Here is a 109,231-nt window from a genome sequence, read left to right on the forward strand (position 1 = left end):
GGACCCTGTGGGAGAGTAGGACGCCGCCGAACAATCATTGTGGGAAAGCCCCGCACCAGCCCGTTCAGGGTCCGGTGCGGGGCTTTTCTGCGTTCCGGACACCTGTGTGGGTTCCTGTAGGGTCAGGGGGCATCGAACGACCATTTCTACCGTCACAGTGGAGGCCCCGGGTGGAGGTCCAGGAGACTCGGGTTCAGACTGACCGAATTTTCACCATTCCCAACATCCTGAGCATGGCCCGCCTCGCCGGCGTGCCCCTGTTCCTGTGGCTGATCCTCGCGGAGTACGACGGGTGGGCGCTGGCCGTCCTCATGCTCAGCGGGATCAGCGACTACCTCGACGGGAAGCTCGCCCGGCGCTGGAATCAGATCAGCAAGCTGGGCCGGCTGCTGGATCCCGCCGCGGACCGCCTCTACATCCTGTCGACGCTGTTCGGTCTGACCTATCGCGAGATCCTGCCGCTGTGGCTCACCGGGGCGCTCCTCGCGCGCGAGCTGATGTTGCTGGTCATGGTGTGGATCCTGCGCCGCCACGGATATCCGCCGCCTCAGGTCAACTTCCTCGGCAAGGCCGCGACCTTCAACCTGATGTACGCCTTCCCGTTGCTCCTGCTCAGTGACGGAAGCGGCTGGTTGGCCTGGTTGGCGTCAGTTTTCGGATGGGCGTTCGCTGGATGGGGTACAACCCTCTATTGGTGGGCAGGAATCCTTTACGTGGTTCAAGTCCGCCGACTGGTGAAGGCTGACGCCACGGCCGATTGAGCCCGCCCTACGCCGGATGACGCGGAGGAGTCGCGAAGTCGCCGAACGAGGCGGGTGAGAGTCGGCACGACTGTCATCTCTCAAGGAGGACTCTTCCGACATGAAGGCCGTCGTGATGGCCGGTGGCGAGGGCACACGCCTTCGTCCCATGACCTCGAGCATGCCCAAGCCGCTCCTGCCGGTGGCGAACCGCCCGATCATGGAGCACGTACTCAGGTTGCTCAAGCGGCACGGGCTCAACGAGACCGTGGTCACCGTGCAGTTCCTGGCGTCGCTCGTCAAGAACTACTTCGGTGACGGTGAAGAGCTCGGTATGGAGCTCACCTATGCCAATGAGGAAAAGCCACTCGGGACCGCCGGCAGCGTGAAGAATGCCGAGGAGGCCTTGAAGGATGACGCCTTCGTCGTCATTTCGGGCGATGCGCTGACCGACTTCGACCTCACCGACCTGATCCGCTTCCACAAGGAGAAGGGCGCACTCGTCACGGTGTGCCTGACCCGGGTCCCGAACCCGCTGGAATTCGGCATCACCATCGTCGACGAGGAAGGCAAGGTCGAGCGCTTCCTGGAGAAGCCGACCTGGGGCCAGGTGTTCTCGGACACCGTCAACACCGGCATCTACGTCATGGAGCCCGAGGTCTTCGACTACGTCGACGCGGACGTCTCGGTCGACTGGTCCAGCGACGTCTTCCCCCAGCTGATGAAGGAAGGCCAGCCGATCTACGGCTACGTGGCCGAGGGCTACTGGGAGGACGTGGGCACGCACGAGAGCTACGTCAAGGCGCAGGCCGACGTGCTCGAAGGCAAGGTCGAGGTCGAGATGGACGGCTTCGAGATCTCGCCGGGCGTGTGGGTCGCCGAAGGAGCCGAGGTCAGCCCGGACGCCGTGCTGCGCGGACCCCTCTACATCGGGGACTACGCCAAGATCGAGGCCGGTGTGGAGATCCGCGAGCACACCGTCATCGGGTCGAACGTCGTCGTCAAGAGCGGAGCCTTCCTCCACCGGGCCGTCATCCACGACAACGTCTACATCGGCCCCCACAGCAACCTCCGTGGCTGCGTCATCGGCAAGAACACCGACATCATGCGCGCGGCACGCATCGAGGACGGCGCCGTCATCGGCGACGAGTGCCTCGTCGGTGAGGAATCGATCGTCCAGGGGAACGTGCGCGTCTACCCCTTCAAGACGATCGAGGCCGGCGCCTTCGTCAACACCTCCGTCATCTGGGAGTCCCGCGGACAGGCCCACCTCTTCGGCGCGCGCGGAGTCTCCGGGATCCTGAACGTCGAGATCACCCCCGAACTCGTCGTCCGGCTGGCCGGCGCCTACGCCACCACCTTGAAGAAGGGCGCGATCGTCACCACGGCCCGCGACCACTCCCGCGGCGCCCGAGCGCTCAAGCGGGCCGTGATCTCGGCACTCCAGGCCAGCGCGATCAACGTACGGGACCTGGAGAACGTACCGCTGCCCGTGGCGCGGCAGCAGACCGCGAGAGGCAGCGCCGGCGGGATCGTCCTGCGGACCTCGCCCGGAGTGCCCGACTCCGTCGACATCATGTTCCTCGACGAGCGCGGAGCGGATCTCTCGCTCCAGCAGCAGCGCAAGCTGGACCGCGTGTACGCACGCCAGGAGTACCGGCGGGCGTTCCCCGGCGAGATCGGCGACCTGCAGTTCCCGGGCAGCGTCTTCGACGCCTACACCGGCTCGCTGCTGCGGCGGGTGGACACCACGGGGATCGCAGACGCCGGGCTCAAGGTCGTCGTCGACGCCACCAACGGCAGCGCCGGGCTCGTCATGCCGAGCCTCCTGGGACGGCTCGGGGTGGACGCCCTGACGATCAACCCGGGACTCGACGAGTCCAGGCCGACGGAGACCGCCGAGTCCCGGCGGGCCGGCCTGGTGCGGCTGGGCGAGATCGTGGCCTCGGCGCGGGCGGCCTTCGGCGTGCGGTTCGACCCGGTGGGCGAGCGCATCTCCCTCGTCGACGAACGCGGGCGGATCATCGAGGACGACCGGGCGCTGCTCGTCATGCTCGACCTGGTGGCCGCGGAGAAGCGCAGCGGCAAGGTCGCGCTCCCGGTGACCACGACCCGCGTCGCCGAGCAGGTGGCGGCCTACCACGGCACGCAGGTGGAATGGACGACGACCTCGCCCGACGACCTGACCCGGGTCGGGCGGGCCGAGAGCACCATCTTCGGCGGAGACGGCCGGGGCGGCTTCATCGTTCCGGAGTTCAGCAGCGTCTTCGACGGCTCGGCGGCGTTCGTGCAGCTGCTCGGCCTGGTGGCGCGCACCCAGCTCACCCTGAGCCAGATCGACGCCCGGATTCCGCGGGCGCACGTGCTCAAGCGGGATGTGCCGACGCCGTGGGCGGTGAAGGGGCTCGTCATGAGGCGGGTCGTGGAAGCGGCCGGAGACCGGCAGGTGGACACCACCGACGGGGTGCGGGTGGTCGAGGCCGACGGACGGTGGGCGCTGGTCCTGCCGGACCCGGCGGAGGCCGTGACGCACCTGTGGGCAGAGGGCCCCGACGACGCCTCCGCGCAGGCACTGCTCGACGAGTGGGCGGCCGTGGTGGACGGCGCCGGGCACTGAGTGCCCGGCGGGCGCTGACGTAGGGCGAAGGTCCGGTGGGCCGGGACGGGGGAGTAGCCCGGCCCACCGAATGGACGCATTGGGTGTGTGCGGCGCCGACATGCGACGATGTGCGGCATGTCGCAGCCGCCCCACAACCGGACTCCGGCGTCTTCCGTGCCAGCGCGCCCGGACGCCTCCATGTCGCTGCTGACGCACGTGATGGACCACAGCCTCGACGAGGGCTACGCGGAGGCGACGGCCCGGCGCGAGGCGGACGGCACGGCCGGTCTGCTCCGTACCCTCAAGGCCAAACTGGGTCTCGCCGCCGGGCTCGTGATCGCCGCGATGGTCGTCACGCTCGGCGCCGCCGAGGCGCGCGTGGACGCGCCGGTGCTCGCGAAGGAGCGCCAGGAACTGATCGACCGGGTGCACCGCGCCGACGAGCGCGCGGACGCCCTGGAGCAGGACATCGACCGGCTGCGGACCGATGTCGCCTCACGTCAGCGCGCGGCCCTCAAGCAACCTGGCGGGAGCCAGGGCGAGCTGGTCGCGTTGCTCTCCGGTGCCACCGAGGTCCGTGGGCCAGGGGTCAGGCTGGTCGTGGACGACGCGAAGGGCTCCTCCACGGGTGACGGCGGCAAACCGCGCGAGAGCAGCGGCTTCTCGGACACCGGCCGACTCCGCGACCGTGACATGCAGAAGATCGTCAACGGGCTGTGGCAGTCGGGCGCCGAGGCGATCTCGATCAACGGGCAGCGGCTGACCGAGCTGTCGGCGATCAGGGCCGCGGGCGACGCGATACTGGTCGACAACCGGCCGCTCGTGCCGCCGTACGAGGTGCTGGCGGTGGGGGACAAGAAACGGCTCGGCCCGGCCTTCCAGGATTCGGCGGACGGCCAGTACCTGCACGTGCTGCAGGAGAGCTACGGGATCCGCGCCACCCTGTCCGCGGCCGACGAGCTCCGGCTGCCGCCCGCATCGAGCCTGATCGTACGTACAGCCACAGCAGCAGAGCAGCAGAAGGGTGCATCGTGATCGCGGTCCTGGGCCTCTTGGCCGGAGTGGTGGTCGGACTTCTGGTCCGGCCCGAGGTACCGGCCGTGGTGGAGCCTTATCTGCCCATCGCCGTGGTGGCGGCGCTGGACGCGGTGTTCGGCGGTCTGCGCGCCATGCTGGACGGCATCTTCGTGGACAAGGTCTTCGTCGTGTCGTTCCTGTCGAACGTCGTCGTGGCCGCGCTGATCGTCTTCCTCGGCGACAAGCTGGGCGTCGGCTCGCAGCTGTCCACCGGAGTGGTCGTCGTCTTCGGCATCCGCATCTTCTCCAACGCCGCGGCCATCCGCCGGCACGTGTTCCGGGCGTGATGGGGATGCGTGCGAACGACACCCCGGCCGAGGAACCGAATGTCCCGGAACAGCCTCTTGAAGAGGGAAAGGCACAGGCCGAGCCGGTTGCCGAGGAGACGGGCCGGCAGCGGCTCGCCGCGGGGCTGTGGCCGCCGCGGGTGAGCAGGGCCCAACTGATCGTCGCGCTGCTGCTGTTCGTCCTGGGGCTGGGGCTGGCCATCCAGGTCCGCTCGAACAGCGACTCCAGCGCGCTGCGCGGGGCCCGGCAGGAGGACCTCGTACGGATCCTCGACGAGCTCGACGGCCGGACCAAGCGGCTGGAGGACGAGAAGCAGCGGTTGGAGGATCAGCGGCGGGAGCTGGAGAGCAGCTCCAACCAGGCGGAGGAGGCCCGGAGGCAGACCGTGGAGAAGGAACGTCAACTCGGCATCCTGGCCGGTACCGTGGCCGCACAGGGACCGGGCATCACGCTCAAGATCACTGATCCCACCGGGCAGGTGCAGTCCGACCAGCTGCTGGACACGCTCCAGGAGCTGCGGGCCGCCGGGGCCGAGGCGATCCAGATCAACGGGGTGCGCATCGTGGCAGGCTCGTACTTCTCGGACGAGAACGGCGGGGTCGGGATCGACGGCAAGAAGATCACACAACCCTACGAGTTCCGGGTGATCGGCAAGCCGCAGGATCTGGAGCCGGCGCTCAACATCCCCGGCGGTGTCGTCCAGACGTTGGAGAAGGAGCAGGCCACGGTCGCCGTCACACGGTCGGCGAAGATCGTTGTGGATGCCTTGCGGGCTGCGAAGCAGCCTGACTACGCTCGGTCGTCATCGGGATGAAGCGGAGTGGAGGGTGGAGCGGCGCACGCGGGCCGATGCCTGCGGGGGGTCGCCGCACCGAAGTTGCGGTGCGTGGTGGAAACTGTCTGGTGGTTACGGACGTTGTGAGAATGTCCGGGTCGGCAGGTGTCTGCATTCGGAGTTCGTCCTGCCCCACGGGCGGGTCTGTTTCAGTCAAGGGGAATCGCCCGTGAAGTTGTTTGAGAAGTTGTTCGGCAAGAAGAACCGCGAGGAGAGCGGCGCGGCGAGGCACCGCGCCGGCGGCGCGGAAGGGCAGGGTGACCGCCCGCTGTTCCGCGACGAGGTCGCCGGTGAGGGCGAGGTTCCGGGTGCCCCCGGCGCGTCGTCTGTTGACCCTGCCGGTACCGGCCGCATAGGTTTCGGTGAACCATCAACCTCAAGTGCGGGTGGAGGGTTTACCTCCGACCCGTATGCCACCAATGCCTCCGCGGGGCAGCCGCGGCGCGAGGAGCCGTCCATGTCGGCCGAGCAGGTTTGCAGCAGGTGCGGACACCGTAGCGATGCGGCCAGCCGGTTCTGCTCCAACTGCGGAGCGCCGCTGCGGGCGGGCCTGACGCCGGAGCGTGCCTCGGAGACCACGTCCACCATCTCGATCTCGGGCCTGGAGGCCTACGAGGCCGAGGTGTCGGGCCAGACGCACGTGTCGTCCTCACTGTCCCCCGAGGCCCAGGCCGCGGTGGAGGCGCTCCCGCCCGGTTCCGCCCTGCTCATCGTGCGGCGCGGTCCCAACTCCGGAAGCCGCTTCCTGCTGGACGGCGAGCTGACCACGGCCGGCCGGCACCCGCAGAGCGACATCTTCCTGGACGACGTCACCGTCTCCCGGCGCCATGTCGAATTCCGCAGGAGCCAGGACGGGGGCTTCACCGTGGCCGATGTCGGCAGCCTCAACGGCACGTACGTCAACCGTGAGCCGATCGACTCCGCCGCCCTGCACAACGGCGACGAGGTGCAGATCGGCAAGTACCGGCTGGTCTTCTACGCGAGCCTGCGGGGCGTCTGACCCTCCCCCGGACCCGGTCCGGGGGCACCCGAGGGAAGGTCCCATGCTGCGCAATCCGACAGGCGGCGCCGGCAACGGCTCCGCCGGCTCGGCCGGGCGGCTGGTGAGCATCGGCACGGTGCTCACCACGCTGCGTGACGAGTTCCCCGAAGTCACGATCTCGAAGATCCGTTTTCTGGAGGCGGAGGGGCTGGTCGAGCCCCGGCGCACACCTTCCGGATACCGCAAGTTCAGCACGGAGGACGTGGAGCGCCTCGCCCGCATCCTGCGCCTGCAGCGCGACCACTACCTGCCGCTGAAGGTCATCCGCGAGCAGCTCGACGCGCTCGCCCGCGGTGAGCGGATCCGCATCCCCGCGCCCACGGCGCAGGGCGACGCCGCCGACCCGTCCGATCCTGCGGGCCCCGCCGCCGTCTACGGCGAGGTGGGGCAGGAGCGGCCTCCCGCGGCCCGTGTGGGGCGGGCGGAGCTGCTCGCGGCCGTCGGCGTGGACGAGGGCCAGCTGGCCGAGTGGGAGTCGTACGGGCTGCTCGCCGAGACGCCGGGCGGCGGGTTCGACGCCGACGCGGTCACAGTCGCCCGGCTCGTGGCCGACCTGGGGCGTTTCGGACTGGAGCCGCGGCACCTGCGCGCGATGAAGGCGGCGGCCGACCGCGAGGCGGGGCTGGTGGAGCAGGTCGTCGCACCACTGCGCAAGCACCGCAACCCGCAGACCAGGGCCCATGCCGAGGCCACGATGAAGGAGCTCGCGGGGCTCTCCGTACGACTGCACGAGGCCCTGGTGCAGACCGCTCTCGGCGTCCGGTTGCGCTGAGCGCGCCGGTGGAGGTGGAGCCCCGACTACCCAAACCTGCCGAGCAGGTCCTAGGGTTGCTGTGTGAACGAGCTCGACGTTGTGGGTGTCCGGGTGGAAATGCCCTCCAACCAACCGATCGTGCTCCTGCGTGAAGTGGGAGGCGACCGGTACCTCCCCATCTGGATCGGTCCGGGGGAGGCTACGGCCATTGCCTTCGCCCAGCAGGGGATGGCGCCTGCCCGGCCGCTGACGCACGACCTCTTCAAGGACGTGCTGGAGGCGGTCGGTGAGGAGCTCACCGAGGTCCGGATCACGGATCTGCGGGAGGGCGTCTTCTACGCGGAGCTCGTCTTCGCCAGCGGGGTCGAGGTGAGCGCGCGGCCGTCGGACGCCATAGCGCTCGCCCTGCGGACGGGTACGCCGATCTACGGCAGTGACGGCGTCCTGGACGACGCCGGAATCGCCATCCCGGACGAGCAGGAGGACGAGGTGGAGAAGTTCCGCGAGTTCCTCGACCAGATCTCACCGGAGGACTTCGGCACCGGCCCGCAGTGAGATTCCGGCCACGTCGTCCGCGGCGGGTTCGAGCCCATTCGGTTAGGCCTTCCCCGCGGACGGACACGGGAAACCACTCTCAGGGTGATTATCACTCGGCGTGCCGAGTGTGGCGATCGTTGACGCACCCCTGGTGACTGCCTACCTTCGAGGTGGGCAGGTCAAGGACGGAGGGTCGGCGTGAGGATCACGGGCGACGGTACGACCGGGGGCACCCCCGTACGGAGTGGCACCGGGCCGTACCCGCTGCACGGTGGTGCGGTTGGATCCGCGCGGCGTCAGCCGGAGTCGACGCCGGTCCAGCCGGTGGGCGGGGACCCGGCGCCCGAGCAGATCGGCTACCGCGGTCCGACGGCGTGCGCCGCGGCCGGCATCACCTACCGGCAGCTCGACTACTGGGCGCGCACCGGGCTGGTGGAGCCCAGCGTGCGGGCCGCGTACGGCTCGGGGACGCAGCGCCTCTACAGCTTCCGCGACGTCGTGGTCCTCAAGATCGTCAAGCGCTTCCTTGACACCGGTGTGGCGCTGCAGAACATCCGCACGGCGGTGCGGCACCTGCACGACCGCGACCTCGCGGACCTTGAGCGGATGACGCTGATGAGCGACGGCGCCACGGTGTACGAGTGCACCTCGCCGGACCAGGTCGTGAGCCTCCTCCAGGGCGGGCAGGGCGTTTTCGGCATCGCCGTGGGCGTGGTGTGGCGAGATGTGGAGAGCGCGCTGTCGCAGCTGCACGGGGAGCGGGTGGACACCGGCGAGACCCTGGTCGGGCAGAACCCGAGGGACGAGCTGGCGGCCCGCCGCAACCGCGCGGTCTGAGCGGGCGGACCCGGGGCGTGCCCACGGCGATGTCAGTGGTGTAGGGCAGCATCGGTGCTGTGAGAGCCGCTCCGACCATCCTGCATCTGGACATGGACGCCTTCTACGCCTCTGTCGAGCAGGCGTCGAAGCCGAGCCTGCGCGGCAAGGCCGTCATCGTCGGCGGACTCGGGCCGCGCGGGGTCGTCGCCACCGCCTCGTACGAGGCCAGGCGGTTCGGGGTGCACTCGGCCATGCCGATGGGCCAGGCACGCAGGCTCTGCCCGAACGGCGCCTACCTGATCCCGCGCTTCACGCTCTACCGGCAGGTCAGCGACATCGTGATGGCCATGCTGCGGGAACTGTCCCCGCTGGTGGAGCCGCTCAGCCTGGACGAGGCCTTCGTGGACCTGGAGGCGGGCGGCGTCGCCTTCGACTCGGACTCCGCGCGGGCCACGGGCGAGAGGCTGCGGGCCGGTATCAGGGCCGCCACGGGGCTCAGCGGGTCCGTGGGGCTGGCCGGGTCGAAGATGCTGGCCAAGGTGGCCTCCGAGGAGGCCAAGCCGGCCGGGCTGCTGCTCATCGAGCCCGGGACCGAGCGGGAGCTGCTCGCGCCGATGTCCGTACGGACCCTGCCCGGGGTGGGGCCGGCCACGGGGGAACACCTGCGCCGCGCCGGGATCACCACCGTGGGGGAGCTGGCGGAGGCCGGGGAGGACGAGCTGGTCCGGATGGTCGGTCGCGCGCACGGCGCGGGGCTGTACCGGATGGCGCTGGGGCTGGACGACCGGCCGGTGGTCGCGGAGCGGGACGCGAAGTCGGTGTCGGTCGAGGACACCTTCGACGTGGACCTCCACGACCGGGTGCGGATCCGCGGCGAGGTGCAGCGGCTCGCCGACCGGTGCGTGCAGAGGCTGAGGGGCTCCGGGCACTCGGGCCGCACGATCGTGCTCAAGGTGCGGCGCTACGACTTCTCCACGCTGACGCGGTCCGAGACGCTGCGCGGGCCCACGGACGATCCGGCGGTGGTGCGGGAGGCCGCCGCACGGCTGCTGGAGGCCGTGGACACCACGGGCGGGGTGCGACTGCTGGGGGTGGGGGTGACGGGGCTCGCGGACTACACGCAGGAGGACCTCTTCGCGCAGTCGTCCGCAACGCAGGCGCCGGACGAGGACCGCGGCGCGGGTGGTACACCCGGGGCAGGCGGTACGGATGGCGCGGGCGGTACGGGCGGTACGGGCGGTACGGGCGGTGGGGCCGGGGCAGCGGAGCCGGAGGCCGCCGGCGGGGGCACGGGGCCTCTGGAGGGGCCGGAGCAGCCCGGTGAGCCGCGGGAGGCTCCGGAGCGCCGCTGGACGGCCGGGAGCGACGTACAGCACGTCCTGTACGGGCCGGGGTGGGTGCAGGGCAGCGGGGTCGGGCGGGTCACCGTGCGGTTCGAGCAGCCCGGCTCGGAGCCCGGCCGGGTGCGGACCTTCCGGGTGGACGACCCCGACCTGGCGCCGTCCGACCCGCTGCCGCTGGTGGGGGACCCGTCGTAGGAGGGGAGGGCGCGGCTGGACCGGGGCTCAGCCCTCGTCGCCCGCCAGGCGGCCGAAGTCGCGGTGGAAGTCGGACGGAAGGGTCGTGTCCAGGCCGTAGTGGTGGTAGAGCTGGAGTTCCTGCTCGGGAGAGAGGTGGCGGCCGACGCCGAAATCCGGTGCGTCCTTGATGAGGGAGCGTTCGAAGGGCACCCGCAGGGTCTCGCCGACCATCTCGCTCGGCTCCAGCGGGACGAAGGCGTCCCGGCCGAACAGGCCGGTGCGCACGGCCGCCCATTCCGGGACACCCGTGGCATCGTCGAGGTAGACCTCGTCGATGGTGCCGATCTTGGCACCGTTGCGGTCGAACGCCTTGCGGCCGATCAGGCTGCGCGGATCGATGTCGGTCTGCACGGTCCCTCCAAATGGTCGCAACTGCTCCGTAATGACTACAGAAGTGCATTTCCCCACAAGAGGCCACTCGGGGAGTCCCTTGAACCCCGCTGGTAGTCTGGATGACGGCTGTCGACCCTGTGCGGGAGAGTCCTCCGAAATGAGCAAGACGGAGGCGCCGAAGGAGCAAATCCTCCCCGGAATCTCTCAGGCATACGTACCGCACGGACGAGGCCACTCTGGAAAGCAGGGGCGGTACCGGGCGCGCAGTGCCGGTCCTTCCCCTCACCGACGGTGAAAGCCGGATGCCCGCGGGAGACCCCCGTCACGTCCGGTGAAACTCTCAGGTTGAGATGACAGAGGGGGAGGCCGTCCGGGTGCCCGCGCCGTGGTGCCCCTCGCAGGTCATATGACCAGGAGGCCTCCGTACATGACCGCCAACCGCATTCCGCTCTCCCAGCTGGAGCGAGGCATCCCCTTCGAACAGCGCCACATCGGCCCGGATGCCGAGGCGCAGGCGAAGATGCTCGCCCACGTGGGCTACGGCTCCCTGGACGAACTGACCGCTGCCGCGGTCCCGGATGTGATCAAGACCGCCGACGCGCTCGACCTGCCCGAGGCGCGGACCGAGGCCGAGGTGCTCGCCGAGCTGCGCTCGCTCGCCGACCGCAACCAGGTCCTCACCTCCATGATCGGTCTCGGCTACTACGGGACCTTCACCCCGCCGGTGATCCTCCGCAACGTCATGGAGAACCCGGCCTGGTACACGGCGTACACGCCCTACCAGCCGGAGATCTCGCAGGGCCGCCTCGAAGCCCTCCTGAACTTCCAGACGGTCGTCGCCGACCTCACCGGCCTGCCGACCTCGGGCGCCTCGCTGCTCGACGAGGGCACCGCGGCCGCCGAGGCCATGACCCTGGCCCGCCGTGTGGGCAAGGTCAAGGGCAACGTCTTCCTCGTCGACGCCGACGCCCTGCCGCAGACCGTGGCCGTCATCGAGACCCGCGCCGAGCCGATCGGCATCGAGGTCGTCGTCGCGGACCTCTCCGACGGCATCCCCGCCGAGATCGCCGAGCGCGGCGTCTACGGCGTCCTGATCCAGTACCCGGGCGCCTCCGGCGCCGTCCGGGACATCAAGCCGGTCATCGACCAGGCCCACGAGCTCGGTGCCATCGCCACCGTCTCCGCCGACCTGCTCGCCCTGACCCTGCTGAAGTCCCCGGGCGCCCTCGGCGCGGACATCGCGGTGGGCACCACCCAGCGCTTCGGCGTCCCGATGGGCTTCGGCGGCCCGCACGCCGGCTACATGGCCGTCCAGGACAAGCACGCCCGCTCGCTGCCCGGCCGCCTCGTCGGCGTCTCGGTGGACGCGGACGGCAACAAGGCCTACCGCCTGGCGCTGCAGACCCGCGAGCAGCACATCCGCCGCGAGAAGGCCACCAGCAACATCTGCACCGCCCAGGTCCTGCTCGCCGTCATGGCCGGCATGTACGCCGTCTACCACGGCCCGGACGGCCTGCGCACGATCGCGGGCCGCACCCACCGCTACGCGACGCTGCTCGCGGCCGGTCTGCGGGCCGGCGGGGTGGAGACCGTGCACGGCTCCTACTTCGACACCATCACGGTCCGCGTCCCGGGCCGTGCCGCCGAGGTCGTCGCCGCCGCCCGCGAGGGCGGGGTCAACCTCCACCAGGTCGACGCCGACCTCGTCTCCATCAGCTGCGACGAGACCACGCTGCGCGCCGACATCGAGGCCGTCTGGGCCGCCTTCGGTGTCACCGCGGACATCGAGGAGCTCGACGGGACCGCGGCGGACACCCTCCCCGAGGGCCTGCTGCGCTCGGACGCGTACCTGACGCACCCGGTCTTCCACCAGCACCGCTCCGAGACCGCGATGCTGCGCTACCTGCGCAAGCTCTCGGACAAGGACTACGCGCTGGACCGCGGCATGATCCCGCTGGGCTCCTGCACCATGAAGCTCAACGCGACCACCGAGATGGAGCCGGTGACCTGGCCCGAGTTCGGCCAGCTGCACCCCTTCGCCCCGGTGGAGCAGGCCGAGGGCTACCTCACGCTCATCAACGAGCTGGAGGAACGACTCTGCGAGGTCACCGGCTACGACAAGGTCTCCATCCAGCCGAACGCCGGCTCGCAGGGTGAACTCGCCGGCCTGCTGGCCGTGCGCGCCTACCACCGTGCGAACGGCGACGAGCAGCGCACCATCTGCCTCATCCCGTCCTCCGCGCACGGCACCAACGCCGCCAGCGCCGTCATGGCCGGCATGAAGGTCGTCGTCGTCAAGACGGCCGACGACGGCGAGGTGGACGCGGACGACCTGCGCGCCAAGATCGAGCAGTACCGCGACGAGCTCGCCGTGCTGATGATCACCTACCCGTCCACGCACGGTGTGTTCGAGGAGCACGTCGCCGACATCTGCGCCCAGGTCCACGAGGCCGGCGGCCAGGTCTACGTCGACGGCGCCAACCTGAACGCCCTGGTGGGCCTCGCCAAGCCGGGCCACTTCGGCGGCGACGTCTCGCACCTGAACCTGCACAAGACCTTCTGCATCCCGCACGGCGGCGGCGGTCCGGGCGTCGGCCCGGTCGGTGTCCGGGCCCACCTGGCCCCGTACCTGCCGAACCACCCGCTGCAGCCGACCGCCGGCCCGGAGACGGGCGTCGGTCCGATCTCGGCCGCGCCGTGGGGCTCCGCCGGCATCCTGCCGATCTCCTGGTCGTACGTGCGCCTCATGGGCGGTGAGGGCCTCAAGCGCGCCACCCAGGTGGCGGTGCTCGGCGCCAACTACATCGCCAAGCGCCTGGAGCCGCACTACCCGGTGCTCTACACCGGCCCGGGCAACCTGGTCGCGCACGAGTGCATCATCGACCTGCGCCCCCTGTCGAAGGCCACGGGCGTCAGCGTGGACGACATCGCCAAGCGCCTGATCGACTACGGCTTCCACGCGCCGACGATGTCCTTCCCGGTCGCCGGAACGCTCATGATCGAGCCGACGGAGTCGGAGGACCTCGCGGAGATCGACCGCTTCTGTGACGCGATGATCGCCATCCGCGCCGAGATCGAGCGGGTCGCGGGCGGCGAGTGGCCGGCCGACGACAACCCGCTCGCCAACGCCCCGCACACCGCGGCGGCGCTGGGCGGCGAGTGGAACCACCCCTACACCCGCGACGAGGCCGTCTTCCCGGGCGGGGTCACGGCCGCCGAGAAGTACTGGCCGCCGGTGCGCCGCATCGACGGCGCGTTCGGCGACCGCAACCTGGTGTGCTCCTGCCCGCCGCTGGACGAGTACGACGGCTGAGACTGAGGCGCCCCGCCGCTGAGGTCGGTCGTATGACATGACGAAAGGGGCCGGTCCGGGAGACTCTCCCGGACCGGCCCCTTTCGTCGTCGGGCCTCGCCGCCTACGCAGCCGCGAGCGGGCGGTGCGGGGCGATGATCTGCCCGTCCGGCAGCAGCTCACCGGTGTCCTCGAAGAGCAGGACGCCGTTGCACAGCAGGCTCCAGCCCTGTTCCGGGTGGTTGGCCACGGGGCGCGCGGCCTCCCGGTCGGCGGATTCGGCGGACGGGCAGGCTGGCTGGTGCTGGCACATGGATGCGTTCTTTCGCTGCGGTGTGGTCTGCGTGCTACGGCTCGATACCTGGTTCATGGCCGTCCCCCTGGGTCATCCCCGCAGCAGCGGGGCGCTTGCCATCAGTGTTCCCCCACGACAGCCGCTTCGCAGGGATTTCCCCGCAGCTGTCCTCATGGATTGATGACGCATCACTCGTGCGGGCGGTTCAGGCCAACTCCCCTGTCATTTCGGATGGTTCGCAGGTGACCCGGGCGGGCTAGGCCGAATGGGTCAATCGGGTCAGGCGGCGGGCGCGGCCAGCGACGGCGGGACCGGCGCCGTCGCGGGGGTGAGCCGATGGGTCAGCACGGGCAGGAGTTCGGAGACCGGATGCGGCCGGTAGGCGGCGATGCCGGGCGGCGCCGGGGCCAGCGGCACCAGCAGGTCCTCGCCGGCGGGCAGCCCGGCGGCTGCGTCCGCGCCCACCGCCCCGTGCAGCCACAGCGTCAGCATGTAGAGCTCCGGTACGGAGAGCAGCCGGGGCTGGTAGCTGGTGGCCAGCAGTTCGGCCTGGCGCAGCGCCCGCTCGGTGGCGGCGACGTAGGGGCCCTCGAAGAAATGGGAGAAGGCCCAGCCGTCGGGCGTCAGCCGGGTGTCCGCCGCCGCGACGTGGCGGTCCCCGCTGCGGATCAGGAACCGCCATCCGACGAGCCGGGTACGGGGCGGCCGGCCGGCGGACGCCAGGTCCGAGAGGTTCAGCCGGTCCAGGACATGGACGGGGAGGGGGAGTTCGGCGGTCAACTGCCCTTGGATCGTGCGCAGGGACGGGGTGTGCGCCTCATGGACGGCGGTGGGAGAACCGAGTGCCGCGAGGACGCTGCGCAGGGCGGGTGCGGGAGCCGGGGGGACATGCAGCGGCATGGTGGGTCGCCTCTCACTTGGGAGACCTGGGATCGGGGGCAGGTGCGGGACGGCGCTGTCGCATTCTGGGGCCAGAGGGGGGCCGAGGGGCAATGGCCGCGCGCCAACTCTCTGCCTCGTTTGCGGAGTTTATACGACATGTGTTCACGCAGTGTTTCGGCTAGCTGTCCCGCCTATTGCCGACAAGGCGCTTACCGGTCCCGCTGACATGGCATTCATGCCGGATGCGCGCGAAGGCGCCGCGCTGACCTCGGAGGTTACCGGAAGGGGGCTCGGCTGGAAAGCACCTGTTTTCACGGGCGGGCAAATGCCAGGCGGAATTTGCGCGAAGCGACTTGCCGGGTGAATGTGCCGAAGCACCCTTCGGCCAACCCGGCGCGCGCCCTCGCCACGCACGCCCCCGCCGCGTTATGGATCACGCTGCCGGGGCATCATCGACCGTAACGCGCGCCTGGGTGCTCTGGGCCAGGCCCACTCGAGGAGGGACGCTTCGATGGGGGAGAAGGTCGTGGCGGGCGGATTCGACCTGTCCGATCGGCAGCGGTATCGAAGGAAACTCCACGAGTGTCTGGAGGGACTGGAGCGACTTCTGGCGGAGAAGAGGTTCGATCGCCCGAAGAACATGATGGGGCTGGAGATCGAGTTGAATCTCGCGGGAACCGACGGGATGCCGCGCATGGTGAATGCCCAGGTGCTGGAGCGGATTGCCAGCCCCGATTTCCAGACCGAGCTGGGAATGTTCAATCTGGAGGTGAACGTTCTGCCGCACCGGCTCGGCGGCCGGGTATTCGACCAGCTCGCCGAAGAACTCGGCGCGGGCCTCGGCTACGCCCACCGGCAGGCCGCCGGGATCGACGCCGGAGTGGTGATGATCGGGATCCTGCCGACGCTCTCCCGCGCGGACCTGGTCCCCGGCAACCTCTCGGCGGTGGACCGCTACTCCCTGCTGAACGAACAGATCCTGATGATGCGCGGGGAGGACTTCACGCTCGACATCGACGGCGTCGAGCGGCTGATCTGGACCTCCGGGTCGATCGTGCCCGAGGCCGCCTGCACCTCCGTACAGCTGCACCTCCAGGTGACGCCCGCCCGGTTCGCGGCCGTGTGGAACGCGGCGCAGGCCGTGACCGCGGCGCAGATAGCCGTCGGCGCCAACTCGCCCTTCCTGTTCGGGCGCGAGCTGTGGCGGGAGTCGCGGCCGCCGCTGTTCACGCAGGCCACCGACACCCGGCCGCCGGAGCTGCAGGCTCAGGGGGTGCGGCCGCGCACCTGGTTCGGGGAGCGGTGGGTGGACTCGGCGTACGAGCTCTTCGCCGAGAACGTCCGCTACTTCCCCTCCCTGCTGCCGATATGCGACGAGGAGGAGCCCCTGCGGGTGCTGGCCGGCGGCGGAGTGCCGAGCCTCCAGGAGCTGGTCCTGCACAACGGCACCGTCTACCGCTGGAACCGCCCCGTGTACGGGGTGGCGGACGGGGTGCCGCACCTGCGCGTGGAGAACCGGGTGCTGCCGGCCGGGCCGACGGTCACCGACGTCGTCGCGAACGCCGCCTTCTACTACGGACTCGTACGCACCCTCGCGGACGAGCCGCGCCCGGTGTGGACCCGGCTGCCCTTCGCCGAGGCGGAGGCCAACTTCGACGCGGCCTGCCGGTACGGGATCGACGCGCGGTTGCGGTGGCCGCGCCGAGGCCGGGCCGGCGGCCTGGTCAGCGTGCCGGCGGTACGGCTGGTCCTGGACGAGCTGCTTCCGATGGCGGCGGCGGGTCTGGACGCCTGGGGCATCGAGCCCGCCGACCGTGACCACTACCTCGGCATCATCGAGGAGCGCTGTCGGCGGCGCGTGAACGGCGCGACGTGGCAGGTGGACACCTACCACCGGGCGCTGGGGGCGGGGCTGGAGCGGGACGAAGCCCTGGCCGCGACCACCCGGCGCTACAGCGAGCTCATGCACAAGGGCGACCCGGTGCACACCTGGCCCGTGGGGCTGACGGAGGAGGTGAGTGCGGCGGTGCCCGTCGTGCGCTGAGGCGCCGCGCCCCGCGCCCGCCTGTGACCCCGTGCCCCGCGCCCCCCCCGCCTGCCTACCCCGTGCCCCGCGACCCCCCTTCGGTGAACCACCCGCCCGGCCGAGGAGGCAGTATGGGGTGGTCGCAACGGGATGGCAGGACGGGAGTCGGGCGTGCGGGCTGAGCCGGAGCCGGTGTTCGTGGAGCTGGGCGAGGGCGGGCGGCGGGACCTCCTGCGCACCGAGACCCTGCTCGTCCTGGCCCTGTCGCTGGGCGCGAGCGGGGTCTCGGCCCTGATCAGCTTCATCGGTTCGCTGACCAAGCCCGGCGGTCTGAAGGACCAGGCCGCCACCCTCAACGGCTCCTACGCCCCCGGCCGGCCCTGGCTGGACCTGGCCTGGCAGCTGTTCGGCATCGCGAGCGCGCTGGTCCCCGTACTGCTGGTGGCGCACCTGCTGACACGCGAGGGTGCCCCCGGGCTGCGGGTGCTGGGCTTCGACCGGACCCGGCCGCTGTGGGACCTGGGCCGCGGCGCCCTCGTCGCGGCGGGCATCGGGAGCGCGGGCCTGGCCTTCTACCTGGGGGCCCGAGCCGCCGGCTTCAACCTCACGGTGGTGCCGGAGGCCCTGCCCGACGTGTGGTGGAAGTTCCCCGTGCTGATTCTCTCCGCGATCCAGAACGCGGTCGTGGAAGAGGTCATCGTGCTGGCCTACCTGCTGCGCCGGCTCGGCCAGCTGGGCTGGTCGCCGATGGCGGCGCTGGCCGCCAGCTCGTTGCTGCGCGGCTCCTACCACCTCTACCAGGGCGTCGGCGGCTTCATCGGCAACGTGGTGATGGGCGTCGTCTTCGTGCTGGCCTACCGCCGTTGGGGACGGGTCGGGCCCCTCGTCGCCGCGCACGCGCTGCTCGACATCGTGGCCTTCGGCGGGTACGCCCTCCTCGCGGGCAAGGTGGGCTGGCTGCCCACGCCGTGACGCGGCGGCGCACCCGATCGGCCCCGCAGGACGGGGCCGACCGCCGTGACGGTGCGACGCTGGGCGGGTGAGGAGGCACGCGCTGTGGCCGTCATGGACTCCCTGGTGCAGTTCGCCCCGTTCTTCGTGCCCGTGGTCAGCGGCCTGGTGGGCGGGGCCAGCCTCCTCATCCGGGACCACCGCGAGGCGCGCAGCGCCGACCACCACTACCGCAGGCGACTGGAGAAGGCCCAGCTGGAGATCCAGTTCATCACCGGCTGGATCCAGGCCAAGGAGCTGGCCCCGACCGACGGCCCGGCCCCCGACCCGGACCCGGGACGCTGGCTGGACGACCTCTACGCGTCGGTGCGCCGTGCCCGGGCGGACACGGGCGGCCGGCACCGGACGGGGCCCGTCTCGTTGCGGCGTCTGCTGCTGCTCGGCGAGCTGACCGGCCCGGCGAGGAGCATGCGGGTCGCGTACTGGATCGCCCTGGTCCTGTTCAACGGGGCGCTCGCGTGGTCGGTGAACGCCCTCGTCTCCGGGGTACCGGGCTTCATGCACGACGAGGGCGTCTCGGAGTCCGAGGAGATCGGCTCCTACCTGGGGCTGGCGGTCACCTTCTTCGTGATCTCGGCCGTCCTGTGGCTGTGGACGGTCCACCTGGGCGCGGCCGAGCCGGAGCAGATCTACCACAAGCGCATCGACTCGGACGCCTGGAGGGAGAACGAGCGGAAGCGACGCGGCGCGGCGGAGGCGAGAGCGGCCGCCAGGGCGCGGTCGAAGAAGGCCCGCCGGGGGCAGGGCGGCCGCAGGGGCTGACCCGCGCCCGCCCCTGCCCCGCGTCCGGCGCCCGCGCCCCGGGTCGTAGGGCTCGCATCCGTTCCGTCGCGCCGCTTCAGGGCGCGGTGAGGAGCTCCCCGTCGACGACGGTGACGGCGTGACCGGTCAGCAGGGTGCGGTCGCCGGCCAGGGTCACCCGTACCAGCCCCTGCCGGGCGCCGCCCTGGAGGCCGGTCAGTTCGGTGCGGCCCAGGCGCTGCGCCCAGAACGGGGCGAGCGCGGTGTGGGCGCTGCCGGTGACCGGGTCCTCGTCGATCCCGAAGGCGGGGAAGAAGCCCCGGGAGACGAAGTCGTACCCGCGGGAGGGGTCCTCGGCCGCGGCCGTGACGATCACTCCGCGCCTGGCGAAGGCACGCAGGGCGCCGTGGTCGGGCTCCAGCTCGCGGACGGTCTTCTCGTCGGCGAGTTCGACGACGAGGTCGCCGATGTGCGCGGCGGTGTCGTGGACGGAGAGGATCGGCGCTCCGCCGAGCGCGTGGCCCACGGCGGGCGGCGCCGCGACCGGGGTCAGCGAGGACGTCGGGAAGTCCATCGTGATCGTGCCGTCCGCGGTGGTCTCGGCCGTGAGGACGCCGCAGCGTGCGGAGAAGCGGATCAATCCCTCGGCGAGGCCGGCGGCGGCCAGCACGTGTGCCGTCGCGAGCGTGGCGTGGCCGCACATGTCGACCTCGGCGGCCGGGGTGAACCAGCGCAGCGCCCAGTCGGCGTCCCCGCCGGGCGGCAGGGGGTGGGCGAAGGCGGTCTCGGAGAGGTTCACCTCGGACGCCACCTGCTGGAGCCAGGCGTCCGGGGGGAATCCGCCCTCCAAGAGCAGGACTCCGGCGGGGTTGCCGTGGAAGGGGCGGTCGGTGAAGGCGTCGACGATTCGGATGCGCATGGACCGACGGTAGGACCGTTCCTTGATCATCGACAAAGGCCAATCCGGGGTGACTGGCCTTGTTCGAGGCGGAGGCCGGACCGGACGCCCCCTGGGCCGACGCCGGGCGGGGCTTCGACCTTGAGGCGATGCACGAGGTGCGGCAGGCCCCCGGGCGGCGTCAGGCGACCAGGCCGGCGAGCTTGCGCAGCGACTCGTTCAGCGCGGCGGTGGCCGAGTCCTTCAGCTTGCCCGCCATCAGGGAGACGGCCGCCCCGGTGAACTCGCCGTCGATGCGGACGGTGGTGGCCCCGCCGTCCGGCGTCAGCGTGTAGCGGGTCAGGACGGCGACGCCCATCGGCCCCTTGCCGGTGATGGCGAAGAGGCGTTCGTCCTCCAGCTCGGAGACGGTCCAGACGACCTCGGCCGGGAAGCCCATCATCTTCATGTTCTCGGCGAAGGTCGATCCGACGGCCAGGGTCTGGGGGCCGCCCTGCGGGAAGTTCGTGTGGGTCATGCTCCACTGCCCGTACGCGTCCCAGTCCGTCAGCTGGGACCAGAGCTTCGCGGCGGGCGCCTCGATGCGTGATTCCGCGGTGACTTCAGCCATGCGACCACCCCTTCTCGTCGGATCCGTGCGCGGAAGGTAGCCCCGGCGACCGAAACACTCAATACTGACGACCTGTCAGATCCGGCGGTTCGGGACCTGGTCTGCGGGACGTGATCTCAGGTGTGTCTCAACAGGTGTCACCGCAGTGACGCTCCTGACCCGCCCTGTCATGATGTCCGGATGCAAGCGTCAGGGAAAAACGCCGGACTGGGCCTCGCCCTCGTCTCGGCGTTCGCGTTCGGTGGTTCCGGAGTGGCTGCGAAGCCGCTGATCGAGGCGGGTCTGGACCCCCTCCACATGGTCTGGCTCAGGGTGGCCGGCGCGGCGCTCGTGCTGTCCCCGCTGGCCTGGCGCCACCGTGGCCTCCTCCTGCGCAGGCCCGCGCTGCTCGCCGGCTTCGGCCTGGTCGCCGTCGCCGGCGTGCAGGCCTTCTACTTCGCCTCCCTGTCCCGGATCCCGGTCGGAGTGGCCCTGCTGCTGGAGTACCTGGGCCCGGCGCTGCTGCTCGGATACATCCGCTTCGTGCAGCGCAAGCCCGTGACGCGGGGGGCCGCCGCGGGCGCGGCCGTGGCCGTCGTCGGACTGGCCTGCGTGGTCGAGATCTGGGCCGGGCTGAGCCTGGACCTGCTCGGTGTGCTCTTCGGCCTCGCCGCGGCCTGCTGCCAGGCCTTCTACTTCGTCTTCGCCGACCAGGGCGCCGACGGCGAGGACGCCCCCGACCCGCTCGGGGTGATCGCCTACGGGATGCTCATCGGCGCCCTGGTGATGACGGTGATCGCCCGGCCGTGGGAGATCGACTGGCAGGTGCTGGCCGGAGAGGCCTCCGTGGGCGGCACCATGGTGGCCGCGCCGGTGCTGCTCGGCTGGGTCGTGCTCGTCGCGACCGTCTTCGCGTACGTGACGGGCGTGGTCTCGGTGCGCAGGCTCTCGCCCCAGGTCGCGGGCGTGGTGGCCTTCCTGGAGGCCGTCGTGGCCACCGTGCTGGCCTGGATCCTGCTCGGCGAGCACCTCTCGACCTGGCAGATCGCCGGCGGTGCCCTGGTCCTGGGCGGTGCGTTCATCGCGCAGTCCTCCCGGCCGGCCCCGCGGCCCGCGGCAGAACCGGTCCCGGTGGACCGCGAACCCACGAGGGCCTAGGGTGACCGGCATGCATTCGACCGTGCTTCCGCCTCCCGCGTCCTAGCGGGCGGCGCCCCCACGATGACGGCCAGGCCCGGGGAGTCCCCGGGCGGGTCGGTGCTGCCCGCGAAGCGATGACCGGATCCACTCATCCTTCACGCACGCACGGAGAACACACGTGTCGAACCATTCGCCCGCCGCAGGGCGCAGTCTGCTGTACCTCGTCATCGCCGGAGCCGCCTGGGGCACCGCCGGGGCGGCCGCTTCCCTTCTCTTCCTGGCCAGTGACCTCGGCCCGCTCGCCCTGTCGTTCTGGCGGTGCGCGGGCGGGCTCGTGGTGCTGCTCGGTGTGCTCGCCCTACGGCGCAGCCGTCCCGGGCGGGGGAGGGGGCGGGCTTTTGCGGTCTCGCCGTCCGCGGGCTCCCTCATCGTGACCGGGCTGCTCTTCACCGTCTTCCAGGCCGCCTACTTCGCCGCCGTGCGCGAGACCGGGCTGGCCGTGGGCACCGTGGTCACCCTCGGCGCCGGGCCCGTGCTCATCGCGCTCGGAGCGCGCTCCTGGATGGGCGAACGCCTCGGCCGCGGCGGTGCGGTCGCCGTCGCGGGTGCGCTCGCGGGCCTCGCCGTCCTGGTCCTGGGCAGCGGCGGCGCCGAGGTGCGCCCGCGCGGCGTCGGCTGGGCGCTGCTGTCGGCGGTCGGGTACGCGGCGATGACCCTGCGCGCCCGCCGGCTCGGGCGGCTCGGCGCGGGCGGGGACCCGCTGGTGACCACCGCCTGGTCGGTCGCGGTGGGCGCGGTGTGCCTGCTGCCGCTCGCCGCCGCGGAGGGGCTGCTGGCGCACACCGCCGAACCGGGGCGGGTGCTCTGGCTGCTGCTGTACGTCGCCACCGTGCCGACGGCGCTGGCGTACGCGCTCTACTTCACCGGCGCCGCGGCGGTGCGTGCCGCGACCGTGTCGGTGATCATGCTGATCGAGCCGGTGAGCGCGGCGGCGATCGCCGTCCTCGTGCTCGGGGAGCGGCTGACCGGCGCCGTGGTGCTGGGCACCGTACTGCTGCTGGCGTCGGTCGGTGCGCTGATCGTGGCGGAGTCCCGCCGACCGGCGGGCCGGGCCGCAGGGCCGGACGAGCCCGCCGGAGCCGCCGCCGGGCGGTCGGCTCCTCAGAGCGCGGTGAGGTAGTCCGGGACGGCGATGCCGGGGTCCAGGTCCGCGGCCGGCACGGGGGTCCCGTACACCCTGCTGACCGGGACCACGCCCGCCCAGTACGGCAGGCCCAGGTCCTCGGCGTCGTCGTTCGACGGTCCCGTACGGAGCTTCGCGGACACCTCGTCCAGGTCCACCCGGATCACCGCGGTGGCGGCGAGCTCCTTGGCGCTGGCCGGCCGTACGTCGCCGGAGCGGCCCGGGGCGACGGCTTCGATCATGGCGTCCAGCGCCGTCCGGCACTCGTCCTCGTCGGTCACCTGGCGGGCGGTGCCGTGCACGACCACCGAGCGGTAGTTGAGCGAGTGATGGAAGGCCGAGCGGGCCAGCACCAGGCCGTCGACGTGGGTGACAGTGACGCAGACGGGCAGGCCCGGGTCGGTGCGGCCGGCCGCGAGCAGCGGACGGGATCCGGTGGAACCGTGCATGTAGAGCGATTCCCCGACCCGGGCGAACAGCGTCGGCAGGACCACCGGCGCGCCGTCGCGGACGAAGCCGAGATGGCAGATGTAGGCCTCGTCGAGTATCGAGTGCACCGTGTCGCGGTCGTAGCGCGCCCGGTCGCGGGAGCGGGAGGGCACCGTGCGGTCGGTGGGCTCGTACGCACCGGTCGTCCCGGTGCTCTCCGTGGTCTCCGTGGCAGGCGTGGCGGTCATAGTGCGGACTCCATTGCACTAGTGCATAATGTTGTTTGTGCTAGGAGAGTATCGGATCACAGGGCGCCGCACATCCGAAATCGCGGCCAGCATCGAATCGGGCGTGGCATCGGGGGCGCTGCCCCCCGGATCGCTGCTGCCGCCGATGCGGGAGCTGGCCGGTGTGCTGGGCGTCAACCCCAACACCGTGGCGGCCGCCTACAGGACACTGCGGGAGCGCGGTGTCATCGCAACGGACGGGCGGCGCGGGAGCCGGGTGCGCTCCCGCCCGTCGAGCACCCCGCGGGAGGCGCTGCGGACGGCGGTGCCGGCGGGCGTACGGGACATCGCGCAGGGCAATCCGGACGTGTCGCTGCTCCCCTCGCTCGACGGGGCGCTGGCGGCCGCCGCCCGCCGCTACGGGCAGGCGCCCACCCTCTACGGGGCGGACCCGGTCGCGCCCGACCTGGCGCGGATCGCCCGCGCCGGCTTCGACGCCGACGGCGTGCCGCCCGGTCCGGTCGCGGTGACATCGGGTGCGCTGGACGCGATCGAACGGGTTCTGGTCGCCCACCTGAGGCCCGGGGACGCGGTGGCGGTCGAGGACCCGGGCTGGGGCGGCGCACTCGACCTGGTCCCCGCCCTCGGGCTGCGGATGGTGCCGGTGGCGGTGGACGACGACGGGCCCCGGCCCGACGCGGTGGCCCGGGCCCTTACGGCAGGGGCGCGGGCGCTGATGGTCACCTCCCGGGCGCAGAACCCGACCGGCGCCGCGGTGGGCGCCGAGCGGGCGGGCGAGCTGCGCGAACTGCTCGCGCTGCACCCCGGCGTGCTGCTGATCGAGGACGACCACGGGAACGGGATCGTCGACCTGCCGCTGCACCCGCTGGGCGGGGTGAGCCGGCACTGGGTCCTGATCCGGTCCACGGCCAAGGCCTACGGGCCCGACCTGCGGCTCGCCGTGCTGACGGGCGACGAGGTGACCCTGGACCGGGTGCGGGGACGCCAGCGGCTGGGCCCGGGGTGGGTGAGCCGGCTGCTCCAGCACACGGTGGCGGAGCTGTGGACCTCGCACGCCGTGGACCGGGTCGCGGTCGCCCGGGCCTACGCACAGCGGCGTGACGCGCTGGTGGAGGCCCTGCGGGAGCGGGGGGTGCGGGCGCACGGGCGGAGCGGGCTGAACGTGTGGGTGCCGGTGGCCGACGAGACGGTGGTGGTCACGAGGCTGCTCGCCGCGGGGTGGGGGGTGGCCGCCGGGGCCGTTTTCCGGGTCGAGACGGGGCCGGGGGTGCGGCTGACGGTGTCCCAGCTGGACGTCGCGGACGTGCCGGTGCTGGCCGACGCCGTGGCCGCGGCGGTCCGGCCGGGCGTGGCCGGCGGACGCGGCGACTGACCGCGGGGCCGTTCATCGGCGCTCCTCAGGGCGCGCCCTGAGGAGCCGGGTGCGCCCGGCCCCCCCGGGGCGCCGTCAGGCCGGCTTGCGGGCGGCGGGTCGGGTCTGGGTGAGCGCGGCGCCCACGAGGACGATCGCGGCGCCGACCGGGGTGTTCCAGTGCAGCTGCTCGCCGAGGACGAGCACGCCCGCCGTGGTGGCGATGACGGGGATGAAGTAGGTGACCATCTGGGCCGTGGTCGGGCCGACCTCCGTCACCAGGCCGTACTGCATCTGCAGGGCCATGCCGGTGCCGAGGGCGCCCAGCGCGACCACCGACAGGGTCGGCCAGAGCGGGAACGAGGCCGGTGTCGAGGTGAACACGGCGCTGACCAGCGCGAGCTGGAGGGTGGAGACCATGAGCTGGCCGCCGGTCAGGGCCACCGGGGAGCCGGGGGTGCCGGCCAGCGTACGGCGGACGTAGATCCAGCCGACGGGGTAGCAGAGCGAGGCCAGCAGGGCGAAGGCGGTGCCCTTGGCGTCGACGCCGGAGAAGCCGTTCCAGGCGCCGAGCACGGTCAGCACGCCGAGGAAGCCGAGTCCCAGGCCGGCGAAGCGGCGGCGCGTCGGCCGGTCCTCGGAGAGGGCCACCAGCGACAGCGCCATGCCCCACAGGGGGGACGTGGCGTTGCAGATGCCGGCCAGGCTGGACGGAATGCTCAGCTCCGCGTACGCGAAGAGGGAGAACGGCGCGGTGTTGAGCAGGAGCGCGGCCACGGTGAGGTGGCCCCAGGTGCGCAGGCCCCGGGGGAGCGGCTCACGGCGGAGCAGGAGTACGGCGAGGAGCGCGAGGGCGCCGAACAGGACCCGGCCCAGGGCCACCTGGAAGGGCGCGAACGCCTCGGTGCCCACCTTGATCAGCAGAAAGCTGAAGCCCCAGATCACCGAGAGGATCGCGAACCGCACGCGCCAGTCGAGGAGGCCGCTCCGACGGGTGGCCGTGGTCGGCGCCGTCGCGGTCGCGGTGGCGGTGGCGGTGGCGGGCGCCGTGGAGGGGGTCGGGAGGGTCGGCCGAGGGGCTGCGGGTGCGCTCATGCCCCTTACTGTGCTCGTATCAACTTCGTAGGACAAGCGAGAGTTTCTCGGGATGACGGCGTAGCATTGCTTACATGTTGAACCTGGAGCGCCTGCGCACCCTCGACGCCCTCGCCCGCCACGGCTCGGTCAGTGGTGCGGCCGACGGACTCCACGTCACCACCTCCGCCGTGTCGCAGCAGATGGCCAAGCTGGAGCGCGAGGTCGGCCAGCCGCTGCTGGCCAGGAACGGCCGCGGGGTCCGCCTCACCGACGCCGGACGGCTGCTCGCCGACCACGCGGCCCGGATCATCTCCCAGGTGGAGCAGGCCCAGGCCGATGTCGAGGCGCAGCGCGGGTGCGCCGTCGGCGAGCTGCGCATCGGCGCCTTCCCGACCGCCATGCGCGGGCTGCTGCCCCGGGCCCTGTCCGCGCTGCGCACCGGCCACCCGGAACTGCGGGTCCGGGTGCGCGAGCAGGAACCCGAGGAGAGCATGGCGGCCGTCGTGCGCGGCGACCTCGACATGGCACTCGCGATCGACTGGCACAACAAGCGGATGCCGGTGCCCGCGGAGCTCACCCGCACGCACCTGCTGGACGACTCGGTCGACATCGCGGTCCCGGCCGGGCACCGGCTGGCGGACCGCGCCACGATCTCCCTCGCCGAGTTCGCGGACGACGAGTGGATCTCCTGGAACGAGGGCCAGTTCTGTTACGAGTGGCTGGTCTTCACGCTGCGCGGCACGGGCATCGAGCCGCGTATCGCGCACATCGCCGAGGAGCACCACACCCAGCTCGCCTTCGTGGAGGCCGGCCTCGGGGTGTGCGTCGCGCCGAAACTGGGGCGCGGGCCGGTGCCGCCGGGAGTGCGGCTGCTGCCCGTCTGCGACGCCGTACGCCGCCACGTGTACGCCGTATGGCGGGCGGACGCCGACCGCCGGCCCTCCATCCGGGCCGCGGCCGACGCCCTCCGGGCGACGGCCGCCGAGCTCCAGCACGCGTAGGGGGTCTCCGGCGGATCGTGGCAGGGTCCGGGTCGCCCGACCCTGATCCGCCGGACACCCCCTACGCCGTCAGATCTTGCGGAAGTCCCAGGAGACGACCGTGTCCGGGGTGAGGCGGATCCAGGCGTGCCGTCCGTCGTGCGGCATCTCCTCGATCCCGAAGTTCTTGACCGGGAAGATCCGTTCGGGCTCCGCCAGTTCGGGGCACGGTTCGCCCGTACGCGGGGCCTCTCCCACGAACACCGCGCTGCCGGACAGTTCCACGCCGCGTAGTTCGTCGTACGACTCGCCCGCGTCCACGACGACCGAGATCCGCGGGTCCTTGCGCAGGTCCGCCCAGCGGCGGCTGCGGGTGATCGAGTACAGCCACAGCGAGGTGCCGTCCCACGCGAACCACAGGGCGCCCACGTGCGGGCGCCCGTCCGGCGAGACCGTCGCCACGCGGCAGGTCCGCTGCTCCCGCAGGAACGCATCCACTTCCGCCCCGCTCATCATGATGCGGCGCCCCCGCCGCTGAGTCCCGTCCATCGGCCCCGCACCCCTTCACATCTGACTGTGTGTCAGGAAGCATGAGGGCTCTTCCGACGCCACGCCAGGGGGAGTCATGCCGGATCTCGATCCCGCCACCACCGCGCTGCTCACCGTCGAGTGCCAGAACGGCGTCGTGGGCGAGGAGTCCGCGCTGCCCGAACTCGCCAAGGAGGCACGGGACTCCGGGATGCTGGGGCGGGTGGCCGCGCTGGTCGGGGCCGCGCGCGGGGCGGGCGTCCAGGTGCTGCACGCGGTCGCCGAGCGGCGGCCGGACGGGCTCGGGGCCAACAGCAACGCGCGGCTCTTCCGGGCCGCCGGGAAACTGCCTGTGCGGCAGCTGACCGGGAGTCGCGCGGTGGAGGTGGCCGCGCCCATCACCGTGGCCGACCGGGACCTCGTCGTGCGCCGGCTGCACGGGCTCTCGCCCATGGCCGGCACCGGCCTCGACGCCCTCCTGCGCAACCTCGGGATCCGGACCCTCGTCGTCACCGGGGTCTCCTCCAACATCGCGATCCCGAACACCGTCTTCGACGCCGTCAACCTCGGCTACCAGGTCGTGGTCCCCGCCGACGCCATCGCCGGAGTACCCGCCTCCTGCACCGCCGAGGTGATCCGCAACTCGCTCGCGCTCGTGGCGGCCGTCACCACGACCGAGGCGCTGCTCGAAGCGTGGACCCCCGGGAGCTGACCGGAGCGCACACATCCGGACAAGCTGGGTAGCCGCCCGATGAACCCGGGGCGCCCGGGAACGGTGCGGTGCCCGCAACGTCGCAGGTCACCGTCGGGACCGTGCGGTGATCGCACAGGGTGACGGAATGGTCGCACCCTGTCTGACCTGCTCGAACGACCATTCGTCTACCGATATCCGAACGGCGTGTCCGTAAATCGGTCGCCGATGTGCAATGCACCTTGGGCTCAGTCAAGATTCGAGGCAACGGCACGCGATTTCGAAAGTGAATATCGCGTTCAACCAATGAATCGAAAGTGAGTCTTCCCGTGCGTCACCGTCGCTCAGTCGCTGTCTCCGCCGCCGCGCTCCTCTGTCTGGCCGGTGCGACCGGCATCGCGCAGGCTCAGCCCGACAGCCTCTACGCCCCCTCGGCCATGGTCTTCAGCGTCGCCCAGGGGGACGACGCTGACGCGGCCACCGTCGTCCGCGCCACCACGCTCAGCTGCGCGCCCGGCGCCCAGGGGACGCACCCCGACCCCGAGGCCGCGTGCGCGGCCCTGAAGTCCACCGGCGGCTCGTTCGACCGACTGCTGTCCGCGCCGAACCCGGACCGGGCGTGCCCGATGCACTACGCCCCCGTCACCGTGTCCGCGGTCGGCGTGTGGGAGGGCCGCCGGGTCGCCTGGGACCACACGTTCTCCAACTCCTGCACCATGGCGGCGACCCTGAACGGCAACGCGGTCTTCGCGTTCTGACCGGGCGCCTCACCGGACGGCGCCACGGGAGGGGGCGCCGTCCGGATCGCGCTCAGGCCGTCGGGAGTTCCCGTGCCGGCAGGCGGCCCGCCCGCACCGCGTCGACGAGAGCCTGGTGATCGCGTTCGTTCTGGTCGGCGTACGCCTCGGCGAACTCCGCGAGCGCCCGGTCGAAGACGTCACCCCGGCCGAGGTAAGAGGCGATCGCCACCCGGTCTCCGGACCGCGCGTGCGCGCGGGCCAGGGTCATGCCGCAGGCGTTGCCGAAGGTCTCCAGCTGTGCGGGCGACATCGTCTCCGGCATCGCGATGCCCTTCCAGTCGCGCAGTTGGCGGATGTAGAAGTCCCGCTTCCTGCCGTCGATGCCGTCCACCCTCTCCCAGCCGAGGAAGATGTCGCTCGCCGCCTGCATCAACCGCTGCCCCGACACCACGCGCTCGCCCTGGTTCGCGTACAGGCTGGCGCCGACGTGGTCGGCGAGCACGGAGGTGTCGGCCTCCTTGGCCTGGAGGAAGAGCGGGTCGCGGTCGTCCCTGCCGAGCAGCAGCAGGATCCAGCAGCGGGTGCCGACGCTGCCGACGCCGACCACCTTGCGGGCGACGTCCACCAGGCGGTAGTCCTCCAGCAGCGCCCGCCGGTTGCTCTCCAGCGTGTGCCCGTAGTGGCCGACCAGTGCGCTCAGCCGGCCCACGAGCTCGTCGCGCTCGTCCTCCGGCAGCAGGCCGCCGAGCGGCACCAGCAGCGGGGGGTCCGCCGCGATCCGCGGGGTGCCGTCGACCACCTCGGTGAGCTTGTCGAAGACCTGCAGGGTGTCGCGCGACCGGGCCTTCGCCATCGCCGTGGCCAGCTTCCGGCGGGCGGGTTTGTCGAGCTGTTCGGTGACGAGGGCCTCCAGGCCCTCCGCGTCGATCTTGGCGTACCAGACGTCGAGATTGCCCATCCCGGCGAAGCGGGTCATCGCCTCGCGGTACGAGCGCACCACGGAGTTCACGATGCGGGCGCGCTCGGCTTCGTCGAAGCCGTTCGCCCGGGCGGCGATGACCAGACTCGCGGACAGCCGTTTGACGTCCCACTCCCAGGGGCCGGGCAGCGTCTCGTCGAAGTCGGCGATGTCGAACATGAGCCGCCGCTCGGGCGAGGCCAGCATGCGGAAGTTCAGCAGGTGGGCGTCACCGCAGAGCTGGACCGCGATCCCCGAGTCCGGGGTGCCGGCCAGATCGGACGCCATGATCGCGGCGGCTCCCCGGTAGAAGCGGAACGGGGACTCCGTCATCCGCGCGTAGCGGATCGGGACCAGCTCGGGCACGCGTGTCGCGGACTGCGCCTCCAGGATCGCCAAGGGATCCGGCCGGCCGGGAGAGGGCTGGTACACGCCGTGCCCCGACCGGGGGCAACGGCTCCGGGCCTCCCTGCCGATGGCCGCGCGCTCCTCGGGCGTGGCCTTGGGCACCGCGCGCATCGCGGTGATCGCACTCCGGGACATCGAGGCCCTCCTGACCGACTGCCTCACCGACCGCCTGGCCTGACGGATCTGCCTGCGCGTTGGCCGGGTCCCGGGGTGCCGGTGGACGGCCGTTTCCGCGTCAGCCCATGGCGTCCATCTCGGCCTGGGCCTCGGCCTCGGCGACGGCGATGGCCACGCCGAGCGCCTTGGTGATGTTGCCCGCGGCCGTCATGACGCGAGCCGTGCCGACGATCGGGGCGATGGCCACCAGCACGTCCTGCAACTGCTCCGCCGTCAGCCCGGCCTTGAGGGCGGGGTCGATGTGCGCGACGTAGGAGATCGGGGGAGCGTCCGAGGCGGCGAGGGCCGCGATCCGGATCAGGAGCAGCATGTTCGCGTCCATCCCGCAGCGTTCGAGCGAATCGCCCGTCATGGCGGCGAGGGTGTCCAGAACCGGGGTTTCAGATGCAGTGGACATGTCGCATGTCCTCCTGGGGTGTTGTCGCGCCCTGGCGCGGGGAATGGGACCGAGGGAACGGCCGCCCCGAGTCCCGGCACGCCCTCGTCCTCAACTCTAGGTCTGCCGAGCGCCGGGCGCGCGAGGGCGCGCAGCGGTCACCGTACGAGACGGGCGCGCTGCGCAGGGGAACCGGCCGAAGGGCTTCGCCACGGGGCTCCGGCCCTGCCCGGATGGTCTGCGCCCTCGTCCACGACGACCCGGTGGCCGGCTGTCCGACCGGCTGACTTCCGGGCGGGTCGTCCGGCCCGTCAGGTCGGCGGCTGGAAGCATGCACGCATGGCTTCCAGGGCAGGCACGGCGACCGGGACCCCGTCGAAGGCACGACTCGTCCTGCTGACACTCGCGGCGGGCCAGTTCCTGATGGCGCTCGACAGCTCCGTCATGAACGTCTCCATCGCGACGGTCGCCGACGACATCGGCACGACCGTCACCGGGATCCAGGGCGCCATCACGGCCTACACCCTCGTGATGGCCATGCTCATGATCCCCGGCGGCAAGGTCGGGGTGCTGATCGGCCGCAAACGCGCCTTCCTCATCGGCTGCGTCATCTACGGCTGCGGCTCCCTCGTCACCTCGCTCGCCCCCAACCTCACCGTGCTGCTGATCGGCTGGTCGTTCCTGGAAGGCGTCGGGGCGGCGCTCATCCTGCCTGCCATCGTCGCGCTCGTCGCCGGCAACTTCCCCGTGGAGCGCCGCCCAGCCGCCTACGGTCTCGTCGCGGCGGCCGGCGCGATCGCCATCGCGCTCGGCCCCCTCATCGGCGGAATCGCCACGACCTACTTCTCCTGGCGGTGGGTCTTCGCCGGCGAGGTGCTGATGGTGGCCGGCATCCTCCTGCTCGCCCGCCCCATCGCGGACGCCGTGAGCGAGGAACGCCCCCGCATCGACCTCGTCGGCGCCGTCCTGTCGGCGCTCGGGCTCGGGGTCTTCGTGTATGGCGTGCTCCGCTCCGACGAGTGGGGCTGGTTCAAGCCGAAGGCGGGCGGGCCCGCCTGGTTGGGGGTCTCCCTGACCGTCTGGCTGATGCTGCTCGGGATCTTCCTGATCTGGCTCTTCCTCCGCTGGGAGCACCGTCTGGTGCGGCGGCGCCGGGAGCCCCTGGTCGACCCGGCCATGCTGCAGAACAGGCAGCTCGCCGGCGGGCTGACCATGTTCTTCTTCCAGTACCTCGTGATGATGGGCGTCTTCTTCGTCGTCCCGCTCTACCTGTCGGTGGCCCTCGGACTGTCGGCACTGGCCACCGGCGCCTGGCTGCTGCCGCTGTCGGTGACGCTGCTGGCCGCCGCTGTCCTGATCCCGCGGCTCCTCCCGGACGTGTCGCCGCGCCGTGTGGTCCGGCTCGGGACCCTGGCCCTGCTCGTGGGAGCGGTGGTCCTGATGGCGGCGCTCGACGCGGACGCCGGGGCGGAGGTGGTCACCGTGCCCCTGCTGCTGATCGGGTTCGGGATGGGCGCGCTGGCGTCCCAGCTCGGTTCGGTCACGGTGTCGGCGGTGCCGCAGTCGCAGTCCGCTGAGGTCGGCGGCGTCCAGAACGCCGTCACCAACCTCGGCTCCTCCATCGGCACGGCACTCGCCGGATCGATCATGATCGCGTCGCTCACGTCCTCCTTCCTGGCCAGCGTCCAGGCCAACCCGGCCGTCCCGAGCAGTGTCAAGAGCCAGACGACCGTACAGCTCGAAAGCGGCGCACCCTTCCTGTCGGACGCCCAGCTGGAGAGCGCCCTCGCCGCAGCCGGCGTCAGCCCGGAGGCGGCCGAGGCCGCGCTGGAGGCGAACAAGGAGGCGAGGCTGGACGGGCTGCGGGCTGCCCTTTCCATCCTGGCCTTCGCGGCGCTCATCGCACTGTTCTTCACCCAGCGCATCCCGACGGTCCAGCCCGCGGCGGCGGAGCCCGGCGCGCCCCCCGCGTGAGTGCCGCACGGAACGGACCCGCCGGATCCTCCCGGAGCGGAAAATCCTTTGATCGTGCAAAGGAGTGATCGCGACCCGCCATGTCACGCCCTTGCGTGAGGGCGGCTCGCTCCCGGGGACCGTCGAGGCCGACGACGGCCGCGGTTTCCCGGGGCCGGGACTCAAGGCCGCCGTCGGCTGCGGTGTCCTGCCGGATCGGTCACTGTCCGGCCGCCCGCTACCGGTCCGTCAAGGCGGCCGGACAGTCCCATTGGCGTGCCCGGCACCGTGGACGATGTGCTCGTCCTCAGGGCCCGGTGGTCCCGCCCTGATGGGGCCGAGTGGCCCCTGCCGTAGGGCTGTAAGCCCCACCTGTCCATCGCACAGGCGAAGTTAGCCTCGCCTTACCAGATGTTCCTCCTGCGGGGCGGTACCGCCGCGGGGCGCGATGTGATGGAGACGCAGATGATTGGCTCTGGTGGGGTGCACGAGGAAGCGAGCGCACGCGGGACCGTCGTCACGGAAGCCGCGCCGCGCTCATTGGCGGACCTCGTCCCCGGTGCTCGTGCCACGGTGGCGCTCGTCGTCGCCGACGGGGCGCCCGCCATGGTCCGTCGGTTGCACGACCTCGGGTTCACGCCCGGCGCGGTGGTGGAGGCCGTACGCAGGGCACCGCTGCGCGACCCGATCCTCTACCGGGTCAAGGACTACGAGGTGTGTCTTCGACGGGCCCAGGCGGCATGCGTGCACATCGTCGAGGTGAAGCGGTGAGCACCGGCTGCCACGACGCCGCAGGCGCCGACGCCCCCCTGACCGCAGCGCCGCGGATCGCCCTGGTCGGCGCCCCCAACTCGGGTAAGACCAGCGTCTTCAACGGCCTCACGGGCCTGCGCGCCAAGACCGGCAACTACCCCGGGGTGACCGTGTCGCGCTACACCGGGACCGCCCGGACGGGCCACCACCTGCACACGATCGAGGATCTGCCCGGCACCTACGGCCTGGAGCCGATCAGCCCCGACGAGCGGATCACCGTCGACGTGCTCGACGGCCGGCTGGAGGGTGCGGACCGGCCGGACGCGCTGCTGGTCGTGGTGGATGCCACCACGCTGCGGCGCTCCCTGGGGTTCCTTGCCCAGGTCCTGGCCCGCGGGCTGCCGAGCTGCGTGGTGGTGACGTTCACCGACGAACTGGCACGCCGCCAGGGACGTTTGGACGTCGACGCGTTCGCGCAGGCGCTCGGTGTGCCGGTGCTGCCCGTGGTCGGCCACCGCGGGCTGGGCATCGCGCAGCTACGCGAGCGGCTCACCACGTGGCGCACCTGGCAGACACCGGCCGTTGCGCCGCCCGCCGACCCGGGCGAGCAGGACGCCTGGGCGGAATCGGTCCTCGCCTTCGCCGGCTACCGGCCGCCCGAGCGCCACCGGGTCACCCGGCGGGTGGACGCGGTGCTGCTGCACCCGGTGTGGGGGACGGCGGTGTTCTTCGCGGTCATGGCGCTGTTCTTCCAGACCGTCTTCACAGTCGCCGCGCCGATGCAGGACTGGGTGGAGACGCTGTTCGCATGGCTGTCGGACAAGGTGCACACCCAAGTCGGCAACCCGTGGCTGTCCGGGCTGCTGGGGGACGCCCTGATCGGCGGTGTCGGGGGCGTGCTGGTGTTCGTTCCGCAGATCGTGCTGCTGTTCCTGCTCCTGGCCCTGCTGGAGGGGGTGGGCTATCTGCCGCGGGCGGCATTCCTGATGGACCGGGTGATGGCGCGTTTCGGTCTGGAGGGCCGGGCGTTCGTGGCGCTGCTGTCGTCGTTCGCGTGCGCCATACCGGGCATCATGGCTACGCGTACGCTGCCCTCGGCCAGGGACCGCCTGGCCACGATGATGGCCGCGCCCCTGATGACCTGCTCGGCGCGGCTGCCGGTCTACGTGCTGCTCATCGGACTGCTGGTCGACCCGACCGTGACAGTCGGCCCGTTCGGTGCGCAGGGGCTGGTCATGTTCGGCCTGTACTTGCTGGGTGCAGTCTCCGCGATGCTGGCCGCCTGGGCGTTCAAGAGACTCGGCGACCGGCACGGTCAACCTGTGCCCTTCTTCATGGAGCTGCCGCCCTACCGGCTGCCCGCCCCGCGCGCGGTGCTGGCGGCGATGTGGTCCTCCGCGTACGCATTCCTGCGCAAGTGCTCGACCGTCATCGTGGCCACCAGCGTCGTTCTGTGGCTGCTGTTGAACCTGCCCCTGCACACGGACGCGCAGCTGCGCGCAGCCGGCGTCGACACCACCGACTCCGTTGCCGTGTCCGCCTACACCGTCGACCACAGCCATGCCGCCGACCTGGGCCGCCTGGTCGCGCCGGTCTTCGACCCGCTGGGCTTCGACTGGCGCATCAACGTCGGTGTGCTGTCGGCCCAGGGCGCCCGGGAGACCTTCGTCGCCACCCTCGGGCAAGTCGCCGCCGCCGAAGACCCCGAACGCCCCGACCAGGCACTGCAGGCCATGACCTACCCCGATGGACCACGTGCGGGAGAGCCGGTGTTCACCGCGCCCACCCTTGCCGCGCTGTTGGTGTACTTCGTGTACGCGCTGCAGTGCATGGCCACTGTGGCCGTCCTGCGCCGGGAGACCGGCACCTGGCGATGGCCGCTGACGGCCTTCACCTATCTGACCGTCCTGGCCTGGCTGATGGCCTACGTGGCCCGGACCGTCACCGTTGTGCTGGGCGGGTGAGCCGCGGCGATGATTCCCGTACACCCCCAGCCGGTGCCCGGTCGGTCCGACCGGCTTCGGTGGATCATTCCCGCAGGAGTCCTCGCCGGCACCGGCCCGCTCGCCGAGGTCCCCGCACCGCTGGCCGCCCTGCTGAGCGACGGTACGCTGGCGCGGATCGCCCTGGAAGGCGAAGCCGTCGTCACCCGTCTCGGTGCCGGCCGCACATGGCACGAAGAGGGCGCCAGGGTCCGCACCGCACTACATGCCGCCCTGGACGAACCCGCGGGATGGATCGCGGTCACCGGGACCGCCCCCGGCGACGACGACGCGCGGCTGTACGGCGCGGCGCAAGAGGTCCTGGCCGGGGAGGTGGGTGACTTCGCACGGTCCCACGGCGGCGGCATAGACCTCGTCGAGGTCCGCGACGGAGTCGTCACCGTCCGCCTCGGCGGTGCCTGTCACGGCTGCCCAGCCTCCTGGTTCACGCTGCACCAGCGCCTGGAATGTCAGCTGCGGCTGCGTCATCCCGGGGTGCGGGAGGTGCGTAACGCCGCCTCACCGGTGAGCCCGTTCGGCCGGCCGTACGACTCCCGTGGGGCGTCCGCCTGACGGTGTCGGCGTCGCCGCGCACCCTTGCGCCCTGACTTCGCCGACGATGCACGAGGTCAGGGCGCAAGGGTGCGCGGGACGTGCCCGGCGGCTACGCGGCCCCGGGAGCGTGGTCGGTCTCACCGGCCCACCGGGCGGCGCGTTCTGCGGCATGCCGGGCCGCGGCGGTCACGGCGTTCGGTCCTCCTCCCGCCTGCCCCGCCGCATACCCGACGAGGAAGGTCGTCAGCGGGGCGGCGGGCCGGGCGACTCCGTGAGCGGCGTCGCCCGCGAGTGCGAGAAACAGGGCCCGGTCGACTTCGAGGCCGATCCCAGGATCGGCCTGTACGGCAGCCGTCCATTCCTTCAGGACGTCGTCCATGGTGATCTTTCCCGGGCCGGGAGGAGGCGGTGTGGAGCGCTGCCGTCGGTCAAAGGAGGCTGCTCCAGTACGGCCAGAAGCGGGTGAGCACAAGCAGGATGATCACCCCGTACCAGGCGGCGAGGAGCATCCAGTGCGTGTCGCGGACGATGTCCAGTACACCCCGGGGCGCGGGGAGGATGCCCCCTTCCAGGCAGTGCAGTGTCAGGTACCAGAACAGGGCGATGGTGACGGCCCAGACGACGGCGCAGTAGGGGCAGAGCTTGTTGAGCTCGTACAGCGACTGCACGATCAGCCAGTGCGCGAACACCACTCCCACCAGCGCCCCGGCGTCAAGGGCCAGCCACAGTCGGCGGTGCAGGCGTGCCCCGGCCAGCACTGCGACGCCCAGGGCGGTCACGGCGGCGAAGGCACCGAGTCCGAGCAGCATGTTGGGGAAGCCGAAGAGGTTGCCCTGCGGGCTGGACATGACGCTGCCGCAGCTCACGACGGGGCTGATGTTGCACGGCGGCTGGTACGCCGGATCCTTGAGGAGCCGCCAGTCGTCCACGGCGAGCTGGAAGGAGGCGAGCCAGCCGACGATCCCGGCGAGGACCATCACCCGTCCCGTGCGGCGGCGCGTGCCCATCGCCGGCCGGCGCCGGACGGTCGTCGCGTCCGGCGCCGACGTGGTCCCGTGGCTCATGCGGCTCGCCGTGAGCCGGAAGTGGGCCGGGTCCGGCCCGCGCTCGTCGGCGCCGCGGTGGCCAGTGTGGCCCGACGCCGGTAGACGAGGTACGGGCGGGCCAGATATCCGATGGGGGCGCTCCACACGTGGACCAGCCGGGTGAAGGGCCAGGCCGCGAAGAGCAGGAAGGCGCTCAGGGCGTGCAGCTGGAACAGCAGCGGTGCGCCGGCGATGGCCTCGGGTTGCGGCTGGAGGAAGAACAGGCCGCGGAACCAGACGGAAACCGTGGAGCGGTAGTCATAGCCGGTGCCGAAGACGTTGTGGGCGAAGGTGGCGGTGATCCCCAGCAGGACGGTGGCGGACAGCAGGGGGAAGAGCAGTTTGTCGCTGCGGTCGGTGCCGAGCCGGATCGATCGTGTCAGCAGTCGGCGGGCGCACAGCATCCCCAGTCCGGCGACCATCGCGACGCCCGCCACCGAGCCGGCCCAGACGGCCGTGGTGTGGTACGCGTGCTCGGTGACGCCGAGGGCCTCGGTCCAGGAGTCGGGAACGGCGAGTCCCACGACATGCCCGGCGATCACCATGAAGGCGCCGAGGTGGAACAGCGGGCTGCCGAAGCGCAGCCAGCGGTGTTCGAGGAGCTGGGTGGTGCGGGAGGTCCAGCCGAACTGGTCCTGGCGGTAGCGCCAGACGTGCCCGACAGCGAACACCGCGAGACAGATGTAGGGGACGGCGACCCACAACAGGAGATCTGCGCCGCTCGTGGACGGGGCGGCCTGGGGGGTCGGTACGGCGTTCATCGAGGGCCTTCCATACGGCTGGTCGGAGCGGGCGGCACACAGGTCGGCGGGGCGGCCGTCGGCGGCGCGAACGTGCCCGGCGGTGCGAACTCGCCGTCCCCGTAGGTCCCGTAGGGGTCGAGGCCGACTTCCTCGTTCGGCGGGCCCTCGGCGACGAGCCGGGCCACCGCCGCGCGGTCGGCCTCGGTGGGCGGCGGAAGCAGGGTGAGCAGGGCGGCCAGCACGTGCCGGTACGGGGAGTCGGCGTCGGTCAGCGCCTGGTGGATCAGCTCAAGCCCGCGCCGGTGCTGGCGCAGCGGTGCCTCGCCCCCACCCGGTCCCACGAGGGCGGCGAACTCCAGTACGACCGGCAAGTGGTCGGGCAGTTCTCCCCGGTCGGTGTTCCAGCCCCCGGCCTTGTAACGCTGGTTCAGGGTGAGCAGGGCCATGCCGCGGCGGCGGGTGTCGCCGTGAAGGTAGTACGTGACGTAGAGGCTGCTCTTGCGGCGCAGGTCGAACATCTCGACGTAGTGACGCTCCAGCGCCTCGGGATCCTGTGCGGCGAACCAGTCGGTGAACCGGGCGAGGTGTTCCGCCGCAGGCGTGGCCGGGAGGGCCTGAACCACGGTGGTCAGCTCCGACCGGCCTTCGGTCAGCTCGGCGTCGGGATACTGCAGGAGCAGCGACACGAGCCGCAGGATCAAGGAGCGGCCCGCCGTCTCCTCAGGTGTGAGCTGGGACGGCCGACGTACGGCCGCGCGGACGCGGGTGCGGACGAGGGCGGGAAGCGTTGAGGGCAGCGGGCTCACGGACGTCCTCCGGCAGGGGCTTCGGGTGTGCGGCGACGCAGGGTGGGGATGCCGAGCATCACGCGGCGGCCGTCGGTGGGCTGTGGGTCGCCGGAGGACTCGACCGGGCATCGGTTCTCCATCGCGGTCAGCGCGGCGGCGTCCTCCTTGTGCGCGGCGGGGACGACGTACCGGTCGGCGTACTTGGCGACCGCGAGTAGCCGGTGCAGGTCCTCCGCCTCGCGCGCGGTCAGGCCGACGGCCTTGAGTACGGCCTCGTCGCCGGACTCGCCGAGGGTGCGTTCGCGCATGTACGAGCGCAGCGCGGTGAGCTTCATCAGCACACCTGCGACGACGTCCGTGTCCCCGGCGGTGAACAGTTCCGCCAGGTACTCCAGCGGGATGCGCAGCCGGGTGACGGCGGCGAAGACGTGGTCGGGGTCGTCCTGGTTTCCGCCCGCCGTGTCGACGGCGTCCAGGACCGGGGAGAGCGGCGGCACGTACCAGACCATCGGCATCGTGCGGTACTCCGGGTGCAGCGGGAGAGCCACCTTGTACCGCATGACCAGGTCGTACACGGGGGAGCGGCGGGCCGCGTCCAGCCAGTCCTCCGGTATACCGGACTCCCGCGCCGCCGCGATCACTTCGGGGTCGTGCGGGTCGAGGAAGACACCGCGCTGGGCGTCCAGCAGGTCCTTCTCGTCCGGGGTGGCCGCGGCCTCGCCGACCCGGTCGGCGTCGTACAGCAGCAACCCCAAGTAGCGCAGGCGTCCCACGCAGGTCTCGGAGCAGACGGTGGGCTGGCCGGCCTCGATGCGCGGGAAGCAGAAGGTGCACTTCTCGGCCTTGCCGGTGGCGTGGTTGACGTAGACCTTCTTGTACGGGCACGCCGTCACGCACATCCGCCAGCCCCGGCAGCGGTCCTGGTCGACCAGCACGATGCCGTCCTCGACCCGCTTGTACATCGCGCCCGACGGGCAGGCGGACACGCAGGCGGGGTTGAGGCAGTGCTCGCACAGCCGGGGCAGGTGGAAGAGGAAGGTCTGCTCGAACTCGAACTTCACCTTCTCCGCCCAGTCCCCGGACAGGTTGGGGTCGCCGCCCGCGTGCTCGGGCGCGCCGCCCAGGCCGTCCTCCCAGTTCGCGCCCCAGGTGATCGCGGTGGGCTTGCCGGTGAGGACGGAGCGGGGACGGGCGACGGGGATGTCCTTCTGGGCCGGGGCGCTGACGAGATTGTCGTAGTCGTAGGTGACCGGCTCGTAGTAGTCCTCGATGGACGGCAGGTCCGGGTTGGAGAAAAGGGACAGGAGACGCTTGATCCGCCCGCCGGAGCGCAGGACGAGACGCCCACGCTTGTCGAGCATCCAGCCGCCCTTCCACTGCTCCTGGTCCTCGTAGCGGCGCGGGTAGCCGACACCGGGCTTGGTCTCGACGTTGTTGAACCAGGCGTACTCGACACCGGTGCGGTTGGTCCACGTCTGCTTGCAGGTCACCGAGCAGGTGTGGCAGCCGATGCACTTGTCGAGGTTCATCACCATCGCGATCTGTGCCATCACGCGCATGTCAGTACTCCACATCCTGCGAGCGACGGCGGATGACCGTGACCTCGTCGCGCTGGTTGCCGGTCGGTCCGTAGTAGTTGAAGGCGTAGGTGAACTGCGCGTAGCCGCCCGCGAGGTGGGTGGGCTTGAGCAGCAGCCTCGTGAGTGAGTTGTGGATGCCGCCCCGCTTGCCGCTGACCTCGGTCTTCGGCACGTTCACGTTGCGGTCCTGTGCGTGGTACATGTACACCGTGCCCTCGGGCATGCGGTGGGTGACCACAGCCCGGGCGGCGACAACGCCGTTGCGGTTGTACGCCTCGATCCACTCGTTGTCCTTGACGCCGATCTTCTCGGCGTCGGCGGTGGACATCCAGATCGTGGGCCCACCCCGGGAGAGGTCGAGCATGTACTTGTTGTCCTGGTAGTTCGAGTGGATGGACCACTTCGAGTGCGGGGTCAGATAGCGGACGGTGACCTCCGCGCGGCCGTCCTCGCCCAGACGCTCGTCGCCGTAGTGGCGCGGCGTGTTGAGCGGGGGCCGGTAGACGGGGAGTTGTTCGCCCAGTTCGGCCATCCAGTCGTGCTGGACGAAGAAGTGCTGGCGTCCGGTGAGGGTGTGCCAGGGCTTTCTGTGCTCGGTGTTGATGACGAAGGGCGAATACCGGCGGCCACCTGTCTCCGAGCCCGACCACTCGTAGGAGGTGATCACCGAGCGTGGCTGGGTCCGGGTGTCGGCGAAGGTGATCCGCTCCGCCTCGCGTTCCGCGGCGAGCTCGACCAGCCCCTCGCTGCCGGTCTGCCGCTCTAGCTCACGGAAGCCCTCGGTAGCCAGCCGACCATTGGTGGTGCCCGACAGGGCGAGGATCGCTTCGCACATGTGGGACGCGGTGGCGAGCGAAGGCCGCCCGGCGGCGACTCCGTCCCTGACGGTGCCGTTGCGGTGCCGCAGGTCGTCGATCTCCCGGTCCGGGTGGACCGTGACGCCCTTGGTGGTGGTGCCCAGGGTGTCCAGCAGCGGGCCCACGGCGCGCATCTTCTGCGCCACCGCCGCGTAGTCCCGTTCGATGACGACGAGCTTCGGCATGGTCCGCCCGGGGACGGGTTCGCACTCACCGGCCTTCCAGTCCCGTACGACCCCGCCGGGCTGGGCGAGTTCGTCCGGGGTGTCGTGCAGCAGCGGCACCGCGAGGACGTCGGTGCGGGTGCCGAGGTGTTCGGCGGCCAGCTCGCTGAACTTGTCGGCGATGGTCAGGAAGGTGTCGTAGTCGGTGCGGGCCTGCCACGGCGGGGCGATGGCCGGGGTGAAGGCGTGCACGAAGGGGTGCATGTCGGTCGACGACAGGTCGTCCTTCTCGTACCAGGTCGCCGCCGGCAGCACGACATCGGCGAGCAGGCCGGTCGACGTCATCCGGAAGTCCATGCAGACCATCAGGTCGAGCTTGCCCTCGGGAGTCTCCTCCCGCCACACCACATCCTTCGGGCGGTACTCGGGCGGTGTCTCCTCGGAACGGACCGCCGCGTCCGTGCCCAGCAGATGGCGCAGGAAGTACTCGTTGCCCTTGCCGGACGAGCCCAGCAGGTTCGCCCGCCACACCGTCAGCACCCGCGGGAAATTCGCCGGGTCATCCGGGTCCTCGACCGCGAACCGCAGCCGCCCCGACTTCAGCTCGTCGACGACGTGCTCGGCGACGGGACGGCCCGCGGCTGCGGCCTCGTCCGTCAGGTCGAGCGGGTTGCGGTTGAAGCCGGGGTGGCCGGGCGTCCAGCCCAGCCGCACGGCCTGCGCCAGACAGTCGGCGAACCCCTTGCCCTGGAACCGGCCCTCCCCGAGGGGAGAGGCCAGCTCCTCCGGCCCGAACGCCTCGTATCGCCACTGGTCGGAGTTCAGGTACCAGTACGAGGTGCCGGCCATGTGCCGGGTGGGCCGCTGCCAGTCGAACGCGAACGACAGGTGCTGCTGCCCGGTGACCGGGCGGACCTTCTCCTGGCCGACGTAGTGCGCCCATCCGCCGCCGTTGACGCCCTGGCAGCCGGTCATCGTCGTCAGCGCCAGGAAGGCCCGGTAGATGGTGTCGGAGTGGAACCAGTGATTGGTGCCGGCGCCCAGCGCGATCATGGAGCGGCCGTTCGTGCGTTCGGCGTTGCGAGCGAACTCCCGGGCGATCCGGGCCGCCTGCTCGGCCGGCACGGAGGTGATCGTCTCCTGCCAGGCCGGGGTATAGGGCTCCGACGCGTCCTCGTAAGAGGACGGCCAGCTGCCCGGCAGACCCGGCCGCTCCACCCCGTACTGGGCGAGCATCAGGTCGAAGACGGTGGTGACCAGACGCCCGCCGATCCGCCGCACGGGGACCCCGCGCACCATGACCGAACCACCCTCCGTGTCACCCTCGTCGAAGCGGGGCAGCGCGACCTCGGCCGACTCCTCGGCGCTCTCAAGCAGGCTCAGCTCGGGAACGGTGTCGCCGAGGTGGAGGTTCCAGCGGCCCTGTTCCTCCTTCGCCCAGCGAAAGCCGAGCGAGCCGTTGGGCACGGTGGGGCGGCCGGTGACGCGATCGAGGACGACCGTCTTGGACCCGGCGTGCTCCTCATCGTGGCCAAGGTCGGCGGCCGTGAGGAACCCGTCCGGGACAAGACCGCGATCGTGCTCGCGCAGGGTCACCAGGAACGGCGCGTCGGTGAACGAGCGCAGGTAGTCCTGGAAGTACGGGACCTCACGGTCGACGAGGAACTCGCGCAGGATCACGTGCCCCATGGCCATCGCCAGCGCCCCGTCCGTCCCGGGGTGCGGGGCCACCCACTCGTCGGCGTGCTTGACGTTGTCGGCGTAGTCCGGGCTGACCGCGACGACCTTGGTGCCGTTGTAGCGGGTCTCGGTCAGGAAGTGGGCGTCCGGCGTGCGGGTGACCGGGATGTTGGAGCCCCACATGATCAGGTAGCCGGCGTTCCACCAGTCGGCCGCCTCGGGGACGTCCGTCTGGTCGCCGAAGACCTGCGGGGAGGCGATGGGCAGGTCCGCGTACCAGTCGTAGAACGACAGCAGGGTGCCGCCGATCAGTGAGTGGTACCGCGCACCGGCCGCGAAGGATGCCATCGACATCGCCGGGATGGGTGAGAAGCCCGCGACCCGGTCGGGGCCATACGTCTTGACGGTGTGCACCTGGGCGGCGGCGATCAGCTCGCTGACCTCGTGCCACTCGGCGCGCACCAGACCGCCCTTGCCCCGGGCCTTCTTGTACGCCCGTGCCTTCGCCGGGTCGCTCGTGATCTCGGCCCAGGCCGCCACCGGATCGCCGAGCCGCTTGCGGGCCTCGCGCCACAGCTTCAGCAGCGCACCGCGCACGTACGGGTAGCGCACCCGGCTGGGGGAGTAGGTGTACCAGGAGAACGACGCTCCGCGAGGGCAGCCGCGCGGCTCGTACTCGGGGCAGTCGGCGCCGATCGAGGGGTAGTCGGTGGCCTGGTGCTCCCAGGTGATGATGCCGTCCTTGACGTACACCATCCACGAACACGAACCCGTGCAGTTCACCCCGTGCGTCGAGCGCACGACCTTGTCGTGCGCCCACCGGTCTCGGTAGAAGCCCTCCCACTTGCCGTCGACGGCGCCGAACACGGCGCGCCCGTCGGCCGACACCTCGCTGCGCGTGAGCAGCCGGCGGGCCGCCAGCGGCCAGCTCTCACCAGCAGCCGGCGCCTGACGCCTTGCGTTCTGATCGTTCTCCATGACTGGGAACGCTAGGTGTTGCCTGCATGGTGCACCCAGGGCTGGCGGTCCCTGCCGCACGGCCGTCCGGCCCCGTCCGGGCCGGGCACAGCAGGGACCAATGGCCCCGGTGCCGGGTCCGGTCGGCAGGGGAGTGCCTCAGACCGGTCATGCATGCTGGGCACTGATCGAACCGTAGTTGCCCATCTGTCGGTTACGACGCATCCTGCGCCTGGTCCGGTGGCCAGGCACCGTCCTTGGCTGCCGCAGGCGCAGCGCGTACGGCGCGGGTCGCCCGGTTCGGTCGTGCGTCCGGCCGTCCGCGCGGCTGGACGCGGCATCCGTTGGAGCGCCTGCATTCGGATGCCATTGCCCACCGCATGGGCCAGCTGAAGCCGGCCCGACCTGCTGGAGACCGACATGAGCGAGCTGACCCTTGCCTCGAACCCCGAGGACGCCACGGCCCTGCAAACAGCTGAGGCACACCACGCCCGACTGGCCGGCGAGCTGGCCGGACGGGTGAAGATGCTGCTCACCGCCGTGGACCGCGACCCGAGCGCCGCCGAGAAGATCCACACCGGTCTGATGGCCTTCTGCGACCGCTCGCTCCTGCCCCACGTCGCGGCCGAGGAAGCAGCGCTCTACCCCGCCGCCCGCCGCATACCCGAGGCCCGCCTGCTCGTCGAGGGCCTGATCGGCGAACACCGCTGCCTCACCACGCTCGTAGGCGCCCTGCGCGCCGCACCCGGCCCGGCGGATGCCGCAGCCGACGCCCGCGCTCTGCAGGTGCTCTTCGAGGAGCACCTGGCCAAGGAGAACGGTCTCGTGCTGCCGCTGCTCGCCATGACGCCCGACGTCCCTCTGGCGGAGCTGCTCGCCACCATGCACCACCAGCTCGCGAATGAGTCCACCACGGGCGAACCCCGAGACCGGCGCCGCGAGGAAGGCCACGACATGAACGAACAGCAGACCGAGGAGAGCGGCGGCTGCGGCGGAGTGTGCGGCTGCGGCGGCGGCCAGGAGGACGACGAACCCCAGCTGGACGTCAGGGACGTGCCGCACGCCATACGCCACGCCACGGTCTTCGGCGCCCTCGACGCCGTCCCTTCCGGCACCGCGATGGTGTTGGTCGCGCCCCACGACCCGCTGCCGCTGCTCGCGCAGATCGAGCAGCGCAGCCCGGGGCTGTTCTCGGTGGAATACCTCGAACGCGGCCCCGAAGCCTGGCGGCTGCGGCTCAGCCACCGCTGACCCGCCGCACCGCCATGCGAGGGCGCGCCGATCTCGCCCCCGCCCTGCACGTCCGTAAGCACGCGAGACACGAAGGGAGACACGTCATGGACGGATCGCACCGTCGGGCCGGCACCCTGCTCGGGACGGTCGGCGTAGCTCTGCTGGTCGCCGGCCCCGTCATGCTGTGGCGCGGCCGCAGCGGCAGGAAGGAGATCCGTACCGAGCTGGCCGCCCAGAAGATCACCTTCCCCGACCACGGGCTGCCCGCCGATCTCACTCCCTATACCGGCCACCAGGTGGAAACCGGCCCCGAGGCGCACGCCTACGCGGAATTCATCAAGGGCAACATCGCCCATGCCACCGGCGGCCGCACCTATGCCGAAATCAGCGCGGAACTGCACGCCGCCGGAGGCGACGACGACAAGCTCTCCCAGCTGCGCCAGACCGCGTTCATGGGCCAGTCCCTGCGCGCCTCGCTGATGTCCGCCTACCAGGCATGGCACCTCACGACCCTGGTCACGGGCATGGGAGCCGCCCTCACCGGCCTGGGAGCTGCGCTCGTGGTCACCGCGGACGCCCTGACACCCCGCTCCTCCAACCCCACCTGACCCTGCCGGGGCCGATCCCTCTCCCACCGGCGATGCGGCGCCTTGGACGGCCCTGGCGCACCTCGTGGGAAGAGGGGACGATCGGCCCCCGACGTGAAGACCATCGGCCGCCGCGGCGACCACCGCCGCCGGCGGATGCCGGCGGCGACCGATCCGGAGGTATCCCGTGCACGACCCCGCCAACCGCACCCCAGGCCGGTTCCACCGCTGCCGCTCACGGCGGGTGCCGCGCCCGGTCCGGCCCGGCCATCGTCCAGCGGGCCGCCAGCTCTGCCCTGACTCCAGGGCGGCCGGACACAGTGCGAGGGCGCTGGGAAGGGCCGCACGGTGAGCGCCACCGCCCACGCCGTCCGCCGCCAGCGGCACGACGCGGGCGAGCGCCCGTTCATCGTCATCTGGGAGTCCACCCGGGCCTGCCCACTGGCCTGCCTGCACTGCCGGGCCGAGGCCGTGCCCGACCGGGACCCGCGGGAGCTGGACACCGCCGCCGCCAAGGACCTGCTGGATCAGGTGGCCGCCTTCGGGCAGCCCGCCCCGCTGTTCGTGATCACCGGCGGCGACCCGTTCCAGCGCCCCGACCTGACCGAGCTCATCGCCTACGGCCACCGGGTCGGGGTCCGCGTCGCCGTCTCGCCCTCCGGCACGCCGACGCTCACCGAGCAACGCCTGCGGGAGCTGCACGCGGCGGGCGCCGTCGGCCTCTCGCTGAGCCTGGACGGCTCCACCGCCGACCTGCACGATGACTTCCGCGGGGTGCCCGGCGTGTTCCGCTGGACCCTGGACGCCTGGGACGCCGCCCGCGCCCTCGGCATGAAGGTGCAGATCAACACCACCGTCGCCCGGCACAACCTGCACGACCTGCCCGACATCGTCCGCCTGGTCGCCGAGCACGGGGCGATGCTGTGGAGCGCCTTCTTCCTGGTGCCCACCGGCCGCGGCCGGAGCCTCGGCGCACTGACCGCCGGTGAGGTGGAGGACGTCCTCAACTTCGTCTACGACGTCGGCTTGAGCGTGCCCGCGAAGACCACCGAAGCCCACCACTTCCGCCGCGTCGCCCTGCAGCGCCAGGTCCTCGCCGACAGCGGCGAGGACCACGTGGCCGTGCTCGGACTCGGACCGCTGTACCAGGAGCTGACCGACCGGGCCGCCGGCCTGGGCCTGGCCCGCGCGCGCCGGGTCCGGCGCCCACCGCTGGACGTCAACGCCGGCCGCGGATTCGTGTTCGTCTCGCACACCGGCACCGTCCACCCCAGCGGCTTCCTGCCCCTGGGTGCCGGAAACGTACGCCAGAGCCCTTTGACCGCGATCTATCGCACCTCTGAGCTGTTCACCCGGCTGCGGGACGCCGACCGGTTGGGCGGCCGGTGCGGGGCGTGCGAGTTCCGCCGGGTCTGCGGCGGCTCGCGGTCCCGTGCCTACGGCGTCACCGGCGACCCGTATGCCGAGGAGCCGTGGTGTGGCTACCTGCCCGGATCCTTCCCGTACCAGCGGGAACTGGCCACGCTGCTGTCCAACGCCGGCGACTCGCAAGCGCCTGTTCGTCCCCGTCCGACCACCGCAAATGGCGCCGAGGAGCCCCGTGTACAGCAAGAACGATGAACCGGCCACGGGCGGTGGCCGCCCGCCCAGCAGGTTCAAGGCATCCGCCCTGCGCAGCCGGCACCTGGCCGCCCACATCCTGGTGGCGGCCTGGGTGGTGCTCGCGCTGCTGGCGGCGAGCGCTCCGCAGACGCTGCCGGCAGCACGCTGGCTGGCCATCCACCTGTTCCTGCTCGGCGCCGCGACCACAGCCATCATGGTGTGGAGCGAGCACTTCGCCGTCGCCATGCTCCACGCCAAGCTCCCCGACCGGCGCTGGAGCAACACCCGGCTGGCCGGCGCCAACGCCGGCGCCGTGGGCGTCCTCACCGGCATGTGGATCGACCGGCCTGTCCTGACCGGCGTCGGCTGCGCCCTGCTGATCACCGCGGCCGGTGCCCACATGGTCGTCCTCGTCCGCATGGGCCGGGGCGCGCTGGGCGGACGGCTCGCCCCGATCGCCGACTACTACCGGGCCGCCACGGCAGCACTGATCATCGGCGCGGTCCTGGGCTGGCTGCTGGCCACCGGCAAGGCCGGCCCGCAGCACTACACCGGCATCAAGCTCGCCCACGTGCACGCCACAATCCTCGGCTGGATCGGACTGCCCGTACTGGGCACGCTCTTCATGCTCTGGCCCACTGTCCTGGGCGTACGCATGGCCGAGCACACCACCCGGCTGGCACGCCGGGTGCTGGTGCTGACCGGGGGCGGCCTGCTCACCGCCGTCGCCGGACTGTCCGCAGGCTGGCGCCTGGGCGCCGCGCTGGGCGTCGCGCTCTATGCGGCCGGTGTCGCCGCCGCGGCGCACCTGTTCATCCGGACGGTGCACCGACGGCCCGCGATCTCGACGGCCGCCGCATGGATGCTGGCCGCGGCCATGGGGTGGCTGCTGGTCGGGGTGGTCGTGGACCTGATCTTGCTGGCCGCGCGGCCACTCACCGACGTACGGGACGACTTCGCGTCGGTGGTCCCTGTGCTGCTCGTCGGGCTCGTCGCGCAGGTCCTCATCGGGGCGCTGACCTATCTGCTCCCCATCGTGCTGGCCAGCGGCCCAAAGGAACGGGCCTCGCTGCGAGCCGTGCTGGAGTGGGGCTGGGCGCCGCGGCTGGTGGCGCTCAACCTGGGTGTGGCCCTGCTGGCGCTGCCACTTCCCGACCCGGGCGGCTCGGCGGGCATGCTGCTGGTCGGCGTGTCGGGGCTCGCGTTCCTCGCGCTGGTGGTGCGTGTGCTGGTGCGCAGCGGGCGGGCACGGTTCACGGACGAGGGCAGGGCCGGCGCCCTGCGGCGCCCCGCCCTGTGGGGAACCGCCGCGGGGGCCGTGCTGACGGTGCTGGCCGTGCTCGTGGCCAACAGCGGCGGGGACACCAGCAGCCGGGCGAGCGGTGCCGGGACGGCGGCCGCGGGCGCCGGGCCCACCCGCACGGTCGCCGTCACCCTGGCTGACATGCGCATCCGCCCGGCCCGGATCGAGGTCGCCGCGGGCACCACGCTGCGGCTGGAGGTCACCAACACCGACGCCCAGCGCCACGACCTCAAGGTAGAGGACGGTCCCGCCACCCCGATGCTCGCCAAGGGCCAGACCCGCGTACTCGACGTCGGACAAGTCACCAAGAGCCGCGAGGCGTGGTGCACCCTGCCGGGCCACAAGGCGGCCGGCATGACCATGGACATCGTCGTCACCGGCGACGCCGGCACTTCCGGCGAAACCAGTCACGCGAGCGGGCACGACGGCCACTCCTCCACGACGACCACCACAGGCGGCCTCGACCTCTCCGCCGACTTCTCCCCGGGCTGGCAGCCGCGCGATGCCGACCTGGGTCCCGCGCCCGGCGGGACGGTGCACAAGGTCGAACTGCACGCCGCGCACACCACGGTGGAAGTGGCCCCAGGAGTGAAGCAGCAGATGTGGACCTTCGGAGGCACCGCACCCGGCCCCACCCTCCACGGCAAGGTCGGCGACGTCTTCGAGGTCACCCTCGCCAACGACGACGAAGGCATGGGCCACGGCATCGACTTCCACGCGGGATCCCTCGCCCCCGACAAGCCCATGCGCACCATCCAGCCCGGCGAGCGCCTCGTCTACCGATTCCGCGCCGAAAAGGCAGGAGCGTGGCTGTACCACTGCAGCACCGCACCCATGCTCCAGCACATCGGCAACGGCATGTACGGCGCCGTGATCATCGACCCACCCGGCCTGCCCAAGGTCGACCACGAATACGCGCTGGTCGCCTCCGAGCTCTACCTCGGCACGCCCGGCAGCACCGCCCAGGTGGCAAAGATGCGCAACGGAACCCCGGACGCCTGGGCGTTCAACGGCGTCGCCGACCAGTACGCCGAACAGCCCCTGAAGGTGAAGGCCGGCGAGCGGGCCCGCTTCTGGGTCATCGCCGCCGGACCGTCCGACGGAATCGCCTTCCACATCGTCGGCACGGTCTTCGACACCGTGTACAAGGAGGGCGCCCACCTCCTCAAGCCGGACCAGCCCGGCGGCTCCCAGGTACTGGACCTGGCCACGGCGCAGGGCGGCTTCGTGGAAACCACGTTCCCCGAAGCCGGCCACTACGCCTTCGTCGACCACGACATGCGCCACGCCGATGCCGGTGCCCACGGCATGGTGGAGGTGAGCGGCTGATGGACACCGTCGGCTGGTGGTCCCTGGTGCGATTCGCGCACGTGGCCGGCGCCGCCCTGTGGGTCGGCGGCCAACTGGCCTTGTCCCTGGTGATCCTGCCGCTGGCCCGCCACCTGCTCGCGCCGGAGGCGAAGGACACCTTCACCGCGGCAGCCGGCCGCCGGTTCGGAATGCTCACCGGAGCGGTGTTCCTGCCCGTGCAGCTGGCCACCGGCTGGGCCATGGCCTGGCACAGGGGAGTCACCTGGGCATCCCTCGCCGAACCGGGCTACGGCCGTACCCTGGCGACCAAACTCGCCCTCTTCGTGGTGGTGATGCTCGCCGCGGCAGGACACGGAATCGCCCACTCCAAGGGCCGCACCGACCTGGCACGGGCCCTGGCGGTCGTCTCCCTCGTCGGCTCACTCGGAGTCGTCCTGCTCGCCACAGCCCTGCCCGCCACCTGACCCGCGGCACGACAAAGGCAAGCGGAGGCATCAGGCGTACCCGAGCCCGCGGTGAGTAACCTCACCGGCGCACCGCTTGGCCTCCGCATGTCCGTTCCGTGGTTCGAACTCCACGTTCAGCCGACTCTGCTGTCGTGACCGGTGCCGGGCCCTCGCGGAGATTAGGAGTGGCCTTCCGGGCCGGCCTCGCGCCCGCAACCCGGCAGTCAGGCTCCTCGATCGCGAAACCGAGGACGCCATGGCGCTCTTGACTAAGAGGTCGTTTTCACCTGGTCTGCCCGCGTATTCAGCGATTTTCGGGCCGCCGGGTTGTGGGGCTCGTGCTGTTGGAGATACCGGTTGATTCTTGCTGGTCAGGTGGGGTGGCAGGTGGGACGGGAAGTGGCTTGTGCCTGTCTCATCCCAGGACGTCCGGCCTTCGCGGCCGCGTGCTTCCGTTGTCGTCGCTGTGCGCCTGGGCGCACTCGGTCCGCGGCGGTACGCCTGAAGCATGCCGACGCGACGCCCGTATCCGAGTGATCTGTCCGATGCCCGCTGGGAGTTGATCGAGCCGGTGCTGGCGGCCTGGCGCTTCGAGCGCCGCGGCAGGGCCCTCGACTTCGGCCGGCCGCCGGAACATGACCTGCGCGACATCATGGACGCGATCTTGTACGTGGACCGCACCGGGGTGCAGTGGCGCTACCTCCCGCACGACTTTCCGCACTGGAACACGGTCTACGGCTACTTCGCCAAGTGGGCGGACGAGGGCGTGTTCGCTCAGCTCAACGGCCTTCTCCGGCAGCTTCTACGGGAGAAGGAAGGACGGGACGCCGAGCCGTCGGCCTGTGTAATCGACGCGCAGAGTGTCAAGACCTCCACCAGCGTCCCCGCCGCCGGCCAGGGCATCGACGCAGGGAAGAAGATCGTGGGCAGGAAGCGGAACGTCGTCACCGACACGCTCGGACTCTTGCTTGCCGTGCTGGTCACTGCGGCAAGTGTGCAGGACTCCGCCCGGCGCCCAGCTCCTGGACCAGGTCGCCGCTGACCATCCTGGAATCCGCAAGGTGTGGGTCGACGGCGGCTACCGCCAGCACCTCGTCGAGCATGCCGCCGTTCTCGGCATCGACATGGAGATCACCGCCCGCAAGCCCGGGGCCAGAGGTTTCACCCCGATACCGAAGCGGTGGGCGGTCGAACGGACCTACGGCTGGCTCATGCTGCACCGCCGACTGGCCCGCGATTACGAAACCCTGCCCACTCGCTCCGAAGCCGTGATCCACATTGCCATGACAGATCTCATGGCCCGCCGCCTCACCGGCGAGAACACCATCTCCTGGCGCGACCCGACACCGCAGACCAACACCTGATTCCGGGATGAAACAACGGGATAAAACGACCTCTCAAAGGCACCAAGCACCTCGACGGGGAGCGCACCGGATGAAGCCCGTGACGAGCTCCGGCCCACCCGATCTGCGTCGCCACCGGGGGGCAGTGGCAGATGAGGGGGAGCAGGCCGGTGCCGACTCAGATGCTGTGAACGCGGGCTGGGAGCGACGCCGTGATCGCCGCGGCCGCGCGTTGCGCGCCCTCGACGCAGGCGGTGATGCCGACGCCGTCGTAGGCGGCACCGCACACGGCCAGCGTTCCCAGCTTCCGCACCTGCTCGTGGACGTGCTCCATGCGAGTGACATGGCCGACCGCGTACTGCGGCAGTCCCGTCCTCCAACGCGTCACGGCAGTGTCGCACGGCGCGGCAAACAGGCCGGTGGCCTGGGCGAGTTCAGTACGTGAACGGGCCACCAGCTCCTGATCGTCGAGGACCACGGCGGTGTCCTCGCCGTGACGGCCGACCGAGACGCGCACGACGAACTTGTCAGGCGCATACCGGCCGGGCCAGCTCCACTTGTTGCTGGAGAAAGTGACGGCTTTGACAAGGCGGCCGTCCACCGGCGGTACCAGAAGGCCGCTGCCGTGCGGCAGCGCCGCAAGGTCCGACCGTTCGAAGACGAGGGTGATCAGCGCCGTGTCCGCGTACTCCACTGCCCGAAGGACCGCCGCCGCAGAGGGTGCCTGCCTGGCGAGCAGCCTGGCGGCAGCCGGGGCCGGCACGGCGAGCACCACGGCATCGGCGTCCATTCGCTGCGCTCGCCCGGCGTGGTGGACAGTCAGTGCCCATCCGTGAGTGACACGCTCCAGGTCACGCACTTCAACGCCGGTTCGGATGTCGACACCCGCGGACCGGCACGCTCGCGCCAGGGCGAGCGGCAGCCGGCCCATGCCGCCCCGGACCGTACGAAATGGCGGGGGCGCGCCGTGCCCGGGTGGCTTGGGCGCCAACAGATCCGCCTTGCCGGGATCGGGTCGCCGCATCCGGTGGATGCTCTCGACCAGGGAGCGCTCGTCGCGCGCGGCAGCCAGCAGCCCGGGCAGAGTGGCACGCATCGAGATGTGGTCGGCGTGACCCGCGTAGATACCACCGAGAAGAGGCTCGACCATCCGGTCGACCACCTCACGCCCCATCCGGGCGGCGACGTACCTGCCGATGGCGATGTCGTCCCCGACCTGCGTACGAGGCAGCTGCAGGTCCCAGCAGGCCCGGATGAGCCCGTCACGGGAGAGGATCCCACAGGCGGCAAGGGCTCGAAGATCTCCCGGTATGCCCAACAAGTGGCCCATGGGCAGGGGCCGGGACTTGCCGCGAGTGAGGATCGCCGCCTCCATCGTGGAGGGCGGTTCCAGCTCGTGCCCGAGGCCGACCTGCCGGGCAAGTTCGAGGGCGGCGGGTCGGCGTACGAACACGGCCTCGGCGCCGAGGTCCACGGCAAGGCCGCCCACCTCCGCGCGAAGGAGTTTGCCGCCCAGCCGGCCAGCGGACTCCAGTACGGTCACCAGCGCCCCGGATGCGGTGCCATCGGCCACACCGCTGAGATGGGCGGCAGCGCTCAGCCCGGCTATACCGCCGCCCACCACCACGACGTGAGGTCTCCGGTCCTCCGGTCGCGGGCCGGACGGGTAGAGGGACCGGTTCTGGATCGCGGGCGTGTTCATCGGGTGTCGCTGCCTTTCTCAAGAGATCCCTCGCCCGGTGAACGGACCGGAAGCGGAGGGCATCCGGTCGTGGCGCGTCCGTCGAGCAGGGGGTCGTGCTGTGCTCCCGGGGGTCTTGGCGGAGCTCACGCCACCGCTGCCTCGTCGCGCCCGGCCTGCGGCGCCGTCGCCGCCGGGCGGCGTGCCGGGACGTCAACGGCCGCTCGCTTGCAGCCGAGGCGTGGTGGGGAGCTGCCACGCAGGGTGTCCGGCAGTGCTCCCAGAGGGTCAGCGTGGCCGCGCAGGCCGCCAGCGCACAACCTGGTCTATCAGCCGCCAGGGCTCGGTCCCCGCCTTCCAGCCGGCTTCGAGGACGATGGTCCCCGTGATCGGGACGTCCGGCCCTGAGGGCATCGAGCGAGTAGGGGACCAGCGGCCCGTGGCCGAGTGGCAGATGCTCTCACCCGGGACACTTGGCGGCAGGCACCCTTTTGACCGTCACCTTCCACGTGGTGTGGGGACTCCGGTCGGCATTCGTGCGACCGTGCCTGCGCCGATCGCGGCGGAGACGGCGGCCGCTCGCACTCCTGCACGTGCCGGCACCGCCAACATCTCGGGTGCTGCTGTCTCCGGCCTCCGCAGTGGTGGTGCCCTTCCCCGTCGGACCCCTCCCAATGAGGCCAGACGTCCCGCCATATGGGGCCGGTCAACCCTCCTTTCGAGCAGGACATCGGCACAGGCTCGACACAAGCGAAGCCGAGCGTGCCGAAAGGATCCGCGATGCAGACTCGGGAAGTGGACGCCGCAGCCGTCCAGGCCCTGCTGGCCGCGGCGGTAGCGGCCCCGTCGATCCACAACACGCAGCCCTGGCGGTTCGGCCTGGACCCGGACAGCAGGTCGATCCAGGTCCGTCTCGACCGAGGGCGACAGCTACCGATGGCCGATCCCCAACGGCGCGCCCAGCACCTGTCGGTGGGCGCGGCGGTCTTCAACATCCGGGTGGCCGCGGAGCACCTGGGCTGGGAGCCTGTCGTCCGGCTGTGTCCCGGCGTCGACGACGCGGATCTGTTGGCCACGGTGCAGCTGACCGAGCCCGTCACGCAAGGACAGCCATCGTTGCGGGATCTGTACGAGGCAGTCGAACGGCGCCACACGAGCCGGATGCCCTTCACGGGACGCACTGTGCCAGACCCCATTGTGAGCGAGATGATCACTTCGGCCCGAGCCGAGGGGGCGTACCTGGATGTTCCCGACATCGTGGCGAGCCGACCACTGCTGCGTCTGACAGCGGCGGCCGAGGCACGCAATGCCGTCCACGCGGCCCGCGTGGCCGAGACACGCACCTGGATCACCGCCCCGGGAGCGGACGCCGTCTACGGCATACCCGTCACGGCCCTGGGTCCGCGGGATGAGTCCAGGCGGATACCGGTGCGGGACTTCATCGGTGCGCTGCCCGCGCCGCAGCTACCCGCCCTGCGCTTCGAACGTCATGCCCAGGTGGCCATGCTGTGGACGTCCCACGACCGGGCGGAGGACTGGTTGCGCGCGGGACAGGCTCTGGAACGCGCGCTGCTCACAGCGACGGTGCACGGGGTGCGGACCTCGATGCTGCACCAGGCCATGGAGTGGCCGGACCTGCGGGAGGCGATGGCCGGGTCGAGGCGGCGTTGCCGCCCCCAGGTGCTGATCCGCTTCGGGTACGGTCCGGACGGCGGTCGTACGCCCCGCGCAGCGGCGCACTGCGTACGCGGCTCCCTCCCGGGGCTGGAGCCGGGGATTCACCACAGGGGTATCGGGTCGGGGGGGGGGGGCCGCGGCGGGGGCCCCGCCCCCCCCCCCGCCCCCCCCGCCCCCCCCCCCCCCCGGGGGGCGGGGGGGGGGCGGGGGCCGGCGGGGGGGGGGCGGGGGGGGGCCGCCCGGGGGGGGGGGGGGGGGGGGGGGCCGCGGCGGCCCCCCCCCCCCGCGACCCTCCTGCGCCCCCGCGCCACCACCCCCTGCGGTCGCTGCGGGCCGCACGTCATGGGGTGGCGCGCGATCCCATGAGCTCGCGACCGGTGATCATCTCGCACTCGATCCGCACGAACACCCTGTCCCGTGAGGGCATCCAGGAGTGGGGGCTGTACCGCGCCAGCCGCTCGCGCTCGGCCGGATCGGTCACCACGCTGGCGCGTCCGGTGACGACCACGCTCCAGCCGGACCGCGTTGCCGCATCGAATCCGTCCGCCTCGAAGGCGACCACGGCGCCGTCGATGGCGTCGACGAGATCCGAGGTCGGCGAGGTGCACAGCAGGACGGCGGCATCCGCGTCCAGGGAAAAGTTGATGGGCAGGACCGCGGGCAGTGCCTGTCGGGTGTACACGACACGGCCGACCGGCACCTTGGTCATCAGAAGCAGACATTCCTGCCGGTCGAGTGCGCGAAAGCCGTCGTTCTGCAACATCACTCCATCGTCCCCGGGGCCGGTCGGCCCCAACCTTGCGTCATTGGTGCCATGAGCGCCGACCGCGGCCGTTGTCTCGCATGGCCACGCGGTCACGGGGACAAGCGGAGGGACGGACGGGCCCGCAGGTGGGGGCCTTTCCGGCCTCTGACAGGGACTGATGGCCCATGCCGCCGACGACTCCGGCGGCGAACAGTGGTCACCGGACGCCGTCGGACAGGCAAGGGGCCTGCCGCGCCCATGCGATTCCGGTGGCGCCGTACCACCGTGCTGAGGAAAGGGACGGACAACATGGTCCAGCCGTTGCAGTCGAAGGGCGACAGCTCACCGTCAGGTGCTCCGGTATCCGGCCGGGCGTGGCTCATGCTGGCCCTGGCCACGGTCGGGTTCGCCGTGAACTTCTGGGCGTGGGCCTTGCTGAGCCCTCTGGGCCCGCGCTTCAAGGACAGCCTCGACCTGTCGTCGTTCGAGCAGTCGCTTCTGGTGGCCGTACCCGTCGTGGTCGGCTCCCTGGGCCGCATACCGGTGGGCGCGCTGACCGACCGGTTCGGCGGACGGGTGATGTTCCCGATCGTGTCGGCGGCGACCATCGTGCCGGTCCTCTACCTCGGCCTGGCAGGGCACTCGTCCCTCGCGGCGCTGTTGATCGGCGGGTTCTTCCTCGGGATCGGCGGGACCGCGTTCGCGGTAGGGGTGCCTCTGGTCAGCGCGTGGTTCCCGCCCGAGCGGCGCGGCCTTGCCATCGGCGTCTTCGGCGCCGGCATGGGCGGCACCGCGATCAGCGCCTTGACCACGGTGAAGCTGGTCGACGCGAGCAGTATGGCGACCCCCTTCCTGATCACCGCGGGGATGCTCGCCGTGTACGCGGTGACCGCCGCGCTGCTGCTGCGCGACGCGCCCGGACGTACCGTGCCCACCGAGCCGCTGGCCCGCCGTCTGGCTGCCACCGCCCGCCTCGGCATCACCTGGCAGGCGTCCGCGCTGTACGCGGTCACCTTCGGCGGATACGTCGCGTTCTCGGTCTACCTCCCCACCTACCTCAAGACCGGGTATGGCCTCACCCAGGCCGACGCCGCCAACCGCATGGCCGGCTTCGTACTGCTCGCGGTGGCGATGCGCCCGGTCGGCGGCTGGCTGTCCGACCGGCTGGGACCGGTCCGGGTGCTGGCAGCTTCGCTGGCCGTGGTCGTCGCCGGAGCGGTCGTGCAGTCGTTCACCCCGCCCCTGGCCCCACTGGGCACGATCGCCTTCCTGTCGATGGCGGCCGCGCTCGGTGCGGGCAGCGGGGCGACCTTCGCTCTGGTGGCCCTGCTGACTCCCGCGAACAAGGTCGGCTCCGTCACCGGCGTGGTCGGCGCCGCGGGCGGCCTCGGTGGCTTCCTCCCGCCACTGGTGATGGGCTCGCTGTACGGGGAGTACGGAACGTACGCGGCGGGTCTCGCACTGCTCGCCATCGTGGCCGCGGCGGCGCTGGTCTACACCCTCACCGGTATCCGCACCGCCGTCCAGGGCGGCGACCGGGCTCCGCGGACCGGCCGTGGGCGCCGCCACCGCACCGCGCACACCACCGTGTGAGAAACACGCAGCTGAGAACGACGGACCGAGCGATCAAGGAGCAGCACCGGTGTGCGAGTACTGCGGCTGCCAGGCACTGGCGACCATCGACGAACTGACCCGGGAACACGAGGAGGTCGTCGCACTCATCAGCCAGGTGCGTGATGCCCGGCGGGACGGCGCCGTCACCCGGATGGCCGAGCTGGCGCGCGAGATCGCCTCCGTGCTGGGGCCGCACACCCAGGTGGAGGAACGCGGCTTGTTCCCCCTGATGGCCGCGGAGTTTCCCGAGCAGATCGCCGCTCTGGAGGCCGAGCACCGCCGCATCGAGTCGGTCATGGCCGGGGCGGACGGACCCTTCCTGACCGACCCGGGCTGGCCGGACCGGCTGATCGACGCTCTCGACCTGTTGCGCCAGCACATCCTCAAGGAGCAGGACGGCGTCTTCCCAGCCGCACTAGCGAACCTGAGCACTGAGGAGTGGGAAGCGGTCGAGGCGGTGCGCACGGAAGCGGGCGGCGCCCTGTCCCGGCCGTCAGCCTGACCCGGGCCGCGCTCCTCCGGCCTGGGAGGCGCCTGAACCACACCCGCGCCCCCGCTTCCGAGCGGGGGCGCGGGAGCAGTTGTTGGCATGGCCTCGTAAAGCCTGGGTAACAGCCCCTACGCGCAGACGGTCTCTGCCAAGCCGCACGGCCCGCCGTGTGGCTGTCGTCCTTCGGGTGGTCGGCGGTCGTAGAGTCGTGCGTGGCCGGAACCGATCACGATTCGAACGGGCATGCGATGCCCGGGGCGGAGTGGCACGGTGACCACGGAGACCAGCCCTGCACGGGCAGGCATGGACGGCGATCTGGCGGAGGCCCTGGTGCGCTCCCGCCGGTTCTTCACCCGGGCGGAGGTCTCCGAAGACCTGCGCACCCTGCACAAGAAGGGCGGTCGGCAGGCGGACGAGTTCTACCGGGACCGCTGGTCGCACGACAAGGTGGTGCGCTCCACCCACGGCGTGAACTGCACCGGCTCGTGCTCGTGGAAGGTGTACGTCAAGGACGGCATCATCACCTGGGAGGCCCAGCAGACGGACTACCCGTCGGTCGGCCCGGACCGGCCGGAATACGAGCCGCGCGGCTGCCCGCGCGGCGCGGCGTTCTCCTGGTACACGTACTCGCCGACCCGGGTGCGCTACCCGTACGTGCGCGGCGTGCTGCTGCAGATGTACCGGGAGGCGAAGGCCCGCCTCGGTGACCCGGTGGCGGCCTGGGCGGACATCGTCTCCGATCCGGAACGCTCCCGCCGCTACAAGCGGGCGCGCGGTAAGGGCGGCCTGGTGCGGGCGACCTGGGAAGAGGCGACCGAGATCGCCGCCGCAGCCCACGTGCACACCATCAAGGCGTACGGGCCCGACCGGCTGGCCGGGTTCTCGCCGATCCCGGCGATGTCGATGGTCTCGCACGCCGCCGGTGCCCGGTTCTACTCGCTCCTCGGCGGGGTGATGCTCTCCTTCTACGACTGGTACGCCGACCTGCCGGTGGCCTCCCCGCAGGTGTTCGGCGACCAGACCGACGTACCGGAGTCGGGGGACTGGTGGGACGCCGGCTATCTGATCATGTGGGGCTCGAACCTGCCGGTGACCCGTACGCCGGACGCGCACTGGATGGCCGAGGCCCGCTACCGCGGCCAGAAGGTCGTCGCGGTGGCTCCGGACTACGCGGACAACGTCAAGTTCGCCGACGAGTGGCTGCCCGCCCAGCCGGGCACCGACGGCGCCCTGGCGATGGCCATGGGGCATGTCATCCTCAAGGAGTTCTTCGTCGACCGGTCCACCCCCCACTTCACGGGCTACGTCAAGCAGTACACCGATCTGCCGTTCCTGGTCACCCTCGACGAAGCCCAGGGCGAGCCGGGCACCTACGTGCCGGGGAAGTTCCTGACCGCTGCCGATCTCGGCGGCGAGGCCGCTGCGGCCGAGCACGCGGAATTCCGTACCGTGCTGCTGGACGCGGCCACCGGAGGCCCGGTGGTGCCGAACGGCACGCTGGGGGACCGCTACGGGGATGCGGGGGCCGGGAAATGGAACCTCGACCTCGGCGACACCGACCCGCTGCTGTCCGCCGAGGGCGGCGGCGAGACTCCGGTCGCCGTCGACCTGCCCCGCTTCGACGCCCCCGACGGCAGCGCGGGCCGGCTGCGGCGAGGGGTGCCGGTGCGGCGGGTGGCCGGGCGTCTGGTGACCACGGTGTACGACCTGCTGCTGGCCCAGTACGGGGTGGGCCGCGAGGGTCTGCCCGGCCGGTGGCCGTCTTCCTACGAGGACGCGGAGGAGCCCTACACCCCCGCCTGGCAGGCCGCCATCACCGGGGTGGACGCGGGGAAGGCGGCACGGATCGCCCGGGAGTTCGCCGCCAACGCCGAGGAGTCCGGCGGCCGCTCGATGATCATCATGGGGGCGGGCACCAATCACTGGTTCCACTCCGACACCATCTACCGGGCGTTCTTGACCCTGACCACGCTGACCGGCTGCCAGGGTGTCAACGGCGGCGGCTGGGCCCACTACGTCGGACAGGAGAAGGTCCGCCCGATCACCGGATACTCGGCGATCGCGACCGCCGCCGACTGGAACCGCCCGGCCCGGCAGATGATCCAGACCGCGTACTGGTACCTGCACGGCGACCAGTTCCGCTACGACCCGTTCTCCGCCGAGACCCTCGCCGCGGCCGGCGCCGGCGGCCCGTTCGCCGGGAAGAGCACGGCCGACGTGATCGCGCAGTCGGCGCGCATGGGCTGGATGCCGTCGTATCCGACCTTCGACCGCAACCCGCTGGACCTCGCCGACGAGGCAGCAGCCACGGGCCGTCCGCTCGCCGAACACATCGTCGACGAGCTGAAGGCCGGGCGGCTCCGGTTCGCGGGCGAGGACCCGGACGCGCCTGAGAACTTCCCCCGTGTGCTGACCGTGTGGCGGGCCAACCTGCTGGGCTCCTCGGCCAAGGGCAACGAGTACTTCCTCAAGCACCTGCTCGGCACCGACGCGTCCGTCCGCGCCGCCGAAGCCCCGCCGGAGGCCCGGCCTCGGGATGTGGTGTGGCGGGAGGAGGCACCCGAGGGCAAGCTCGACCTGCTGCTGACCCTGGACTTCCGCATGACCAGCACCACGGTCTTCTCCGACGTGGTCCTGCCGGCGGCCACCTGGTACGAGAAGCACGACCTGTCATCCACGGACATGCACCCGTTCGTGCACGCCTTCAACCCGGCGATCGCCCCGCCGTGGCAGACCCGCACCGACTTCGACGCCTTCCACACCCTGGCCAAGGAGTTCAGCCGCCAGGCCGCCGGACATCTCGGCGTACGCAAGGACGTGGTCGCCGCCCCCCTGCTGCACGACACCCCGGACGAACTGGCCAACCCGCGCGGCATCGTGCGCGACTGGAAGGCCGGGGAGTGCGAGCCCGTGCCCGGCCGCACCATGCCCAAGCTGATCACGGTGGAGCGTGACTACGGCGCGGTGGCCGAGAAGATGGGAGCCCTCGGTCCGCTGCTCGACACGCTCGGCGCCACCACCAAGGGCGTCACCTTCAGGCTTGAGCGCGAGCTGGAGTACCTGCGGCACAAGAACGGAACCGTACGCGGCGGAGCGGCCGACGGACGGCCCTCCATCGCCCGCGACGTACACGCCTGCGAGGCGATCCTGGCCCTGTCCGGCACCACCAACGGCCACCTGGCCACGCAGGGCTTCCATGCCGTGGAGGCGCGCACCGGAACCCGGCTGGCCGATCTGGCCGCCGAGCACGAGGGCAAGCAGATCACCTTCGCCGATACCCAGGCAGCCCCGGTCCCGGTCATCACCTCACCGGAGTGGTCCGGATCGGAGACCGGCGGGCGCCGCTACTCCCCGTTCACCGTCAACGTCGAGCGTCTCAAACCGTGGCACACCCTCACCGGCCGGCAGCACTTCTACCTCGACCACGACTGGATGACCGCACTGGGTGAACACCTACCCGTCTACCGGCCCCCGCTGAACATGAACGCCCTGTTCGGCGAGCCCCGCATCGGCGACACCGGCGAACTCGGCGTCACCGTGCGCTACCTCACCCCGCACAACAAGTGGTCCATCCACTCCGAGTACCAGGACAACCTGTTCATGCTCTCCCTCTCCCGGGGCGGCCCCACGATCTGGATGAGCACCGAGGACGCGGCCAAGATCGGCGTGCACGACAACGACTGGATCGAGGCGGTCAACCGCAACGGCGTGGTCGCCGCCCGCGCGGTCGTCTCGCACCGCATGCCGGAAGGCACCGTCTACATGCACCACGCCCAGGACCGGCTCATCGACGTGCCCCGCACCGAGACAACCGGCCGGCGCGGCGGCATCCACAACTCCCTGACCCGACTGCTGATCAAGCCGAGCCATCTCATCGGCGGCTACGCCCAGCTCTCCTACGCCTTCAACTACCTCGGCCCGACCGGCAACCAGCGCGACGAGGTCACCGTCATCCGCCGCCGCAGCAACCAGGAGGTGACCTACTGATGCGCGTGATGGCCCAGATGGCGATGGTGATGAACCTCGACAAGTGCATCGGCTGCCACACCTGCTCGGTCACCTGCAAACAGGCGTGGACCAACCGCACCGGCGTCGAGTACGTGTGGTTCAACAACGTCGAAACCCGCCCCGGCCAGGGCTATCCGCGCCGCTACGAGGACCAGGAGACCTGGCAGGGCGGCTGGGAGCTGAACAAGCGGGGCAACCTCACGCTGAAAGCCGGCGGCCGGTTCAAGAAGCTGATCCAGATCTTCTCCAACCCCAAACTCCCGGCCCTCGACGACTACTACGAACCCTGGACCTACGACTACGAGACCCTGACCAACGCCCCGCAGCAGGAGCACACCCCGGTCGCCCGCCCCAAGTCCCTGATCACCGGCAAGGACATGAAGATCGCCTGGTCGGCGAACTGGGACGACGACCTCGGCGGATCGGCCGATCACGGCGACAAGGACGTGTTGCTGAACCAGGTCTCCGAGAAGATCAAGTTCGAGTTCGAGCAGACCTTCATGTTCTACCTGCCGCGGATCTGCGAGCACTGTCTCAACCCGTCGTGCGCGGCCTCCTGCCCGTCCGGGGCGATCTACAAGCGGGAGGAGGACGGCATCGTCCTGGTCGATCAGGACCGCTGCCGCGGCTGGCGCATGTGCGTGACCGGATGCCCGTACAAGAAGGTGTACTTCAACCACCGCACCGGCAAGGCAGAGAAATGCACCTTCTGCTTCCCTCGCATCGAGGTCGGCCTGCCCACCGTCTGCTCCGAGACATGTGTGGGCCGACTGCGCTACATCGGCCTCGTCCTCTACGACGCCGACCGCGTCCTGGAAGCGGCCTCCACCCCCGACGACACCGCTCTGTACGACGCCCAGCGTCAGGTCTTCCTCGACCCGAACGATCCGCAGGTGGTCGCCGAGGCGGAGAAGGCGGGCATTCCCCGCGACTGGGTCGAGGCCGCCCAGCGGTCCCCGATCCACGCCCTGATCAACACCTTCAAGGTGGCCCTGCCCCTGCACCCGGAGTACCGCACCCTCCCCATGGTCTGGTACATCCCCCCTTTGTCCCCCGTGGTCGATGCAGTACGCGACACCGGCCACGACGCCGAGGACCACTCCCACCTGTTCGCCGCCGTCGACGCCCTGCGCATCCCAGTCGACTACCTCGCCCAGCTGTTCACCGCGGGTGACCCGGCCCCGGTGGACGCGGTCCTGCGCCGCCTGGCGGCCATGCGCTCCTACATGCGCGACATCAACCTCGGCCGCGAACCGGACGCCTCCATCCCCGAGGCCGTCGGGATGGGCGAAGAGCAGATGTACGACATGTACCGGCTGCTCGCGCTGGCCAAGTACGACGAGCGGTACGTCATCCCTCCGGCCCACGCCGAGCAGGCCCACAAGCTGGAGGAGCTGGCCACCGAGTGCAGCCTGGACTACGAGGGCGGCCCTGGCATGGGTGGCTCCGGACCCTTCGGCGAGGCCTCTGGAGGCGCCGCCCCGATCGCCGTGGAGACCTACCGGGCCCTGCGCGACCGGCAGACCTCCGACACCCCGGCCACCCCCACCGACAAGGCCACCCGCGTCAACCTCCTCAACTGGGACGGCAAGGGCTCCCCGCCCGGCCTGTTCCCCGACCAACCCTCCGGCGGCAACGATGCCGACGGGTACAGCGGCGGGGAGTTCGAGCCGAAGCCATGAAAGCCCCGAAGAGGAAGAAGCCGCGCACCGCCGGCGCGCAGCCGTGGCACCCCGCCGCCTGGCAGGCCCAGTCCCTGCTGCTCTCCTACCCCGACGAACAGTTCGACCAGCGCCTGGCCCTGGCCGGCCGGGTCGCCGCCACCCTGCCCGAACCGGTCGCCCGCCCCCTGCTCCGCTTCACCGCACACGCCGAGCAGACCACCCCCGCCGACCTGGCCACCGCCTACGTCGCCACCTTCGACCACCGCAAACGCTGCTGCCTCTACCTGACCTACTACGCGCACGGCGACACCAGGAAACGCGGCGTCGCCCTGCTGCGGCTGAAACAGACCTACGCCGGCGCAGGCTGGCGCCTGGGTGACGACGAACTGCCCGACCACCTCGCCGTCGTACTGGAGTTCGCCGCCACCGACCCGGCCACCGGCCACGGCCTGCTCACCGAACACCGCGCCGGCCTGGAGCTGCTGCGCCTGGCCCTGAACGACGACGGCTCGCCCTGGGCGCACGTCCTGGACTCCGTATCCGCTACGCTGCCCGCCCTCGCCGGCGACGCCCGCGAAGCCGTCCTGCGCCTGGCCGCCCAGGGCCCGCCCGAGGAACAGGTCGGTCTCGACCCGTACGCATCCCCTGTGTTCCTGCCGGATCCCGTCGTAGGAGGACCGCGATGACCACGCCCGCGCAGCCCCTGACCCTGGCGGCCCAGGCAGGCACCGGCGGCATCCTGCTGTGGATCGTCCTGCCCTACCTCTCGCTCGCCGTGTTCGTCCTCGGCCACATCTGGCGCTACCGCTACGACAAGTTCGGCTGGACCACCCGCTCCTCCCAGCTGTACGAAAGCCGGCTGCTGCGCATCGGCAGCCCCCTGTTCCACTTCGGCATCCTCGTCGTCCTCATCGGACACATCGGGGGTCTGGTCATCCCCAAGAGCTGGACCGAAGCGGCGAGGATCAGCGAGCACACGTACCACATCAGCGCTGTCGTCCTCGGCACGATCGCGGGCGTCGCCACGCTCGGCGGGCTGGCCATCCTGATCTACCGGCGCCGCACCGTGGGCCCGGTCTTCTCCGCCACCACCCGCAACGACAAGGCCATGTACCTCTCCCTGACGGTGACCATCGTGCTCGGCCTGGCCGCCACGGTCGCGGCGAACGTCGTCGGCGGGGGATACGACTACCGCGAGACCATCTCCCCGTGGTTCCGTTCCGTCTTCTACTTCCAACCCGATCCGGCCCTGATGACCGGAGCACCGCTGCTGTTCCGACTGCACGCGATCAGTGCCCTGCTGCTGTTCGCCGCCTGGCCGTTCACGCGACTGGTGCACATGCTGACCGCACCGGTGGGCTACCTGACCCGCCCCTACATCGTCTACCGCAGCCGTGACGTCCGCCTCGGCGCCCGCGCCCCGCGGCGAGGCTGGGAGCGCACCGGGTCATAGACGGCCCGCCGTTACGGGAACCCTGCTGTGCCCGGTGCGGTCAGCCACTGGTGGAAGGCAGGGGCACGGTCCAGGTGAGAACGGTGCCGGCAGGCCGTCGCGCAGACAGGTCGAGGGTGCCCCCGAGGCCCTCGGCGCGCTGGCGCAGGTTGGCCAGGCCGCTGCGACGGGTCACGGCGGGGTCGATGCCGCGGCCGTTGTCCGCCACGCGAAGCCGCAGGGTCTCCCGGGTGGCCTCCACGGTGACGTCGACCGTCGTGGCATCGGCGTGCCGGGCCGCGTTGGACAGGGCCTCGCCGAGCACGGCGAGCAGGTGCGCGGCGTACTCGGCGGGCACGTCGGTGTCGAGCAGGCCGGTCATGCGCAGTGCGGGTGCGAACCCGAGCGCTTCGGCGGCCCGGTCGGTGGCCGCCACCAGCTGGGTACGCAGGCCGCCACCGCGGCCGCGATCGCTCTCTCGCAGGCCGTAGATGGTGGAACGGATGACCTTGATCGTGTCGTCGAGGTCGTCCACGACCCGCTGGACCCGCTCCTTCGCGCGGTCGGGAATGTGACCGAGGGTGGACTGCAAGGTCAGGGCACCGGCGAAGAGCCGTTGGATGACCAGGTCGTGCAGGTCGCGGGCGATGCGGTCACGGTCGCCGAGGACCAGCATCTGCTCTGCGTCCCGGCGGTGCTCGGCGACCTCCAGGGTCAGGGCCGCCTGGTTTCCGAATGCGGTGACCATCTCGATGACCGTGTCCGGGAACGCCTGACCGCCGGGCAGGCTGGCCACCAGCAGCACCCCGCGCATGTGGTCCGGGCGGCCGAGCGGTACGTAGAACGCCGGGCCGAGCCCGACGACCCAGGGGTTGCCGCCGTCGGCGCGTGGGCCGGCGCTGACCGTGTCGCTGTTGACCGTCTCGCCGGTGGCGAACACCTTCGCCGCCATCGCCGTGGCCGGCAGCACCAGGCCGCGGACCTTGTCCGCGGCGGTGCCGGAGGCGGCCTCGACGACCAGTTCCCCGCTCTCGCCGACAGGGACGGCCAGGGCGACCAGGTCAGCGCCGGAGATGTCCCGCACGGTGGCGGTCACCGTCTCCAGGACCTCGGCCGGGTCCTGGCCCGAGAGCAGGCTTCGGGTCAGTTCGTCGCTCGCCGCCAGCCACCGCTGCTTGCGGCGGGCGTCGTCATACAGCCGGGCGTTGTCGATCGCCACGCCGGCCGCGGCGGCCAGGGTCCGCAGCACCGCCTCGTCGTCACCGTCGAATTCGGCGCCGCCCTCCTTGTCCGTGAGGTACAGGTTGCCGAACACCTCGTCGCGGACCCGGACCGGGGCGCCGAGGAAGCTGGTCATCGGAGGGTGCCCGGGCGGGAAGCCCACCGACGCCGGATGGTCGGCCAGGTTCGCCAGGCGCAGCGGCTCCGGGTTGCGGATGAGCTGGCCCAGGATGCCCTCGCCCCGGGGATAGTGCCCGATGCGGGCCACGGTCTCCTCGTCGATGCCGACGGTGAGGAACTGCTTGATCGTGCCCTCTTCCCCCAGCACACCGAGCGCCCCATAACGGGCGTCGACCAGGGCGACCGCGGACTCCACGATGCGCCGCAGCACCACCTCCAGGTCCAGGTCGGAGCCGACGGCCAGCACCGCATCCAGCAGCGTGCTCGTCCTGTCCCGGACAGCCCGCACCTGCTGGACCTGCTCGTGGAGACCCTCCAACAACTCGTCCAGCCGCAGCTGGGGAGAGGGGCCCGGTGCCCCGGTGTCGACTTCGTTCACCACGGTTCCCCTCATCCTCGACCATCGGACCACTGTTCAGCATGCCCGATGAACGGGCAGGGCTCGCCGCCGCCCCTGGCCAGCGGCCGAAGACGAGCGAAACCGGCCCCGGCGGCGACGAACCGCCGCACGCGTGGCCCGATCGCGCGTAGGCCGCGTGGACGACGTGATCGCCAGGTGGGCGCAGCAACGTCGGCTCCGGCATGTCCGGATGACGATCCCCCGTGATGGGCCGGGTGCGGCGGCGCATCGCCCCCGCCCACTGCGAAGAGACCGTGGCACGTCTCACACCGTCTGCACGGCGCGGTCGCGCACCGCCTCTCAGCGGGGCCCCTGGTCAGCGGACGAGAGGCACGGCCATGGCGACGCATGGGCGACGCGTGGGCCGCTGGTCCCGTCTCTCGGGCCCGGCCCGAGGCCGGGCGGCCCCGATCACCAGGGCCCTTGGTCCCCGTTCCTGCCCGGGACCGGGGTGGGGTGGTCTTGAGCTGCTAGACCTGGCGGTGGCTGCTGTTGCAGGGCCTGCTCTTTCGTCTTCCTCTCCTCAGGAGTGTCATGCTGTCTGCCGAGTCGGCCGCGCTGATCCGGGCCACCCTGCCTGCCGTCGGCGGGGCACTGGATGAGATCACCACCCGCTTCTACGCCACGATGTTCGCCGAGCACCCCGAGCTGCTGGACGGCATGTTCAACCGCGGCAACCAGGCCAGCGGCGTACAGCGCCGGGCCCTTGCCGGCTCGATCGCCGCCTTCGCCGGCGCGCTGCTCGCCGATCCGGGCACCCGCCCGGACACCCTGCTCGCCCGCATCGCCCACAAGCACGTGGCCGTCGGGGTCACCGAAGACCAGTACACGATCGTGCACAAGTACCTGTTCGCCGCCATCGCCGAGGTGCTGGGCGAAGCGGTCACTCCGGATGTCGCGGCTGCCTGGGACGAGGTGTACTGGCTGATGGCCGGAGCCCTCATCGCCCAGGAAGCGCGCCTCTACCTCGAAGCCCAGGTGCGGCCCGGACACCCGTGGCGGCAGTGGACCGTCGTCGAACGCCGCCAGGAGACCGCCGACACCGTCTCGTTCCTGCTGCGGCCCTCCGACGGTGCGCCCGCGCCGCGCGCCCGGGCCGGGCAGTACGTCAGCGTGCGCGTGAAGATGCCCGACGGGGTGCACCAGTTGCGCCAGTACAGCCTCTCCTCGGCCCCCGGTGACCAGGTGCGCCGGATCACCGTCAAGCGGGTGACCGGCCAGGGCGCCCCCGACGGCGAAGTGTCCAGCCTGTTGCACCGCACTGTCGAGGCCGGCGACGAACTCGCGCTTTCCGCTCCCTTCGGCGATGTCGTGCTGGACGGTACGGACGCTCCGCTGGTGCTGGTCTCCGCCGGCATCGGCTGCACCCCGATGGTCGCCATGCTCGAGCACCTCGCGGGCACCGCCTCCACCCGCCCTGTCACGGTCCTGCACGCCGACCGCTCACCCGCCGACCACGCACTGCGCGCCGACACGGACCGGCTGGTCGGCACGCTGCCCGATGCGCGCGCCACGTTCTGGTACGAGCGGGACCCGGCGACAGCGCCCGGCTCGCGGACGGGGCTGATGAACCTCGACGCGCTGGAACTGCCCGTCGACGCAAGCGTCTACCTGTGCGGCCCACTTCCCTTCATGCGAGAGCTCAGGTCGCAGCTGCTGCGTGGCGGGATCCCCGCCCGCAACATCCGCTACGAGGTCTTCGGCCCTGACCTGTGGCTCGCCGACGCCACCGCCTGAGCGGCGCCGGCCCCCTGCTCGCGCCACCGTGCCGTCACCCCCCTTCCGTGAGGATCACTCCCATGGCCGCCACCAGCCCCACAGCCGCCGTCACGCCGCTGGCCCATCCTCAATGGCCGTCCGCCCGCCGCGCCGCGCACAACGCGGCGACGCCGCTGCCGGCCGTGCAGATGCCGCTGTCCAGGGCGGCCGACTGCGTCCTGGCCGAGGATGTGGCCGCTCAGTCCGCGATGCCCACGGCCGACTGCTCGGCGATGGACGGCTGGGCCGTACGGGGCGACCCTCCCTGGCGCGTCGTCGGGTCCGTCCTGGCAGGTCAACCCATCGGTCCGCCCCTCGCCCCGGGTACGGCGGTGGCCATCGCCACCGGAGCCGCGCTCCCAGCCGGGTGTGAGTCGGTACTGCGCAGCGAGCGCGGAGCGCTGGACGCTGCGGGGCTCCTGCGCACTCTGCCCGGGACACCGCCCCCGCGGGCGCGTGCGGACGTGCGCCGCCGGGGCGAGGAGGCCCACCAAGGTGACACCCTGCTGGCCGCGGGGCTCTTGCTCACCCCGCCCGCCCTCGGCCTGGCCGCAGCCGCAGGCAACGACACGGTCCGGGTCCACCGTCCTGCGGCGGTCAGTTGTCTCGTCCTCGGCGATGAGCTGGTCACACGCGGCGTTCCCGGGCCGGGGAGGGTGCGGGATGCCCTCGGGCCGCAACTGCCGTTGTGGCTGGCAGCGCTGCACACCGGCCCGGTCCGTCTGCGGTACGTCCCCGACACCTTCGACGGCGTCCTCGATCGGGTCACTGCGGAGTCGCGCACCGCCGACGTGCTCGTCACCACCGGAGGCAGTGCCCGAGGCCCCGTCGATCACGTGCGTGCCTGCATGGAGCAGGTCGGCGGGCGGATTCTGGTCGACGGGGTCGCCGTACGGCCCGGACATCCGATGATGCTGGCGCAGCTGCCCGATCATCGCTGGTGGGTGGCACTGCCCGGCAACCCCCTGGCGGCCTGCGTAGCCATGCTCACACTGCTTGAGCCGCTGGTCGCCGCCCTGCGCGGCCAGCCGCTTCCCCGCCTTCGGCAGGTGCCCTTGGCGATCGATGTCTTCTCTCCCTCGGACGATCACCGTCTGCTGCCCTACCGGCTCAACGCCGACGGATCCGCCTCTCCCCGGCAACACAGCGGATCGGCCATGCTGAGGGGCCTGGCCACCTCGCCAGGACTGTTGGTGATCCCGCCCGACGGCGCGTGCGCCGGCCAGACCGTGGACGTCCTGCCCATGCCGTGGTAGCCACGTCCGATTTCCTGCCGCTCCCGAAGCTCCGGGTGGTACCTCACCGCCACCAGCCTGCCTCACCGGACCGGCCTTCCGCCGACACTGCCACCTTGGCCCGGTGGCCCGGGCGCTCCTCGCCGGCGATCACCCTCGGTTACTATGCTCACTTCATGCCGGAGGCCGGCAGCAAGGGGCGCGGCGTCATCGACGGCCCGCTGGCGGAGCGGGGAGGCCGGCCCGCCGGCCGAAACTCCCCATTCTCCCCAGCGTCGTTGACCGGTGATTCCTGCCGCTAAGCCCCCGAGAAATCGTCCATGGACTGCAAGGCTGAAGAGATGGGTGGCCTGGGAAAGTGTTGGAAGAGGTCGTAGCGACCCGCTATGTCACGCCCCTGCGTGAGGGCGGTTCGCTCCCGGGGATCGTCGAGGCCGACGACCTCGGTACGTACGTCATGAAGTTCACCGGAGCCGGCCAGGGCCGCAAGACCCTGGTCGCCGAGGTCATCTGCGGCCGCCTCGCCCAGCGGCTGGGGCTCAGGGTCCCCACGCTGGTGCAGATGCAGCTCGACCCCGTGATCGGGCTCGCCGAGCCCGACCAGGAGGTCCAGGAGCTGCTCAAGGCCAGCGGCGGCCTCAACCTGGGCATGGACTACCTGCCGGGCTCCATCGGCTTCGACCCGCTCGCGTACCGGGTGGACCCGGCCGAGGCGGGGCGCGTGATCTGGTTCGACGCCCTGGTCAACAACGTCGACCGGTCGTGGCGCAACCCGAACATGCTGGTCTGGCACGGGGACCTCTGGCTCATCGACCACGGCGCCACCATGATCTGGCACCACAACTGGCCCACGGCGCAGGCCGCCGCCGCCAAGCCGTACAACGCCTCCGACCACGTACTGGCCCCCGTGGGCCCGGACGTCGAGGGCGCGGCCGCCGCACTCGCGCCCCTGGTCACCGAGGAACTGCTCACCGAGGTCACCGCCGAGGTGCCGGACGAGTGGCTGGTCGACGAGCCGGGTTTCGCCTCCGCCGACGCGCTGCGCCGGGCCTACGTGGAGGCGCTGCTGCCGCGCGCGGCCACGATCCACGAGAGGATCTCGCTGGAGGCCGAGGTGAGGGCACCGGCCGGGCCTCCCGGCTGGCTCACCGACCACCTGCCGGAATGGCCCCACAAGACCCACAAGAAGAAGAGCGGCGACGAGTGAGCAAGCGGGACGTGTTCGAGTACGCGCTGGTGCGCGTGGTGCCCCGGATGGAACGCGGCGAGTGTTTCAACGCCGGCGTGATCGTCTACTGCCGGGCGCATTCCTACGTCGCCGCGCGCACCCACCTCGACGAGGTGAAGCTCCTCGCACTGGACCCGGCGGCCGACGTGGCCGGCGTACGGGCCGCGCTGCGCGGGGTCGAGGGCGTGTGCGGCGGCGGGGAAGCGGCGGGGCAGGCCGCGGGTGACGACGCGGGGCGGCGGTTCCGCTGGCTGATCGCCCCGCGCAGCACGGTGGTGCAGCCGGGGCCGGTGCACACCGGCCTGACGGCCGACCCCGCGGCGGAGGTGGAGCGGCTGCTGGACCTGCTGGTGCGCTGACCGTCGGCCGCCGGGCCGGGCCGGTCGCCGTTGACACGGGGTGTCAGGGCTCCTAGCGTCTCCTCAGCTGAAGCTACTAAGCGGTTGCTCACCTCTGGGCGACCGCCTCTCTAGGGCGAGGAGAACCAGCATGTCCACCACCGAGCAGCGCGTCGCGATCGTGACCGGGGCGGCCCGGGGCATCGGCGCGGCCACCGCCGTACGCCTGGCCGCCGAGGGTCGCGCCGTCGCCGTACTCGACCTCGACGAGGCGGCCTGCAAGGACACCGTGGAGGCCGTCACGGCGGCCGGCGGCCGGGCCCTGGCGGTCGGCTGCGACGTCTCGGACGGCGCCCGGGTGGAGGCGGCCGTCGAGCGCGTCGCCGCCGAACTCGGCGCCCCCACCATCCTGGTCAACAACGCCGGTGTGCTGCGCGACAATCTGCTCTTCAAGATGAGCGAGACCGACTGGGACACGGTGATGAACGTGCACCTGCGCGGCGCCTTCCTGATGTCGAAGGCGTGTCAGAAGTACATGGTGGAGGCCAAGTTCGGCCGCATCGTGAACCTCTCCAGCAGCTCGGCGCTCGGCAACCGCGGCCAGGCCAACTACTCTGCGGCCAAGGCCGGTCTGCAGGGCTTCACCAAGACCCTGGCCATCGAGCTCGGCAAGTTCGGCGTCACCGCCAACGCCGTCGCCCCCGGCTTCATCGTCACCGAGATGACCGCCCAGACGGCCGCCCGCGTCGGCATGGGCTTCGAGGACTTCCAGGCCGCGGCCGCCACCCAGATCCCCGTCCAGCGCGTCGGCCGTCCGGACGACATCGCCAACGCCATCGCGTTCTTCACCGGCGAGGCCGCCGGCTTCGTCTCCGGCCAGGTCATGTACGTGGCCGGCGGCCCCCTCAACTGACTCGACCACGAGAGGCAGGGCGTACGTCATGACGTACAGCGGTACCGACAGCGGCAAGGTCGCGCTGATCACCGGAGCGAGCCGGGGCATCGGCTACGGCATCGCCGAGGCGCTGGTCGCGCGCGGCGACCGGCTCTGCATCACCGGGCGCAACGAGGAGGCCCTCAAGGAGGCCGTGGAGCGCCTCGGCGCGGACCGGGTGATCGGGGTGGCCGGGAAGGCGCACGACGAGGCCCACCAGGCCCTCGCCGTCGAGCGCACGATGGAGGCGTTCGGCCGGGTCGACTTCCTGGTGAACAACGCCGGCACCAATCCGGTCTTCGGGCCGATCGCGGACCTGGACCTCGGGGTCGCGCGGAAGGTCTTCGAGACCAACGTGATCTCGGCGCTCGGCTTCGCCCAGCGGACCTGGCACGCCTGGCAGAAGGAGAACGGCGGCGCGATCGTGAACATCGCCTCGATCGCCGGCGTCTCCGCCTCGCCCTTCATCGGCGCGTACGGGATGAGCAAGGCCGCCATGGTCAACCTCACCCTCCAGCTCGCGCACGAGATGGCGCCCGGGGTCCGCGTGAACGCCATCGCCCCGGCGGTGGTCAAGACGAAGTTCGCCCAGGCGCTCTACGAGGGCCGGGAGCAGGAGGCCGCGGCGGCCTACCCGCTCGGCCGGCTCGGGCTCCCGGAGGACATCGGAGGGGCCGCGGCGTTTCTTACATCTGCACAAGCGGAATGGATCACTGGGCAAACTCTGGTCGTCGACGGTGGGATGTTCCTCAATGCCGGGGTGCACTGACCGATAATCGGACGTATTTGCCTCCGAAAGGGAGGTAAATGTGTATCGAATGCGCACGGAACCGGTCAAGTGCCTCACGAAACCAACCCATTGGATTCGTGGGGCACTGCGGTAGGGTCTGCCGCACCCCTGGCTGATCGAGGAGCGTGCACGTGTTCAACCGGACCAGATGCCTGCAGATCCCTGCGGCCCTTGCGTCCATATCCCTGCTCGCCGGTTGCGGCCTGCTGTCGGATGACGACGGCGACGAAGCGAAGCGGATCGTCGTCGGGACCACGAGCGCGCCGAGCACCCTCGACCCCGCCGCGGCGTGGGACGGCTCCTGGGAGCTGTACCGGAACGTCTACCAGACCCTTCTGGCCTTCCCCACGGGCTCCACCAAGCCCCAGCCGGACGCCGCCCAGAACTGCGAGTTCACGGACGGCGCGAGCCAGGCCTACCGGTGCACCCTGCGCAAGGGCCTGAAGTTCTCCAACGGCGAGCCCCTCGACGCCAAGGCCGTCAAGCACTCGCTCGACCGGATCAGGACGATCGGCTCCAAGGTCGGCCCGAAGGACCTCTTCGGCAGCCTCGACAAGATCGAGACCCCGGACGCGCTGACGGTCGTCTTCCACCTGAAGACCTCGGACGCCACCTTCCCGTACGTCCTCGGCTCGCCGGCCGCCTCGCTGGTCGCGCCCAAGGACTACCCGGCCGACAGGGTGCGCGAGGACGGCAAGATCACCGGCTCGGGCCCCTACGTGCTGGAGTCGTACAAGGAGGGCGGCGAGGCCGTCCTCACCGAGAACAAGAGCTACGCCGGCTTCGCGAAGCGCCAGAACAAGGCCGTGACCATCCGCTACTTCGCGGACTCCGAGAAGATGGTCGCCGCCCTGAAGGCCAAGGATCTGGACGCCACCTACCGAGGCCTGTCGGCCCCGCAGATCACCGACCTGCAGAGCCCCGCCGCGCACCAGCTGGGCGTCCAGGTCGTCGAGAACGTCGGCGCCGAGATCCGCTACCTGGTCTTCAACCCGAAGGACCCGGCGGTCAACAAGCTCGCGGTCCGCCAGGCCATCGCCCAGATCATCGACCGCGGCACCCTCGTCTCCAAGGTCTACCAGGGCACCGCCGAGCCGCTGTACTCGATGGTTCCCAAGGGCGTCGTCGGCCACAAGACGCCGTTCTACGACAAGTACGGCGCCGCGGATGTCGGCAAGGCCAAGAAGATCCTCAAGGAGGCCGGCATCAACCAGCAGGTCGACCTGACCTTCTGGTACACCACCGACCGGTACGGCTCCTCCACCGCCGAGGAGTTCACCGAGATCAAGCGCCAGCTGGACGAGAGCGGCCTGTTCAACATCACCCTGCGCAGCCAGCCCTGGAAGGCCTTCCAGGAGGGCTACAAGAGCCAGGAGTACCCGGTCTTCGGCCGAGGCTGGTTCCCCGACTTCCCGGACCCCGACAACTTCATCGCGCCGTTCGTCGGCAAGGAGAACGCGGTCGGCACCCCGTACGAGCAGAACGAGATCCTGACCGAGCTGCTCCCCAAGTCCCGCCGCGACGGCGACCGATCCAGCGGGGTCCAGCAGTTCGAGAAGGCCCAGCAGATCTTCGCCGAGGACGTCCGGCTGCTGCCCCTGTGGCAGGGCAAGCTGTACGTCGCCGCACGCGAGGACATCGCGGGCGCCGAGCGGGCACTCGACCCGCAGACCGCCATGCAGATGTGGGAGCTGTACCGCAAGACCAGCTGGTAGCCGCGGCCCCCGCCCGGGCGGTCGTCCCGGGCGGCCGACGCGTTGTCAGTGGCCCCCGGTAGGTTCTGAGCAGTCGCACGAACTTGTACCGGAGGTTGTCACCGTGACCCAGATGCTGCCCGAGTCCTGGCTCCCCGTCCTCGGCGGGGAGCTGGACCAGCCCTACTTCAAGGAACTCACCGAGTTCGTCGAGAAGGAGCGGGCCAACGGGCCGGTCTACCCGCCCCGGGAGCAGGTCTTCGCCGCGCTGGACGCCACGCCCTTCGACCAGGTGAAGGTCCTCGTCCTCGGGCAGGACCCCTACCACGGCGCCGGCCAGGGCCACGGCCTGTGCTTCTCCGTGCAGCCCGGGGTCAAGACCCCGCCCTCGCTGCGCAACATCTACAAGGAGATGAAGGAGGAGCTCGGCCTGGAGGTCCCGGACAACGGGTACCTGATGCCGTGGGCCCGGCAGGGCGTCCTGCTGCTCAACGCGGTGCTCACCGTCCGCGAGGCCGAGCCGAACTCGCACAAGGGCAAGGGCTGGGAGAAGTTCACCGACGCCGTGATCCGCGCGGTGTCCGACCGTCCCGACCCGGCCGTGTTCGTCCTGTGGGGCGCCTACGCCCAGAAGAAGATCCCGCTCATCGACGAAGAGCGGCACGTGATCGTCAAGGGAGCCCACCCCTCGCCGCTGTCGGCCAAGAAGTTCTTCGGCTCCCGGCCCTTCACGCAGATCAACGAGGCCATCGCCGCCCAGGGGCATGAGCCGATCGACTGGCGGATCCCGGACCTCGGCTGACGTCCCCCCGCGCCTCGGCGCCTTCACCGGAACCTCCGGCTAGCGTCGTGACGACCGGACCGGACAAGGTCCGGCAGAGCAAGCCGGAGGCGCCGTGACCGAGCAGCAGGAGGCGTCGGAGGACGCCCTCATGACGAGGATCGGCCAGGCGGTCATCCTGCTGCACGCCGGTGACCGCGAGGAGGCCCGCAACCGGCTCGGCGCGATCTGGCAGGAGATCGGCGAGCAGGGGGACCGCCTGCACCGGTGCACCCTCGCCCACTACATGGCCGACGCCCAGGACGACCCCGCCGACGAGCTGGCCTGGGACCTGCGGGCCCTGACCGCCGCCGACGCCCTGACCGCCGCCGACGCCCTGACCGCCGCCGACGCCCTGGGCGACGGCTCCGGAAGCGGGGACGACGGGAGCGGGTTCGGGCGGCCTGCGCTGCGCGAGCCGCATCCCGCGATGCGCGTGTTCTACCCCTCCCTGCACCTCAGCCTGGCCGCCGACTACCTGAAGCTCCAGCGGCCGGAGGCCGCCCGGGTCCACCTGGCGCGGGCCCGCGCGGCCGCCGGAGCACTGGCCGACGACGGCTACGGCAACGGCGTACGGGCCGCCATCGCACGGCTGGAGCGGCGCCTCGCCGCGGAACCGGGCCCCCGGCCGCGGCCCTTTCCCGAACAGTCGTAGCAGGACCTGCCCCGGACGTCTCAGCCGCCGTGGACCCCCGCGCAGATCCGGGCTTCGGGGCTGTCGGGGTCCCAGCGGCCGTGGCGCCGGCCCAGCGCGCAGACGTCGGCCGGGTGCACCGGCAGCTTCCGCATCAGCTCACGCTTCGCCTCGGCATCGGGCCGGGCGTGCCGCCGCGGGCCGTCAGGACGCCCCGGTGCGGGCTCGGCGGCCCGCCGGGGCTCCGGGATGTCGGGGACCGGTGGAGCGTCCGCCACGGGCCCGCCCGGGGCGCTCCTGGCGGGGCTGTCGGCGTCCCGCCCGGCGGGGGCCGCTGCCGCCGGCCGCGCGGCCTGCTCCGGGGCCGCCTCGACCGCCTCCAGTGCCTCCAGGGCAGGTGCCCGGACGGCCACGGGGGCGGTCCCGGGCCCGCCGCGCGGCTCGTGCCGGGGCGGGACCCCGGCGGCGGGGACCGCCGCGGGCTGCACGGGTCCGGGGCTCACATTGACACAGCCGGAGACCGCCGAAACGGCACAGGCGACTCCGAGCAGCAGCTTTGTCGTGGTTCGCGTTGGATGCACCCGCGCAACTCTGCTGTGTGAGGACCCCGTTGCGGAAACCGGGAGCCCATATTCACCCCGCACGGGTGACGGGCGGCGGGGTGACCGGCGGATCGCGGGCCACCCCCAGCCAGGGCACCCCGGCCCCACGGAACGGCTCAGTCGCCGGTGGCGCCGTCTATCCGCTCGCGCAGCAGGTCCGCGTGACCGTTGTGGCGCGCGTACTCCTCGATCATGTGGGTGTAGACCCAGCGCAGGCTGAAGACCTCGCCGCGGTGGTGGCTCGCGGCCTCCGAGCGCAGGTCGAGCGAGCGGCCCGCGGCCGCCCGGCGGGCGAGTTCCACCTCCGCCCGCCACACCTGCTCGGTCTCGGCCCAGGTGGCCGCCTCGGTGAAGTGGAAGTCGCCGTCCCGGTCCTCGTCCGTGACGTACAGCTCGGGCAGGTCCTCGCCCAGCATGATCTCCCGGAACCAGTACCGCTCCACCTCCGCCATGTGCCGCACGAGGCCCAGGAGGCTCAACTCGGAAGGCGCGAGCGGGGTCCTGCGCAACTCCTCGTCCTGCAGCCCCTCGCACTTCCACAGGAGGGTGGCACGGTGGTAGTCGAGCCAGCCGTCCAGCATCTCCCGCTCGTCGGCGGTGGTGGAGGGCTCGTCGCGGTGTGATCCTGAACTGGTGGTCATGACGATCATCCTGGGCGAAGCGAACCCCCGGCCACCAGCGATTAAGCTGCCAAGATCCCACAAGGACCGAACTTGGAGGCCCCGGTGAAGGTCGGCTGCATCGGACTCGGCGACATCGCGCAGAAAGCGTACCTGCCCGTCCTCACCGCCCGCGCGGACGTCGAACTGCACCTGCAGACGCGCACCCCCGCCACCCTGCAGCGGATCGGCGACACCCACCACGTCCCGGCCGCGCGGCGGCACACCGAACTCGACGCCCTGCTCGCCCAGGACCTGGACGCGGCCTTCGTGCACGCCCCGACCGGAGCCCACCCCGAGATCCTCACGCACCTGCTGGAAGCCGGCGTACCCACCTACGTGGACAAGCCGCTCGCCTACGAGTTCGCCGCGTCACGGCGGCTGGTGGAACTGGCCGAGAAGCGCGATGTCTCCCTCGCCGTCGGCTTCAACCGCCGCTACGCGCCCGGGTACGCGCAGTGCGCCGACCACCCGCGTGACCTGATCGTCATGCAGAAGAACCGGGTCGGCCTGCCCGAGGACCCGCGCACGCTGGTGCTCGACGACTTCATCCACGTCGTCGACACCCTGCGCTTCCTGCTGCCCCGCGAGGCCGACCGTACGGACGTCCGCGCCGTGGTGCGCGACGGGCTGATGCACCAGGTCGTGCTGCACCTCTCCGGCCCCGGATTCAGCGCGCTCGGCATCATGAACCGCCTCTCCGGCTCCAACGAGGAGGTCCTGGAGGTGTCCGGCACGGACACCAAGCGGCAGGTCGTCAACCTCGCCGAGGTCATCGACCACAAGGGCCAGCCCACCGTGCGCCGCCGCGGGGACTGGGTGTCCGTCGCCCGCCAGCGCGGCGTCGAACAGGTCGTGGACCACTTCCTGGAAGCGGTCGCGGCGGGCCGGACCCTCAGCGCGCGCGACGCGCTGCTCACCCACGAGCTGTGCGAGACGGTGGTGAACTCGGCTCTGGAGCAGGCCTTCTGAGCGACCGGGCCCCCACCACCGCGCAGTAGGCGGCCAGTACGGCGAGGGCCGCGGCCACCGGCCAGGCACCGAAGCGCACGAAGAGGGTCGAGCCGCGCGCGAGCGGTACCTCGTACACCTGCGCGGTCCGCGCCGGCGTGGGCAGGGCGGGGCCGATCCGCTCGCCCGACGGGCCGTGCACCACGCTGACCCCGGTGAGGGTGGCGTGCACCATCGGGCGGCCGTTCTCGGCGGCCCGCAGGGCCGCCAGGGACGCGTGCTGGGCCGGGGCCCAGCTGCCTTGGAAGGTGGAGGTCGCCGACTGGGCGACGAGCAGGGAGGCCCCGTCGAGGGTGAGGCGCCTGCTCATGTCGGGGAAGGCCGACTCGAAGCAGACCAGCGGCCCCACCCGGACACCGGCGGGCCCGTCGGGCCGCCCGGACAGGTCCATGACCACGGGCGTGTTCCCGCGCATACGGTCCTCGCCGGCCGCCCGCCCGACCGAGGTGGCCCATCCGAGCAGCGTCCGGGCCGGTACGTACTCGCCGAACGGCACCAGCCGCATCTTGTCGTACCGGTCACCCGTGGGGCCGGCGGGACCGACCAGGACGGCGCTCTTGTAGATGCCCGGCCGGTCCGCGCGCCGCGCGTCCACGTTCACCAGCAGCGGCGCCCCGACCTCCGCCGACATCGAGGCCAGCCGCCGGGCCAGGTCCGGACGGGCCGACAGGTCCTCGCCGACACTGCTCTCGCCCCACACCACGAGGTCCACGTCCTGCCCGGCCAGCGGCCGCGTGAGTCGCTCCCCGGCCGCGAACCGCCGCTCCACGCTGTCCGGGCCGTCCGGCACCTGCCCCGGCTGTACGACGGCCACGCGCAGCCCGCCCGACTCCGCGGGCCGGGCCGCCCACGCCCACACCGCGCCCGTCAACAGCGCACAGCCCGTGAGCCCGGCCACCGCCGGGACCCGCGCCCCCGGCACCGCGAGCAGCAGCACCAGGGCGCAGTTGACCGCCACCAGCAGCAGACTGACCAGCCACACCCCGCCCACCGAAGCCAGCCGCAGCGCCGTCGGCACCTGCCACTGGCTGGCGCCCAGCAGCCCCCACGGCCCGCCCAGCCCCTGCCAGGACCGGACCACCTCCGACAGCAGCCACCCCGCCGGTACGACGACCAGCGCGCAGGCGGCCCGGCCCGCCGAGGGGCGCCCTCCGAGCAGCCGGCGCACCAGCAGCGCCCAGGGGATCCACAGCAGGCCCACCAGCGCGGCCACGGGGAGCAGGAAGACGTGCAGGCTCGGCAGCAGCCAGTGGTGCACGGCCAGGATGTAGCCGGCGCCGCCGAGCCAGCCCTCCAGGGCCGCCCGCCGGCCGGTCGGAGCCGACCTCAGCAGCAGCATCCAGGGCACCAGGGCGACGTAGGCGAACCACCACAGGGCCGGGGCGGGGAAGGCGAGCGCGGGCAGAGCGCCGGCCGCGAGCGCCGCGGGCGCCCGCCACCGGCGCGACCACCCGCTGTGCATCGGGACCATGGCGCCTCCGCTTCCAGTGTGGGCAGTGCCGGGCGGACCTGCCCCTCCGGCGGGGCGGAGCGGGTTCAGACGGCCGTGTGCCGCCACTTCTCGTGCACGGTCACCCGGGTGAGCCGCCAGCCGTCCCGGGTGCGGGCCAGAGCGAAGGTGTAGCGCCCGGCGGTGACGAAGTCGGGGGAGGTGGCCGTGCCGTCGGCCTCCGGCCCCTCCAGCCGCATCGGATTGAGGAAGTCGGCTCGGACCTCGGCGCTGTCGCCGGGCGAGCCGGCGACGTCCTCCAGCCGGATCAGCCGGTTGACGATCAGGTGCTGCCGCACGGGGAAGAGCTTCATGGTCTCCGCGAGCCAGTCCGCCACCCGCCCCACCGGACCCTCGATCCCGCCCGCCGAGCTGTAGTCGGCCCGCCCGCCGGCGGCGAACAGGGCGCGGTAGGCGGCCCAGTCGCCGTCGTCCACGGCCACCGCGTAGCCGGTGACCACGTCGTCGATCGCCAGCCGGTCCATCACCGTCGCGAGATCCACACGCTGAGTCATCGGGTCAGTGTGGGGCTGCGCGGGCGCGAGGCCAAGGGGCGTGCGGCGACCGGATCTCCGCGCGGCCCGTCAGTGACCGGAACGCGCCTCCCGCTGCCGCACCACGACGAGGAACGCGTCGCTCGCCAGATCCATGACCACCTCGGCCGGCACGCCCTCGCGCATCCGCTGCGCCGCGTACTCCTCGGCGGGCCAGCTCCCCCGCGGACTTCCGGCCGGAAAACGCTCCAGCACCACTCGACCCATGGGACACCCCCTGCTTCTTGCCTTTCAGTCTCTTCGTGAACAACGACGCGGAGGCCGCCCGGGAACGTTCCCGGGCGGCCTCCGATTCACGCGAAGTGGTGGCGCGGGGCCCCCTACGAGCCGGACTCACCGGCGTGCGGGCTCAGCACGTCCGTGCCGATCAGCACGAACAGCACGATGCCCAGCACGATGCGGTAGATCACGAAGGGCATGAAGCTCTTGGTGGTGATGAACTTCATGAACCACGCGATCACGGCGTAGCCGACGAAGAAGGCGATGAGCGTCGCGAAGACCGTCGGACCCCAGGAGATGTGGCCCGGTTCCTCGATCACGTCCTTGATCTCGAAGGCACCCGAGGCCAGCACGGCCGGGATGGCGAGGAGGAAGGAGTACCGGGCGGCCGCCTCGCGGGTGAAGCCCAGCAGCAGACCGCCGGAGATCGTCGCGCCGGAGCGCGAGACACCCGGGATCAGGGCCATCGCCTGGCAGAAGCCGAAGATCAGACCGTCCTTGACTCCCAGCTGCTGGAGCGTCTTGCGCTCACGGATCGCCCGGTGCCGGCCGCCCTCCTCGTCGCGGGCGGCCAGCCGGTCGGCGACGCCCAGCACGATGCCCATCACGATGAGGGTGGTGGCCGTCAGCCGCAGGTCGCGGGCCGGGCCGACGATCGCGTCCTTGAACACGAGGCCGAGGATGCCGATCGGCAGTGAGCCGACGATCACCAGCCAGCCCATCTTGGCGTCCTGTTCGGAACGCAGGGCCTTCGTGTACAGGGAACGGAACCAGGTGGAGACGATCCGCGCGATGTCCTTGCGGAAGTAGATCAGAACGGCGGCCTCGGTGCCGATCTGGGTGATGGCCGTGAAGGCCGCTCCTGGGTCGTGCCAGCCGGCGAATGCCGCGGTCAGCCGCAGGTGGGCGCTGGAGGAGATCGGGAGGAACTCCGTAAGCCCCTGGACGAGACCGAGGATTAGGGATTCGAACCAGCTCATGTCGGGGTGCGCTCGTCCTTGTGATCGTCGGGCAGTTCGCCCCCGATGCTAGGGCCCGTGTGAAGCGCCGCTGACCACAGGGGGGTGCTGGGACGTCAGTTCATACACCGGATCGCCGGTTCGAAGGGGTGCCAGGCGGTGCCTTTTGCGCCAGCCGACGACTCCGGCGGCCACCACGGAGACCACGATGAAGCCCAACGAGACGAGGAAGGCGGGGGACCCGGGGGAGGAGGCGCTGGCCCCCGCGATCACGTACGCCATGGTGTTCGGGACCACGCCGAGCGCCGTCGCCACCAGGAAGGGCGCCCAGCCGCAGCGGGACACCGCCGCGCAGTAGTTGGCCACCACGAAGGGCACCCCGGGGAAGAGCCGTACCGCGATCATCGAGCGGAATCCGTGCCGGCTGAGCTGGCCGTCGGCGGCTTCCAGCAGCCGCCCGCGCAGAAACGGACGCAAAGCCTCTTGCCCCATGACCCGGCCGAGCCCGAAGGCGATGCCGGCGCCCAGCACGGTGCCCCCGACCGCCGCGACGAGGCCGAACTGCGTACCGAAGACCGCTCCCGCGGCCAGGTTCAGCAGGGGACGCGGCACGAACGCCGCCGAGCACACGCCGTACACGGCTGCGAACGCCAGGACGGCCGCGCCCACCGGGAGGCCGGGGGGCCAGCCCTCCGAGAGGATCCGCTGGGGTTCGTAGACCAGCACGCACACGCCGGCCGCGGCGAGCAGCACGACGAGGAGCGCCAGCCGGGTCCACGGCGCGAGGAGGAGGGACATCCCGGGAGACTAGCCGAGGTATGCGGCATCGCGCCGTAATCTGGGCCTCATGCTGTCGAACGGCGGGGGGCCTCCCAGGGTTCCCCGCAGCGCCCTCGCGGACACCCTGCTGGAGCGGCTGACCGGGACGTACGCGGCCGCGGCCGACCCCGTGCGGGCCGAGGCCATGGCCGCGTACATGAAGCACGTCGCCCCCTTCCTCGGCATCCCCGCACCGCTGCGCCGGGAACTGTCCCGGACAGTGACCAAGAACACTCCGCGGCCGTCGGAAGCGGACTGCGCTGCCCTCGCCCTGCGCTGCTGGCGGCTTCCCGAGCGGGAGTACCACTACTTCGCGGTGGACTACCTGCGCCGCCACGCCGACCGCTGCACCTGCGCACTCCTGCCGGTCGTCCGGCACCTGATCACCACCGTCCCCTGGTGGGACACCGTCGACCTGCTCGCCGCGCACACCGTCGGCCCGCTGGTGGCCGCGGACCCCGACCTCGCCCCCGTGATGGACGAGTGGATCGGCAGCGAGGACCTGTGGCTCGCCCGCACCGCCCTCCTGCACCAACTCCGCTACAAGGACGCCACCGACACCGGCAGGCTCTTCGCCTACTGCCGCCGCCAGGCCGGCCACCCGGACTTCTTCCTCCGCAAGGCCATCGGCTGGGCCCTGCGCGAGTACGCCAAGACCGACCCCGACGCGGTGCGCGCCTTCGTCGACGCCGAACGCGCCGTGCTGTCCCGGCTGTCCGTGCGCGAAGCGCTCAAGAACCTCTGAGCGAGCCCCGGTTCACGCGGTAATTCATTCGACGCCACGCGGGACGGTCCGGCAGCATCAGGGACATGTCCCGGTACGCCTTCCCCGCAGCGCCGTCCGCAGTCGCGGACGCGCCGAAGGCTGCCGAATCCGCGGACGCGCCCGCCTTCGCCGCATTCGACGGCGCACGAAGCTGACCCTTCCCGGATCGTCCGGCGGACCCCGCAGGGGGAGGGTCGGCTCGGTTCAGGGGTCCCGTCCACGCTTCGAGCAACGGGAAGAGATCATGGCCAAGACGGCCTTCGTGCGGACCAAGCCGCACCTCAACATCGGCACCATGGGTCACGTCGACCACGGCAAGACCACCCTCACCGCCGCCATCACCAAGGTCCTCGCCGAGCGCGGCGGCGCCTCCTTCGTGCCCTTCGACCGCATCGACCGGGCCCCCGAGGAGGCCCGCCGGGGCATCACCATCAACCTCACGCACGTCGAGTACGAGACCGACACCCGCCACTACGCCCACGTCGACATGCCCGGTCACGCCGACTACATCAAGAACATGGTCACGGGGGCCGCGCAGCTCGACGGCGCGATCCTCGTCGTCTCCGCCCTCGACGGGGTCATGCCACAGACCGCCGAGCACGTGCTCCTCGCCCGGCAGGTCGGCGTCGACCACATCGTCGTCGCGCTCAACAAGGCCGACGCCGGGGACCCCGAGCTGACCGACCTGGTCGAGCTGGAGGTCCGCGAACTGCTCACCGCGCACGGCTACGGCGGCGACGGCGCGCCCGTCGTACGGGTCTCCGGGCTCGGGGCGCTGGAGGGCGACCCCAGGTGGACCGGGGCCATCGAGGCCCTGCTGGACGCGGTGGACACGTACGTGCCGACGCCGGTGCGGTACACCGGGGCGCCGTTCCTGCTGCCCGTGGAGAACGTGCTCACCATCACCGGGCGCGGGACGGTCGTGACCGGCGCCGTCGAGCGCGGCAGCGTACGCCTCGGCGACCGCGTCGCCGTCCTGGGCGGCGACGGCGAGCCGGTCGAGACGGTCGTCACCGGCCTGGAGACCTTCGGCAAGCCGATGGAGTCCGCCGAGGCCGGCGACAACGTCGCGCTGCTGCTGCGCGGTGTGCCGCGCGACGGCGTGCGCCGCGGGCACGTGGTGGCCGCCCCCGGCAGCGTGGAGCCCAAGCGCCGCTTCAGCGCGCAGGTGTACGTGCTCTCCGGGCGCGAGGGCGGCCGTACGACACCGGTCGCCAGCGGCTACCGGCCGCAGTTCTACATCCGCACCGCCGACGTGGTGGGGGACGTGGACCTGGGGCTCGCGGGCGTCGCCCGGCCCGGCGAGACGGTCACGATGACCGTCGAGCTCGGACGGGACGTGCCGCTGGAGGCGGGTCTCGGCTTCGCGATCCGCGAGGGCGGACGGACCGTGGGCGCCGGGACGGTGACGGCCGTCCTGGGCTGACCCGCCGGGTCGGGACCGCCCCCCTGTGGTGGCGGCAGGACGGCTGCGCCAGACTGCCGTCACCACAGGCATGAGCAGAGGGCGGGCGGAGATGGGCGGCGACACGGCACTGGTGCTCGGCGGCGGCGGACTGACCGGCGTCGGCTGGGAGTGCGGGATCATCCACGGGCTCGCCCGCGCGGGCGTGGACCTCACCACCGCGGACCTGGTCGTCGGCACCTCGGCCGGATCGGTGGTCGGCGCCCAGCTGACCTCGGGACGGTTCAGCGCGCAGGAGCTGTACGAGCGCCAGTTGGGCGACGCCGCCGGGGAGAGCGCCGCGAAGCTGGGCGCGGGCGTCATCGCCCGGTACGCGCTGGCGATGGCGCGCTCGCGCCGCGACGCGGCCGCCTACCGCCGGCGGGTGGGAGCCATGGCGCTGGCCGCGGACACCGGCCCCGAGGCGGAACGCCGCAAGGTGCTGGCGGCCCGGCTGGCCTCCCACGAGTGGCCCGAGCGGCGGCTCGTGGTCACCGCGGTCGACGCGCGCAGCGGTGAGCTGCAGGCCTTCGACCGGGAGAGCGGCAGCGGGCTGGTCGACGCGGTCGCGGCGAGCTGCGCGGTGCCCGGCGTGTGGCCCCCGGTGACGGTCGGCGAGCGCCGTTTCATCGACGGGGGTATCCGCTCCGCCACCAACGCCGACCTCGCCGCCGGCTACGCGCGCGTGGTGATCATCGCCCCGATCGCGCTCGGCTCCGGGCTCGTCCCCGCACCGGCCGCGCAGGCGGCCCGGCTGCGCGAGGCGGGGGCGCGGGTGCTGCTCATCACCCCGTCGGCCACGGCGCGCAAGGCCTTCGGGCGCAACGTCCTGGACCCGGCCCGGCGCGACCCGGCCGCCCGCGCCGGCCTGGCGCAGGCCCCGGAGCACGCCGCCGAGGCCGAGGCCGTCTGGTCGGACGGGGCGACCTGAGGGTCCGGGTCCCGGCGTGGTGTCGGACAATGGGGCGGTGAGCGACGAACGGATCCCGGTGACGCGGGACGTGGGCCAGGGCACCGCCAAGCTGATGCCGGACATCGACGGGGAACGGGCCTGGCTGCTGACCGTCGACGGCGCCCCGCAGTCCTACGTGGACCTGGACGATCCGCAGCACCTGGAGTTCGAGTACGTACGCCGCCTCGCGCACGTCCTGGACTGCGCGGCGGACCCGGGGCTCCCACTGGACCTCGTGCACCTGGGCGGCGGCGCGCTCACCCTGCCCCGCTACGCCGCGGCCACCCGGCCCGGATCCCGGCAGGCGGTGGTCGAGTTCGACGCCGGCCTGGTGGAGCTGGTCACCGAGCACTTGCCGCTGCCGGAGGGGTCCGGGATCACCCTGCACACCGCCGATGCCCGGGCCTGGCTGGAGGCCGCGCACGCGGGGAGCGCGGACGTCGTGGTGGCCGACGTGTTCGGCGGCTCCCGGGTGCCGGCGCAGCTGACCTCGCTGGAGTACGCGCGGGAGGCCGCACGGGTGCTGCGGCCCGGCGGGCTGTACGCGGTGAACCTGGCGGACGGGGCGCCCTTCGACTTCCTGCGGAGCCAACTGGCCAACTTCGCCGCAGTCTTCGCGGAGCTCGCGCTCGTCGCCGAGCCGTCGGTGCTCAGGGGGCGGCGGTTCGGGAACGCCGTACTGCTGGCCTCTGACACCCCGCTGGACGTGGGGGCGCTGGCCCGGCGGTGCGCGTCCGACGCCTTTCCCGCCCGGGTCGAGTACGGCGACGGCCTGGCCCGCTTCGTCAGGGGCGCGGCCCCCGTCTCCGACGCGGACGCCGCTCCCTCGCCGGCTCCGCCGGAGGGCGCGTTCAGCCTGGGGTGAGGCTGGACGAGGAGGGCGGCGAAGGCGAGGAGGCAGCGGCGTCGGCGGCCACGGGACCGCCGCCCTTGTGGACGGACGGCTTGCGCGTCATACGGCGCACGTCCGGGACCAGCAGGACCACAGCGGTGACCAGGACGACCAGGCTCGCGCAGCCCCACAGGGCCTCGGTGCGGCCGAAGGCCGATTCGACCGGCCCGGCCAGGGCCGTGGCCAGCGGGAGCATCGAGACCGAGCCGAACCAGTCGTAGGCGGAGACCCGGGAGAACTTCTCCTCGGGGATCTCCTGGTGCATGGTCGTCATCCAGTTCACGCCGAAGACCTCGATCGCGGCCCCGCTGACGAACATCACCGTGCACAGCCCCCACACCGGCAGCGGTACGGCCAGCCCCGCCGACGGCAGCGCCAGCGGGAACACGCACAGCGTGCCGACCAGCAGCAGCCGCCGGGGCTTCCACACCATCATCAGCACCGCACCGGCGATGGTGCCGACCCCGAACAGCGCCAGGGCCAGGCCCCAGGGCGCCGGCCCGCCCAGCCGGTCCCGGGCGACCAGCGGACCGTAGACCGCCTCCGCGGCGCCGACGACGGCGACGACGACGGAGAACTGGAGGACGATGCTCCACAGCCATGGCCGGGTGTGGAACTCCACCCAGCCTTCCCGCAGGTCGGCCAGCAGGCCGCCGCCCGGGGCCCGGTCCGGCGAACGGCTGACGTCGAGGAAGGCGCGCAGCGCCCCGGCGAGCGCGAACGCCGCGGCGTCCACGGCCAGCACCCAGCCCGGGCCCATCGCGGCGATCATCGCCCCGCCGAGGGCGGCTCCGCCGATGCCGGCGCCGTTCATGGCCATGCGGAAGAGGGCGAAGGCGCGGTTGGCGTGTTCGCCGGAGACCGTGGAGAGGAGCATGCCCTCGGCCGCGGGGTTGAAGAAGGCCGTACCGGTGCCGCACAGGGCGGTCAGCAGCATCATCTGCCACAGCTGCGGGTCGCCGGTGAGGACGAGCAGCGCGAAGAGGCCTTGCGAGACGCAGTTCAGGGCGTTGGCGGCGACCATCACACGATGGCGCGGCAGCCGGTCGGCGACGGCGCCGCCGACGAGCAGGAAGAGGACGAGTGGCAGGGTGCGGGCGGCCGCGACCAGGCCCACGTCGCCGCCGGAGCCGCCGGCTTCCAGGACGGCGAAGGCGGCGGCGATGAGCGCCCCGTGACTGCCGAGGTTGGTGACCACCGCGGCACCCGTGAGCAGGGTGTAGTTGCGGCCGGCCCACTCCGGACGGCTGCGGATGCGGCGGGGCTCGGGCGTACGGCGCGGGGCGTCGGGGGGAGAACTCACCCCCGGACTATCCCCGCCCCGGGCCGGGAATCCAAACGGATTCCCGGCGCCGGGGCGGGGACGGGTTCAGCCGGAGATCATCCGGTGGTGAGCCGGATGGAGCTGAGGATCTTGTCGGAGATCTCGGCCGGGACCTCTTCCTTCACGCCGGCCGCGGTGACCAGCGCGAAGCTGGCGAAGTCACCGACGGCGTTCTTGAAGGCGAAGCCGACCGCCTTGCCGTCGGTGGAGCACTTGTGCTCCTTCTTCACGTTCGGCGCGGTCGCGACCACCATGTGGCCCTTGATCCCGGAGGAGGTCGTGAACTCCTTGGGCTCGGTCACCTTGACCGTTCCCTTGGGCTCCTTCTGCGCGAAGCCCGCCCACACCCAGGTGCCGGTGTTGTCGGTCGCCGCCTGGGCGGTGTCCTTGGCGCCCTGGGCTCCCTTGACGCCGGCGTCCGCGATCGAGAACTTCTCGAGGTTGCCGTCGGCGTCCTTGTCGACCGTGCACCACTCCTGCTTGAGGGTGGCGGTGCCGGACATCGTGATGACCGGCTTGCCGTCGTTCTTGACGTCGTCGTCGTAGAAGAGGGAGACGCCGGGGTCGTTGACGTTCCACTCCGGGGGGACGTCGTAGGCGACGTTGTACTTCGTGTTGGTGACGACCTTCCAGCCCGGGATGACGGGCTGCATGGCGCCGCCGGCCCGCGGGTTCGGGCTGCTGCCGGCGGGGGCGGGCGTCTCAGGGGCCGGGGAAGTCGCAGCCGGCGGCTTGTCGTTGGCCTCGGTGTTCTTGTCGTCCCGCGTCAGGACGTACGCGCCGGTCGCGGCGGCCGCCACGACGACCGCGGCGGCCGCGACGATGGCCACGGTCTTGGTGGAGTACGGGCTGCCGCCGGAGGCCTGGGGCTGCTGGGGAGGCTGGGGCTGGCCCCAGGGCTGGCCCGGAACCGTCGGGGGCTGCTGGTACCCCGGTTGCTGCGGGTAGCCGGGCTGCTGCTGCGGGTATCCGTAACCGGGCTGCTGCTGGTACGGGTTCGGCTGCGCCGGCTGTCCCGGCGGCTGCGCGTACGGGTTCTGATGCGCGTCCTGGGGGTTCTGCTCGCCCCCGGGCGGCTGCTGCTGTCCTGGCCACATGGCCGGTAACGATAGTGGGAGCCGCCCCCCGGAGCCACGGCCGCCCCCCGGAGAGCTCTGGCCAATCCTCTCTACTCGCGGGTAACATCGCGGTCCATGAGCGCAGACCAGATGAACGTGGGCGAACTGCTCGCCGCCACCGTGCCGATGGCCCGGACCCTGAACCTCCAGTTCCTGGAGACCACGCCCGAGCGCGCGGTCGTCCGGCTCCCGGACCAGCCCGATTACCACAACCACGTCGGCGGCCCGCACGCCGGCGCCATGTTCACCCTCGCCGAGTCCGCGAGCGGCGCCATCGTCCTGGCAGCCTTCGGAGACCAGCTCTCCCGGGCCGTGCCCCTCGCGGTGAAGGCCGAGATCGGCTACAAGAAGCTCGCCAAGGGCGTCGTCACCGCCACCGCCACCCTCGGCCGCCCCGCCGCGGAGGTCGTGGCCGAACTCGACGCGGGCGGCCGCCCCGAGTTCCCCGTCACCATCGCCATCCAGCGCGAGGACGAGGCCGTGACGGGCGAGATGACCGTCGTGTGGACGCTGCGCCCGAACGCGTAGTGCCGGCCCGGTACGTGCCCGCCGCCCCTCGGGGTGGCGGGCACGTCCTGCTGTACGCCCTGCCGCCCGCGGCGTCCGGGTGTGCGGACCGTGCCGTCGGACGGCCGACGGCCTCCCGGACGGTCCAGGGTCTGTATCGAGTTGCCCCGTGGAGCAAGGAGCGGCGTTGGGTGCGTGCTCTCGGCGTGCCGGCCGGAAGCGCTCGTACGGGACGTACGTGGCTTTCGGCCGTTGCGGCGAGAGTGCGTGCCGGGCGTCGCGACGGGGTGAACGTCGCCTGATGCGGCACTAGAGTCCTGCCACGACGATGGAGGGGGTACCCGTGGCCAAGGTCAACATCAGCCTCGACGCCGAACTCGTGGTGGAGGTGATGGTGCTCGCCGGGGTCGGCTCGCCGCAGGACGCGGTCGAGGCCGTCGTACGGGACTACATCGCGCGCGGACACCGCACCGAGGCGCGCATCCAGAGCCAGGACGAGCCCCGGCGCACCGCCGACAGCCTCCCGCCCCTGCCGGAGGGCTGAACCTGGGCGCCCGCGGTGGCGCGTCTCGGCCGGGCCCGCGGACACGCGGAGCACAGTGGCCCGGGGAGCGGTCCGGCGCGGGCCGCTCCCGCCGACCCACGCCGCAGGGAGCACCCATGAGCGAGGACGTGTCCAGACGTTCGGCGATGCGGCTGTTCGCGGCGGCGGGCGGGATGGGCGCGGTCCTCGGAGCCGGCGGCTGCGCCCCGGCCGTGCCACCGCCCGGCGCGGGCGAACCCGCCGCCGAGGCCGCGGGCGCACCCGCCGCCGGCCGCGGCACGGGGACTGGTACGGGTGGCGCCGCCCGGATCGACGCCCTGCTGGAGCAGCTCACCCTGCAGGAGAAGACCGCCCTGCTGCACGGGGCCCCCGACCCCGCGGACCCCGGCGGCCAGGCCGGCTACGTGCCCGGCGTACAGCGCGTGGGCATCCCGGCCCTGCGCTTCGCCGACGGGTCCGCGGGGGTGCGGGTCTCCCGGCCGGCCACCGCGCTGCCCGCGCCGGTGCTGCTCGCCTCGGCCTTCGACCCGGCGCTGGCCCGCGCGTACGGACGGGTCATCGGCCGTGAAGGCCGGGCCCTCGGCCAGGACGTCGTGCTGGCCCCCATGGCCAACCTCATCCGCAGCCCCTTCGCCGGCCGGAACTTCGAGACCTTCTCCGAGGACCCGCGGCTGACCGCCGACCTGGTCGGCGAGGTGGTCCGGGGGATCCAGGACGAGGGCCTCATCGCCACCGTCAAGCACTTCGCCCTCGCCAACCAGGAACAGGGCCGCGACACCGTCGACGTGTCCGTCGGCGAGCAGACCCTGCGCGAGACCGAGCTGCGGGGATTCGAGGCCGCCGTGGCCGCCGGCGCCGGCGCCGTGATGGGCTCCTCCCACAAGGTCAACGGGGTCCACGCCGGCGAGAGCAGACCACTGCTCGACGAACTGCTGCGCGGCAGCTGGGGGTTCGACGGCTGGGTGGTCTCCGACCGGGGCGCGGCCCACAGCACCGTCGCCGCCATCCGCGCCGGCCTCGACATGGAGATGCCCGGCGGCACCCACTTCGGCGGTCCGCTGCGCGAGGCGGTGCGCGGCGGCTCCGTGCCGGAGGCCGCCGTCGACCAGGCCGTGCACCGGATCCTTTCCACCATGGACCGCTTCGGACTGCTGGCGGCCCGGCAGCCCGCCCGGCCCCCGCGCGACGCCGCGGCCGGGGCCCGCGTCGCCCGCAAGGTGGCCACCGCCGGTGCGGTGCTGCTGCGCAACGAGCGCGGCACCCTGCCGCTGACCGGGGCCGCGGCCCGCTCGATCGCGGTGATCGGACCGACCGCCCAGGTGCCGTTCACCGGCGGCGGGGGCAGCTCGCACGTGGTCCCCGACGGCGCGGACGCCCCGCTCACCGCCATCCGGCGCAGGGCCGGGAACGGCTCGACCGTGCGTTACGCCCTCGGCGAGGACCTCTACGGGCGGCCGCTCCCGGCGAAGCTGCTGAGCCCGGCCGCCGACGTGGAGCACCGCGAGGTCGGCCCCGGGCGCGTCTGGACCCACGAAGGCACCTTCCACCTCGCGGCCGACGACGAATGGACCCTGCTGGTCCACTACACCGGGACGCGGCCCGTCGTACGCCTCGACGGGGAGGACCTGTTCCCCGTCCGGCCGGGCATGGCAGAGCACTATGCGGGCGGACTCCTCGGGTCCGCACCCGACGGGATGGCCGTGCGCCGCCGCACCTTCGCCCTCAAGGCGGGCACCCACCGGCTCACCGTCACCGCCGCCGGCGGGGCCAGGGGCCAGCGCCTGCGCCTGCGGCACATCACGGGGGCGATCCGGGCCGCGGACCTCGCAGAGGCGGTACGCATCGCGAAGGCTGCCCGCAGCGTGGTCCTGTTCGCCTACGAGGACGCCACCGAGGGCAGGGACCGGACCTCGCTGGCCCTGCCGGGCGGGCAGGAACGGCTGATCGAGGCGGTCGCCGCCGCGAACCCCCGTACGACGGTCGTGCTCAACACCCCCTCCGGTACGACCATGCCGTGGCTCTCCCGTACCGGAGCGGTCCTCCAGATGTACTACCCGGGGCAGGAGGGCGCCGGAGCCACCGCCGACGTCCTCTTCGGCGACGTGGACCCCGGGGGCCGCCTCACCCAGACCTTCCCGGCCGACGAGCGGACGACCCCGGTCGGCGCGGACCCCGCGCGCTACCCGGGGGTGGGCGGCCGGCAGGAGTACTCCGAGGGCGTCCACGTCGGCCACCGCTGGTACGACGCCAAGCGGGCCACCCCGCTCTTCCCCTTCGGGCACGGCCTGTCGTACACCACCTGGCAGTACGAGAAGCTCACGGTCCGCGCGCAGCGCGGCGGCCTGCGTGTGGAGTTCACGGTCCGCAACACCGGCCGGCGCAAGGGCACGGACGTCGCCCAGGTGTACGTGGGGCCGTCCGAGGAGCTCCGGCTCGACCAGCCGGTGCGCGCACTCGCCGGCTACCGGCGGATCACCCTGCCGCCGGGCGCGGCGCAGCGCGTCACCATCGACATCGACGCCCGCGCGCTGTCGTCGTGGGACCCGGAACGGCACGCCTGGGTACTGGGCTCCGGCCGCCGCGAGGTGTTCGCGGGACGTTCCTCGCGCGAACTGCCTCTGAGGTCAAAGGCCGCGCCGGCGAGCCGATAGGCTGCCCGTTCGGCGTGTCACAGGGGGCGCGCCGGGGACGACTCGGGAGGACGTACCGGTGCACATCCAGGAATGGCTGGAGACGATTCCGGCGGTCAGCATCTATCTCCTGGTGGGTCTGGTCATCGGCCTGGAGAGCCTCGGCATCCCGCTGCCGGGCGAGATCATCCTGGTGAGCTCGGCACTGCTGGCCTCGCAGCACGGGGAGATCGACCCCGTCGTGCTGGGGCTGTGCGCGATCACCGGCGCGATCGTGGGCGACTCGATCGGCTACGCCATCGGACGCCGGGGCGGCAAGCCGCTGCTGGAGCGGCTGGGCCGGCGCTTCCCCAAGCACTTCGGGCCCCAGCAGGTCGCTCTGGCGGAACGCTCCTTCGAGAAGTGGGGCATGTGGGCCGTCTTCTTTGGCCGTTTCGTGGCGCTGCTGAGGATCTTCGCGGGGCCGCTCGCGGGCGTGCTGCACATGCCGTACTGGCGGTTCCTCGTCGCCAACGTCCTCGGCGGGATCCTCTGGGCGGGCGGAACCACCGCGGTCATCTACTCGGTCGGCATCGTCGCGGAGCCCTGGCTGAAGCGGTTCTCCTGGCTGGCCCTGGGTCTCGCCGTGGTGTTCGGGCTCGTCGTGACGCTGGTGGTGCGCAGCCGGATGAAGAAGGCGGCCGAGGCCGCCGGCGGGGCCGGCGCGGCCGGCGCCGAGATCCCCGCGCAGCCGGCGGTCCGCGCCGCGGTCGGGGAGTGACGGCGCGGGAACCGCTGGTCGTGCCGTGATTGCAGAGGGCCACCGGGTCACGGCGCCCGGCACGGCAGCTCGCCGCGGTGTCGGACCACGCCCGTACGTCCGGTACGAGCCGCGGCCCTCCGCCTTGCGATGTACCGCGCCGAACACGGCGACCCGGCAAACCTGTCCGGCCGCAGCGCTAGGGAGTGACCGAGGCGCGGTGCTGCTTCGCCAGCTCCACGTACATCTGGGCGTTCACCTTGATGCCCTCGCGCTCCTCGTCGGTCAGCTCGCGGCGTACCTTCGCGGGGACGCCCGCGACCAGCGAGCCGGGCGGGACCACCATGCCCTGCGGGACCAGCGCCTGGGCGGCCACCAGGGAACCGGCGCCGATCACCGCGCCGTTCAGGACGGTGGCGCCCATGCCGATGAGGCAGTCGTCCTCGACGGTGCAGCCGTGTACGACGGCGTTGTGGCCGATGGAGACGCGCTCACCGATGGACACGGGGAAGCCGGGGTCGACGTGGAGCGTGCAGTTGTCCTGCACGTTGCTGTCGGCGCCCAGCGTGATCGGGCCGCAGTCGGCGCGCAGCACCGCCGAGTACCAGATGCTGGCGCCGGCGGCGAGGGTGACCTCTCCGACCACGGCCGAAGTGGGGGCGGTGAACGCGGTGGGGTCGATCTCCGGGTGCTTTCCACCGACGCCCGCCACGAGTGCCTGGGCCGTCTGCTGCGTCATCTTCGCTTCCCTCTGGTCGGTCGTCCGGTTTGCCGCGCCAACAGCACCGTAGGCCACGCCGCCCGCCGTTCCGGCGATGGGGTGAAGATCACAGGACCGTGGTCCGGACGACCGCCGCCGGGCGCACTACCGTGGCCGGGTGCCGAAGAAAAAGAACACGTTCTCATCCGTGGCGGTCCTGCGCCGCCGGCTGGCGAGCCGTGTGGTCCACACCGGCTGGCGCTGGATGCAGCAGGCCGGCGCGGTGACCGCGCAGACCCCGGGCCGGCTGCGCTTCGGTGCGATCGGGGACGGTACCCGGCTCGCCTTCCCGCAGGGCACGGTATTCGGCGAGCGGTGGATCCGGCTCGGCGGGCACTGCATCATCGGCGAGCAGGTCACCCTCACCGCCGGCATGATGCCCGACCTCGACCTCGGCGCGGAGCCGATGCTGGTGCTCGGCGACGGCGTCGTCATCGGGCGGGACAGCCATGTCATCGCCGACGCCCGCATCGAGATCGGCTCGAACACCTTCTGCGGGCCCGGTGTCTACATCACGTCCACCAACCACAGCTACGACGACCCGCACGAGCCCGTCGGTCGGCAGTGGCCGCGCAGCGCTCCGGTGGAGATCGGCCCCGGATGCTGGCTCGGCACGGGCGCGGTGATCCTGCCGGGCGCGCGGCTCGGCCGCAACGTGGTGGTGGCCGCGGGCGCCGTGGTACGGGGCGAGGTGCCCGACCATGCCGTGGTGGCGGGGGCGCCGGCGCGCATCGTACGGCGCTGGACGCCGGAGACGGGGTGGCAGCCGCCGCTGCGGACCCCGGCACCCGTGCCGATCCCGGACGGCATGACGTCGCAGCAGCTGCGGGGGCTGGCCGAACTCACCGAGGCCGAGCTGGCCGAGGTCGAACAGGCCGAGGTCGAACAGGCGGGGGTCGAACTCGCGGGCGCTGAGCTCGCGGAGGCCGAGAAGTAGCGCCTCACCCTTCGGCCCGCGGCCGGCAGGACCGTTCCTGCGAGGGCCGGCGCCTTGGAGAAGCCGAGCATGGCGACCGGTCCGACCTGGTCGAGCGAGGCGGCAGTTCGACGACCGCGCTGATCGGCACCGACGAGCACGGTCCCATGGAGCTGTCGACCTGGCCTGTGGTGCCGGGCGAGGGCACGGACTCCGTCCCGCACCCCGCCGGCACCACCCAGATGCTGCACGTCACGGCCGGGGAACTTCTACAGTGCGGGGATCTCGATCGCCGGGCAGCGGTCCATGACCATCGTGAGCCCGGCCTCGCGGGTCCGGTCGAAGGCGGCCTCGTCGATCACGCCGAGCTGGAACCAGACGGCGTCGGCGCCGACGGCGGCCGCCTGGTCGGCCACCGCCCCGGCCAGGTCACTGTTCACGAAGACGTCTACCACGTCCACCTTGAACGGGATCGCCTCCAGCGAGGTGTAACCCGGCTCGCCGTGCACGGTCTCGGCCTTGGGGTGCACGGGGACCACGCGCTTGCCGTACCGCTGGAGCACGCGCGCCACCCCGTAGGCCGCCCGGTCCCTGTTGTTCGACAGGCCCACCACGGCCCAGGTGTCACCGAGCTCGGTGAGGATCTTGCGGATGGTTGCCGGATCGCCGTACACGCGTGCCGCCTCCTGCTGCTGCCGTCTGTAGTCGTCTGCCGCTGTCGCTCAGCCGCATCAACCGAAACGCCCCACGCCGGATTCCCTGATGCACGCCCGGGGCCCGGCCGGCTTGCACGCCCCGTCGTCGGAGGGGCCTCATCGCCGCCAAGCGGCTCGACGTCGTCCGGGAGACCGTCCTGAGGTACTGACGGGCGGATGCCGGACCGCTCAGCGCTTTCGCGCCCTGGGTGCGGGACCCTCGACAGCGGACGGACGGGCGTCGCGACGGGGCGAACGTCGCCTGACGCGGCACTAGGGTGGAGCGGTGAAGGCAGACCAGTACGTGACGGTGGCCCGTGAGGGCGCGCACGAGTCGGAGATCAACCGCTCGCGCTTCCTGTGTTCCCTCGCGCCCGCCGCGACCGAGCAGGAGGCGCAGGACTTCATCGCGCGCATCCGCAAGGAGCACCCCACCGCCACGCACAACTGCTACGCCTACGTCATCGGCGCCGACGCCTCCGTCCAGAAAGCCAGCGACGACGGGGAGCCCGGCGGCACCGCCGGAGTGCCCATGCTGCAGATGCTGATGCGCCGGGACGTCCGCTACGCCGTGGCCGTCGTCACCCGCTACTACGGAGGCGTGAAGCTCGGCGCCGGCGGCCTGATCCGCGCCTACGGCGGCGTCGTCGGCGAGGCCCTCGACGAACTCGGCACCGTCACCCGGCGGCGCTACCGGCTGGCCACCGTCACCGTCGACCACCAGCGGGCCGGCAAGACGCAGAACGACCTGCGCTCCACCGGCCGGACCGTGGTGGACCTGCGCTACGGGGCCTCCGTGGAGATCGAGGTCGCCCTGCCCGAGGCGGATCTGCCCGCCTTCGAGGCCTGGCTGGCCGACAGCACGGCCGGTACGGCCCAGCTCACCCTGGGCGGAGAGACGTACGCGCCCTGAGCGCCCCCGGGGACGGGTTAGCGTAGTGGGGTCCAGCGGGAGACGACCAGGGGGAGACGGCATGCGCGGCGGGGCCGGCGAGTGAAGTTCCTGCACACCTCCGACTGGCACCTCGGCCGGGCCTTCCACCGGGTGAGCCTGCTCGGCGCCCAGGCGGCCTTCGTGGACCACCTCGTCGAGACGGTCCGCACGCACGAGGTCGACGCCGTACTCGTCGCCGGCGACGTCTACGACCGCGCCGTGCCCCCGCTGCCCGCCGTCGAGCTGTACGACCGGGCCCTGCACCGGCTCGCCGACCTCGGCGTGCCCACTGTCATGATCTCCGGCAACCACGACTCCGCGCGCCGCCTCGGGGTCGGGGCCGGGCTGATCGGCCGCGCCGGAATCCACCTGCGGACCGACCCGGCCGGCTGCGCCGACCCGGTCGTACTGGCCGACGCCCACGGCGACGTGGCGCTCTACGGGCTGCCGTACCTGGAGCCGGCCCTGGTCAAGGACGAGTTCAGCACGCCGAAGGTCAGCCACGAGGCGGTCCTGGGGGCGGCCATGAACCGGATCCGGGCCGACCTCGCCACCCGCCCGCCCGGCACCCGCTCCATCGTCCTGGCACACGCCTTCGTCACCGGCGGGCAAGCCAGCGACAGCGAGCGCGACATCAGCGTCGGCGGCGTCGAAGCCGTACCCGCCTCCGTCTTCGACGGGGTGGACTACGCCGCCCTCGGCCACCTCCACGGCTGCCAGACGATCAACGAACGGGTCCGCTACTCCGGTTCCCCGCTCGCCTACTCCTTCTCCGAAGCCGACCACCGCAAGACCATGTGGCTGATCGAAATGGGCACAGCAGGAGAGATCAGCCGCGCCGAGCGCATCGACACCCCCGTACCGCGCCCCCTCGCGAGGCTGCGCGGACGGATCGACGACCTCCTCGACGACCCCGCGTACGCCGTGCACGAGGACGCCTGGGTGGAGGCCACCCTCACCGACCCGGTCCGCCCCGACGACCCCATGGCCCGCCTCGCCACCCGCTTCCCGCACACCCTCACCCTCGCCTTCGACCCCGAGGGCCGCCGCGAGGAGACCGGCGCCTCCTACGCCCAGCGCCTGCGCGGCCGCACCGACCACCAGATCGCCGAGGACTTCGTCGCCCACGTACGCGGCGGCGGCCTCCCCGACGAGGCCGAACGGGCCGTCCTCCAGGGCGCCTTCGACGACGTACGCGCCGACGACAGCTGCCGGGAGACCCACCGATGAGGCTGCACAGGCTGGCACTCACCGCCTTCGGACCGTTCGCCGAGCCCCAGGAGATCGACTTCGACGCCCTGTCCGGCGCCGGGATCTTCCTGCTCCACGGCCCCACCGGCGCGGGGAAGACCTCCGTCCTCGACGCCGTCTGCTACGCCCTCTACGGATCCGTGCCCGGCCCCCGCCAGGCCCCCGGCACCAGCCTGCGCAGCGACCACGCCACCGCCGGCACCCCCACCGAGGTCACCCTCGAACTCACCGCGGGCGGCCGCCGCCTGGAGATCACCCGGCGCCCCGAACAGGAGCGACCGAAGAAGCGGGGCACGGGCACCACCAAGGACAAGGCCCAGAGCTTTCTGCGCGAACACACCGGCGAGGGCTGGGCGGCGCTCAGCCGCTCCCACCAGGAGATCGGCGAGGAGATCGAGCAACTGCTCGGCATGAGCCGTGAGCAGTTCTGCCAGGTCGTGCTGCTGCCGCAGGGGGAGTTCGCGCGGTTCCTGCGCGCCGACGAGGCGGCCCGCGGCCGGCTCCTCGGCCGACTCTTCGACACCCGCCGCTTCGCCGCCGTCGAGACGCTGCTCGGGGAACGGCGCCGGGCCGCCGAGGCCAGGGTCCGGGCCGGCGACGAGAAGGTGCTCCACACCGCCCAGCGGCTCGCCCAGGCCGCCGGGGACAGCGCCGACCTGCGGGCCTGGCCGCTGCCCGGACACCAGCCGGGAGACCCCGGGCTGGCCGGGGCGGTCCGTGCCTGGGCGGCCGTCGCCCGCTGCTCCGCCCGCGAACGGCTCGACGTCGCCGAATACGCGCTCGCCGCCGTCGAGAGCCGGCACGCCGCCGCCCGCCGGGCCGCCGAGGACGCGCGGGAACTCGACCGGCTCCAGCGCCGGCACGCCGAGACCGCCCGCCGGGCTGCCCTGCTCGCCGAGGCGGAGCCCGAACGCGCGCGGGTACGCGACCTGTTGGACGGGGCTCGGCGTGGAGCCCTGGTGGCCCCCGCGCTGGAACTGCGCGGCGCGGCCTCCGCGGCGCACCTCGCCGCAGCGCACGCCGAGGCGGCGGCGCGCGCGGAACTGCCGCCCCCGCTGCGCGAGGCGGGCGCCGAGCAGCTGGCCACCGTCGAGCAGCGGCTGCGCGAGGAACTCGGCGCGCTCGGCGCCGCCCACCGCGCCGAGCAGCGCAGCGCCGAGATCGGCCGCGAACGGGCCGACCTGGAACGGGAGTCCCGGGCCGCCGAGGAGCAGCACCAGGAGTCCGCCGAGTGGCTTGGGCGCTGGGAGGAGACCCGGGCCGCCCTCCAAGGGCGTGTGGACGCCGCCCAGCAGGCCGCCACCCTGGCCGAGCAGCTCGCGGGTCGGCTGGAACCGGCCCGGATGAACCTGAACGCCGCCCGCAGGCGGGACGAGTTCGCCGCCGACGCCGAGCGCGCCGAGGGCGAACTGCTCGCCCTGCGCGAGGAGTCGGCCGCCGCGCGCGAACGCTGGCTGGAGCTCAAGGAGGCCCGGCTGCGCGGCATCGCCGCCGAACTCGCCGAAGCCCTGGTGGCCGGAGAGGCCTGCGGCGTGTGCGGATCCGCGGAGCACCCGGCTCCGGCCCGCCCCGCCCCCGGCCACGTGGACCGGGCCGCCGAGGACGCCGCCCACGCCGTCTTCGAACAGGCCGAGCAGGCCCGGGCCGCCGTTGAACGCCGGCTCGCCGCCGCCCGGGAGGCCCGCGCCGAGGCCGCGGCCGCCGCGGGGGAGTCCACCACCGCCGAACTCCTCTCCCTGACCACCGAGCTGACCGCCCGGCACGCCGCCGCCCACGCTGCGGCCGCCGGCCTGCACGCCGCCCGGGAGCAGCTCGCCCGCGCCGAGCGGGAACACGCCGCGCGCAGTGCCGACCGGCTCCAAGCCGAGACCCGGGCCGCCGCCAGGGCCTCCCGCCGTGAGGCCCTGGATCGGGAACAGGCCTCGCTGGAGGCCGAACTCGCCCTCGTACGGCGGGACGCGCCCACCGTCGCGGCCCGCGCCCGGACCCTGGAGGACCGGGTCAGGATGGTCGCCGGAGCCGCCGCCTGCCTGCGCCGCGCCGAGACGGCCGCCGCCCGGCTCAAGGAGGCCGACGACCAGCTCGCCGACGCCGCCTTCAAGGCGGGCTTCGACACCGTCGAGGCCGCCGCCGGCGCAGTCCTCCCCGAGTACGAACGCACCGCGCTCCAACACCGGACGGACGCCTGGCAGGCGGAGGAGGCCCTCTTGGCGGACCGCCTCGGCGAGACCGACGCCGCCGAGGCCGCGGCACTGCCTCCGGCCGCACCGCAAGCCGCCGAGGCGTACGCGGCCCGGGCCGCGGCGAAGCTCCGTACGGCAGGCTCCGCCTGTGACGCGGCCCGGGTCCGCTGCGCCGAGCTGGACCGCCTCACCCGGCAGATGGAGCAGGAACTGCGTGCGCTCGGCCCGCTGCGCGAGGCCTACGACCGGGTGGCCCGGCTGGCCGGACTGACCGCCGGCACCTCCGCTGACAACGAGCGCAAGATGCGCCTGGAGGCCTACGTACTGGCCGCCCGCCTGGAGCAGGTGGCCGCCGCCGCGACGGTACGGCTGCTGCGCATGTCCGGAGGCCGCTACACCCTGGTGCACTCCGACGCGAGGGCGAGCGGACGGGGGCGCTCCGGCCTCGGGCTGCACGTGGTCGACGCGTGGACCGGTATCGAGCGGGACACCTCGACCCTGTCGGGCGGCGAGACCTTCTTCGCCTCGCTCGCCCTGGCGCTGGGCCTCGCCGACGTGGTCACCGACGAGGCGGGCGGCACGCGCCTCGACACCCTCTTCATCGACGAGGGCTTCGGCAGCCTCGACGACCAGGCGCTGGACGAGGTCCTCGACGTCCTGGACTCACTGCGCGAGCGGGACCGGAGCGTCGGCATCGTCAGTCACGTCGCCGACCTGCGGACCCGGGTCCAGGCCCAGCTGGAGATCGTCAAGCAGCGCGGCGGCTCCGTCGTGCGCCACCGCACGGCGGCGCTCACGGACTGAGCGGGCGGCGGGGCAGCGGCGAGGAGTAGACGACGCTCGTCGTCACCGGGCCGAGCCCCGCGATCCGGCCGGTGACCTCCTCCAGGTGTCGCATCGACCGCGTCGCGACCTTGAGGACGAAGCAGTCGTCGCCCGTGACGTGATGCGCCTCCAGGATCTCCGGGGTGGCCTCCAGGAAGTCGTGGAACGGCTTGTAGTTGCCGTGCGGATAGCGCAGCCGCACCAGGGCGAGGATCGACTTGCCGATCTTCTCCGGGTCCACCACGGCCGTGTACCCGGTGATGACCCCCGCCTCCTCCAGCCTGCGCACGCGCTCGGTGACGGCGCTCGCGGACATGGACACGGAGCGGGCGAGCTCGGTGAAGCTGGCGCGGCCGTCCCGCTGGAGCGCCTCAAGGATCCGCCAGTCGGTGGCATCAGGGGAATAGTCGGTCATGGGGCCGGTCTAGCAGGGGATTCCCCGGCGGGACAAGGGGAAGGCCGGGGAAAGTCACTTCCCGGGAGGATCAACGGATCGTAGATTCCCAGCCATGACGACGACACGGAACGCCTTCCCCGTCCCCGCCGCCGGCAACCCCGTGCTCCGGGTGCCTCCGGCCTCCCCGGCCGCGGCCGCCGCGTACTTCGCCGCGAGTCTGGCCTTCCACGCCGACGTCTCGGACGTTGCGAGCGCCTTCAGAACCCATCGCGAGTCGGGAGCCGAGCTGGGCTTCCAGCTCGTCGATTCCCGCTCCACGCCCTCCTGGGACCAGGCGCACGTGCCGGGCGCGGTCCACCTGCCCACCGCCCTCATCCCCGAGCAGGCCGAACGGCTCCTGGACAAGGACCTCCCCGTGGTGACGTACTGCTGGGGTCCCGGCTGCAACGGCGGTACGCGCTCCGCCCTCGCTCTGGCCGAACTGGGCTTCCAGGTCAAGGAGATGCTCGGCGGCATCGAGTACTGGATCCGCGAGGGCTTCGAGGTCGAGACCTGGCAGGGCACGCAGCAGCGCGGCGAGGCCGACCCGCTGACCGCGCCGACCGACTCGGACGACTGCGGCTGCTGACGTGCCCGCCCCACACGGACCGGCCGCCCACCCCCTACGGAGATGGGCGGCCCGTGCGGCGGATGCGCGGTGTCGTGCGTGCCGTGCCATGCCGCCGGTGCCGTGCTGTGCCGTCAGAGCTTGGACAGCTCGTCCAGCAGGTCGTCCAGGCCCAGTGAACCCTGCGACAGCGCCGCCATGTGCCAGGCCTTCAGGTCGAAGGAATCGCCGTGCGCGGCCCGCGCGTTGTCCCGGCCCAGCAGCCAGGTGCGCTCGCCCAGCTTGTAGCCGATCGCCTGCCCCGGCATCGACAGGTAGCGGGTCACCTCGCTCTCCACGAACTCCGCCGGCCGGCCGCTGTGCAGGCCGAAGAACTCCTGCGCGAGGTCCACGGTCCACCTCTCGCCCGGGTGGAACGGCGAATCCGCCGGGATGTCCAGGCCCAGGTGCATGCCGATGTCGACGATGACCCGCGCAGCGCGCATCATCTGGCAGTCCAGGTAACCCAGGCGCTGCTCGGCGTCCTTGAGGTAGCCCAGCTCGTCCATCAGCCGCTCCGCGTACAGGGCCCAGCCCTCGCAGTTGGCGCTGACCCAGCCGACGGTGGCCTGGTAGCGGGAGAGCTGGTCCGCCACGTGCGTCCACTGCGCGAGCTGCAGGTGGTGGCCGGGCACGCCCTCGTGGTACCAGGTGGAGACCAGGTCGTAGACCGGGAAGCGGGTCTGGCCCATGGTGGGCAGCCAGGTGCGGCCGGGGCGGGAGAAGTCCTCCGAGGGGGAGGTGTAGTACGGGGCCGCGGCGCCGCCCGGAGGGGCGATGCGGGACTCCACCTTGCGGACCCGCTCGGCGAGTTCGAAGTGGGTGCCGTCGAGGTTCTCGATGGCCTCGTCCATGATGCCCTGCAGCCAGGCCTGGACCTCCTCCACCCCTTCGATGTGGGTGCCGTGCTCGTCCAGGTACTTCAGCGCCTCCCAGGGGCCGGCGCCCGGGAGGATCTTGGCCGCCTCGGTCTTCATCTCGGCGAGCAGCCGGTGGTACTCCGACCAGCCGTAGGCGTAGGCCTCGTCGAGGTCCAGGTCGGTGCCGTTGAAGTACCGGGACCAGCGGGCGTACCGCTCGCGGCCCACCGTGTCCGGGCGGCCCTGGACGGCGGGGGCGTACACCGCGGTCATCCAGTCGCGCAGTTCGACGACGGCGGCCGTCGCGCCGGCCGCCGCGGCGTCCAGCTCGGCGCGCAGGGACTGCGGGCCGTTCGAGGCGAAGTCCTCGAAGAAGGCCGCGGCGGTGCCGTCCTGGCCGGCCCAGGTGGTCAGCTGGCCGATCATGGTCTCGGTGGCGCGCGGGCCGCCGTACAGACCGCGGTCCAGGCCGAGCTGGAGGCTCTCGCGGTAGCCGGCGAAGGCGTCCGGGACGGCGCGCAGCCGCTCGGTGATCGCCGCCCAGTCCTCGTCGGTGTCGGCCGGGGTCAGGGAGAAGACCTCGCGGACCGAGTGCACGGGGCTGTGGATGTTGCTGACCGCGCACAGCTCCTCGTCGGCCTCGTACACCGCGAGCTCGGCCGTGAGCCGTTCGCGGAGCAGACGGCCGCAGCGCCGCTCGGCGTCTGAGTCGGCGCCGGGCAGCGCCTCGGCGGCGTCGAGGCGCGCGAGGGTCTCGCGGGAGAGTTCGGCGACGGCCGCGCGGCCCGCCGGGGAGAAGTCCGGGAGCTTGGCGGAGCTCTCGGCTACACCCAGGTAGGTACCGGTGATCGGGTCGAGGGCGATGAGGCCGTCGACGTAATCGTCGGCCACCTGGCGGGGCAGCCGGGGGGCGCTGCCGGTGTGGAGGGTCTCTGACATGCGGCCATCTTCGTATGTCGGGCGTCCTCCCGTCATCACCCATTGCCGTCAGCCTCCTGACAGGGGCCGGAGGACGGCTGCCGGGTCCGCCCCGCGGCGATCAACAGGCTTTGTGTACAAGCGATTTCAGGGTCCGGAGGTGGTGCGGTGAGCGGCGGTGCGACCCGGAGTTTGGCTGGATCCGGACGCAGGCGCCCCGGCCGGACGGGGCGCCTGCGTCGGAGCGCGAGCCTGCGGGCGGGGCGGGCTCAGTGGGGGCTGCGCGGAGCCTGGTGCTCCTGCGGCAGCCCGAGGGGAATCCCGTACGGCAGTCGCGAGCCGGCGGGTGCCGCTCCCAGCCGGGCCGTGATCACCAGGGTGCCCTCCTCGATCTGGTAGTCGAGGGGGAGGCCGAGGCCGCGCATGGCGGCGACCATGCCGGTGTTGGCGGCCCGGGTGACGGCGTACACGCTGTCGCACCCGGCTTCGACGGCCATGGCGATGAGCCGGCTGAGCAGCTCGGTGCCGATGCCGCGGCGCTGCCAGTCGTCCTCGATGAGCAGGGCGACCTCGGTCTCGTCGCCGTCCCACAGCAGGTGGCCGAGGGCCACGAGCTTCCCGGACGCGGTGGTGGCGGCGAGGGTGCGGCCGAAGCGCGGGCTGAGCAGGTGGCCGAGGTAGCGGTCGGCGTCGGTGACGGGGCCGTGGTAGCGCAGCCCGAGGGTGCGCTCGGAGCAGCGGTCGTGCATGGCGCGGGCCGCGGCCAGGTCGGATCCGTCGGCTCGGCGCACGGTGATCTCGTTGCCCTCGGGGAGGGTCAGTACGTCCTGGCTGCGCGGGACACGCGGGCCGAGCCGGGCGTCGAGCTCGACCAGGGCGCGGGCCCGGGCGAATTCGGTCGGGGTGAAGGGCAGGTAGGGCCGCTCGATGGTGATCGCGCCGCCGGAGGGATCACGCAGCCGCATGACGGTGGCCTCCAGCACGCCCTCGACGGGGGCGTCCGCGCCGGAGTTGGGACGGCCCGAGAGTGTGGTCGCCGGGATCGAGTGGATCGTGCAGCGGCCGAGCAGCTGACGCAGGGCGAGGGGGAGTTCGGCGGCGTCCAGCGCGGTGCGGGTGGCCAGGCCGAGCAGTCGCGTCGGGGTGTCGACGAGGTCGTGGGCGTCGGCGCGCTCGATCCAGGTGCTGTGGCCGCCGGCCAGGGAGACGGCGCGGGTGAGGTCGGTGGAGGGGAGCTGCTGCGGGGCGCGCAGCAGGAACTCGTCCACGGTGCCGCCCTCGGGCAGCGGGTGCGTCTGGAGGGTGAGGATGTCCACACCGTGGCGGGCGAGGGCGGTGCAGAGGACGGCCAGGGAGCCGGGCTGGTCCCGTACGGTGGTGCGCATCCGCCACAGGACGGTGGCGGCGGGCGCCGACGGTGCCGGAGCCCCGGGCGGCGGTGTGCTGGGCGGCGGCGCATGGCTGTGGCGCCGTGCCCACCAGGTGTGGAAGGCTGCGGTCACCAGTAGCGCGATGGCCGAGGCGACCAGCAGGATCGGGCCCCTGGGGCCGTGCACGACGAGATTGGCGATGGCGTCGGCGACCGCGACGGCGCAGAACAGTGCGGCGAGTTCGACGACGTCGCGGCGCCAGTGGTGACGGTGGGGACGCTGGGCGGGGGCGTGGACACGGTCAGTCATGCGCACCACTGTTGCGCAAGGGTGTTGCGTGATCACGAACGAACTGTGACCGACTGGTTAAGTGTCCATCTGGCCGATTTCACCCAGTTTTCGGGGCTTTTTCCGGTCGCCCTACTGGCCCACACAACCGGGCTGGAGGGTCTTGGTGAAGAGTACGCCGCCCCCTTGCCGACGCAGCCGCACGGTGAGGTCCCCGCTGTCGCCGTCGATGTCGACCTCCCCGAAGTAGGGAGGGTTCTCGGATGGCGACATGTTGGCGAAGGGTGCCGACTGGACGAAGGCGGTCTCCGGGCCGAAGGTGGCGTCGAGCCGGCCGGCCGGGAAGCCGCCGGCTCCGATGGGACCGGAGACGAACTCCCAGAACGGTGCGAAGTCGGTGAAGGCGGCCCGCTCGGGGGCGTAGTGGTTCGCGGCGGTGTAGTGCACGTCGGCGGTGAGCCAGAGGGTGCCGGTGATGCGCTGGTGCTTGATGTACCGCAGCAGTTCGGCGATCTGCAGCTCCCGGCCCAGCGGGGCTCCCGGGTCTCCCTGGGCGACGGCCTCGAAGTTCGCGGCTCCGTCGGGGACGACGATGCCCAGGGGCATGTCGGCGGCGATGACCTTCCAGGTGGCCCGGGAGCGGGACAGCTCGCGCTTGACCCAGGCGAGCTGCTCGGGGCCGAGGATGCCGACGGGGTCCTCGGTCTGGCCGCCGGGGGAGTTGGCGTTGCGGTAGGTGCGCATGTCGAGCACGAAGACGTCGAGCAGCGGGCCGTAGTGCGTCACGCGGTACATCCGGCCCTCGGCGCGTCCGCCGCGCAGGTCGGTGACGGGGAAGTACTCCCCGAAGGCGCGGCGGGCACGGGCGGCGAGGGTGTCGGCCTCCTTGACGGTGTAGCGGGGGTCGTCGATCAGCTGGCCCGGGTACCAGTTGTTGCGCACCTCGTGGTCGTCCCACTGGGCGAGCACGGGGACCTGGGCGTTGAAGCCGAGGAGGTTGCGGTCGAGGAGGTTGTAGCGGAAGTTTCCGCGGAACTCGTCGAGGGTCTCGGCGACCTTCGACTTCTCCGCGGTGGTGATGTTGCGCCAGACGGTGCCGTCGCGCAGGGGCACCGCGGACTCGATGGGTCCGTCGGCGTAGACCGTGTCCCCGCTGAAGAGGAAGAAGTCGGGGTCGCGCCGCCTCATCTCGTCGAAGACGCGGTAGCCGCCGATGTCGGGGTTGATGCCCCAGCCCTGGCCCGCCAGGTCCCCCGACCACAGGAAGCGCACGTCGCGGCGGCGGGAGACCGGGGTGGTGCGGAAGGTGCCGTGGACCGGCTCGGCGGTGCGGCGGGGGTCGTCGGGGTCGGTCAGGACGACCCGGTAGTGGATCTGCTGCCCGGGCGGGAGGCCGCGCAGGACGGTGGTCCCGGTGAAGTCGCTCGACGGGCCGAGGAGGGGGCCCCGGTGGCGGCGTACGGCGTAGCGGAACGTCTCGCTCGGAGAGGTTTCGACGCACATGCGCGCGAGGCGGTCGGAGCGGGTCCACACGGTGGCCGAGTGCGCGGTGATCTCGCCGGACTGGACGCCCCAGTGGGCATGCGGCCGGCCGGAGCGGGCGAAGGCGGGGGCGGCGAAGGCGGGCGCGGCGAGAGCAGGGGCGGCGAGCAACGCGGAGGACAGGGCGAGGGAACCGCCGATGAGGGATCGTCGGGTATGCGGCATCGATGCCATCGGTGCGTCTCCAGGGGGCGGCGAGGACGGGTCGGACCAGCGTGCCGTCGCACACCGGCCCGGCCGCGTCGCCCACGCGAACCGCGGATGAACAGCCTTCGGCCGCTCATCCGTTCAACCCCCCAGGACCCCGAACCGGTCCCGCTCACGCTGCTCGCTCACGCTGCTCGCTCACTCAGGTGCGTACGCGCTCTCGCGCGACGTGGCCGGCTCGGCGCTGCGTGCCGTGTCCAGTACCACCCGGGCCACGAGGGCCGGGTCGTCGCTCATCGGGACGTGGCCGCAGCCCGGGAGGCGTACCAGCCGTGCGCCGGGGAGGGTGTGCTTGGCCCGTACGCCCTGGCGGCGCAACAGCAGCCGGTCGCGGGTGCCCCACGCGATGGTGACCGGCAGCCCCGGCACGTCGTCGGTGAAGCGTACGGAACCACCCGCGGCCAGGGTGTCCTCGAATCCGGAGGCATGGCGCAGGGCGAGGGTCTCGGCCACCACGGCCTCGGGTGAACGGCGGGCCGGGCGGGCGTAGATGGTGCCGGTGAGCGCGGCCCGGCCGACGGCGGTGCGCGAGAGCCGGTGGACGGCGGCGAGGGGCAGCGTCCTGGCGCCGGCCCGCATGGCCAGAAGCGCGGCGAAGGCGTAGCGGCGTTCGGCTTCGGTCCAGAACCCGGCGGGGGAGAGGGCCGTGATCGAGCGGACGAGGTTGCTCCGGCCCATTTCGAGGGCGAGCAGGCCGCCGAGGGAATTGCCGGCGACGTGCGGGCGCTCGACGCCGAGGGCCGTGCACAGCGCTCCGAGTGCCGGGGCCACGGTGTCCAGGGAGTACGGGACGCCCTGGGGCAGCGGCTCCGAGGCGCCGAAGCCGGGCAGGTCCACGGCGATCACGTCGTGCTCGGCGGCCAGGATGTCGGTCACCGGATGCCAGGCCTGGAGGTGATGGCCGATGCCGTGCAGCAGCAGAAGCGGTTCGCCCGAGCCCTTGCGCTCGTAGGCGACGGTGGTCGTCCGGGGGCCGAGCGGCGAATCGATCGTGAAGGAGACCGTGGCGGTCATGCTGCTCCTCATCGGTTGGACTGCTGCGAGACAGGCTGTCAGGAGTGCCCACCGCCATGATTACCGTCGGGTAGCCCTTGACTACAAGCCTTCGGCGTATACGAGAACATCCCATGAACGGCTTGATACATATGCCCGATCTGCCCGGCAAAGGTATGAGCATTGGTCTTGACCAAGGGGGTGCACCGTCCTATCGTCGCAGGGATAGTGCAGGAACCTTTAATAAACAAAGGCGCGGAACTGCCGCTGGAACACACGGCGAGTGCAGCGATGGCAGGAGGAGTCAGGGTGGGGACCACGCAGCTCGAAACGGTGCCGGAGCCGAAGTACTGGCACCTCAAGACCGTCCTCAGCGAGGCGCTCGACCAGGACTTCGCCGTCGGCGAGGTCCTGCCCAACGAGCGTGAACTCGCAGCCCGCTTCGGAGTCGCCCGTGCGACCCTGCGTCAGGCGCTGGAGCAACTGGAGCTCGAAGGCCGGCTGCAGCGCCGCCGGGGTGTCGGCACCACCGTCGCCCCGCCGCGCGTCGGTGTGGCCGTCGGCAGTGCGCAGCACAGCTGGCCCGGGGAGGCCGTGGACGGCTGGGAGCCGCAGGACGCCTCGGAGTCCCTTCCGCCGGCAGCCGTGGTGAGGCTGCTCGGTGACGGTGGGGCGTTCGCCGCCGACCAGCCGGTGCACACCGTGCGCCGGACCAGGATGACGAACGGTCAGGCCGTCGCCGCCGAGCTGCTGTACGTACCGGTCGCCTCGGTGCCCGGACTTCCCGCCATCGAGGCTCCGTCGGGCCCTGCCCGTGCTCGTGCCGTCCTGCGCGAGCTGCAGCGGCTGGTCCTCGAGGGCCAGGACCGGTCGGTGGAACTCGGCTCCGCCCGCGCCGACGACGCCAAGGAACTGGACCGGCTGCCCGGCGCCCCGGTGCTCCTGGTCACCACGCGGTACTTCACCGCCGCGGGCACGGCCGCGGTCTCGGTGGCCACCTACCGCGCCGACACCTGCCGCCTCACCTTCGGTGACTCCGGCGGCGTCGAGATCACGCACGAGCCCGTCGCCTCCTGACACCCGACCGAGCCGGACGGCCGTGGTCCGGCCCGCACACGCGGGCCGGACC

At 72.0% G+C, this 109,231-nt stretch carries 93 protein-coding genes, 3 pseudogenes and 1 riboswitch; of the genes and pseudogenes, 61 read left to right on the plus strand and 35 right to left on the minus strand.

Annotated features, from left to right (window positions below):
• Positions 1-170 precede the first annotated feature (170 nt).
• The 10 genes from ACFWFZ_RS22600 to ACFWFZ_RS22645 all read left to right on the plus strand — a co-directional run bounded on the left by ACFWFZ_RS22600 (position 171) and on the right by ACFWFZ_RS22645 (position 10,229).
• On the plus strand, positions 171-761 hold the full coding sequence (locus ACFWFZ_RS22600; protein ID WP_030658263.1) for a CDP-alcohol phosphatidyltransferase family protein: 591 nt from the start codon (positions 171-173) through the stop codon (positions 759-761).
• A 100-nt stretch (positions 762-861) separates the two neighbouring features.
• Positions 862-3,357, plus strand: a complete 2,496-nt coding sequence (locus tag ACFWFZ_RS22605; protein WP_387124601.1) for a sugar phosphate nucleotidyltransferase — start codon at positions 862-864, stop codon at positions 3,355-3,357.
• A 108-nt stretch (positions 3,358-3,465) separates the two neighbouring features.
• A complete protein-coding gene (locus tag ACFWFZ_RS22610) occupies positions 3,466-4,374 on the plus strand; it encodes a DUF881 domain-containing protein (RefSeq protein WP_387124602.1) in 909 nt (302 codons plus the stop codon).
• Positions 4,371-4,703 carry a small basic family protein gene (locus tag ACFWFZ_RS22615; protein ID WP_030722407.1) on the plus strand — a complete coding sequence of 111 codons (333 nt, stop codon included), beginning with the start codon at positions 4,371-4,373 and terminating at the stop codon, positions 4,701-4,703. Before ACFWFZ_RS22610 ends, ACFWFZ_RS22615 begins: the two co-directional genes overlap by 4 nt.
• A gap of 5 nt (positions 4,704-4,708) precedes the next feature.
• On the plus strand, positions 4,709-5,518 hold the full coding sequence (locus ACFWFZ_RS22620; protein ID WP_387124603.1) for a DUF881 domain-containing protein: 810 nt from the start codon (positions 4,709-4,711) through the stop codon (positions 5,516-5,518).
• A gap of 82 nt (positions 5,519-5,600) precedes the next feature.
• On the plus strand, positions 5,601-6,539 hold the full coding sequence (locus ACFWFZ_RS22625) for an FHA domain-containing protein (RefSeq protein WP_387124733.1): 939 nt from the start codon (positions 5,601-5,603) through the stop codon (positions 6,537-6,539).
• Positions 6,540-6,582: 43 nt separating this feature from the next.
• Positions 6,583-7,353 carry a MerR family transcriptional regulator gene (locus ACFWFZ_RS22630; protein WP_387124604.1) on the plus strand — a complete coding sequence of 257 codons (771 nt, stop codon included), beginning with the start codon at positions 6,583-6,585 and terminating at the stop codon, positions 7,351-7,353.
• 63 nt (positions 7,354-7,416) lie between these two features.
• Positions 7,417-7,890 (plus strand): bifunctional nuclease family protein, encoded by a 474-nt coding sequence (locus ACFWFZ_RS22635; RefSeq protein WP_007262890.1) that lies wholly within the window; start codon positions 7,417-7,419, stop codon positions 7,888-7,890.
• Between the two features lie 180 nt (positions 7,891-8,070).
• Positions 8,071-8,709: a MerR family transcriptional regulator gene (locus tag ACFWFZ_RS22640; RefSeq protein WP_387124605.1), complete on the plus strand. Its 639-nt coding sequence runs from the start codon at positions 8,071-8,073 to the stop codon at positions 8,707-8,709.
• 59 nt (positions 8,710-8,768) lie between these two features.
• Complete coding sequence (locus ACFWFZ_RS22645) at positions 8,769-10,229, plus strand: DNA polymerase IV (protein ID WP_387124606.1); 1,461 nt, start codon at positions 8,769-8,771, stop codon at positions 10,227-10,229.
• Between the two features lie 27 nt (positions 10,230-10,256).
• Here ACFWFZ_RS22645 and ACFWFZ_RS22650 read toward each other — a convergent pair whose 3' ends face one another.
• A complete protein-coding gene (locus ACFWFZ_RS22650; protein ID WP_386463382.1) occupies positions 10,257-10,622 on the minus strand; it encodes a PRC-barrel domain-containing protein in 366 nt (121 codons plus the stop codon).
• Between the two features lie 112 nt (positions 10,623-10,734).
• Positions 10,735-10,834: riboswitch (glycine riboswitch) on the plus strand.
• Positions 10,835-11,031: 197 nt separating this feature from the next.
• Between ACFWFZ_RS22650 and gcvP the strand changes: the two genes are divergently transcribed.
• Positions 11,032-13,917, plus strand: coding sequence for an aminomethyl-transferring glycine dehydrogenase (gene gcvP, locus ACFWFZ_RS22655; protein ID WP_387124607.1), 2,886 nt, complete (start codon positions 11,032-11,034; stop codon positions 13,915-13,917).
• 103 nt (positions 13,918-14,020) lie between these two features.
• Here gcvP and ACFWFZ_RS22660 read toward each other — a convergent pair whose 3' ends face one another.
• Positions 14,021-14,209: a DUF5999 family protein gene (locus tag ACFWFZ_RS22660; RefSeq protein WP_030009772.1), complete on the minus strand. Its 189-nt coding sequence runs from the start codon at positions 14,207-14,209 to the stop codon at positions 14,021-14,023.
• 261 nt (positions 14,210-14,470) lie between these two features.
• Positions 14,471-15,091 (minus strand): hypothetical protein, encoded by a 621-nt coding sequence (locus ACFWFZ_RS22665; RefSeq protein WP_387124608.1) that lies wholly within the window; start codon positions 15,089-15,091, stop codon positions 14,471-14,473.
• Positions 15,092-15,584: 493 nt separating this feature from the next.
• On the opposite strand from ACFWFZ_RS22665, the gene ACFWFZ_RS22670 reads away from it, so the two are divergent.
• The 3 genes from ACFWFZ_RS22670 (at position 15,585) to ACFWFZ_RS22680 (ending at position 18,872) form a co-directional block, all read left to right on the plus strand.
• Positions 15,585-17,117: a glutamate-cysteine ligase family protein gene (locus tag ACFWFZ_RS22670; RefSeq protein WP_387124609.1), complete on the plus strand. Its 1,533-nt coding sequence runs from the start codon at positions 15,585-15,587 to the stop codon at positions 17,115-17,117.
• Positions 17,118-17,249: 132 nt separating this feature from the next.
• Positions 17,250-18,071 carry a CPBP family intramembrane glutamic endopeptidase gene (locus ACFWFZ_RS22675; RefSeq protein WP_387124610.1) on the plus strand — a complete coding sequence of 274 codons (822 nt, stop codon included), beginning with the start codon at positions 17,250-17,252 and terminating at the stop codon, positions 18,069-18,071.
• Positions 18,072-18,155: 84 nt separating this feature from the next.
• A complete protein-coding gene (locus tag ACFWFZ_RS22680; protein WP_387124611.1) occupies positions 18,156-18,872 on the plus strand; it encodes a hypothetical protein in 717 nt (238 codons plus the stop codon).
• A gap of 76 nt (positions 18,873-18,948) precedes the next feature.
• Here the strand turns inward: ACFWFZ_RS22680 and ACFWFZ_RS22685 are convergent, their stop codons facing one another.
• Both ACFWFZ_RS22685 and ACFWFZ_RS22690 read right to left on the minus strand, forming a co-directional pair.
• Positions 18,949-19,770, minus strand: coding sequence for a PhzF family phenazine biosynthesis protein (locus ACFWFZ_RS22685; protein ID WP_387124612.1), 822 nt, complete (start codon positions 19,768-19,770; stop codon positions 18,949-18,951).
• A gap of 160 nt (positions 19,771-19,930) precedes the next feature.
• Positions 19,931-20,359, minus strand: a complete 429-nt coding sequence (locus tag ACFWFZ_RS22690; RefSeq protein ID WP_326476769.1) for an SRPBCC family protein — start codon at positions 20,357-20,359, stop codon at positions 19,931-19,933.
• A gap of 180 nt (positions 20,360-20,539) precedes the next feature.
• Here ACFWFZ_RS22690 and ACFWFZ_RS22695 point away from each other — a divergent pair, with 180 nt between their 5' ends.
• Complete coding sequence (locus ACFWFZ_RS22695; protein WP_387124613.1) at positions 20,540-21,496, plus strand: DMT family transporter; 957 nt, start codon at positions 20,540-20,542, stop codon at positions 21,494-21,496.
• A gap of 160 nt (positions 21,497-21,656) precedes the next feature.
• Positions 21,657-22,658 carry a DMT family transporter gene (locus ACFWFZ_RS22700; protein WP_387124614.1) on the plus strand — a complete coding sequence of 334 codons (1,002 nt, stop codon included), beginning with the start codon at positions 21,657-21,659 and terminating at the stop codon, positions 22,656-22,658.
• Here ACFWFZ_RS22700 and ACFWFZ_RS22705 read toward each other — a convergent pair.
• Positions 22,640-23,338, minus strand: coding sequence for a pyridoxamine 5'-phosphate oxidase family protein (locus ACFWFZ_RS22705; protein ID WP_387124615.1), 699 nt, complete (start codon positions 23,336-23,338; stop codon positions 22,640-22,642). The two genes, ACFWFZ_RS22700 and ACFWFZ_RS22705, sit on opposite strands and share 19 nt — an antisense overlap.
• Positions 23,339-23,375: 37 nt before the next feature.
• Here ACFWFZ_RS22705 and ACFWFZ_RS22710 point away from each other — a divergent pair, with 37 nt between their 5' ends.
• Positions 23,376-24,710: an aminotransferase class I/II-fold pyridoxal phosphate-dependent enzyme gene (locus ACFWFZ_RS22710; RefSeq protein ID WP_387124616.1), complete on the plus strand. Its 1,335-nt coding sequence runs from the start codon at positions 23,376-23,378 to the stop codon at positions 24,708-24,710.
• Between the two features lie 75 nt (positions 24,711-24,785).
• Here the strand turns inward: ACFWFZ_RS22710 and ACFWFZ_RS22715 are convergent, their stop codons facing one another.
• On the minus strand, positions 24,786-25,784 hold the full coding sequence (locus tag ACFWFZ_RS22715; protein ID WP_387124617.1) for a DMT family transporter: 999 nt from the start codon (positions 25,782-25,784) through the stop codon (positions 24,786-24,788).
• Positions 25,785-25,858: 74 nt separating this feature from the next.
• Between ACFWFZ_RS22715 and ACFWFZ_RS22720 the strand changes: the two genes are divergently transcribed.
• Positions 25,859-26,767, plus strand: coding sequence for a LysR substrate-binding domain-containing protein (locus tag ACFWFZ_RS22720; RefSeq protein ID WP_387124618.1), 909 nt, complete (start codon positions 25,859-25,861; stop codon positions 26,765-26,767).
• A gap of 69 nt (positions 26,768-26,836) precedes the next feature.
• Here ACFWFZ_RS22720 and ACFWFZ_RS22725 read toward each other — a convergent pair whose 3' ends face one another.
• Positions 26,837-27,295, minus strand: coding sequence for a pyridoxamine 5'-phosphate oxidase family protein (locus ACFWFZ_RS22725; protein WP_387124619.1), 459 nt, complete (start codon positions 27,293-27,295; stop codon positions 26,837-26,839).
• Between the two features lie 76 nt (positions 27,296-27,371).
• Between ACFWFZ_RS22725 and ACFWFZ_RS22730 the strand changes: the two genes are divergently transcribed.
• Positions 27,372-27,986 (plus strand): cysteine hydrolase, encoded by a 615-nt coding sequence (locus ACFWFZ_RS22730; RefSeq protein WP_387124620.1) that lies wholly within the window; start codon positions 27,372-27,374, stop codon positions 27,984-27,986.
• Positions 27,987-28,294: 308 nt separating this feature from the next.
• A complete protein-coding gene (locus ACFWFZ_RS22735) occupies positions 28,295-28,723 on the plus strand; it encodes a subtilase-type protease inhibitor (protein ID WP_387124621.1) in 429 nt (142 codons plus the stop codon).
• A 52-nt stretch (positions 28,724-28,775) separates the two neighbouring features.
• Here ACFWFZ_RS22735 and ACFWFZ_RS22740 read toward each other — a convergent pair whose 3' ends face one another.
• A complete protein-coding gene (locus ACFWFZ_RS22740) occupies positions 28,776-30,206 on the minus strand; it encodes a DUF2252 domain-containing protein (RefSeq protein WP_387124622.1) in 1,431 nt (476 codons plus the stop codon).
• A 100-nt stretch (positions 30,207-30,306) separates the two neighbouring features.
• Complete coding sequence (locus ACFWFZ_RS22745) at positions 30,307-30,645, minus strand: carboxymuconolactone decarboxylase family protein (RefSeq protein WP_387124623.1); 339 nt, start codon at positions 30,643-30,645, stop codon at positions 30,307-30,309.
• 318 nt (positions 30,646-30,963) lie between these two features.
• On the opposite strand from ACFWFZ_RS22745, the gene ACFWFZ_RS22750 reads away from it, so the two are divergent.
• From ACFWFZ_RS22750 to ACFWFZ_RS22765, 4 genes are all read left to right on the plus strand, one after another.
• Positions 30,964-32,598 (plus strand): MFS transporter, encoded by a 1,635-nt coding sequence (locus ACFWFZ_RS22750; RefSeq protein ID WP_387124624.1) that lies wholly within the window; start codon positions 30,964-30,966, stop codon positions 32,596-32,598.
• Between the two features lie 444 nt (positions 32,599-33,042).
• The gene (locus tag ACFWFZ_RS22755) at positions 33,043-33,348 is read left to right on the plus strand and encodes a ferrous iron transport protein A (protein WP_387124625.1); all 306 of its coding nucleotides are present in this window, start codon (positions 33,043-33,045) and stop codon (positions 33,346-33,348) included.
• On the plus strand, positions 33,345-35,294 hold the full coding sequence (locus tag ACFWFZ_RS22760) for a ferrous iron transporter B (protein ID WP_387124626.1): 1,950 nt from the start codon (positions 33,345-33,347) through the stop codon (positions 35,292-35,294). Before ACFWFZ_RS22755 ends, ACFWFZ_RS22760 begins: the two co-directional genes overlap by 4 nt.
• 33 nt (positions 35,295-35,327) lie before the next feature.
• Positions 35,328-35,885, plus strand: a complete 558-nt coding sequence (locus tag ACFWFZ_RS22765) for a NifU family protein (RefSeq protein WP_387124627.1) — start codon at positions 35,328-35,330, stop codon at positions 35,883-35,885.
• A gap of 91 nt (positions 35,886-35,976) precedes the next feature.
• On the opposite strand, the pseudogene ACFWFZ_RS22770 reads toward ACFWFZ_RS22765, so the two are convergent.
• The 6 genes and pseudogenes from ACFWFZ_RS22770 to ACFWFZ_RS22795 all read right to left on the minus strand — a co-directional run.
• Positions 35,977-36,237 (minus strand): annotated as a pseudogene (locus ACFWFZ_RS22770) (DUF6457 domain-containing protein); the annotation flags it as partial.
• A gap of 58 nt (positions 36,238-36,295) precedes the next feature.
• Positions 36,296-36,931 carry a vitamin K epoxide reductase family protein gene (locus ACFWFZ_RS22775; protein WP_387124628.1) on the minus strand — a complete coding sequence of 212 codons (636 nt, stop codon included), beginning with the start codon at positions 36,929-36,931 and terminating at the stop codon, positions 36,296-36,298.
• Entirely contained in the window at positions 36,928-37,713 is a 786-nt protein-coding gene (narI, locus tag ACFWFZ_RS22780) for a respiratory nitrate reductase subunit gamma (RefSeq protein ID WP_387124629.1), read from the minus strand. Before narI (ACFWFZ_RS22780) ends, ACFWFZ_RS22775 begins: the two co-directional genes overlap by 4 nt.
• Entirely contained in the window at positions 37,710-38,501 is a 792-nt protein-coding gene (gene narJ, locus ACFWFZ_RS22785; protein ID WP_387124630.1) for a nitrate reductase molybdenum cofactor assembly chaperone, read from the minus strand. Before narJ (ACFWFZ_RS22785) ends, narI (ACFWFZ_RS22780) begins: the two co-directional genes overlap by 4 nt.
• Positions 38,498-40,042 (minus strand): nitrate reductase subunit beta, encoded by a 1,545-nt coding sequence (narH, locus tag ACFWFZ_RS22790; protein ID WP_387124631.1) that lies wholly within the window; start codon positions 40,040-40,042, stop codon positions 38,498-38,500. Before narH (ACFWFZ_RS22790) ends, narJ (ACFWFZ_RS22785) begins: the two co-directional genes overlap by 4 nt.
• A gap of 1 nt (position 40,043) precedes the next feature.
• Positions 40,044-43,742 carry a nitrate reductase subunit alpha gene (locus tag ACFWFZ_RS22795; protein ID WP_387124632.1) on the minus strand — a complete coding sequence of 1,233 codons (3,699 nt, stop codon included), beginning with the start codon at positions 43,740-43,742 and terminating at the stop codon, positions 40,044-40,046.
• 399 nt (positions 43,743-44,141) lie between these two features.
• Between ACFWFZ_RS22795 and ACFWFZ_RS22800 the strand changes: the two genes are divergently transcribed.
• The 6 genes and pseudogenes from ACFWFZ_RS22800 to ACFWFZ_RS22825 all read left to right on the plus strand — a co-directional run bounded on the left by ACFWFZ_RS22800 (position 44,142) and on the right by ACFWFZ_RS22825 (position 51,578).
• Positions 44,142-44,972: a DUF2249 domain-containing protein gene (locus tag ACFWFZ_RS22800; RefSeq protein ID WP_387124633.1), complete on the plus strand. Its 831-nt coding sequence runs from the start codon at positions 44,142-44,144 to the stop codon at positions 44,970-44,972.
• Positions 44,973-45,058: 86 nt separating this feature from the next.
• Positions 45,059-45,562 carry a hypothetical protein gene (locus ACFWFZ_RS22805; RefSeq protein WP_387124634.1) on the plus strand — a complete coding sequence of 168 codons (504 nt, stop codon included), beginning with the start codon at positions 45,059-45,061 and terminating at the stop codon, positions 45,560-45,562.
• 327 nt (positions 45,563-45,889) lie between these two features.
• On the plus strand, positions 45,890-47,161 hold the full coding sequence (locus ACFWFZ_RS22810) for a TIGR04053 family radical SAM/SPASM domain-containing protein (protein ID WP_387124635.1): 1,272 nt from the start codon (positions 45,890-45,892) through the stop codon (positions 47,159-47,161).
• A complete protein-coding gene (locus tag ACFWFZ_RS22815; protein WP_387124636.1) occupies positions 47,142-49,775 on the plus strand; it encodes a multicopper oxidase domain-containing protein in 2,634 nt (877 codons plus the stop codon). The genes ACFWFZ_RS22810 and ACFWFZ_RS22815 overlap by 20 nt, the downstream gene beginning before the upstream one ends.
• Positions 49,775-50,221 carry a hypothetical protein gene (locus tag ACFWFZ_RS22820; protein WP_387124637.1) on the plus strand — a complete coding sequence of 149 codons (447 nt, stop codon included), beginning with the start codon at positions 49,775-49,777 and terminating at the stop codon, positions 50,219-50,221. Before ACFWFZ_RS22815 ends, ACFWFZ_RS22820 begins: the two co-directional genes overlap by 1 nt.
• 490 nt (positions 50,222-50,711) lie before the next feature.
• Positions 50,712-51,578 (plus strand): annotated as a pseudogene (locus ACFWFZ_RS22825) (IS5 family transposase).
• Between the two features lie 146 nt (positions 51,579-51,724).
• Here ACFWFZ_RS22825 and hemG read toward each other — a convergent pair.
• Positions 51,725-53,248 carry a protoporphyrinogen oxidase gene (hemG, locus tag ACFWFZ_RS22830; RefSeq protein ID WP_387124638.1) on the minus strand — a complete coding sequence of 508 codons (1,524 nt, stop codon included), beginning with the start codon at positions 53,246-53,248 and terminating at the stop codon, positions 51,725-51,727.
• Between the two features lie 759 nt (positions 53,249-54,007).
• Here hemG and ACFWFZ_RS22835 point away from each other — a divergent pair.
• A pseudogene (locus ACFWFZ_RS22835) lies at positions 54,008-54,958 on the plus strand (Acg family FMN-binding oxidoreductase); the annotation flags it as partial.
• A 286-nt stretch (positions 54,959-55,244) separates the two neighbouring features.
• Here ACFWFZ_RS22835 and ACFWFZ_RS22840 read toward each other — a convergent pair.
• Positions 55,245-55,667: a pyridoxamine 5'-phosphate oxidase family protein gene (locus ACFWFZ_RS22840; RefSeq protein WP_387124639.1), complete on the minus strand. Its 423-nt coding sequence runs from the start codon at positions 55,665-55,667 to the stop codon at positions 55,245-55,247.
• A 291-nt stretch (positions 55,668-55,958) separates the two neighbouring features.
• On the opposite strand from ACFWFZ_RS22840, the gene ACFWFZ_RS22845 reads away from it, so the two are divergent.
• The 6 genes from ACFWFZ_RS22845 to narI (ACFWFZ_RS22870) all read left to right on the plus strand — a co-directional run bounded on the left by ACFWFZ_RS22845 (position 55,959) and on the right by narI (ACFWFZ_RS22870) (position 64,878).
• Positions 55,959-57,242 (plus strand): MFS transporter, encoded by a 1,284-nt coding sequence (locus tag ACFWFZ_RS22845; protein ID WP_387124640.1) that lies wholly within the window; start codon positions 55,959-55,961, stop codon positions 57,240-57,242.
• 49 nt (positions 57,243-57,291) lie between these two features.
• Complete coding sequence (locus ACFWFZ_RS22850; protein WP_387124641.1) at positions 57,292-57,765, plus strand: hemerythrin domain-containing protein; 474 nt, start codon at positions 57,292-57,294, stop codon at positions 57,763-57,765.
• A gap of 291 nt (positions 57,766-58,056) precedes the next feature.
• Positions 58,057-61,740, plus strand: coding sequence for a nitrate reductase subunit alpha (locus ACFWFZ_RS22855; protein ID WP_387124734.1), 3,684 nt, complete (start codon positions 58,057-58,059; stop codon positions 61,738-61,740).
• Entirely contained in the window at positions 61,740-63,443 is a 1,704-nt protein-coding gene (narH, locus tag ACFWFZ_RS22860; protein ID WP_387124642.1) for a nitrate reductase subunit beta, read from the plus strand. Before ACFWFZ_RS22855 ends, narH (ACFWFZ_RS22860) begins: the two co-directional genes overlap by 1 nt.
• Positions 63,440-64,111 (plus strand): nitrate reductase molybdenum cofactor assembly chaperone, encoded by a 672-nt coding sequence (gene narJ, locus ACFWFZ_RS22865; protein WP_387124643.1) that lies wholly within the window; start codon positions 63,440-63,442, stop codon positions 64,109-64,111. The genes narH (ACFWFZ_RS22860) and narJ (ACFWFZ_RS22865) overlap by 4 nt, the downstream gene beginning before the upstream one ends.
• Positions 64,108-64,878, plus strand: a complete 771-nt coding sequence (gene narI, locus ACFWFZ_RS22870; RefSeq protein ID WP_387124644.1) for a respiratory nitrate reductase subunit gamma — start codon at positions 64,108-64,110, stop codon at positions 64,876-64,878. Before narJ (ACFWFZ_RS22865) ends, narI (ACFWFZ_RS22870) begins: the two co-directional genes overlap by 4 nt.
• A 40-nt stretch (positions 64,879-64,918) precedes the next feature.
• On the opposite strand, the gene ACFWFZ_RS22875 is transcribed toward narI (ACFWFZ_RS22870), so the two are convergent.
• Positions 64,919-66,652: a GAF domain-containing protein gene (locus tag ACFWFZ_RS22875; protein WP_387124645.1), complete on the minus strand. Its 1,734-nt coding sequence runs from the start codon at positions 66,650-66,652 to the stop codon at positions 64,919-64,921.
• A 540-nt stretch (positions 66,653-67,192) separates the two neighbouring features.
• Between ACFWFZ_RS22875 and ACFWFZ_RS22880 the strand changes: the two genes are divergently transcribed.
• The 9 genes from ACFWFZ_RS22880 (at position 67,193) to ACFWFZ_RS22920 (ending at position 76,110) form a co-directional block, all read left to right on the plus strand.
• Complete coding sequence (locus ACFWFZ_RS22880) at positions 67,193-68,395, plus strand: globin domain-containing protein (RefSeq protein ID WP_387124646.1); 1,203 nt, start codon at positions 67,193-67,195, stop codon at positions 68,393-68,395.
• 62 nt (positions 68,396-68,457) lie between these two features.
• Positions 68,458-69,672, plus strand: coding sequence for a molybdopterin molybdotransferase MoeA (locus tag ACFWFZ_RS22885; RefSeq protein WP_387124647.1), 1,215 nt, complete (start codon positions 68,458-68,460; stop codon positions 69,670-69,672).
• A 337-nt stretch (positions 69,673-70,009) separates the two neighbouring features.
• Complete coding sequence (locus ACFWFZ_RS22890) at positions 70,010-70,858, plus strand: HipA family kinase (RefSeq protein ID WP_387124648.1); 849 nt, start codon at positions 70,010-70,012, stop codon at positions 70,856-70,858.
• Positions 70,855-71,238, plus strand: coding sequence for a DUF3037 domain-containing protein (locus ACFWFZ_RS22895; RefSeq protein ID WP_387124649.1), 384 nt, complete (start codon positions 70,855-70,857; stop codon positions 71,236-71,238). Before ACFWFZ_RS22890 ends, ACFWFZ_RS22895 begins: the two co-directional genes overlap by 4 nt.
• Positions 71,239-71,368: 130 nt before the next feature.
• Positions 71,369-72,130: a 3-oxoacyl-ACP reductase FabG gene (fabG, locus tag ACFWFZ_RS22900; protein ID WP_387124650.1), complete on the plus strand. Its 762-nt coding sequence runs from the start codon at positions 71,369-71,371 to the stop codon at positions 72,128-72,130.
• 28 nt (positions 72,131-72,158) lie between these two features.
• Positions 72,159-72,920 carry an SDR family oxidoreductase gene (locus tag ACFWFZ_RS22905; RefSeq protein ID WP_030658329.1) on the plus strand — a complete coding sequence of 254 codons (762 nt, stop codon included), beginning with the start codon at positions 72,159-72,161 and terminating at the stop codon, positions 72,918-72,920.
• A gap of 152 nt (positions 72,921-73,072) precedes the next feature.
• Positions 73,073-74,656 (plus strand): ABC transporter substrate-binding protein, encoded by a 1,584-nt coding sequence (locus tag ACFWFZ_RS22910; RefSeq protein WP_387124651.1) that lies wholly within the window; start codon positions 73,073-73,075, stop codon positions 74,654-74,656.
• Positions 74,657-74,768: 112 nt separating this feature from the next.
• The gene (locus ACFWFZ_RS22915) at positions 74,769-75,437 is read left to right on the plus strand and encodes a uracil-DNA glycosylase (protein ID WP_387124735.1); all 669 of its coding nucleotides are present in this window, start codon (positions 74,769-74,771) and stop codon (positions 75,435-75,437) included.
• Positions 75,438-75,531: 94 nt separating this feature from the next.
• Positions 75,532-76,110: a hypothetical protein gene (locus tag ACFWFZ_RS22920; RefSeq protein ID WP_387124652.1), complete on the plus strand. Its 579-nt coding sequence runs from the start codon at positions 75,532-75,534 to the stop codon at positions 76,108-76,110.
• A 20-nt stretch (positions 76,111-76,130) separates the two neighbouring features.
• Here the strand turns inward: ACFWFZ_RS22920 and ACFWFZ_RS22925 are convergent, their stop codons facing one another.
• Entirely contained in the window at positions 76,131-76,592 is a 462-nt protein-coding gene (locus tag ACFWFZ_RS22925) for a hypothetical protein (RefSeq protein ID WP_387124653.1), read from the minus strand.
• A gap of 215 nt (positions 76,593-76,807) precedes the next feature.
• On the minus strand, positions 76,808-77,332 hold the full coding sequence (locus tag ACFWFZ_RS22930; RefSeq protein WP_387124654.1) for a DinB family protein: 525 nt from the start codon (positions 77,330-77,332) through the stop codon (positions 76,808-76,810).
• A gap of 84 nt (positions 77,333-77,416) precedes the next feature.
• Here ACFWFZ_RS22930 and ACFWFZ_RS22935 point away from each other — a divergent pair, with 84 nt between their 5' ends.
• The gene (locus ACFWFZ_RS22935) at positions 77,417-78,322 is read left to right on the plus strand and encodes a Gfo/Idh/MocA family protein (RefSeq protein WP_387124736.1); all 906 of its coding nucleotides are present in this window, start codon (positions 77,417-77,419) and stop codon (positions 78,320-78,322) included.
• On the opposite strand, the gene lnt is transcribed toward ACFWFZ_RS22935, so the two are convergent.
• The 5 genes from lnt to ACFWFZ_RS22960 all read right to left on the minus strand — a co-directional run bounded on the left by lnt (position 78,267) and on the right by ACFWFZ_RS22960 (position 82,380).
• The gene (gene lnt, locus ACFWFZ_RS22940; protein WP_387124655.1) at positions 78,267-79,832 is read right to left on the minus strand and encodes an apolipoprotein N-acyltransferase; all 1,566 of its coding nucleotides are present in this window, start codon (positions 79,830-79,832) and stop codon (positions 78,267-78,269) included. The two genes, ACFWFZ_RS22935 and lnt, sit on opposite strands and share 56 nt — an antisense overlap.
• Before the next feature lie 65 nt (positions 79,833-79,897).
• Positions 79,898-80,365, minus strand: a complete 468-nt coding sequence (locus ACFWFZ_RS22945; protein WP_387124656.1) for a nuclear transport factor 2 family protein — start codon at positions 80,363-80,365, stop codon at positions 79,898-79,900.
• A gap of 69 nt (positions 80,366-80,434) precedes the next feature.
• Positions 80,435-80,611 (minus strand): hypothetical protein, encoded by a 177-nt coding sequence (locus tag ACFWFZ_RS22950; RefSeq protein WP_106967693.1) that lies wholly within the window; start codon positions 80,609-80,611, stop codon positions 80,435-80,437.
• A 113-nt stretch (positions 80,612-80,724) separates the two neighbouring features.
• A complete protein-coding gene (locus ACFWFZ_RS22955) occupies positions 80,725-81,603 on the minus strand; it encodes an undecaprenyl-diphosphate phosphatase (RefSeq protein WP_387124657.1) in 879 nt (292 codons plus the stop codon).
• Between the two features lie 48 nt (positions 81,604-81,651).
• Positions 81,652-82,380 carry a TVP38/TMEM64 family protein gene (locus ACFWFZ_RS22960; protein ID WP_387124658.1) on the minus strand — a complete coding sequence of 243 codons (729 nt, stop codon included), beginning with the start codon at positions 82,378-82,380 and terminating at the stop codon, positions 81,652-81,654.
• Between the two features lie 49 nt (positions 82,381-82,429).
• On the opposite strand from ACFWFZ_RS22960, the gene ACFWFZ_RS22965 reads away from it, so the two are divergent.
• The 4 genes from ACFWFZ_RS22965 to ACFWFZ_RS22980 all read left to right on the plus strand — a co-directional run bounded on the left by ACFWFZ_RS22965 (position 82,430) and on the right by ACFWFZ_RS22980 (position 86,428).
• Complete coding sequence (locus tag ACFWFZ_RS22965; protein WP_387124659.1) at positions 82,430-83,146, plus strand: DNA alkylation repair protein; 717 nt, start codon at positions 82,430-82,432, stop codon at positions 83,144-83,146.
• 265 nt (positions 83,147-83,411) lie between these two features.
• Positions 83,412-84,593, plus strand: coding sequence for an elongation factor Tu (tuf, locus tag ACFWFZ_RS22970; protein WP_387124660.1), 1,182 nt, complete (start codon positions 83,412-83,414; stop codon positions 84,591-84,593).
• Positions 84,594-84,663: 70 nt separating this feature from the next.
• Complete coding sequence (locus tag ACFWFZ_RS22975; RefSeq protein WP_387124661.1) at positions 84,664-85,542, plus strand: patatin-like phospholipase family protein; 879 nt, start codon at positions 84,664-84,666, stop codon at positions 85,540-85,542.
• 94 nt (positions 85,543-85,636) lie between these two features.
• Positions 85,637-86,428 carry a spermidine synthase gene (locus tag ACFWFZ_RS22980; protein WP_387124737.1) on the plus strand — a complete coding sequence of 264 codons (792 nt, stop codon included), beginning with the start codon at positions 85,637-85,639 and terminating at the stop codon, positions 86,426-86,428.
• Here the strand turns inward: ACFWFZ_RS22980 and ACFWFZ_RS22985 are convergent.
• Positions 86,415-87,758, minus strand: a complete 1,344-nt coding sequence (locus ACFWFZ_RS22985) for an MFS transporter (protein WP_387124662.1) — start codon at positions 87,756-87,758, stop codon at positions 86,415-86,417. The genes ACFWFZ_RS22980 and ACFWFZ_RS22985 overlap by 14 nt on opposite strands.
• 77 nt (positions 87,759-87,835) lie before the next feature.
• Entirely contained in the window at positions 87,836-88,876 is a 1,041-nt protein-coding gene (locus tag ACFWFZ_RS22990) for a hypothetical protein (protein ID WP_387124663.1), read from the minus strand.
• A gap of 96 nt (positions 88,877-88,972) precedes the next feature.
• Here ACFWFZ_RS22990 and ACFWFZ_RS22995 point away from each other — a divergent pair, with 96 nt between their 5' ends.
• The 4 genes from ACFWFZ_RS22995 to ACFWFZ_RS23010 all read left to right on the plus strand — a co-directional run bounded on the left by ACFWFZ_RS22995 (position 88,973) and on the right by ACFWFZ_RS23010 (position 93,338).
• Complete coding sequence (locus ACFWFZ_RS22995) at positions 88,973-89,425, plus strand: DUF4442 domain-containing protein (protein ID WP_189973593.1); 453 nt, start codon at positions 88,973-88,975, stop codon at positions 89,423-89,425.
• A 322-nt stretch (positions 89,426-89,747) separates the two neighbouring features.
• Positions 89,748-89,948, plus strand: a complete 201-nt coding sequence (locus ACFWFZ_RS23000; protein ID WP_387124738.1) for a type II toxin-antitoxin system VapB family antitoxin — start codon at positions 89,748-89,750, stop codon at positions 89,946-89,948.
• Between the two features lie 116 nt (positions 89,949-90,064).
• Entirely contained in the window at positions 90,065-92,599 is a 2,535-nt protein-coding gene (locus ACFWFZ_RS23005; RefSeq protein WP_387124664.1) for a beta-glucosidase, read from the plus strand.
• A 58-nt stretch (positions 92,600-92,657) separates the two neighbouring features.
• The gene (locus ACFWFZ_RS23010) at positions 92,658-93,338 is read left to right on the plus strand and encodes a DedA family protein (RefSeq protein WP_387124665.1); all 681 of its coding nucleotides are present in this window, start codon (positions 92,658-92,660) and stop codon (positions 93,336-93,338) included.
• A 178-nt stretch (positions 93,339-93,516) separates the two neighbouring features.
• Here the strand turns inward: ACFWFZ_RS23010 and ACFWFZ_RS23015 are convergent, their stop codons facing one another.
• A complete protein-coding gene (locus ACFWFZ_RS23015; protein ID WP_387124666.1) occupies positions 93,517-94,056 on the minus strand; it encodes a gamma carbonic anhydrase family protein in 540 nt (179 codons plus the stop codon).
• Between the two features lie 139 nt (positions 94,057-94,195).
• On the opposite strand from ACFWFZ_RS23015, the gene ACFWFZ_RS23020 reads away from it, so the two are divergent.
• On the plus strand, positions 94,196-95,014 hold the full coding sequence (locus tag ACFWFZ_RS23020; RefSeq protein WP_387124667.1) for an acyltransferase: 819 nt from the start codon (positions 94,196-94,198) through the stop codon (positions 95,012-95,014).
• Between the two features lie 248 nt (positions 95,015-95,262).
• Here the strand turns inward: ACFWFZ_RS23020 and ACFWFZ_RS23025 are convergent, their stop codons facing one another.
• Positions 95,263-95,667, minus strand: coding sequence for a CoA-binding protein (locus tag ACFWFZ_RS23025; protein ID WP_387124668.1), 405 nt, complete (start codon positions 95,665-95,667; stop codon positions 95,263-95,265).
• Positions 95,668-95,974: 307 nt separating this feature from the next.
• Here ACFWFZ_RS23025 and ACFWFZ_RS23030 point away from each other — a divergent pair, with 307 nt between their 5' ends.
• The 3 genes from ACFWFZ_RS23030 (at position 95,975) to ACFWFZ_RS23040 (ending at position 100,860) form a co-directional block, all read left to right on the plus strand.
• The gene (locus ACFWFZ_RS23030) at positions 95,975-96,601 is read left to right on the plus strand and encodes a YigZ family protein (protein WP_387124669.1); all 627 of its coding nucleotides are present in this window, start codon (positions 95,975-95,977) and stop codon (positions 96,599-96,601) included.
• A gap of 81 nt (positions 96,602-96,682) precedes the next feature.
• Positions 96,683-97,852 carry an exonuclease SbcCD subunit D gene (locus ACFWFZ_RS23035; protein WP_387124670.1) on the plus strand — a complete coding sequence of 390 codons (1,170 nt, stop codon included), beginning with the start codon at positions 96,683-96,685 and terminating at the stop codon, positions 97,850-97,852.
• Positions 97,849-100,860: an AAA family ATPase gene (locus ACFWFZ_RS23040; protein ID WP_387124671.1), complete on the plus strand. Its 3,012-nt coding sequence runs from the start codon at positions 97,849-97,851 to the stop codon at positions 100,858-100,860. The genes ACFWFZ_RS23035 and ACFWFZ_RS23040 overlap by 4 nt, the downstream gene beginning before the upstream one ends.
• Here the strand turns inward: ACFWFZ_RS23040 and ACFWFZ_RS23045 are convergent.
• Positions 100,850-101,296: an Lrp/AsnC family transcriptional regulator gene (locus ACFWFZ_RS23045; RefSeq protein ID WP_387124672.1), complete on the minus strand. Its 447-nt coding sequence runs from the start codon at positions 101,294-101,296 to the stop codon at positions 100,850-100,852. The two genes, ACFWFZ_RS23040 and ACFWFZ_RS23045, sit on opposite strands and share 11 nt — an antisense overlap.
• Positions 101,297-101,390: 94 nt before the next feature.
• Here ACFWFZ_RS23045 and ACFWFZ_RS23050 point away from each other — a divergent pair, with 94 nt between their 5' ends.
• The gene (locus ACFWFZ_RS23050; protein ID WP_387124673.1) at positions 101,391-101,906 is read left to right on the plus strand and encodes a rhodanese-like domain-containing protein; all 516 of its coding nucleotides are present in this window, start codon (positions 101,391-101,393) and stop codon (positions 101,904-101,906) included.
• Between the two features lie 113 nt (positions 101,907-102,019).
• On the opposite strand, the gene ACFWFZ_RS23055 is transcribed toward ACFWFZ_RS23050, so the two are convergent.
• The 4 genes from ACFWFZ_RS23055 to ACFWFZ_RS23070 all read right to left on the minus strand — a co-directional run bounded on the left by ACFWFZ_RS23055 (position 102,020) and on the right by ACFWFZ_RS23070 (position 108,123).
• Positions 102,020-103,723, minus strand: coding sequence for a DUF885 domain-containing protein (locus tag ACFWFZ_RS23055; RefSeq protein ID WP_387124674.1), 1,704 nt, complete (start codon positions 103,721-103,723; stop codon positions 102,020-102,022).
• Positions 103,724-103,971: 248 nt separating this feature from the next.
• The gene (locus tag ACFWFZ_RS23060) at positions 103,972-105,381 is read right to left on the minus strand and encodes a GNAT family N-acetyltransferase (RefSeq protein WP_387124675.1); all 1,410 of its coding nucleotides are present in this window, start codon (positions 105,379-105,381) and stop codon (positions 103,972-103,974) included.
• 111 nt (positions 105,382-105,492) lie between these two features.
• The gene (locus ACFWFZ_RS23065; protein ID WP_387124739.1) at positions 105,493-107,067 is read right to left on the minus strand and encodes an alkaline phosphatase D family protein; all 1,575 of its coding nucleotides are present in this window, start codon (positions 107,065-107,067) and stop codon (positions 105,493-105,495) included.
• A gap of 180 nt (positions 107,068-107,247) precedes the next feature.
• A complete protein-coding gene (locus ACFWFZ_RS23070) occupies positions 107,248-108,123 on the minus strand; it encodes an alpha/beta fold hydrolase (protein WP_387124676.1) in 876 nt (291 codons plus the stop codon).
• Positions 108,124-108,411: 288 nt separating this feature from the next.
• On the opposite strand from ACFWFZ_RS23070, the gene ACFWFZ_RS23075 reads away from it, so the two are divergent.
• Positions 108,412-109,179, plus strand: a complete 768-nt coding sequence (locus ACFWFZ_RS23075; protein WP_387124677.1) for a GntR family transcriptional regulator — start codon at positions 108,412-108,414, stop codon at positions 109,177-109,179.
• Positions 109,180-109,231: the final 52 nt, after the last annotated feature.

It is taken from the genome of Streptomyces sp. NPDC060232, assembly GCF_042726555.1.
In the GTDB taxonomy this organism is placed as follows: domain Bacteria; phylum Actinomycetota; class Actinomycetes; order Streptomycetales; family Streptomycetaceae; genus Streptomyces.

Excerpts from the sequence above, each read along its gene's own strand:
- ACFWFZ_RS22720 (WP_387124618.1), top strand. The coding sequence starts at position 25,859 with ATGTTGAACCTGGAGCGCCTGCGCACCCTCGACGCCCTCGCCCGCCAC.
- ACFWFZ_RS22945 (WP_387124656.1), bottom strand. The coding sequence starts at position 80,365 with ATGACTCAGCGTGTGGATCTCGCGACGGTGATGGACCGGCTGGCGATC.
- ACFWFZ_RS23045 (WP_387124672.1), bottom strand. The coding sequence starts at position 101,296 with ATGACCGACTATTCCCCTGATGCCACCGACTGGCGGATCCTTGAGGCG.
- ACFWFZ_RS22880 (WP_387124646.1), top strand. The coding sequence starts at position 67,193 with ATGCTGTCTGCCGAGTCGGCCGCGCTGATCCGGGCCACCCTGCCTGCC.
- ACFWFZ_RS22620 (WP_387124603.1), top strand. The coding sequence starts at position 4,709 with ATGCGTGCGAACGACACCCCGGCCGAGGAACCGAATGTCCCGGAACAG.
- ACFWFZ_RS22930 (WP_387124654.1), bottom strand. The coding sequence starts at position 77,332 with ATGACCACCAGTTCAGGATCACACCGCGACGAGCCCTCCACCACCGCC.
- tuf (WP_387124660.1), top strand. The coding sequence starts at position 83,412 with ATGGCCAAGACGGCCTTCGTGCGGACCAAGCCGCACCTCAACATCGGC.
- narI (WP_387124629.1), bottom strand. The coding sequence starts at position 37,713 with ATGAACGCCGTACCGACCCCCCAGGCCGCCCCGTCCACGAGCGGCGCA.
- ACFWFZ_RS22960 (WP_387124658.1), bottom strand. The coding sequence starts at position 82,380 with ATGTCCCTCCTCCTCGCGCCGTGGACCCGGCTGGCGCTCCTCGTCGTG.
- ACFWFZ_RS22805 (WP_387124634.1), top strand. The coding sequence starts at position 45,059 with ATGGACGGATCGCACCGTCGGGCCGGCACCCTGCTCGGGACGGTCGGC.
- ACFWFZ_RS22820 (WP_387124637.1), top strand. The coding sequence starts at position 49,775 with ATGGACACCGTCGGCTGGTGGTCCCTGGTGCGATTCGCGCACGTGGCC.
- ACFWFZ_RS22980 (WP_387124737.1), top strand. The coding sequence starts at position 85,637 with ATGCCGGACATCGACGGGGAACGGGCCTGGCTGCTGACCGTCGACGGC.
- ACFWFZ_RS22915 (WP_387124735.1), top strand. The coding sequence starts at position 74,769 with ATGCTGCCCGAGTCCTGGCTCCCCGTCCTCGGCGGGGAGCTGGACCAG.
- ACFWFZ_RS22795 (WP_387124632.1), bottom strand. The coding sequence starts at position 43,742 with ATGGAGAACGATCAGAACGCAAGGCGTCAGGCGCCGGCTGCTGGTGAG.
- ACFWFZ_RS22750 (WP_387124624.1), top strand. The coding sequence starts at position 30,964 with ATGGCTTCCAGGGCAGGCACGGCGACCGGGACCCCGTCGAAGGCACGA.
- lnt (WP_387124655.1), bottom strand. The coding sequence starts at position 79,832 with ATGGTCCCGATGCACAGCGGGTGGTCGCGCCGGTGGCGGGCGCCCGCG.
- ACFWFZ_RS22695 (WP_387124613.1), top strand. The coding sequence starts at position 20,540 with ATGCAAGCGTCAGGGAAAAACGCCGGACTGGGCCTCGCCCTCGTCTCG.
- ACFWFZ_RS22690 (WP_326476769.1), bottom strand. The coding sequence starts at position 20,359 with ATGGCTGAAGTCACCGCGGAATCACGCATCGAGGCGCCCGCCGCGAAG.
- ACFWFZ_RS22840 (WP_387124639.1), bottom strand. The coding sequence starts at position 55,667 with ATGTTGCAGAACGACGGCTTTCGCGCACTCGACCGGCAGGAATGTCTG.
- ACFWFZ_RS22875 (WP_387124645.1), bottom strand. The coding sequence starts at position 66,652 with ATGAGGGGAACCGTGGTGAACGAAGTCGACACCGGGGCACCGGGCCCC.
- ACFWFZ_RS23055 (WP_387124674.1), bottom strand. The coding sequence starts at position 103,723 with ATGTCAGAGACCCTCCACACCGGCAGCGCCCCCCGGCTGCCCCGCCAG.
- ACFWFZ_RS22855 (WP_387124734.1), top strand. The coding sequence starts at position 58,057 with ATGGACGGCGATCTGGCGGAGGCCCTGGTGCGCTCCCGCCGGTTCTTC.
- ACFWFZ_RS22670 (WP_387124609.1), top strand. The coding sequence starts at position 15,585 with ATGGGGGAGAAGGTCGTGGCGGGCGGATTCGACCTGTCCGATCGGCAG.
- ACFWFZ_RS23040 (WP_387124671.1), top strand. The coding sequence starts at position 97,849 with ATGAGGCTGCACAGGCTGGCACTCACCGCCTTCGGACCGTTCGCCGAG.
- ACFWFZ_RS22715 (WP_387124617.1), bottom strand. The coding sequence starts at position 25,784 with ATGAGCGCACCCGCAGCCCCTCGGCCGACCCTCCCGACCCCCTCCACG.
- ACFWFZ_RS22725 (WP_387124619.1), bottom strand. The coding sequence starts at position 27,295 with ATGGACGGGACTCAGCGGCGGGGGCGCCGCATCATGATGAGCGGGGCG.
- ACFWFZ_RS22610 (WP_387124602.1), top strand. The coding sequence starts at position 3,466 with ATGTGCGGCATGTCGCAGCCGCCCCACAACCGGACTCCGGCGTCTTCC.
- gcvP (WP_387124607.1), top strand. The coding sequence starts at position 11,032 with ATGACCGCCAACCGCATTCCGCTCTCCCAGCTGGAGCGAGGCATCCCC.
- ACFWFZ_RS22745 (WP_387124623.1), bottom strand. The coding sequence starts at position 30,645 with ATGTCCACTGCATCTGAAACCCCGGTTCTGGACACCCTCGCCGCCATG.
- ACFWFZ_RS22630 (WP_387124604.1), top strand. The coding sequence starts at position 6,583 with ATGCTGCGCAATCCGACAGGCGGCGCCGGCAACGGCTCCGCCGGCTCG.
- ACFWFZ_RS23050 (WP_387124673.1), top strand. The coding sequence starts at position 101,391 with ATGACGACGACACGGAACGCCTTCCCCGTCCCCGCCGCCGGCAACCCC.
- ACFWFZ_RS22965 (WP_387124659.1), top strand. The coding sequence starts at position 82,430 with ATGCTGTCGAACGGCGGGGGGCCTCCCAGGGTTCCCCGCAGCGCCCTC.
- ACFWFZ_RS23070 (WP_387124676.1), bottom strand. The coding sequence starts at position 108,123 with ATGACCGCCACGGTCTCCTTCACGATCGATTCGCCGCTCGGCCCCCGG.
- fabG (WP_387124650.1), top strand. The coding sequence starts at position 71,369 with ATGTCCACCACCGAGCAGCGCGTCGCGATCGTGACCGGGGCGGCCCGG.
- ACFWFZ_RS23065 (WP_387124739.1), bottom strand. The coding sequence starts at position 107,067 with ATGCCGCATACCCGACGATCCCTCATCGGCGGTTCCCTCGCCCTGTCC.
- narJ (WP_387124643.1), top strand. The coding sequence starts at position 63,440 with ATGAAAGCCCCGAAGAGGAAGAAGCCGCGCACCGCCGGCGCGCAGCCG.
- ACFWFZ_RS22845 (WP_387124640.1), top strand. The coding sequence starts at position 55,959 with ATGGTCCAGCCGTTGCAGTCGAAGGGCGACAGCTCACCGTCAGGTGCT.
- ACFWFZ_RS22685 (WP_387124612.1), bottom strand. The coding sequence starts at position 19,770 with ATGCGCATCCGAATCGTCGACGCCTTCACCGACCGCCCCTTCCACGGC.
- ACFWFZ_RS22665 (WP_387124608.1), bottom strand. The coding sequence starts at position 15,091 with ATGCCGCTGCATGTCCCCCCGGCTCCCGCACCCGCCCTGCGCAGCGTC.
- ACFWFZ_RS22755 (WP_387124625.1), top strand. The coding sequence starts at position 33,043 with ATGATTGGCTCTGGTGGGGTGCACGAGGAAGCGAGCGCACGCGGGACC.
- ACFWFZ_RS22740 (WP_387124622.1), bottom strand. The coding sequence starts at position 30,206 with ATGTCCCGGAGTGCGATCACCGCGATGCGCGCGGTGCCCAAGGCCACG.
- narH (WP_387124631.1), bottom strand. The coding sequence starts at position 40,042 with ATGCGCGTGATGGCACAGATCGCGATGGTGATGAACCTCGACAAGTGC.
- ACFWFZ_RS22975 (WP_387124661.1), top strand. The coding sequence starts at position 84,664 with ATGAGCAGAGGGCGGGCGGAGATGGGCGGCGACACGGCACTGGTGCTC.
- ACFWFZ_RS22775 (WP_387124628.1), bottom strand. The coding sequence starts at position 36,931 with ATGAGCCACGGGACCACGTCGGCGCCGGACGCGACGACCGTCCGGCGC.
- ACFWFZ_RS22705 (WP_387124615.1), bottom strand. The coding sequence starts at position 23,338 with ATGACCGCCACGCCTGCCACGGAGACCACGGAGAGCACCGGGACGACC.
- ACFWFZ_RS22885 (WP_387124647.1), top strand. The coding sequence starts at position 68,458 with ATGGCCGCCACCAGCCCCACAGCCGCCGTCACGCCGCTGGCCCATCCT.
- ACFWFZ_RS22730 (WP_387124620.1), top strand. The coding sequence starts at position 27,372 with ATGCCGGATCTCGATCCCGCCACCACCGCGCTGCTCACCGTCGAGTGC.
- ACFWFZ_RS22660 (WP_030009772.1), bottom strand. The coding sequence starts at position 14,209 with ATGTGCCAGCACCAGCCAGCCTGCCCGTCCGCCGAATCCGCCGACCGG.
- ACFWFZ_RS22955 (WP_387124657.1), bottom strand. The coding sequence starts at position 81,603 with ATGAGCTGGTTCGAATCCCTAATCCTCGGTCTCGTCCAGGGGCTTACG.
- ACFWFZ_RS23005 (WP_387124664.1), top strand. The coding sequence starts at position 90,065 with ATGAGCGAGGACGTGTCCAGACGTTCGGCGATGCGGCTGTTCGCGGCG.
- narH (WP_387124642.1), top strand. The coding sequence starts at position 61,740 with ATGCGCGTGATGGCCCAGATGGCGATGGTGATGAACCTCGACAAGTGC.
- ACFWFZ_RS22905 (WP_030658329.1), top strand. The coding sequence starts at position 72,159 with ATGACGTACAGCGGTACCGACAGCGGCAAGGTCGCGCTGATCACCGGA.
- ACFWFZ_RS23015 (WP_387124666.1), bottom strand. The coding sequence starts at position 94,056 with ATGACGCAGCAGACGGCCCAGGCACTCGTGGCGGGCGTCGGTGGAAAG.
- ACFWFZ_RS22675 (WP_387124610.1), top strand. The coding sequence starts at position 17,250 with ATGGCAGGACGGGAGTCGGGCGTGCGGGCTGAGCCGGAGCCGGTGTTC.
- ACFWFZ_RS23060 (WP_387124675.1), bottom strand. The coding sequence starts at position 105,381 with ATGACTGACCGTGTCCACGCCCCCGCCCAGCGTCCCCACCGTCACCAC.
- narI (WP_387124644.1), top strand. The coding sequence starts at position 64,108 with ATGACCACGCCCGCGCAGCCCCTGACCCTGGCGGCCCAGGCAGGCACC.
- ACFWFZ_RS22990 (WP_387124663.1), bottom strand. The coding sequence starts at position 88,876 with ATGTGGCCAGGACAGCAGCAGCCGCCCGGGGGCGAGCAGAACCCCCAG.
- ACFWFZ_RS22995 (WP_189973593.1), top strand. The coding sequence starts at position 88,973 with ATGAGCGCAGACCAGATGAACGTGGGCGAACTGCTCGCCGCCACCGTG.
- ACFWFZ_RS22605 (WP_387124601.1), top strand. The coding sequence starts at position 862 with ATGAAGGCCGTCGTGATGGCCGGTGGCGAGGGCACACGCCTTCGTCCC.
- ACFWFZ_RS22950 (WP_106967693.1), bottom strand. The coding sequence starts at position 80,611 with ATGGGTCGAGTGGTGCTGGAGCGTTTTCCGGCCGGAAGTCCGCGGGGG.
- hemG (WP_387124638.1), bottom strand. The coding sequence starts at position 53,248 with ATGAACACGCCCGCGATCCAGAACCGGTCCCTCTACCCGTCCGGCCCG.
- ACFWFZ_RS22800 (WP_387124633.1), top strand. The coding sequence starts at position 44,142 with ATGAGCGAGCTGACCCTTGCCTCGAACCCCGAGGACGCCACGGCCCTG.